This is a genomic window from Exiguobacterium sp. s191 (assembly GCF_018618955.1).
In the GTDB taxonomy this organism is placed as follows: Bacteria; Bacillota; Bacilli; order Exiguobacteriales; family Exiguobacteriaceae; genus Exiguobacterium_A; species Exiguobacterium_A abrahamii.
Genome location: NZ_JACSNC010000001.1, coordinates 2055074 through 2170416 on the forward strand (window position 1 = coordinate 2055074; position 115343 = coordinate 2170416).

The following is a 115343-nucleotide window of genomic DNA, read 5'->3' on the forward strand; positions in this document are numbered from 1 at the left end:
TTAGTAATTCTTCATACATCTTTTCTCCAGGTCGGATTCCTGAGAAGACGATTGGCATCTCGTCTTCCGTAAAACCACTTAACTCAATCATATTTTTCGCAAGATCAACGATTTTGACTGGTTCGCCCATATCAAGGACGAATACCTCTCCACCGTCAGCTAGAATACCGGCTTGAATGACCAATCGACTCGCTTCTGGAATCGTCATGAAGAATCGTGTCATTTCTGGATGAGTCACCGTAACAGGTCCACCGGCTTCAATTTGCGACTTAAAGAGTGGAATGACAGACCCTCGACTACCAAGGACGTTACCGAAACGAACGACGGCAAACTTCGTCTGACTTCGTTTCCCTAAGTCTTGAATAATCATCTCAGCAATTCGTTTCGTCGAACCCATCACATTCGTTGGATTGACTGCCTTATCCGTTGAAATCATGACAAATCGTTCAACCTGATGACGATCAGCTACTTCTGCGACATTCTTTGTTCCATAGACATTATTTTTAACAGACTCATACGGATTTGCTTCCATTAAAGGCACGTGTTTATGAGCCGCTGCATGGAAGACGACATCCGGTCGATGTTGTGCAAACACTTCATCTAAACGCATCTGGTCTTGCACATCGGCAATGATTGGCACTAGATTGATTGCTGTCTGTAAACTACGAAGTTCCCGTTCAATCAAATAGATGCTGTTCTCACCATGACCGAGTAATACTAACGTCGTCGGATTGAATTGAATGATTTGGCGACAAATTTCTGATCCAATCGATCCACCGGCTCCTGTAACAAGGACCGTCCGTCCTTCAATCTCACTTCGGATTCCTGAAATGTTCAGTTCGACGGGTTCGCGTCCAAGTAAATCTTCAATCGATACATCGCGAATCGCGTTGACCGAGACTTTCCCCGTCACAAGTTCTTCAATCATCGGTAAGGTTTGAACGTTCTTACACAGTGTCTTTGCCTCGGTGATCAGTTCGATTCGGCGTTGCTGTGACAACGATGGAATCGCTAAGACGATGGCTTCAATCTTATGTCGCTCGATGACTGCCTTTAAGTCCTCCGTCGTTCCTGCAACTTCGATTCCTTGAATCACGAAATGCATGTTTTTTGGATCATCATCGACAAAAGCAACCGGCTTTAATTCATGGAATGGTGATGCATAGAGTTGACGAACCAATGCCCGTCCTGCACGTCCTGCCCCGATGACCAACGTCCGCTTTCGCGACTTGATCATGCGACGAGGTAAGGCATACTTCCGCCAATGTTGACCGATCCCAAGCAGACGTAAGCCTACCCGGATTGCTCCAAGTAGCAGTAAAGAAATACAAAAACTTAATAGCGTGATGCGTTCTAAGACTTGTCCGAAGAATAGAACTTGATACACTATTAAGCCGATTGAGCTGAGTCCCAGGGACAATGATAATGTCATTGCTTCCTGTACACTCGCATATTTCCAGTTAACACGGTACAGTTTCATGAGAAACGCGACAGTGATGAAGAGTAGGGCAAATACCGTCGCTGACTGAATTACATCACGACTGTCGATCAATAAAAATAATTCCTTTGGATACAAGAAAAAATATGTAAAGCTCATCGCCACCATCAATGCACAGGCATCCATACATGCCAGTAAAATCGTCCGGTAATAATAATACTTCTTCACGAACATTCACTCCTTTCAACTAATATTTGACATACTGATTTTCAGACAAGCGATTGTGATTTGTGTGCTTGCAGCAACTCTTCCATCATCGCTGCTACGTCTTCCCCTAAATCTTCACGGTTCAAGGCAAATTCGAGTGTTGTTCGAATGAATCCTAATTTTTCACCAACATCATACCGTTTACCATCAAATTCGTAGGCAAAGACCCGCTGCATTTCATTGAGTCGTGTAATCGCGTCCGTCAATTGAATTTCGCCACCGGATCCGACTTGTTGTGTTTCAAGATATTTAAAGATTTCTGGCGTGAGTAGATAACGCCCTAAAATCGCTAAGTTCGATGGGGCTGTTCCTGGTGCTGGCTTTTCGACGAAAGATTTTACCTTATGTAATTGCTCTGAGATGCTCGTACTTGGATCAACGATTCCGTAACGATGTGTATCTTTTTCTGGAACAGGTTGCACACCAATGATCGAACTATTCGTGATTTCATATTGTTCAATTAACTGTCGCGTACAAGGCACTTCAGCCTGAACGATATCATCACCTAGCATGACAACGAATGGTTCATTACCAACGAATGCTTTCGCTTGAAGAATCGCATCCCCAAGACCTTTTGGTTTTGATTGACGAATGAAATGAATGTTAATCTTCGTTGTCTCTTCGACTAAGTAAAGTAATTCTGATTTATTTTTCGAAATCAGGTTCGCTTCTAGCTCCGGTACGGAATCAAAGTGATCTTCGATAGATCGTTTCCCTTTACCAGTAATAATCAAGATATCTTCAATTCCTGATTCGATCGCCTCTTCAATGATGTATTGAATCGTTGGTTTATCAACGATCGGTAACATTTCCTTTGGCATCGCTTTTGTCGCCGGTAAAAAACGTGTTCCGAGCCCTGCTGCTGGAATGACTGCTTTTTTAACTCGCATCATCTAGTTCACTCCTCATTCCAAATTCTAATTGGAAATTTATATTATCAATCCCATTCTTTATGTAAAATACAATAACACAGGAAACATGTCATTTTCCATAAAGTTTTCCATAATTTAATAATGTAAGCGTTAACATAGAAAAAAGAGAGTGCCAATTCACTCTCTTTCCCTTACCTTGACAAAAAATGTTACACCCACTGTCCTTTCCAATTCTTCTCGACAGGACTCGGGGGATTGATTGTCACGAGTTGGTTCAAGAGAACGGCTTCATTGTTTTCATAAATCTCATCGATCAACCAATCTTCGAATGTTTTCTCAAGCATCCGTTCGCATTGCTTCCAGTAGAATGGACGTTTCTCGAGGTGATGCGCATCACTTGCCACAAGATGGGCTAGCCCATTCTCAAGCAAGGCAATCGCAAATCGCTGAACATCCTTTCCGTACTTCCCGATCAAACTGGCACACGTCACCTGACTGATCGCACCGTTTGAAATCAATTCAAAAAGTAACGATGGATTTTGAATGATTGCTTTATTCTTTTCTGGATGGGCAACGACCGGGATATAACCATCGGAAATCAATTCTGCAAAGACTTGGCGCGCATACGATGGAATCCCGCTTGATGGAAACTCGATCAAAATATAGCGTGAATCGTTCAGCGTCAGCGCTTGTCCTGCTTCTAACGCTTCCATCAACTCACCGATCAACCGGATCTCATGACCTGGATAGACGGTTAACGGAATATCACGTTGTTTCAACAAGACATTGAACTCATCGACCGTCAACTGGACATCGACATCTTCTGTTTCGAATTGTGGATGATAGAGGTGTGGAGTCGCGATGATCCGCGACACCCCCTCTGCGACGGCTTGTTCAGCTAACTGCAAGGCATGTTCGACACTGGCCGGACCGTCATCGACGAGCGGCAAGATATGACAGTGGATATCAACCATATAGATGTCCCTCACTCATAGGAATAGTAGTATTGGTATGCTGAATCATCCGTCAGTTCACGACGGTTCAAGACGACACCGAGAATTTTCGCTTCGGCCAGTTCAAGCTGTTCTTTCGCTTTTAACACTCGTTGACGATCAGATGTCGTACAACCGACGACAAGGACAACACCATCCGTTAGTTTCGAAGTAATCCGACTATCGGCGACTTGTAGTAATGGCGGTGCGTCAAAAATGATGATGTCGAATTCTTCACGTAGTTGTTCCGTTAGATGCTCCATCGCACGTGACGACAAGAGCTCCGCTGGATTCGGCGGAATCGGACCGGCTGTCAAAATTGATAGGTTATCGACTTTCGTTGGTAAGATTGCCTTTTCTTTTTCCGCTTGGCGAGTTAAAAGACTCGAAAGTCCAAGACCATTCGCAACACGGAACGTATAATGAACCGTTGGGCGACGCATATCCGTATCGATAATCAATACTTTTTTCCCTTGTTGCGCGTAAGCGACGGCCAAGTTTGATGACGTCGTTGATTTTCCTTCACCTTGTGTTGCGGAGGTGACAAGAATTGCTTGAATCTCACGATCGACGGCCATGAATTCAATGTTCGTCCGGATCGTTCGATACTGCTCAGCAACAGGTGACTTCGGTTGCGTGACCGTAATCAGTTTCCGTGCATCTTTGTTCATTTTGCTCTTCTTAGCCATATTGTTTGACCGCCTCTCGTTTTGCTGCTTTTGACGATGACTTGAATACTTTACTGTCGATATCCGGGATACTACCGAGTACCGGGAGATCAAGAATTTGTTGGACCTGATCTTCTGTCCGGATGCGACGATCGAGTACTTCACGTAAGAAAGCAAGACCGACACCGAGTAAGAATCCAACGACTGCTGCGATCGCTGTGTTCAAAATAATATTGGGACTGACAGGTGACGTTGGGATACCTGATGTCGACAAGACCGTAACGTTATCAACACTCATTAATTCTTGAACGTCTGAACTAAAGATTTCAGCAATCGAGTTCGCCAAGTTGGATGCTAATGCTGCATCGGTACTTTGGACCGAAACGTTAATGACCTGAGAGTTTTGTTCACTTTCGACCGTGACCATATTGTTCAAAGCATTCATATTCGTTGGTGCGTTCGGAACTTCCTTTTGAACCTGTTCTAAAATCGCCGGGCTCTTGATGATGACCCGATATGTATTAACCAATGTGACAGACGACTGGACAGACTGTGCATCAATGACTTCATTTTCTTGTTTCTTCGGTGTGACGAGAATTTGCGTCCCTGCTTGATACGTCGGTTTAATCAAAAAGCTACTGACGGCAAATGAGATGAGGGCGGCGACAATCGTCAACGCCAAGATGCGCCAGAACGATTTACGTAAAATCGAAAATAATTCCTGCAAGCTAATCGTTTCATTCATGGTCTAATTATTCTCCTTTATTTGTCTAATTCAGTGACTTTCCTACATCAACTAGGACTCAGTATAACAAATATTTGGGAAATGGTTGATGTTTTTTTAGGAAATGACATACGTTTATTGAAAAACATTGCGTATAATAAAAGATGAATTGTTACTTTTTACATTCATTTCCGTATCTCGACATAGGAGGAATTTCTTTATGCATCGCTCGTTACAAGCGCTACAATTCTATACATCTCACTCGAAGGAAGATATCGCACGACTTCATGAACGGATTCGTTCGAGTCTTGCTTCGACGGAATCCTTGACGGATACGATGATCCGAATTACTGGTCAACCGCCACTGATTCCTTATGACGAAGATACCGTCACGGTCGAAGAATGGAATGCATTCCTCGCCGGAAAACATCATGCGACATTAGCTGACTTTTACGGTACATTAGTCGCTCGTCCAATCTTGGACGAAGATGGTCCACTCCCGGACGAGGCAGAAGAACCACTTCCGACTCTTTCACGGAGTCAACGCGAACCGGAACCAAAACGACGTAAAAAAGAGAAAGAAATCAAGCATGCTGGAGCAAAACGACCGTTACCTTGGGGCTGGATCGCGCTGTTGATTCTTTGTTTCTTACTTGGAGCCGGTGGAACTTACGTCTACTCGACATACTTCGTAGGATCTGCAGATACGACACCAAAGGCTACTGTCGAAAAACCGGTCACAGTTGAAAAAACGAAGGAAAAGAAACCAACAGCACCAGAAGAGACTGCCGCTGTTGATGATGTCCTATACGTCAAAACACGTTCGAGCAACATCTATCGGGAAGAGTCGATGACGACATTGCTGTACGAAGCCGATTTCGGTGACGGATATCGCATCATCAAAAAAACAGACGGCGTGACTGAAATCGAATTGTCGGATGATTTAACGGGGTATATTAAAACGTCCGATACGACAAAACAGCTTGAAGGTGAACCACTTGCTGATGAAACGCTTTTGACGTGGGTCAACGATCAGCTCGATACGAGTTTTGTTACCGGGACCCTCATTGACCTTATCGGCAAAAGTAGTGAAGAACTGAATAGTCTTTATGGACCAGCCGATCGGACTTTCAATGATGAATTGCATGACTACCTTTTTTACGGAAATCACTTTTTTGTCTTGAAGGACAACAAGGTCATCGCCATTGACTGGACAGAAACGACTATTACGAATGAGCAATTAGCCTCACTCGCCCCACTTCAACTCGAAACGGAATCGACAGGACTCGTCACGAGTAACTCGTATCGTCTCCAACGTTTTGCAAAAGACGGAACGATCAGTCGGATTCGTCTAGCGGAACAATCGTTCTAAACGAAAAGCACCGACTCATAGTGGAGTCGGTGCTTTTTATCATTCCATATCAAGTGAATAGCGTAATGCCGTTTGTGTCTCTTTTAATGAATCTTCTGTCGGGTGCCAGTAATAGATTCCGTCGCCTTCTTTTCCACCCGTTCCTTCGAGTTTCAAGTTCTTTTGGTTACGGAAGGCATCCATGTAATCAAAAGCTAGTGTCCGCATCGGTTTAAATGAAACGTTCGTTTGTGCGTTCTTCCCGACGACATCCATGATGGCATTAAAATTACTGACTGATACATCGGATGATAATTTGTTTGCGACTTGGGCGATGACTTCCCGTTGACGCATTTGTCGACCAAAGTCTCCACGTGGATCTTCATAACGCATGCGTGTGAATTTCAATGCTGATTTTCCATCTAAGTTAACTTTACCGACCGGGAAATGTGTCCCACTGACCGTAAAGTCGATGTCGTTATTGACCGTCACCCCACCGACTGCATCAACCAAGGACGTGAACCCTTCCATGTTGATTTCTGCATAGTAGTTGATTGGGATATTAAGAAACTTTTCGACTGTCTTGATTGCCATCTCCGGTCCACCAAATGAATAGGCATGGTTGATTTTATCATTTGTTCCTTTTCCGACGATATCAACCTTCGTGTCCCGGGGAATACTGATCAATCGACTTTCATTTCGTGTCGGGTTCAATGTCATGACCATGATTGAGTCACTACGCCCGCGCTCGCCTGGACGTTGGTCGACACCAAGTAACAGAACCGACACCGGCTTTTGCTCTTCGATGACTTTGTCTCCCGTATTCTTGACGGGTGATTGAATTTTTTTGACCGTTTGGTCGACTTGATAATATGTATAGCCGATGAATCCACCGACACCGACGACGAGGACAAGCGCAATCAATAGCATGATTTTCAGTGGCGTCCAGCGTTTTTTCACCTTACGTCTTTTTTTAACTCGTTCCAACTGCGTCCATTCCCTTCTGTGTTTTGCTTCTCATTAGTATCGGTTATCCATGAAAAAACTTACAGTCCGAGTATAACGAAATTTGAGAGCGATTTGTCAAAAACGGGAAAAGATGAAAAAAAGAGCATATCGTTCAGATAAGCTCTTTCGTTCATTAGAGTGATGTTTGACTTTCTACCGTATATGTTTTTTTCTCATAGTCATAGTTCATAATGACGAGTTTACGTTGTGTTGTCGAAGTCGGGAATACGTATGTTTTAGAGAGTGCCTTGATTCCGAGTCCATAGTCTAGTTCTTGTTTCGTTTGAATCGATGTCCAGTCAATCGAGTCTACTCCTGTCCACTCGCCAAGACCTGAACCAGATAATACTGCATCCAATTGTTTCTCCGTCATACCCGTCTTGATTTTCTTTCCTTTGAGCAGTTTCATCTTACTTTCACGAGCACCTGAGTAACTATCAACACGAAACAGATCTAGTGATTTTCCTGTCAAACGATAGACTGAACTATTTTTTTTCGTCATGAACTGAAACACAGATATGTTCGTAAAGTTCTTTTCATCAGAGAACGTGTATGCCGTTGTTTTTTGACCTTGTGATACGGTCGTGAATTCCGCCTTTTTCTTTAGTACCGTCGAACCACTTTTTTTCGTCAGTTGTTTCTTATAATCTTTCCCATAGATGACTTTTGCTGCTTGCTCGATTGTCATCCCCGCTTTTAATGCTGTGTAACGGTCGGTTACTTTCGTTTCGTCTTTCGTCGCAGCAGATGCTGCTCCTCCGAATAAAGTCGTTCCTGCGATTACTGTTGCTACTGCAACTTTCGTAAATGTCATTTTCATGTTCCTATCTCCTTTTTTAGAATGTCTCGTGATTTTCAATAACGTAGATTTTCTTTTTCGCGTCATAGCTCATCTCAACGTAAACGCGTGATTTCGTCGATTTTTGGAAGACATACAATTTTCCTTTAAACGCTTCAATCTCATAAGCTTTGATTTCCTTCGCACTGAAAACGCTTCGTGCATCTTCCTCAAGCAATCCAGCCCACTCCCCAAGACCAGAACCTGAGAGCACACCATCGAGTTGTTTCTCCGTCATTCCCGTCTTGATTTTAGCGCCCGCGTTTAACTTCCGTGTACTCTCTCGGTATTCGGAATATGTATTCCGTCCCATTTCGACTTGTTTCGAAATAAGACGATACACGGAATCGTTCTTTTTCGTCATGAAACCGAGCGACATCAAAGTCGGAGGAATCTTTGCCTTCCGATCATAGATTTCGTAATAAATTTCTTTACGCTTATCTTCAACGTCCTTAAACTCTTCTTTCGTCTTCAATACTTGTGAACCGCTTTTCGTCGTTAATTGTTTTTTGTAGTCTTTGCCGTATAAGACTTTTGCGACTTGCTCCATCGTCATACCCGCTTTGAGTGCTGTGTATTGATTTGTCGCTGTCGTCTCGACTTTCGTCGCTGCCGATGCCGTTCCACTAAAGAGTGTTGATCCCGCGATGATTGTTGCCACTGTGATTTTCATGAAGGTCGTGTTCATACTCTAATCTCCTTTTTAATACTGACTATGATCTTCGACACGATACGCTTTCTTTTTCGTGTCATAGATGAAAAAGATGTATTGCCATTTATGTGTTGCTGTCGGAAAAACGTATGACTTCGTATGAATGATCGTTGCTTTCCCTGCTTTGACTTCTTTTTTTCGAAGAACGGATGTCGTATCGACGTGACCGAGTGTCCCGAATGCTCCGAGCCCTTTCCCCGTCAGTAATCGATCAACTTGTTGCTCCGTCATCCCGTTCTTGATTTTCGCACCTTTGATCAGTTTACAATCGCTCGTCCGGAATCCGGCTGCGGTATCACGCTTGAACTCCATTTGTTTCATCGTCAGTCGATACTTTGTCCCACCTGTCTCCGTCATGAACATCAGGACACCGATTGCTGACGGGAATTCCACTTTTCGATTCACAAGATCATAGAGAAGGACGTTCCGATCCCATTCCTCCATCTCGATTTCTGTGTTCAATCGTAAAACTTGTGAACCGTTTTTCATCTTTAGTTGCTTTTTATACGTCTTGCCATAGAGGACTTTGGCGACTTGCTCCACCGTCATCCCCGGTTTTAAAGCACGATATTGTTTTGTAGCGATCGTCTCAGCCTTCGTTGCAGCATCCGCCGTTACTGGATGTAAAGAAACTATTGCGACAAGTACCATGAGAAGCCATCGTTTTACGTTCCACTTATGCATCAGAATCCACCGTCTTCGTTTGCGCCGGAAACTGTCATTACATCCGCAACGACATAGCCTTTACCCGTATCATGCATCCTGACGCGCTTCTGCTTCTCCTTGTTATCCGTCTGGAAGATATAGATTTTCACTTTTGCATTTCCGAATCCAATGTTTTTCAGCTCTTGTTTCGAGAAGACCGAGCGATAGTCCATCACAGCCCACGTCATCCAGTCGCCGAGTCCTTTTCCTGTCAGGACAGCATCTACTTGTTTCGTAGTCATGTCGAATCGAATCCGTTTTCCTGTCATGAGCTGTTTCGTGCTTTGCCTCACAGTCATCGGGTGATCTCGTTTCATATCCACGCCTTTGAACACGAGACGGTAGAGCTTGTCCTTTGGTTTTTTCATGAACATGATTTGCATGACATGCATCGGCTCTTGTTTCGTTTGATCATAGAAGAAATACTGGAGGCTATCGACAGATTCTTCTGAAATGACTTTCTTTACATCGTGTTTGAGAACAGTCGATCCATTTTTCTTCGTTAAGTATTTTTGATACGACTTACCGTACATCTGCTTAGCAAACTCCGTCACCGTCATCCCGAACGAATAATTTTTCAAAGAATCGGTAAATTGTTGTTCGTTTTTCGTTGCCGCCGAGACCGTTCCACTGCTAAGTAATACGATGACCATCAGACAGACGAAACTCGACTTGATCCACTTCTGCATCCCGTTCACTCACTTTCTATTGCGTGTGCTTTAGTTTTTTACCTGAATCGTCCGAATATCACTGACCTGATAAGTTCTTTTTTGTTCGCTATACGTCAGTTCGACATGTTTCCACTTGTTCGTCGTCGATTTAAAGACATATTCTTTGATCCGAGACACTTCAGCAAATCCTCGTTTTTGTTCGTCTAGCGTATAAGCAGACGCTGTATCCATATGACCGAGCATCGTCCAGTTGCCAAGACCTTTCCCCGTCAATTTCGCATCCAGCTCTTTTTCCGTCATCCCGTTCTGGAGTACGGCACCTTTGACGAGCGTCCGTGTGCTTTCACGATATCCTGTCTTGGTCTTCCGTTCGATGAACAAGGCTTTTGTCACCAAGCGATACTTCGTACTCTTCTGTTTCGTCATGAATTGTAAGACCAGTTCAGTCGGAGGATGTGTTGTTGCCGAATCGGAGATGACGTGGATTAATTGCTTATGTCCTTCTTCGTCTCCTTCGAAGTTGATTGGAAGTTTAAGAACAGTCGATCCATTTCTTTTCTTCAGGTGTTTCTGATACGACTTGCCATACAGGACTTGCGCGACTTGTTCCATCGTCATTCCATTTTTCAAGCCCTTGTACTGTGTCGTCGCAAGCGTTTCTGCTTTTGTTGCTGCGGATACTGTTCCTGGAACAATCAGACCAAGCAACAGTACTAAACAGAGTGACCCTATCATGATGCGTTTCATATCTGTTTCCTACTCTCCTCGATGACTCCATGAATCATCCTTATTCATTTTTCGTATTTCAATGAAATCCCGATTTCTGTATCCACCTCATATCGCTTTTTCTGCGTGTTATAGGACAAGGTGACGACCTGCATCTTTTTCGAATGCGACCGATGGAATTGATAGATTTTGTAGCATCCCGTTTTCATCGGACTTTCTTTGATGACGGACGAAACGTTCCAACTAAAATACATTGACACCTGTCCGAGCTTTTTGCCGGACACCAGTTGGTCGAGTTGTTTCTCCGTCATTCCGTGGCGTAATGATGCCGGCTTCATGAGTGTCCGGCTATTTTCATACAACCCATTTTCCGTATCGGCTTGGTAGTACAGCGCTTTTTGTGTCAGATAATATGTCTTCTGGTGCTGTTTCGTACTAAATTCAAGAAGCGTTGTCGTCGGAAGGTTTTTGGAGGGGCGATCAAGTACGTATCCGAGGGACCGATACCCTTGTTCGTTATCGGTCGTTCCCGGTTTTTTCGTAAAGACGACTCTACCATTTTGTTTCTTGATGTATTTCCGGTACTCTTTTCCGTATATTGTCTTCGCGACTTCCGTTAGCGTCATACCGAACTTGAGTGCTTTGTACTCTTGTTTGATCTGCAGTGCTTCCTTTGACGCTGCCTGTCCTTCAAGTGTCCCGCTTATACAGAGGACACCGATCAGAAAGACACATAGGATACGTTTCATCGTTTAACCTACTTTCCTTATTTCACAATCTGGACGGCGCGATCGGCATTCAAGCGACCGTATCCGTACGTCGTGTCACGACCTTTTTTGCCGAGGTCCTTTGCTGACTTGCGGAGGATCGATTCGACGTCCGTCACTTTGATACTTGGCTTTAAGCTATAGAGGACACTCGCGACGCCAGCGACATGCGGTGTCGCCATCGATGTACCACTCCAAAAGATCGATTCGCCATCTTGCAGGTAACTCGCGATGTCTTGTCCCGGTGCAACGAGATCCAGTCCTTCGCCGTAGTTCGAGAACGACGCTCGTTTATCGAATCGGTTCGTCGCCCCGACCGAGAACGCATATTTCGAACGTGCCGGATAGGACAGTTTCGATGCACCTTCATTGCCGGTTGCTGCTGCAACGAAGATCCCTTTCTTGCGCGCTTCCGCTAAGGCATCTTCGATCGCCAGTGAGACACCGCCACCACCAAGGCTCAAGTTGATGACTTTTGCCTTTTGTTTCACAGCGAACAGAATGCCCTTGGCGATGTTCGAGTTCGACGCATAGTTATTGCGCGAGATGACTTTAATCGGAATGATGCTTGCTCGGTCGTTGATCCCCGTCATCCCATACCCATTGTTTGATGTTGCGGCGATGACACCGGCGACATGTGTCCCATGTCCGTGATCGTCGTAAGCGAGTTGACGTTTATGGACAAAATCGTAGCCGAGATCCATTCGGACGCGTCCAGCGAAATCCGCATAGGTCGGATTGATCCCCGTATCGACGACCGCCACGCGAACGGTCGAACGTGATTTGTTGGCAATTCGTTTGACCATCGCGTGATAACCGATGTCCGCTCCTTTAACGCCTCCGCGTTGTCCCGTGTTTTTTAATGCCCACTGAACCGATTGGAACGGATCAGTGCTGAGTAACTTCATCGGTTGATCGAGTTCGACGTACCGGACGCCCTTCGTTTTTTCGAGTTGGCGTTTGGCTGCCATCGCTTGGATGAAGCTGTTGTAGGAGAACTTTTCAATACGTAACGTACTGTCAATCGTTTCGTGATCAGTGGCGCGTGACGTCTGTGACAACGTACTCGCTTTCGTCGCCCCGTTCAGACGGACGACGAGACTCGTCGCTTGTCCGGTTGTCGTTGATTTTGTCGCATATTCCCGAATTGGTTCAAGGCGTTCGAGTTTATAGGGAATCGTAAATGCTTTGTTCTTCGCCCCCGTCACTTCGATGTATTGTCGCCCACTCCACGCCAGTGGGAAAAAGAGTGTTTTTTTACTATTCGCATACCGCGCATATGGATCTTTTTGTTTGTATTCCGTCTGCGACGTGTAAACGGTCGCTTTCTTTGAAGCATCAAAGGCGAACTTCAAGTGTGTTCCACCTGACAGATACGTCTTCGTATCAAAATAGAATAAGGCTTTCCCGCTCGCATCGAACGTTCCTTTGATGTAGCCTTTTTTCGTTTTGGCTTCGATGGCTGGGACTTTTTTCGCCGTTGTCGCAGCTTCTGTCGTATCCCATGTATATGTACCAAATGCACTCACGAGGAGAGCACTGACGATGACCTTTTTCATTTGGGTTTCACTCCTTATCGTTGTATCCTTTTTCATTATAATGGAAAAAATTGATTTTCCTAGTTCTTTTTACCTCTATCAATCAATGAATTATCTGAAAAAAAGAAGCCCTGTTCGCACAGGACTTCTTGACTGCATTAAGGGATTAGTTTGACGGCGTTATCAGCGTTCAAACGACCGGCACCATAGCTCGTATCATAGCCTTTTTTCCCGAGATCCTTCGCTGATTTCTTGAGGATGCTTTCCACACTACTTGCCTTCAAGGAAGGCTTCAGACTGATTAAAAGACTCGCGACACCCGCGACGTGTGGCGTCGCCATCGAAGTACCACTTCCATATAACAGCTCCCCATCTGCGAGATAACTTGGAATCGAGACGCCTGGAGCAACGAGGTCTAGACCTGTTCCATAATTCGAGAACGACGCTTTCGTATCTTTTCGTCCGGTCGCACCGACCGACAAGACATATTTCGAACGGGCCGGATACGCGACCGTTCCGCGTCCTTCGTTTCCGGAAGCGGCGGCGATCAGGATGTTCTTCTTGACTGCCGCTGCTAATGCCGACTCGATCGATTTCGAAGAAGAACTACCGCCGAGACTCATGTTGATGACTCGGGCACCTTGTTTCGTTGCATGCTGGATACCTTTGACGAGTCCCGAGACCGAACCAGCCCCTGACTCATCGAGCACCTTAATTGGAATCAACGTCGTCATCGGATTGATACCGGTCATCCCGTACGTATTATTTCCACCGGCTGCAATGATCCCGGCGACGTGTGAACCGTGTCCGTTATCATCCCACGCCGTCTTATCGCCATTGATGAAATCATAGCCAAGATCCATCCGGACTTTACCGGCGAAGTCGGCATACGTCGGATTAATGCCGGAGTCAAGGACTGCGACTTTCGTTGCAGACAGCTTCTTGCCTTTGATGCGTTTTTGCATGGCGACAAAGCCGATGTCTGCTCCCTTCAGTCCCTTTTTTTGTCCCGTGTTCTGCAGCGACCATTGATGTTTTTGATAGGCGTCGACACCGAATGCTTGGATCGGTGCGTCGAATTCTGCGAACGCAACGCTATTCGATTGCTCGAACTTTTTCTTCGCTGCTTCAGCGTCAGCATACGAATCATAGACGAGTCGTTCGATGCGGAGCTCAGACGCTATCGGTTCGATTTTTGAGGCACCGAACGATTGTGCCCGCATTGCACCAGGGCGTGTCTGAACAAGTAACGCCGGTTTGACTGCTTTGACAGCAGCTGCCATCGATTCCTCGATTGGTTCATAACGTGAGATGTAGGCAGGAACAGAATAACGGTCGCCCGGATAGCCTTCGAGGACTAAGTATTGTCGTCCGCTCCAACTGAGTGGAAAGTAGAGCGTATCATCCGTAACTTGATAGTAGCGATTGTAGACACGACCTGCTTCCGCATCGGCTTTACTGGCGAACATCGTTCCGTACGTATCGTAGTCGAGTTCGAACTCAAAATGCGTTCCTTTTGCGACGAAATCCTTCGCATCAAAATACCAGACCGCAAATCCATCCGAATCAAAGCGACCTGTTAAAGCACTACCGGCTTGCTTTGAGAACGCCGGGACTTCCTTTGCCGTCGTTAATGTTGCAGGACGAATCGTTTCCTGCTTTTCAAACGCATTGACTGGTACCGTACTACAGATCAAACCAAGCGCTAAGCTCCCTACTATCCATGTTCGCATCATTGTTCCTCCCTCTAGGTCTTTCTTACTAATACCCGGATTAGATGGAATTATGTGGAATATAGTGAAACATTGACGCGAATCAAAAAAACATCACTCTCGCAGGGAGAGTGATGTCTAAAATTACTTGACTGTGACTGTGAATGTTTTGACGACTTTGTAGTTTCCTACTGTCGTGTATGTGACACGGATCGTCGTTTTGCCTGCTTTGATCCCTTTCACGTTACCACGCGACGAGACTTGTGCGACTTTTTTGTTCGCTGACGCATACTGAACGGATTTGATCTTATCCGTTGCTGACGTATACGCGATACGTGTAGTCTGGTTCTTCTTGAGTGTTGCTTTTGTTGCTTTCAGCGTGACGCTGTTCGCTTTTGTTTCGATCGGTAAAACTGTTTTCAAGACAAAACCGTCTTTTAACGTAACTGTTGCTTCAACCGTCGTCTTACCTGTTGCTTTACCTGTCAGACGACCTTTTGAATCAACTGTCGCTTTTTTCGTATCAAGGACACGGTAGCGTGTTGACGCAACTGCTGATGTCGTGTTCGTAACTGTCGTTTTCAAGTCGAGTGCTTTTCCTTGGTAGACAGCACCTGCTTTGATTGCTGCAACTGGCGCTTTTGTTGCTTGTGGGACGAAGACGCCGACGTAACCGTTGACTTCAGCTGTCTTGATACCTTTGACTGGAACCGTCAAGATACCGTTCTTATCTGTGACGAGTTTCGTGTTCGTGACGCCACTAGCATCGACGAAGACTTGGTTCGCGTGTGTTTTACCCATGTTGACTTGAACTGTCGTATCTAGGGCTGCGTTTTTCCCGATGACTGTCGCGACACCTGTGTTGCGGTCTTTTCCGAAACGAACGCTTGAGATCAAGTCTTTACCCGCTTCTTTAGACGTGTTCGATGTGTGGTACGCAACGTGTTGTTTACCATACGCATACTGTTTACGGACTTTTAGGAGATTCGTGATTTCGTCATAGTACGGTGTCGTTTTCGACATGTACGATGCATCCGTCTGGTAGAGATCACCGTAGTAGACCGTTGGTACCGTGTTTTTGTTCGAAAGAAGGAACGCGTATTGCGCGACGACGTTTTCCGTCGAGTATTTCTTCGTTGGACTTGCGAGTTCTTTGTTATAGATCGCAAGTGCCTTCGCTTCATCTTCTTTATTGTAGAGCTTCTCGAACGATTTCGGCTGGCCATCTTTTCCGTACTGCGTATTCGTTTTGATGCCGTACGCATCAAGCATGATTTGGTTGACGCGGTTTTTCTCTTGGTCATGGTTGTTGACGAATGACCAGTTCGCTTGAACGTTCGTCGCGCCGTCACCTTCACGGTTAACGACTGAGACTTTCGCTAAGTCACGGAGTGCACGTTTGTTCGATGGCGTAAGTGCTGAACGGAGCGTGAAGTAAAGCTCTCCGTCCATGACGAGTTGTTCATTATTGTTAGCTTTCATGTAAGCATTCTGTTCTGTTTTATAGCTCTCGATGTAGCTGAGGTAATCTTTTTTACCGAAGTGCGCTTTTGACACTTCTGCTTCTGCATTCAAGATTCTCGTATCATAGTGTGATGCCGCATCGATCCGGAAACCATCGAACTTGTATGTCTCAAGCATCCACTTCATCCAGTTCTTTTGCTCCTTGATGACTTCTGGGTTCGAGTTCGCAAGGTCGACACCGATCAAGAACTCATCGTTGTTCGTCATCGTTTTGTTGTATGCCTGCGTTGGGAAACCAGTCTCATCGACGAAGAGGAACTGATCTTCGATGTCGATCCCTGAGTTATCGTTTTGGTATGAACGTTCTTCTGATCCATAACCGTACGCAGCTTGTGTTTTCATGTATTCTTCCGTCAACGAAGCGATTTTTCCGTTTTCCGTTGAGGTGAGTAAAGCTTCTTTTGTTGCGAAGCCGTTTTGTTTCATGTACTCCAGGTATCCTTCATCCTTCGCATATTGCGAAAGCATTGGCTTCCAGTTCTCTGGTGAGACTTCATACCAACCGTCTGCTGCGAGGTACGTATCGATGACATTCAAGTTCTGTGTCTTCGCTGCGTCAAGCAACCATTCTGGTAAGTAGTTCTTCGCATCGTCCTTACCGAAGTAACGGTACGGTTTACCGTCTTTATCCGTCATGACACGACCCATCCCCTGCCCTTGCAGTGATGTTCCATTGATGAACGATTTGTTCCATTCTTTGAGGTAACCGTATTTTGCTTGTCCCATACCGCCACCTTTTGTGTAAGCGAGGTAAGGCGTTGCGAGGGTCTTTGTTTTCTCTCCACCTGTGAATGGATTCGCGAACGGCTCACCTGAGCTTGTCGCACGACGAACAAAAACAGCTTCACGTTGATTGAGACCGAGCATTTGGTTCGGTACGAGGTCCATCTGAACTTTGATGTTGTCGTCATGCAACATGTCGACCATCATCTCGAGTTGTGTTGCTTTTCCATATTTTGTCGCAACCGATCCACCTGGTCCTTGTGGGAACTCACCGAGGTCATAACGGTCAGCAATTGCATACCCCTCCATGTAACGCGCCATGTCGAATGAACGGTATGCAGGTGGTAACCAAACGTCTGTCACACCCCACGAGTTAAGCAATTCACCTTTTTTAGCAAGCGTCCGATACATGTTGCTTTCGTACGGTTGATACAGGCTGAAGCTTTGGAAAATAACGCGATTGTCGAGCTTTTCACTTGGTGCGAAAGCCTTTGCGCTTTCTGGTGCATACGTTAGTCCGCTTGTCGCGACCAATGCCGCAAGCAAACCTGTTGAGACTTTTTTCGTCTTATTCATGAGTCTAATCTCCCTTTAACTAATCTATATTTCTAATTATTTATACCTAAAATTTCAAATAACATCACATAATTTAACATCTTCTTCAAAGTAAATACAGTTGTATTTTTGAAAATAGGTAAATAGATTTACTAAAATGCAATCGATTGCGCTGATTTGTCACAAAAAACCTCTCCCTACCAAAGTAGGAAGAGGTTTCGCGTTTCTTATAGTCCGAGAAGAACTGCTTTCTCGTAACCACCAGTCAAGACAGAGTTGTCATACGACTGAAGCTCTTTGTTGACTGTGATGACGTTCGACAATGTTTTGAGTGTTCCTTCTGGAACTTTGATCTTAACGATGTCGAGACCGTTCGTGATATCATCATCCGAATCAGCAAGCGAGATGCTTGTGCCGACTGGGAGATTTTTTCCGTTCAACGTGTACTGTGCAGTGTTCGTCGCATCGTACATGCCAGTGTATTGTACACCTTCTGTGAACTTGATACGGATGACGTCTTTTTCATCTTTTGCGTTAGCTGTGACTTTAGCGATTTCGAATGGCGAAGCCACTGGTGTGACTGGCGTTTTCGAAACTTTAAAGTCGTGTGTCGCTGTAGCGACCGTGTTACCGACATCGTCAGAGAGTGACTTGACGACGACTTTCCACTCTTCTCCGTAACCATCTTTATCGACGAGATACTGAAGGTTATCATTCGCAGCGACGCGGAAGTTCATATCTGAGCTATCCGTGTAACCAACGACTGATCCATCGATCGTAACGGTTTTACCGTTTTTATCTTTACCGATGAACTCAACTGTTGTTTTCGGCGGAAGTACTGTACCTTCGGCGTTGATGAGTGGTGTATCCGACTGATCAAGACCACGAAGTTTAACCGGCTCGCTCATCATGACTGTGAAGTCATTCGTCAAGAGGTAACGGTCAATCGTCGTGATTTCCGCACTCTTCAGATCTGGAGAGTTGAGCGGTGAACCAGCATAGTTGAGATCAAGCGACAACGCGTCGTTTTTCTCGCCGTTTGCTTCTGCTTTGACAGAATCTTTTGCGAGCGAAAGTTTGAACTTATCGTTGTAGTAGTTCTCTTTCGTGTTGACTGTATCGTAGATTTCCGTCCAGTCCTTATTGAGTTCGAGGAGAACTTCGCCTGTCTCTTCATCGTAGTACGTGACATCAGCATACTGGCTGAAGTCTTCGTACAACTTCGTGTTCGAGTTGTAACGCTCGAGTTTCAACTTCTTCGAAGCAAGCAATGCTTTGACCGCATCAAGATCAAGACCTTTCAGCTGTTTGCTGAACATGATACGGAACTGTTCTGGCGACTCAACAACGACACCAGCTGTCGGCTTGACTGTATCAGCAGCGACTGTGAAGTCGAGGTTTTGTGTCGTTCCGATGTTCGACTCATCCGAAAGGGCTGCGAAGTCCATCGCGTTCCAGATCTGGAGTGAGTGTTTACCAGGCGTGAAGTAGCCTTTCTTCGGTCCTGGGTAAGCTTCTTCTGCTTTTGCACCCATCATCATCTGCTCATCGTTCAACGTGATGATGACTGTATCACGGCGATCGACGCCTGTTTTGTTATCAAATCCGAGGTATTCAACTTTGAAGTACTTCTCGCCGTATTGACCATCGATTTTGAACTTCGCGTCTGCGATCGCTTCAGAGAATTTCACTTCAAGTTGGTTCAGACCGACTGGTTTGACCGAAGTGACTTCTGGCTGACGTGCATCCGTCAACTTGAAGCTTGCTTTTGACTTCACTTCTGTATCCGTGCTACTTGTGATTTTCGCAAGTACTTTGACAGTTGCGTTGTCTTGGAGTGGTGTTTCTTTATCCAGGATCAATTCGAATGCTTTTGGATTCGAAGGAATCGATTTGATACCGATAACACGTTTCGAACCGTCGAACTGCTCGATTTGGATGTTGTCGTTTGCGAGGTATTCGCTCTCGTCAACAGTCGGTAATTTCTTATCGAGACCGAACGATTTCAAGAGAAGATCACGTGAGACCGCTTTATCGAGGAAGATCGTCACACGATCCGCTTGGTTCGATTCCGCTGCAAGGACGTTGATCAATTCAACTGGTGCTGGCGTAACCATGACCGTGCTGAACTTGACTTTCGCTTGTCCATCGATCTTACCGATCAAGTCTTTGTACTCACCGTTGACTGTTTCGATGATTTGCGCGTCGATTGTTGCTTCGATGTCTGTGTTGCTGAACTCAGACGTCAAGAGAACCGTCGCTTTACCATCTTGAATCGTGACGCGTTCTTTCGCGAGTGAACCGAATGATGTCGATAATTTCAAGACGATATCGTCTGCTTTCGTATCGACTTCACCTGTTGCTTTGTTTTTCAACTGGAATGTGACTTCCGTGTTGTCTGATCCGTTTGCAAGGATCGAAGACGCTTTTGGTGTCACTTCAAGCATCCAGATGTTTTCGACGCTTTGCGTCATGAAGCTGAGTGAACCGAGGTCTTTTGCAACGCCACCAATCAAGATGCCTTTTGCGTCAACTGAGTAGTCCATGCCATACTCGAGTCCTTCGACTTCAAGTACTGCTGACTTCTTGTCTGCGCTGAGTGTCGCTGACTTGACTGTCGCTCCTGCGATTTTAAAGTTGTCTACTTTGACAGAATCAACTGCACGCGAGAATGAGACTTCGACTTTCTCTTTGCCGATTGCTTTTGCTGAAGCGAGAACTGTGTTTGCAATCGTGAAGTCCATCGGAGCTGATTTGACATCGCCGACTTTGACGACGTAGCTGTGTGTTCCTTCTGGAATGCCACCTTGTGATGCCATGAACTTCCCTTTCGAGAGCGTTCCTTTTGCAACGATTGGAGTTGCTGACATGTCTTTTCCTGGGTAGATCAAGAGTTCTGCCATTGCGCCGACTGCCGGGTACATGACGTCTGCTTTGACTGAAAGCATCTGATCATCGACGCTTCCCATGACGTTCGAGATGCTTGCTGCCTTGACTTCGTAGTTGATGTAACCTGTTACGACAGAGTTAGCACCTTTGTACGAGTAAGCCAGTTTATATTTTCCTGCTTTTGAAGTCGATGGAGTTTTGAGATTGAACTTGCTGATTGGGCGTTTAACGATGATACCTGATTTGTACTGGATGCTGATCGTGCTTGGCAATTGAACTTTTCCGCCAACAGCGACCGGCTCGAGGACTGGTTCGAGGACATCAACTGGGTAGTTTTGAAGTTCGACCTTGAGGATCGCTTTCTTCGTCGTACCTGCTACCTTACCGTAAAGGACTTGGTATTTGTTGATGTATTTCTTTTCGAATTTGACAGAACCGCTCCATTTGACTGAGCGCATTTCGTACTTGCCGTTTGAGAGTTTGACTTTGACTTTCGTCGGAAGCGTCAATTTCTTGACTGCATATTTCGAACCACCCGCGTGTTTCATCAAGATTGGAGAGATGTATTTAACCGAGACCTTCGATGCTGCATCAGCAGCAACCGGTGCTACGACAGACGCCGTGACTGCGAGCGCAGCTGCAGCAGCGTACAATTTGTTCGTTTTCTTCGAATAACCCATGTTTACTATTCCTCCTCTTTTCTAACAAATTAAAAGCGCAAATCCCAATTTTAAATCTACAATATAAGTAAAATATAGAAATATTTTACTTTAAAGCAGTTAAAAAATTCTCTAGTCGTCTTAGGAGGAGTACGTTCTGTTTCACGTGCGACTTTTCGTCTATCATCAAGACGATCCATTCGTGAGCCATTATGTATCCGATTGGGATGAACTAAAGAAACTGCCGAAATCGCTCCAAGAAGCTATTTCTGATTGTAGATTCGTGCGCTCTACCGTTTCGTTTTTGAGAATCGGTAAGAACGCTACAGGTCAAATATACAAAACTAGGAAAGACGCCACAATAGATTTTTTGTAAAAAATAGGTGAATAGTAGTAAATAGAAATATATTTAAATAGGCTGTACATGGAAATTAATTTTTGGATTCACCCTTTTGAAGAAAATGCTTACATTTTATTAAGTTTTTGTCTCATTTTCGTTTTATTAAAATAAAGTTTTTAATTCACGAGATGAAATGATCTGCTTTTTCGATTGCTCGGAGGAACGATTCCCGATGCAAGCGATGGACATCATCGGCCCACATTTCGATCTTCGCTCCGCGTCGCTTTAATTCAATCGGTAATCCGCGACCAACCCAATCGAGCTGCCGTTGCAAGACATGACGTTTTCGTCCTTCCTGTCGCTCCGCCTCCGTGAACTGACGCAGGTACTGCAAGACATACCCGAATCCGAACTCGATCGGAATCCGCAGTTCCGCTCCTTTATCACGGATTCGGATGATCCCGGCTCCATAATGGATGGCTCGAAACAATTCCTCATTGATGCGCTGATACCATGTTCCTTGAGTCAGACAGTGCGGCTCTAGTGCGCCTTTTTTCCCACTCGGTAAGACTGCGAAATAATCAATGACCATGTATCTGCTCCTTTTTATCAAAAATAGGTGAGTCCGCGAGGGGCTCACCTATCATGACAGGTCAAACGGTTCGATTGTTCGAAACGGATTTGAATCTTTTCCCATCATTCAACATCGAAAAAGCTTTCCGAATACGCTATACTGGATTACGGGAATGGGAGGAATGCTCGTGGCTATCATTATCTTTTGCCTCGTCTGTCTCATTGCGTATCGGATCCGCAAGCTTCCCGAAGCACTACGGACGATTTTACTCATCCTCGGTTTAATCAGTGGATGGTTCGCGCTCTTTGAGATGATCAGCTTCATCGAAGCTAACCCGTACTTGGCTGCAATCCCGATTGGACTGGGACTTGCTTACTGGTACTGGTACCGTAAAAAGAAACAAGCAAACGACAAAACCCCTTCCGACTCGTGAAGTGGGTTTTTCTTATGGTCGAACGAAAAAAAGCGATGTCTCCTCAATTGGGGACATCGCTTTTCGTCTTCAGGACTGAACTTTCCGTTCGATTGCTGCGATTTTCTCTTCAATCTCAAGCAACTTCAGTTCGTGCTCAAGTTCGAGACGACGTTTTTTGCGTTTTAGATGATCGAGTTCTTCTGCGAGTGACTCGTTCGATGCTTCAGGCTTCGGAGGGGCTTGCTCCATCGATTGACGGAGTGGGTCAAACAAGTTTGATTTCGCAAACTGAGCCGCCTCCGGTCCGAACATATCTTGGATGAGTGGGAGAATCTTGTTCATCGCGGTTCCTGGAATCTGCGACTTCTCATCGACGAGACGTTTCAGCGCCAACTCATCGACGAGATACCCTTTTCCGTCCTGTTCGGCATGCAATTCGCCTGTTCGGATCCAGCGACGGACCGTTTCTTCTGAGACACGTAACAATTCACTGATCTGTTTTGTCGTTAACATCGTCATCCCTCTTTCCCTCTAGTAGTACCTTTACTATACACACATGTGTGCGTGTGTGTCAAAGGATACACACATCAAAAAAGAGACCCTCGTATAGAAGGTCTCTAATCGTTATGCTCCCCGACGAACGAGTAACCAAAGGCCGACGATAGCAAGTCCTGCTCCCGTTGCTGCATATGGGAACGGCTTGTCTTCACCTGCTTGTGGTAATGTGCCCGTTGCTGTCGTTGTCGTAGGTTTCGATTGTTTTTCAGCAGATTCGACTGTCTGAACAGATGTTTCTGTTGACGTTGGTGTTGGCGTCGGTTTTGCGACCGGTTCTGCTTTCGCGATTTCCGCGAGCAAGATCGTACCGAGGCTGCCTTCTTCGATCGTCACACCCGCTTCCGGTGATTTTCGCTCGAAGTACTTCAACAATTCATCAATCATCTCTTGTTCTTCCGGCGAGATTGATTCTTCATCGCTCGCCATCAGTTTCATCGCTTTCGCTTGCTGAGCGAATGACTCATAGTCTTCATACATCTCTTCATCCATATCCATCATCAAGTCATCCATGTCAAGGTGATGCATCGCTTTGACCGTGTAGCCCGCTGCGACTTCCGTCTTGATCGTGTACGTTCCCGGATCAAGTTGGAGCATCATCAAGTCATCTTTTGCGATCTTTTCCTGATAGACATCCTTTCCTGTGATCGCATCCGTTACCGTATACGTCGCAGGAACTGTTCCTTCATCAAAATCTGGCTGTTGGTTTCCGTTTGCATCAAAGAAATTGACGACAGCTAACCAATGCTCGAACATACCGTCGAGCTCTTCGTCGCCGTAAATCCCAGCGTCGATCACTTCCGTCTGACCTGCGACGAGACGGACTTTCTTCATCCCAAAGTCTTCATCGACATCGGAGTCGATCGTCCGGTCGTCACCAACGTTTTGCTCGGAATAGAAATAGTACCCCATGTCATATCCGTCGACTTCGACTTCATATGTTCCTGGTTTTAAATCCTTGAAGCTGTATAGACCATTCTTCGTGTATACTTCATCGATGACATCTTCATTCCGGTCCATCAAATAGACGACTACATCATCGAGACGTGTTTCCTTCTCTTGGCGAATGCCGTCTTCGTTCTCATCGAACCAGATCGTTCCTTCGATCGTTGCCGTTGTCGGTGCCTCGACTGGTGTCGGTGTCGCGTCATCACCCGTCTCTGGCTCGTCTGTCGTCGGCTCTTCCTTGACCGGTTCTTCCGTCACAGGCTCTTCCGGCGTCGGTTCTTCTGTCGTCGGTTCATCCGTTGCCGGATCTTCTTTAACCGGTTCTTCTGTTACGGGTGTCTCTGGCGTTGGTTCTTCTGTCGTCGGCTCGTCTGGTGTGACGACTTTACCGAATTCGACGAGAATCGTCCGTTGTCCATCTGCTGAGACGACCTTGACGACAGGTGCCGTCTCTGCCGTGAACGTCACGACCGGTGTCTCTTCGATGTTGACGTCTTCCCCTGTCACGCCGTCTTCAAAGACGAGTGCCGTCTCCGACGTGATATCGACGATACCTGTGCCTTCAAACGTCAACGTATACGGACCCGTGCCCGTTCCTGTGACGTCCCACTCGACGGTTTCTGCGTAGACCGGTAACTTCAAACCGAACGCGACGACGAGTGCCATCAAAAGTAAACTAAGTTTTTTCATGAGTGTATGTATGCTCCTATCGTGATTTAGTATTACCTCCCTAAATAGTAAACAAATCCGCCAAAAATAACCAGAAGAAATCTTGAATTCCTGCTATTTTTTTATAATAAAAAAGCCTTGTCGAAAGACAAGGTCTTAGACGAGCTGACTACACACTTGCGCGCATGCCGTACACGCTTTTGCGCACTCTTGGCAATGATCGTGATCGTGTTTACTACACTCAGCGGCGCATGCTTCACAAATTTCCTGGCATGCTTTAGCGAGGACCGCGACATTCGAGCTGTTTCGAGCGATCGCTTGTAGCAAGAGGCTACAGATATCAGCACAATCCCGGTCGAGTCGAATACAATCCGCCATATGCCCGATATGTTCTTCCTTCAGACAGGCATCAAAACAATGATTACAAGCAAGAATACAATCTGTCAGTCGTTGCTGTACCGTGTGATCCATATTAATTCCTCCTTTTGTATCTATTTTCTGTTCCCTCACGAGCCGAAATCAAACAAAAATAAGACAGCACATGGAGCGAAAAGCTCACTATGCTGTCTTATTTGACGATTTCAAGCGGAATCTCGATCCCACGACCTGCTCCTGCATCAATGATGAGGACCGGAAGACGCTGGTCATCGAAGACTTCTTTTTCGATCGTCGTATTGGACGTATAGGTCCGGATTTCCCCCATCTTCTTTGCTTCGAAGGAGACGAACGGAAACGGAATCGATTGGTTGGCGACTTCGAGCCGGATATCGACCTGTTGGTCATCGAGTCGAATGTCATTCGCTGTCCGGATGACGAGACGCATCCGGTCATTTTCCGTCAGGGTGACCTGTGCGGAAATGTTCTCGGTCTGTCCTGCACGCTTAACTGGATCCACGATGACCGTCGGGGAAGCGGTCTTCGCTTGTTCTGCGCGCTGACAACCAGGAACGACGAGTAAGGAAATCGCGAGGGGGAGAAGCCAGCGTTTCATGTTCGCTTCACTTCATAGCAAACGTCAGTTCAGCGACACAGGCGACTTCCCCATCGACTGTGGCTGTGGCACGACCTTTACCGATCGGTCCGCGGACCTTCGTCAATTCGACTTCGAGGCGGAGCTGATCCCCGGGCACGACTTGACGTTTGAAGCGGCATCCTTCAATTCCTGCGAAGAAAGCGAGCTTCCCTTGGTTCTCTTCCATCTTCAGCACGGCGAAGGCACCAACTTGGGCAAGTGCTTCGACGATCAAGACGCCGGGCATGACATTGTATTCTGGGAAATGACCATTGAAGAATTCTTCGTTCGCCGTGACGTTCTTGATTCCAACGGCACGTTTTCCCTCTTCGACTTCCAAAATGCGGTCAACGAGTAAAAACGGATACCGGTGCGGAATGACTTTCTTGATTTGTTCGATCGTATACATATTCGACAGCTCCCATCACTGATTAAATTAAGATTTCATCCAAAAATCGGTGATGCGGGTCCATGTGTCGAGCTTTAACACATCCATTGCCTCGCCACCACCAAACGTCGCATAACCCACCATTGCGCCGACGATCAGTGCTACGACGATGAGAACGAGAACGATCAGTACACGTACGATGATCGGAACTCGGCGTGTCGAATATGCACGAAGACGTCGCTCTGATTTGTGCTCCGGATTGCCGGTTTCCTGGTTTGAAGCCTGTTGCTTCTTCTTCAGGCGTTCACGCGTTGGCTGATCCGTGCCTGTTTGGTTTTGTACCATCTTGATCACCTTTCATTGATTCAGTCTGAGAACAGTATAGCATATTAGTACCTGGTATTAAATAGTTCCAAATTCGCTACAAAACGTGTTCCGCAACTAGTGTAACACGATGAGACAGGCAATTCCTCTAAAAAATTTTAGTTTGTGTATATAAGGAAGGCGAAAAACAGTTTCCCACGTTCTGCGGTTTTTTTACACTTTTTTAAATCCAAATGAAACTGTCCGGCGTAAGCTTTCCAGAACGACGCAACAACGGTTCTTGGGTGGCACGAAACATCACTTCAACAACTCATTAAAAAAATTAAAACTTTATGCAATCCAAATCACCCGACGTTGCGTAAGCTATTCAGAACAGGCAAGAAACACCTACCAAATAAACCAAAAACTGAGAGGAATGATTTAAGATGAAACACACGAAAAAATTCGCAGCATCAGCAATGGCAGCAGCACTCGTACTACCAGGAACGGCAGCATTCGCTTCCGGTGGCGGAGAAGATATGAAACAAGATGCACCGAAAAACGTCACGGTCAAAACGAAAGCCGCTGACCTTCGTGCTACACTCGATCAATTACTCTCTGAGCACTTCGTCCTCGCAGTCATGGACATGAAGAAACAATATGACGGTTCAAAAGACGCACAGTACTACGAAGCAGCACTCAAACAAAACGCACTCGACATGACTCCAGCAATCGCTTCAGTCTACGGTGACGAAGGCGCGAAACAGTTCGAGAAAATCTTCGTTGATCACAACAAATATACGACAGACCTCGTCAAAGCTGTAAAAGCAGACGACCAAGACGGCATCAACGCTTCGAAGAAAGAAACAGAAGAGTTCGTTCAAGATCTCTCAAGCTTCCTCGATACAGCTACGGAAGGTAAACTCCCGAAAGCAGCAGCTGAAGAAGTCCTCCGTGCTCACGAAGCAGACGTCTACAAAACATTCCAGCAATATGCAGCTGGTGACTACGAAGGATCGTACAACACGTTCCGTGAAGGTTACAGCCGCATGTACGATATCTCAAAAGCACTTTCTGTTGCAATCACAACACAGATGCCTGAGAAATTCGACAACACGAAAGCTGACTCAAAAGCAGCAGATCTTCGTTCGACACTCAACAGCCTTGCAGCTGAACACGTTGCTCTTGCAAACCTCAGCATGACAGCTGGCGTCGACCAAGCGAAAGACTACGATGCAGCAAACTGGGCTGAAGACATGCACACAGCTGACTTCAAAGCAGCCATCAAATCGATCTACGGTCAAGCCGGTGCAGATCAGTTCGAGCAAGTTTGGACGAAAAACCACATCGAAGCACAAGCGAACCTCGTCACAGCAGCAGTCAATGATGATAAGAAATTGATGGGTGACGCACAAGACATGCTCAAAATGTTCTCGAACGACTTCGGTGCATTCCTTGGTGCAGCGACAGAAGAAAACCTTCCAACAAAAGCAGCACAAGAAGCGGTATCAGGTCACGAGACTTACGTCCAAGATACGTTCATGCAGTATGTTGAAGGCGACTACAAAGGTTCTGTCGACACATTCCGTGAGTCTTACGCTTACATGTACGGCGTAGGAGCTAACCTCGGTGATGCAATCGTTAAACAATCACCAGAGAAGTTCATGGATGGTACTCCAGGATCAATGCCTAACACAGGTAACGGTGGAATGAGCGACAACAACTCAGCTGCAACAACTGGTGCGATCGCAGTATTCGGTCTTGCACTCGGAGCAGTCGGTCTTGTCCTCGCACGTAAACGTCAAAACGCCTAAGAAATTGGGTATAATCAATAACAGGATAGCGACATGCTATCCTGTTATTTTTGTACATAGAGGGAATCCCTTCTCTCGGAAAGGAGATACGCGTTTATGAAACGTTGGTTATTACCGGCGAGCATCATCTTAATGGTCGCATCGGTCGGAACACTGCTGTTCCTCTTGTTCGGTCAAACAAAACCGGATACATCAAACATCACGCAAGGTGATCCAAAAACAGAATCCGCGGCCTCTTCCGAGACGAAGGAAGAAGATCCGCTCAAGCCGTCTGAAATCTTCAAGAAGGAGTTCAAGGACCTCTCGGCAACGGAGGTCGAGCTTCCGAAACAACTCTTCATCCCGAAGCACGATATCAAGACGAAAGTCGAACAGGTCGGGCTCGATAAGGATGGTGCGATGGCGACACCTAAAAACGAACAACAAGCTGGCTGGTACAAGTTTGGTCCGCGTCCGGGTGACGTCGGCAATGCCGTCATCGACGGTCACACCGATACGAAGACTGGGCCAGCAATCTTCTATAAGTTGCATGAGCTGAAGAAAGGTGACCCGGTCGAAATCACCGATGCGTCCGGACGGAAGCTCGTCTTCCGCGTCAAAGAGCTCGTCCAGTACGATCACTTAAAAGCACCACTAAAGAAAATCTTTGGTCCAGCCGATACTCGGAACCTGAACTTGATCACCTGTATCGGAACGTATGATCAGAACCAAGGCACGTACGACGATCGTCTCGTCGTCTTCACGGAACTTGATGAAAAAGCATCAGATCCAGTCAAGACACCACCAAAACCGGCGACGAACATTCGCGTCAGTGGTGGATTCATCAACTGGTATGCGTCAACCGATGAAGACGTCGTCAAATACAACGTCTATCAAGAGCAGGATGGAAAACGCAAAAAACTCGGTACGACAGAATCGATCGAGCGTAAAGCGTTCCCACTCCCAGAAGATGCAACAGGTCGTTTCGTTGTCACAGCGGTCAGTAAAGCCGGAATCGAATCAGAAGACGCGTTCAGCGCCGTCCAGAAATGACAAAATGGGATGTCTCCAACTTGGAGGCATCCCGTTCTTTATTTTGCTGCTGGTAATGCAATCCGGAGTTGCTTCTTACCGGACATCGTCTCATAGAACAGGCTAAGTCGCCCTTCCGTCACACGGAGTTGCTCCGACGGAATAAAGACGATCCCGATCCGGCTCTCATCCGGTTTGTATTTACCGTTCAAGGCATTAAATTGATCCGCAATCGTCACAATCTCGTCCTCTGTCTCATACTCCCCGATCTTTGGTAAGATTTCAATCTCGTCCGCTGACTGATTCGTCACTTTGACCGTGATCGCAAGCAACCGTCCCTGCTCCCCCATCACTTGGAGGAGCTTTTGTTTTTCGACCTTCATTTGAACGAGCGGTGTTTGTCGCGTTTTTTCCGTCGTATCGACGTCCAGCGTCTTCAGCTTCAATCCTGCCATCTCATAGACGACACCGAGTCGATCTTCGCGATCGAACTGCTTCAGCTGTGCTTCATCCAGTCGAATTGACGTCCGTGGTTTCGTTTCTTTTACCGGCTCCTCTGCTTGAAACCAACCGAAGAGTGGGACCATGAATTTCGTTACGATGATGAGGACGAGCAAGCCCGACATCACATAAAACAATACTGTCTTCACACGTCGCCTCTTTTCTAAGCCTCGATCCGTTCCTTCATCCATCCCCGGTCGAGTCCATGTATACCGGGACGCCCATGTGTCGCAAGGTACTGGCAATACTGGACCGCGAGATACTCTGCCTGAAACTCGACATAGCGCGTACCAGGCAAGCTGTTGACCTCATAGAGATAGATACGTCCATCCTCACCAATCCCGACATCGATTCCGAGCGCATCGAGCGGGTAGGCATAAAACGATTCGAAATAAGCCGGGAACCGTCGCGCAAAATCGACGATCCGTCGCGAAATCGCTTCATGTTGATCCGGATAGTTCTGCTTCATGAAGATGTCCATCCGCGTCGTCGAGAACGCTCCGTGACTGAGATGGCTGACCGATTCTTGGTGATTGTTGCTGACGAACGGAAAATATTTGACGAGTTTCCATTGCCCGTTCGCTCCCTTCGCGACATGGATCCGCATGCAATACGAATGCCCATGGATCGTTTGCGAGGCGATGAACGGCTGGACGATCATCGGATTCCGTTTCGTCTCTTCTTCGATGCGGCTGATCAATTCCCCTGTCGAACAGACGGTCGACTCGAGTAGATGGCTGAATCGATACTGATCTCCCTCCTGCTCGATCGTATAAATCCGTTGCCCTTGTTTCCCGTTCGCCGGCTTGAAGACGATTTTTCCGTACTTCTCAATCAGCGGGAAAATCGTCTTTCCTTTCTTTACCCGGTGCATCGGAATCAAGACGTCCTGAAACGATCCTTCTTGCGCCAGTTGACGTAAGACGACATTTTTATTCCCAATCCGGTGCGTCGTAAAGGGAATCTCGGCTGCAAGACGATTAAATAATTCCTTGTCTGCATCACTGAGTGGCAAATGATTGTAGATGACGTCCGGAAACTCATACATACTTGGATGCCAGGCATCTTCATCGAAGAAGAGTCCGCGGATCGTCCGGTTTTTGAAATCAACATCGCGCGGACGGAAAAAGAAGATGTCAACGCCCATCGAAGCACCGATGACGCAGGCAATCTTATCGCGAAACTGCGGATTCTCGTTCAGGCGTAAAATTCCGATTCGTGTCATGACGCATCCTCCTCGACCGGTTCAAAATAGATCAAATAACGTTCCGTACTGTCCGTGACGTTATAAAACGGATAACAGGTCGAAACGACGAGTGACTCCTGCTTCGTTGACTCAAGGACCCGCGTGTCTTTGTAATCGACAATCTCGCTCGATTGCATGACGTAGCGATAGGATCCGTTCGCGAGATAGAGGACGACCTCGTCGCCCTTCTTCAACTTACTGATTTTCGAGAATGTCGTATCGTTATGCCCGGCGAGGAAAATCCGGTCGCCTTGCCCTGGAAAGGCCGTCTCCGGATGATGGCCGACACCTTTTGCGAGTGTCGCATCATCGACGCCTTCAAGCACCGGTAACTCCATCTCAAGTGACGGCACTTTTAAATAACCGACCGTCTCACCGGTTTGAAAGAGGACATCCTTCGTCTTCTCCTTCGCTTGTTTGCTCGTTGCTGCTGATTTTGATGTGGTCGATGACTTTCCTTCCGCCCGGACGACATCTTTTGCTTTTGCCAGTTCCGTCGTCAAGGTTTGCTGGACCGTCAGTTTCTGATACCCGACGTATCCAAGTAAGGCAAGTCCGATGACAAGTAACAGCGTTGATACGCGTCGCATCATGACGGCACCTCCTTCAGCATTCGTGTCCATGCCCGGCAATACCCAGACAAATTATGCTCGACGTCATCGATTCGGACTCGCATCGAGTGGTGCCGAATATAAAAACTTCCGAGAATCCGACCGGGTTTCTTCATATACATCGCGACTTCTGGATAGAAGAAGCCGTTTCGCTGATAAATCATCCGTCGTTCAATCGTCTGGTCGAGCCAGTCGAGCGGAAAATCAGCTAACAAGTCGGCTCGTCCCAGCGCTTCGATCCGGTCAATCATCTCGCGTGCCGCAAGCATCAGTTCAAGGAACGTCGGGTACGTCGTTTCCCGATGATAAATGAAGTCGAGTTTCGGGGAGACGTTCTGGAGACCGAACTGGAAATAACGCGCTTCCGGCAACCATTTCGTTAACTCGTTCGCACTATAGCTCAACCAATGATCGTGGAATTTCCAGTACGATTTAGCGATGAAATGATCAAATGATTGGACGACACTATCGAGCCAACGGGGATCGGGATCGAGTGCGTACAACCGCATCAAGGCGTATGTCGCTTCTCCTTCGTAGTAGATGATCCGGAAGGCTTCCTTTAACGCAAACGACGGATACTCGAGCACATGCAGGTATTGCGCCGATGGTTGTTGCAGTGAAAGAATGCCTGTTGCGAGTCGTTGACTGAGTCGTAACTCATCCGTCGTCTGAAACGTCTGCATGTATTCCGTCAATGCTAAGATTGCTGCAGCATTCGCACCGAGTTTGATTTCGTTCGATTCGCGATCAAGCACGAAGGAACGCTCCCCTTCATGTACGATCAATTCCTCGATCAAATAGCGTTTTGCTCGATCGATTGCTTGGCGTAATCGTTCGCTTGGTGTCAGTCGATAGGCTTCAATCATTGAATAGAGTGTACTTGCATGACGTAAGCTGTTGTAGAACTTGATCGGTTTATCAAAGCATGGGAAGTAACCATATTGGAAGCGACCATTCGTCCGGACTTGGCGAGCAAGATACTCACTCGACTGGGCGACGATCGTCTTGATTTCAGAAGGAAGTGGGCTTGTCGTCTCACGGATTTTTTCGACATCACGTATGACTTCAAGTACATATGGTGTTTCGTCTGCGAAGACACCGAGTGTATCAAAGAGGAGGCATGGACTTGTCGGATGAAAGTCCATCCGCTCCGTCCGCCCTTGTTGGTGCGCATAATTGCTCAAGTTCGTTAGATTGATGTGTAGTTCTTGATGCGTCGGATCTTGTGTCAAAACGGCATTACCATTCAATTCTTCTTCTAGATAGGCACATTGCATCTTTCGATCGAATGCGATTCCGTGTCGGAAGTAATTTTTCCGTGTGTCTTTCACCCGCTCGTTTAAAGTCTCAAACGAAAGTGCCTCAAAGTTTCGGGCGATGTCGAGTTTTAACCACTCCATCTCCGGTTGTTTACGGAGCCAATTGCGTGCTTGATCTTTTACGGATTGTAGTCCTTTGCCTTGGAATCGAACGACACGGGCCCGCTCCGATGCTTGTCCGAGTGAGACGAATAACATCATCTGACGATTCCAGTAATAGATATCATCGGTCTTCATGTGTTGTTCCAGTACATCGATGGCAGTGGTGAATCGGTTGAGCAGATCCATGTTCAGCTTCACTCCTATTCTAAAAGGATGAATCGCAGTGAGGCACAGATGGCCCCACTACGATTAACTACAGCATGACTTACTCTTGTGGACGGCGGCGGAATAGTTTCGTGAACAATCCGGCAGCTGTCGCAAGCATTCCCATGAGGGTGATCAAGAACAGATTTTCCGAAGTATTCGGTAACGTACCACCAACGATTCGTTTAACTGGTTGAGTGATCGGTTTTGAAACGAGTGGTGATTTCGCGGTTGATGCTTTAACCGAAGTGTTTGGTAACGTCGGTTTAACGCTCGAACTACTTAGAGAGCCTGATGAAGGTGTAGGCTTGATGTTTGATCCTGAACTCACTATTGGAGATGGGGTGATGACTGGTCCATTACTCGGCGGTGTCATAGGTGGTGTCACGGCTGGAATCGTTATGACGATATTATCATTGTCAGTATTAGTGTTTTGATTCGAAACATTGTTGGAATCGTCTCCACTATTTTCGTTGTTACCATTATCTCCACCATTAGTATTGTCAGTATTGTCGTCATTTCCACCATTAGCATTATCCTTGTCTCCATTGTTATCGTTATCCGCATCGGCGTCGTTATCCGCATCGGCGTCGGCATCCGCATCGGCATCCGCGTCAGCATCGGCGTCGGCATCGGCGTCAGCGTCAGCGTCCGCATCCGCATCCGCATCAGCATCGGCGTCCGCATCCGCGTCAGCATCTGCATCCGCATCAGCGTCCGCATCCGCATCCGCATCGGCATCAGCATCCGCGTCGGCATCCGCATCGGCATCTGCGTCAGCATCGGCGTCAGCATCAGCATCAGCATCAGCGTCAGCATCCGCATCAGCATCAGCGTCGGCATCCGCATCCGCATCAGCATCCGCATCGGCGTCAGCATCAGCATCAGCGTCAGCATCCGCATCAGCGTCAGCATCAGCGTCGGCATCCGCATCCGCATCCGCATCCGCATCAGCATCCGCATCGGCATCCGCATCCGCGTCAGCATCAGCATCGGCGTCAGCGTCGGCATCCGCATCCGCATCCGCATCGGCATCTGCGTCGGCGTCAGCATCAGCATCTGCATCTGCATCAGCATCTGCGTCAGCGTCAGCGTCGGCATCGGCATCCGCATCGGCATCTGCGTCAGCATCGGCATCTGCGTCAGCATCCGCATCAGCGTCAGCATCCGCATCGGCGTCAGCGTCAGCATCGGCGTCAGCATCGGCGTCAGCATCCGCATCCGCATCCGCATCGGCGTCAGCATCGGCGTCCGCATCCGCATCGGCGTCAGCATCCGCATCGGCGTCAGCATCCGCATCGGCGTCAGCATCCGCATCGGCGTCAGCATCCGCATCCGCATCAGCGTCGGCGTCAGCATCCGCATCCGCATCGGCATCCGCATCGGCGTCCGCATCCGCATCCGCATCGGCGTCAGCATCGGCATCCGCGTCAGCATCCGCATCCGCGTCAGCATCCGCATCCGCATCGGCGTCAGCGTCGGCATCGGCATCGGCGTCCGCATCCGCATCGGCATCAGCGTCAGCGTCTCCATCTGCCTCTTCATCAAAAACGATCGTATCTTGACCATCTAGATCAGCCAGAAGTTGTACATCAATTGCTGACGTATTAACGACAGATCCTGTAACAACAACTTCGTCTTGAGCAACTCCAGCCGGTTTATCTACGGTGACATTGGCACTAACAGAAGTTGGTCCAAGTACTTGTACACCTGCGAGTTCATTCGACAAGTTCACTGTATCGTTCGTTACTGCCGTTAAAAGACTGTTCACACCTGGCAGTAAATTTTTGACTGGGTTTAAAACAGGATCAATTAAATTTCCTGCTATTCCGGATAATTTTAAATTCGTAATGGCATTGACCAAATCGGTCAAGGCTTCTTGAACAACTTGTTTCGTTACCGTGTCAAGATGCTGTCCTAAACCATCACTAAAATCGATGATGATTGAACCATCCGGATTAATCGTGACTGGAGCAGAGCCTTCATAATCTAGAAGGTCTGAAAGTGCGGTATCTAAATTTTGTAGATTACCCAGGGCATCCGTTAATTCTTCGAGCCCATCCACTCTCAACAAACTACCTACGACTGGAGTACGTTGTAATCGATCGATACCCGCTAATAGGTCAGTCACAGTATCTGCTACTGTTCCCGTCAACGGATCGAGCTGTCCCTTAAGCGTCGGTAAATCTTCAAGTGTGATGGGTAATAATTCAACACTGACCGACGCATTACCATTCGCCTGCATTTTTCCCGCTAAATCTGGAATGTTGAAGACAGCCACCCGGTCCGGGTTCAATACTTCCGCATCGGCTAATCCGATTCCGGTTAAATTAAGGGCTAAATCATAGTTATCCGGTTGTTCCGTCAGATTTGCATTGACCGCGACATCCGTCAATAGTTGAACTTCAGCTAAGCTGACTCGATTCGGTCCTTGGACAAGCGAGTTTCGAACCGAGTTCGCGAATTGACTTTGTTGCGTCTGAAACTTCTTTTCAGAATTCTCAGCTGCTTCGGTTTTCGTATAAGTGAATGAGATCGGAGAGAGGGCGAGAGAGGACGCTGCCAGCAGTTTCACTAGTCTTCGTGTGTGGTTTCTATGGTGTCGATTCATCTTCTTTCGAAAATCAGGTGCTTTTTTTCTCATTTCAACACTCCTTTTCTACGGAAAAAATAATCGTACACCTATTATTATGCATGCAATTACCATAAAAATATACAATTTTTTACAAAAGTAATGGTTGAATAGTTATTATTAACCAGTATTTTAGATATTAATTTACCATAAAAATATAAATAATATATATTATCAATAATCAATCACTAAAATATATTGTAATTTTATTTCATACTAGTTCTATCCATTTTGTGTAAAAATGGCTTATTTCAATTTTATATGACCATAGTTTTAAAAAACGCAAAAAGACCTACGAGCGTCTGCTCGTAGGTCTAGAAACCTGCTTTTTAGTATCGAATGTGTTGCTTACTCCAACGGATCGATTCCTTGAACTGTCGGACGAGATCTTCAGCGGGTGCCGTTAAATAATAGGCAAGTCCGTGCACTTTCTCGGACATCTGCTGGACAACGAGTCCATCTTCGATCAATTCCTGTAATTGCTCGAGGATCTGACCGTGCGACTGATCGATTCGTTGCTCGAGCTCCCCGATCGTCAACGCACCATCACGCAAGAGATAAATGATGCTCGACTTCAAACTGTTCTCGAAGTTGTGTTGAAATTTCTGCAACGCCAGTAAATCGGCTTGTTCTTCGGTATGACGTGAATCCATCTGATTCCTGCCCCCTTTTTCTTAGCTACCTCTTCAGTATGACGTACTTTTACGTGAATTTCAAAACTCAATCGCGCTCCGTGATGATCGTATCAAACGTCTTCTCTTCCTCTGTGATGACCATCTTCTTCTGCGACCGGAGATGATAGAGACGACGAATGTTCAGGATGACGACCTTCATGACAGCGTAGAACGGAACACCAAGCAAGACGCCGAAGAAACCGGCGATGTTACCAGCGACGAGCAAGACGATGATGATCGTTAGCGGATGAACGTCAAGCGTCTTCCCTTGCACGAGTGGTGACATGATGTGCGAATCGATTTGCTGCGCGACCGTCATGACGATGATCGCATAAATCGCAAGAATCGGATCCTGAATGAACCCGACGATCAAGGCCGGAATGACACCGAGGACAGGACCGAGGAACGGAATGATGTTCGTTAGTGTCGCAAACAAAGCGAGCAATAACGCATAATCGATCCCGATAATCAGATACCCGATATAGGCGATGATCCCGACACCAATGCTGACGATGACTTGCCCGCGGATATAGCTCATGATCGTCAAATGGACGTCACCAAGGATTTTTTTCGTTTCCTTATGATACTCATACGGCATCAGCTTGACGAGATTGCCTTTCAGCTTATCGCCGTCAAGCAACATGTAGATCAACATGATCGGAATGATGACGATCGTCACGACCGTCGTCGTCAGGACACTGACGAATCCACCGACACCTGTGCCGATGTTCTTGAGGAAAGTCGACGCATATTCTGAGATGTTGCCCGAGAACTTATTGAACAAGTTGTCTGGTCCTGACAGGAAGCGTGAAAAGGCTGCGCTGTTCTCGAGTTGATCCCGGACATCAATCAATTGCCGCTGGAACTGTGTCGCAAGTGTCGGAATCGAATTAACGAACTGCGTGATTTGCTCCGACAGCATCGGACCAAAGATGAAGCCGAGTGTCGTCAATATCCCGATCAAACCCACGAGGACGATCAAGACAGCAGGTCGCCGTTTCATCTTCTTCTCAAGTAACTCGACGATCGGTAGCAGGACATAATAGAGAATCCCGGCGATCGCGAGGGGTGGTACGACCATCTGAAGCAGAATCGCGACCGGTCGGAACAGGAACGTGACATGATCACCAATCCAGACAATGATCAGTAACGTCATGACCCACCAGGCGAATCGGTACCATTTGTTTTCAAACATTTTTTGCATCTAACCACTTCCCCACTTAAAAAATGAAGTTCAATATCCTCTTTAGTTTTCCTTAAAACGATACTTCTTAATCCTTATTCTTAGAAAATATATAGTTCGTTATCGTTTAACACATATATGATATATTTGTTTTAGTCAATTTTGCAGATTCAGATTTGCCGAGACCTTCAAATCTACGTAAGATAAGTGTATTCGGCATTTAAGCAATCTTTTTGATACATGTAAAAATAGAATACGGAGGATACCCCAGTGAAATGGATCAATCATACCATCGGTCGCCAATTGATGTTCGCCTTCTATATGGTGTTCGTCGCTCTCAGCATCACGTCCGGAATCGTTTACTTCTATACGGAACAGAAAATCGATCAGGCGAATGCGACATTCGATGATTTACGTGAACGGCGGACGAATGCGAATGCGCTCGCAAGCGAGTGGACCGTCGCGCAAAGTAACGTGAAATCTTACTTATTGACCGGCTCACAGGAAACACTTGATGCCGTCAAGACAAACCAACAGGAGATCAACCGTTTGACGACATGGTTTGAGAAATATGCGGTATATGAGCAAGGTCAAGAATACGCAATCGCGACACGTCAAATGTATGACGATTATTTCGGAACGTCGCTTCCACTCCTCAACGAATACGTCGAAGGAAAAAAAGACGGAAAGATCAACGAAGATTTTGTTGATCCGAATACACTAGCAGCCCTGTCGAACGGGAAAGATTTGTTCACTGAAAACGGTACGTTACGTGGATCGGTCAGTTTATCAGACGCTGATGTCGACATGACACGGATTGATACGTTACTTGCTGATTATCTGACGCTGATCCAAGGGAAAGAAGTCGATGCGAAGAACGATCTCCTTGGCGAAATGCGTGTCGCCCAGTTCATCTGGCTCTCGAATCTCGTCGTCTTGATTCTTGTTCTCCTATCGCTAGTACGTCCATTCATCAGTCGCATTACAAAACAAGTCAATGCCTTGTCTCGTGATAGCGCCTTACTTGCGACGGGAGAAGACATTCAAGCGATCCCCTTGCCTAAACGGAAGGACGAGTTGCATACACTGACGACATCGTTCAATCAGATGGCGGCATCGATTGCCGATAACAAGGTCCATATGTTGGCGAAGAACGAAGAACTCCAAGCACAACAAGAAGAACTCGTCGCCCAGCAAGAAGAATTGCAAGCGCAGCAGGAGGAACTCGAAGAAGCACTTGATATCACGCTTCGCAGTGAACAACACCTGAAGTATCGCAACGAATTGACGGAGACGCTCGCTTCTCGTGAGACGTTGACAGCTTATCCGGAAATCATCGAAAAGCTCGTCTCGATCACGCATTCCGAGATTGGCGCCCTGTTGTTCCTCGATCAACAAGAAGTCCGCTCGACGATCGATTACGGGATGACGGAAGAGATGGTCGGTCGTCTTGTCTCTGACGATCAGTCACTCTTGCACCGGGCGCGTCTCTTAAAGCGTCCTGTTCATTCATCGAAACAGGTCGCACACGAGAGCCCGCTGCCGTATCCGTACTATATGTATGAGGTCGCGGTACCGGTCATGGATCCGTCAAAAGAGCATATGATCGCCTGTATCTATCTCGTTCGTTATCGTGATGCCTTCACGACGGAGCAAATGAGCGACATCCTGTCGTTCTCGCATCAGTTGTCTCTCTCGCTTCTACGGATGGGCATCTATGAAGAAATGATTCGTGAGAAAAACAAGACGACGCAACTATTGAACTCGATTCGGGAAGCTGTCGTCTACATCGAACATGAGACAGATGCGTTACTCGTCAACGAACCGCTGATGACGTTGTTCCCGGAAGTCCCGACTCAGTTTGAGGATGAAGATCGCTCTGCCTTCGAGCAAGCGATGCAGGCATTAGCTGACATCATTGATGAACCGGCAGCATTCGAACGCTACATCGAACAAATCGTCGAACTCGATTTACCGAAAGATAGCTTGATTGTCTCGATTCGAAAGTATAGTACCTATATCCAGATTTACGCTGAGAAGATTGAAGTCGACGGCACATGGGTCGGTACGATGCTTGTCCTTCGTGACGTGACGAAAGAAACGGAAGCCGAGCGGATGAAGGAAGAGTTCGTCTCGACCGTCTCGCATGAGTTACGGACACCGCTCTCTTCGATCTATGGCTTCACCGAGCTGATGCTTAATAAACGGTTCGAGGAAGAACGGCAACGGAAATATCTCCAGACGATCCACTCCGAGACCGGTCGCCTGACGACGCTCGTCAATGATTTCCTCGATGTTCAACGGATGGAGTCGAGTGAACATCGGTATGAGATGACGACGTTCGATGTTGTCGAACTCGCCCAGGACTTGATTGAGTTCTATGATGTCTCACACGAGACACACACGATTGATTTCGAGGCGCGTGGACCGATCATGATCGACGGCGACGCAGAAAAGATGAAGCAATTACTGAACAACCTGCTCAGCAATGCCGTCAAGTACTCACCGAGCGGTGGGACAGTCTTGATACGGATTACAAATGAACTTGGTTTCGCCCAAATCCGGATTCAGGATGAAGGCATCGGGATTCCACAAGACGCGCTTCCGAAGTTGTTCGATAAGTTCTACCGTGTCGATAACTCCGAGACACGGAAAATCGGTGGGACCGGTCTTGGTCTATCGATCTGTAAGGAGATCGTTAAACACCACAGCGGAACGATTGATGTCGAATCCGTCGTCGGTGTTGGATCAACCTTTACGATCCGTTTCCCGATTGCTGTCATCTCGACCATTCTCACGTATGAAGATTAATCACCTGACCGTTCACATCATGTGGACGGTCTTTTTTGTCGTTAGATTCGACGACGTGCGGGGTATAGTCAAAAGCGTATTAGGATAAGGAGGAATCGACATGCAACTTGGATGGATTGGTTTAGGACATATGGGGGTACCGATGGCAACACGTCTACTTGACGGTGGGCATGGCTTGACCGTCTACAACCGGACGTATGAAAAGACAGCTCCACTGACTGAACGAGGAGCAACAGCTGTCAAAGAAGCACAGGACGTCGTGCGTCAAAGCGATATCGTCTTCGTCATGCTCGCGGACGGACCAGCTGTCGCGTCCGTTCTCGAGAGTGTAACAGACAACCTCACAGGTAAGACGATCGTCAACTTGAGTACAATCTCACCGGAAGAGACAAAGAAGATGGCACGGCTCGTCGAAGAGCGTGATGGCATCTATCTCGAATCGCCTGTCTCGGGCTCCGTTCCCGTTGCAGAAAGCGGACAGCTCGTCTTGCTTGCTGGCGGTGACGCAGACGTCGTCACGGCTTGTCAGCCCTATCTTGACCTACTCGGCAAAGAAACGATTCATTTCGGATCACATGGCTCAGGCAGTGCAGCGAAGCTCGCCATTAATTTATTGCTTGCTGTCGTCGGGCAAGGGGTCGCGGAGACATTGTTGCTTGGAGAAGGTGCGGGGCTCGAGAAAGAGAAGCTGATTCAGATGATTAGTGCTTCCGGGATGAACACCCCGCTATTCACCGGCAAACGCGACATGTACCGGAAGAATGACTTCCCGTCTGCATTCCCGCTCCGTCTGATGGCAAAGGATTTAGGGCTGATCACGGCTGAAGCAAAACGCCAACAAATCAAGCTGCCACTCGCACAAGCGACGGACGCTAGCTACGCTGAAGCAAAACCGACTTATGATGATGCGGACATGGCAGCGATCTATCTCGCGTTACAAGAAAAATAATGAAAAGGGTGATACCTCTCGATATGAGAAGCATCACCCTTTTGCTGTGAGATTATTTAAGAGCCGTGACGATCCCCATCATCTGATCACTTGTCATCAATGCTTTCGAGTTGAACTGATACGCCCGCTGCAGCTGCGTCAAGTTCGTCATCTCAAGCGCCATATCGACGTTTGATGTCTCAAGCCGACCGACCGTCAACGGATTGCCCGCTGCATTCTGATATTGTCCGGTCGCCGTGAACAAACCACCGCCGACTTCCGTCAATTCACCGTAGTTCGGGATGTCCGCAACACCCACTCGAGCGAGGACACGCCGATCCCCGTTTATGATCCCCGTGATGTTGCCGTCCTTGTTCAGTTCAATCTCTGTCGCGTTCGCCGGCAAAACGATCGGATCATTCGCTTGGTTGATGACAGAACGTCCGGCATCATCTGTCAGCAGGACTTGTCCGTTTGCTTGCGGTGACAACTGGAAGTTTCCGTCACGCGTGAACTTCGTTACGCCATCCGTATCGATGACACCGAAGAAATGGTGTGGATTCCCAAGTGCTGCGTCGAGTTTTCGGTCTGTCGTCCGGAACGTTCCGACGCCAAAGCGCGTCGCTTCGTTTGCGACGTAACCTCCGACACCGAGTCGAAGTCCTTCTGGTGTCGTCAACGGACCTGGCGTAAAACCTGTCGCTTGATTGTTGATGTTACGGACGAGCAGTTCATTGAACTGGGCATCCCGACGTTTATAGCCGTTCGTATCGACGTTAGCCAGGTTTTGACCAGTCGTGTCGAGCTGTTTTTGCAACTGTCCCATCGTACTTGCGGATGTATAGATTGATTGCATCGTATCCTCCTATTAGCGAACGCGTCCGATTTCGGAAACAGCCTTCTCCGCTGTCCGGTCGTACGCTTGAATGACTTTTTGATTGGCTTCGAACTGGCGTAGACCGGCATTCATCTCCGCCATCGTCTGTTCGACCTCGACGTTCCCAAGTTCGAGTACACCTTGATCGACCCGGACGTTTCCAGCGTTTAACGGATTAGCTGATCGGAACAAGCCGTTGCCTGTCCGCTCAAGCGTCTCTGGTTGATCGGTTACGACGAGACCGAGGTTACCGATTGCCTGACCGTTTCCGTCCGTGACGGCACCGTTCGCGTCAACGAGGAAATCTTCATTGACGACGTCGAGTGGTTGACCGTTCGTATCGAGGACAAGATCATTCTCCGTCGTCCGGAGTAACCCGTCTTGTCCGACGGCGAACTGTCCGTTCGTCGTGTAAAGTGTCTCTTCCTCTCCCGTCAACGGATCCTGATGGCGAATCGTAAAGAGCGGTGCCCCTTCAAGCGAACTGATTTGCAAGTCCGTCGCATTGCCCGTCTCCGTGATTGAACCTTGCGTGAAGTTTGGTGTCGCTGCCTGCATAAAGACACCGGTCGCAAGCTTTCCGACCGTCGCGACTCCCCGCACACCTGTCCGTTCATTGTTTGCTGTCTGCTGAATCAGCATCTCCGGAAACGTCCGGAGTGACGCTTGATCAGCGCGGAAGCCCGGCGTCCGCGCATTCGCCAAGTTATTACTGAGCATTTCCTGTTGGCGTTGTAATGCCTGCATCGCATTCGACGCCGTATACATTCCTCGTAGCATGCGTTCATCTCCTCATTGACTTCATGTTCAATTCTTTCCTCTCAGTATATCGGTCGCTTCTTCATCAATTATGAGCTTTTTTGAACAAAAAGGTAATGTTCGGAAGAGATGAATCAAAAGACCTATTATAATCACGTTTGCCTTTTTTTAAATAGATTACATATTCAAAATTGACAAATATTGTTATGCTATAAACAACAAAAACATGATCCTCGAGGTGAAACCTATGAGCTTCTTTAAAAAACGTGCCACTGAACGAACTGTGCCTGGGTCTTTGGATTTATACACACTGTCCGACGTCACTTATTTTTTGGAAAATCATCCGGATGCCGTCTATACGATGGATACAAAAGGTCACTTCATTTCCTTCAACAATAAATTTCCGCTTATGCTCGGTTATGACCGGGATAGTCTTAAGCAACTCCATTTCGAAACGTTTTTAAAGCCCAATGATGTAGAGGAAGTCAAACAGTTCAAGAAACGCGTCTATTCGGGCGAAACCGTCCACTTCACGACGACAGTTCGTCATAAAGACGGACACTGGTTGACGTTGAACGTCACGAACATCCCGATTTACGACCAACGTGTCATCATCGGTCTTTATGGGATTGCCCGTGATGTATCACAGCAACAGGAACTCCGAACCGATTACCAGCGCTTATTGATGAAAGATCGATTGACGAACGCGATCGAAGGGGTCAGTTTCGTTGAATACTTCCCAACGTCGAAAGAAATCGTCGCATCTCCCTCTCTCGCTACACTATTACAACTTTCTAAGAATCACTTAGCGAAGATGGATACCTATGACTTTCTTGAAGAGCTCCATCCAGAAGATCGAACGATTTTCCGCGAACAAAGTCTCGCACTGCATATGGGGCAAATTCCAATCTTCTCGATGCAGTTACGGATGGGGCGCAGAGGTCAATTCCAAAAGATCGTCCACTGTGAAGGTGTCGTTCAGACGGATACGATTCCGAGTTCACTCCTCTTCATTCTTAAGGATGCGACACCGCTCATCCAGCTCGAGCAAGAACGGGATCTTGCGATTGCCTCCCTTAAAAAGTTCTTCACGTCGCTGCATACGACCGCTTACGAGCATCGTTATAAAGACAATACCGTGATGTTTCATGCTGCCGGATTCCTTGAACCGTATACCGATTATCTCCGGCGAATCGAACAGGATCATCAACTGTGGACGAAACTCGTCTCATCAGAAGATCTCATTCTCATGAAAGAGGCATATCCGAAAATTCGTCAAGGGGAAGTCGTTCGACTCGTCTATCGTTTAAACTATCCCGACCGCCAATTCTGGGTCGAAGAGACGTGTATCCCGATCATCGATGCACATGGTGAAGTTCTCGGTCACTATGGTGTCTCGACCGATATCACGCGTCTAAAGGAACAACAGCATGAGATTTGGCACTTGTCGATGCATGACCCGATCACCGATTTACCCAATCATGCCTTTACGTTAGAACAGGTTCGGGAATTATTGAAGCATCGTTCCCCCTTCACTTTATTAACGGTCACGTTTAATCAACACAGCCGTCTCGCTGAGCGATTCGGTCACGAAATCGGGGAAGAATGGATCCGTCAGACGAGTGCAGCCGTGAAAAAGCTTATCAAAAAAGAAGTATTTATTGGTCATCTATTCGGTGATAAATTTCTTATCATCTTAAAAGGTAAGATTGACGAAACACGGGCAATCGGACTTGCTAATCAATTGCTCGAGCTGACCCATCACCGGTTCGACGTCTTGTCCTATGAACTGTTTTCGAAGGTCTTCATCGGCATCACCTATTCCGTCCATCACGATCATACGGCAGAAGAGTTGATTAAACAGACATACACGGCACTCCGCCGTGCCAAGTCGATCTCTAAGAGTAACTTCCAGTTCTATTCATCGAAACTCGACATCACGATGTACCGTCGCTATCAACTCGAACGCGATTTACGCCATGTCATCAAAAAAAATCAACTCTTCCTTGAGTACCAACCGAAAGTCGATAGTTGGAGTGGACGTATCGTTGGTGCAGAAGCGCTAATCCGTTGGGAACATCCGGAGTGGGGTCGACTGGCGCCAAAGGATTTCTTATCTCTGTCAGAAGAAAGTGATCTTTACATCCACATCGGTGACTGGGTACTCGATCAAGCGTGCCAATTAATCCGCAATTTACTCGATGAACAACCGGAACATGTCGTTCCGCTATCGATCAACTTATCACCGAAACGATTGTTCTACGGTGATTTTGCGAGTATCGTCGAACGACACTTAAAAAAACACGGTGTTCCTGGACATCTGTTAGAGATTGAACTACTTGAGTCCGACGTGCTGCTTGAAGGCGGACAAGTCCTCGAGACACTCGACCGTCTCGTTGATCTCGGTGTCAAACTATCACTCGATGATTTCGGAACGGCTTATTCATCGATTTCTTATGTCCAGCGTTATCCGGTGCATTGCCTGAAGATTGATCGATCGTTCGCGCTCCATGCCGAACACGATCCAAAGAGTCTCTCTGTCATTAAAAGTGTCATCTACATGGCGAAGGAATTCGGTTTGACCGTCGTTGCGGAGGGTATCGAGAACATGCAACAACTGAACCTCTATCGGGACTTAGAATGTGACATGATCCAAGGCTATCTTTTCAGTAAACCCGTCGATATCAAGACATTTAAGCAACTACTTGAGAACGGCACGCTCTATCCAAAAGATACGGGAACCGCTCCACCGAAGGAGCCAATTCTCAGTCTGCATGCGAAGGTGACGATTTCGAAGCTGAATGGGCAGCCGATCCAAGTCGGATCGTCTCCAATCTTGATCAATCGCTGTACGAATCGAACGATTTCTTTCTATTCCTCGATTCGATTGCCGGTGAAGCATAAACTGGAACTCTCCCTGCAACTGCACCACCTGACACATCCCGACATCTTTATTGAACCGACGTCGATTTCGGAACTCGATAACGGTCTCTTCTACTATGTCGCTGACTTCCAAGTCCGCGCCTTGTCTCTCATCGTCCAAGAACAGTTGAATCACTCCCATCATTCTCGCGTCGACGACTTCTTCGAACAATCGACTGTATGAAAAAAAGCTTCCATCCCTTTAATCAAACGGGGATGGAAGCTTTCATTAGTTATTCGGATTCTTTTTCAAGACGGCGGTCTGCGTCCGTTCGAGTACGGCATTCGTGATGACGATCAAGCCGGTGAAGAGGAACAAGGCTTCAAAGCCGAAATGACCGGCGATCTGTCCACCAGCGAGTGGTCCGAGGAAGTTCCCCATGAATTGTGCCGACTGGTTGTAACCGAAAATACGACCCGACGAATTCGCTGGTGTGTTCTTACGAAGCAAGGTTTGCACTGACGGTAGCAAAGCAGCCGTTGCAAATCCGATTCCCATCCGCAAGACGATCAACTGGCTTGTATCCGTAACGAACGCCTGCGGAATCAAGAACGCCGCAAAGACGAGTAAGGCAAAGAACAGGACACGCTCTGCCCCAATCTTATCAGACAGCCGACCGAGCCGTTGCGCCGCGATCAAAGCAGCAATCCCGGGTGCAGAGGCCACAATCCCGGATAGCAAAGCGAGTCGTTCCGTACCCGGACTGAGTTCCCGGACGTAGAGTGACAGAATCGGACTGATGGATTGCGCTGCGAACTGAATCAGGAACGTCGTTAAAAAGAGACTTAAAATCAATTCCGGATGACGGAGTGATTGAATGACTTCTTTAGCAGACGCCATCTTTTTGACTTTCAGTGGTACAAATTCTTCTTTGACAAAGAAATAAGTAACGAGGAACGTGATGAAGAGCGGCACGCTCGTAAAGAGAAAAACGGGTCGAAGCCCAACAACGTCGGCAAGGAATCCTCCAATGAGAGGTCCTAGCAATCCACCGGCAATCCCACCGGTCGAAAGGGTGCCGAGCGCCCAGCCACTTTTCTCTTTTGGGGTTTGGGAAGCAACGAGTGTGATACCGGCTGAGATGAATCCGGATACGGCTCCCATGACAAGACGTAAAAAGACGAGTTGGTAGACGTCTTGAACAAAACTAATCAAGAACATGACGATCGACATACCAAGACTTGCACGAAGCAACATCAGCTTCCGTCCTTTTCGATCGGCGAGACGACCCCAGATTGGTGAGACGATCGCAGCAATGAGGAAGGTTGCGCCAAAGGCGATACCGGACCAGGTCGTAATATCTTGTCGGCTGTCGACACCGAGTTCTTCAATGAATAAAGGCAAAAACGGTAACACGAGACTGAGGGCGGCAGCGGTCAAAAAACTACCGAACCAGACGACTACTAAATTTCTTTTCCACAATGGCATTGTGGCATCACTTCCTTTTATTTGACAATTCATTTCAATGCAACAACTTTTAATATACACTTCACATTATGAAATGTCTAGGATTTGAACTGTCAAAGTGTAGAACAGGACCTTTGATGCATATAAGCGACTGCTCAACGACCGATAGTAAGGTAATCCACACGAAGGAGTGAAATTGAAATGAAACGCTTTTTGATTGGCGTAGTCTGTCTGTCGTTGCTTCAATTCGGACTACCACTCAAGAGTTCAGCTGCCGTTTCCGTCACTCGTCACACGGTCATCTGGTCCATCCCAGAGGCCAAATCCATTTCAACGAAGATCAATCAGCTGGCAAACAGACAGATGAAACGTGTCTATCTGCATGTCGCTGTCGAGGGTGACCGTACTCTCTACCGAACATTCGTTGAAAAAGCGCACGCTGTCGGCATTGAAGTGTACTTCCTATTCGGACAGCCGCGCTGGATCACAAACGAAGGAACGACAGCTCGACCAAACGTCGAGGATCCGTTAGCCTGGATTTCGACCTATCAGCAGGAAACGATCAGTCATCCGGACGGCATCAGCATTGATCTCGAACCGTATGCCTTACCGGAATGGGAGACGGACCAACCACGTGTCATCGCCTCCTACGAACGGATCTTACTCGCCTTTCGCGAGAAAGCGTCTACTGAAGGACTACCACTTCAACTGTTCCTCCCGTTCTGGTTCCATACCGTACAGGATGCGAACGGTCGCCCTCTCAGCGAGTGGGCAATGGATCTCGCCGACGAAGTCACGTTGATGAGTTACCGGACCGTCTATGGTGGTGGGAATGGACTTGGTGCGATCACGATGACGGACGCGCTCTATGCCGCAAGCAACAATCACACGTTATCGTATGCGATCGAGTTCACTGAACTTCCCGAGACACCGGACATCACGTTCTATGGCAAGACGCGGACGCAGCTGAATCAGCTCGTCAATCAAACGATGGCCAGTTCACTACCGCCAAGTGCGATCGTCTATCATGATTTTGAAGCGTACCAAGCGTTCATGCGTAGTACGCAGTGAACTATCTTCATCTGTCTGCCCCCTTTGCTTTTCATCCGCTTTCCTCAGGCGAGACACAAGCCAGTCTTCACTGTTCGTATAACAGTGAAGCCGGGTCTTGTTTGTCTCTGACAGCGCAAAATCGCGCTTTTCCCTGTAGGAGTCGGATGAAGCACAAGGAGGCACATGATCATTTAGTACCATGGCATTGCATTATGTTTAAAACAAAGGGAGTCCAGTTTCCGATACGTACTTCGGAAACCGGACTCCCTATTGGTTTGATTCATATCGAACGAACTTGTCCATTCTCGACTCCTGCAGGAAAAGAAAGTGCAAGCAGCACTTTCGTCAGGGATAGGTAAGACCCGACAACTCGCATGAAATGCGCGCTGTCGCGGCTTACCTCCCGCCTGTGGAAAGCGAGAAGGACAAGACAGTCGTTATAGGAATGAACTTTTACGAGAGATCATATCCTTTACGCTGACACGCTCTTACTTCCCAAGATTGTCGAGCATGATTCCTGTACCGCGTGCGACACATAACATCGGATCTTCTGCGATCAGAACCGGTAGACCAAGTTCTTTTGCGAGCAGTTGATCGATTCCGTCCAGCAACGCGCCTCCACCCGTCAGGATGATACCACGATCGATGATGTCCGCTGCAAGCTCCGGTGGTGTCTTCTCGAGCACACGCTTCGTTGCCTCGACGATCTCCATCGCTGCTTCCGCAAGCGCATCGTGCATCTCTTCCGATGTCACCGTGATGTTGTGCGGTAAACCCGTCACGAGATTTCGCCCACGAATGTCCATCTGCTCGCGACGTCCGTCTTCTGATACAGTGGCAACCGTCGTCTTGACGGCTTGTGCCGTCCGTTCCCCGATGATGAGCTTATGTGTATCCTTGATCGAACGGATGATGTCGTGGTCGAAACGATCTCCTGCGACCTTGATCGTCTCTCCGCATACGATATCACCCATTGAAAGTACGGCAACATCCGTCGTTCCGCCACCGATATCAATGACCATGTGCCCTGCTGGCATCCAAATGTCCATACCGGCACCAACTGCTGCGACCTTCGGCTCGACTTCGAGGAAGACCGTCTTTGCACCTGACTTTTCACCGGCTTGACGAATTGCCTTCGCCTCAACCGTCGTGATGCTTGCTGGTGTACAGATCAACATCCGGACTCCACCGAACATCTTACGGACTTCAATCTTATCGATGAAATGGCGAAGCATTGCTTCCGTCATTTCGAAATCAGCAATGACACCGTCTTGAAGTGGTCGAATGGCCACAATATTCCCCGGTGTCCGCCCTACCATCAAGTGTGCTTCCGTACCTACCGCATGAATCTTACCTGTTGCCTTATCGATCGCGACGACCGATGGCTCATCGAGGACGATGCCTCTCCCTTTGACATGAATGACGACATTCGCCGTCCCTAAGTCGATTCCGATATCTCTTGAAAACATCTCGTGTGCTCTCCTTTACCCACTGGCTATTCTTCCAAAATATAGAACGTCGTTTGGACGTCTAACCCATTTATGTATACATACCTTTCAATTCTAGCATATGCCCCCTCGTGAAACGACTTTCTTTTTCTGCTTTTCGGATTTCATTGTCGTCATTTTTAAAAGACGACAAAAAAGAGCACCATCCCGCAAAATGGGATGATGCTCTTATATAATTGCTTAAAGTTTTGTAGCAGCTGTTTCTTCAACGACTACCGCTTCTTCTGTCACACGCTCTACGTCTGCACCAAGTGCTTGTAACTTCAAGTGGAAGTCGACGTATCCACGGTCGATGTGGTGAAGTGCACCAACGCGTGTTTCGCCTTCAGCGATCAATCCTGCTGTGACGAGTGCTGCACCTGAACGAAGATCCGTTGAAAGAACTTCTGCACCTTGCAACTGTACGCCACCGTTGATGATCGATGAACGACCTTCGATCTTGATGTCAGCGTTCATGCGGCGGAATTCTTCAACGTGCATGAAGCGGTTTTCGAAGACCGTTTCCGTGATAACTGATGTGCCGCCTGCTTTGAGGACGAGTGCCATCATTTGTGCTTGAACATCTGTCGGGAAGCCTGGGTGTGGCATCGTCTTGACGTCAACTGCTTCGAGTTTCGCTGGACCGACGACGCGGAGCCCTTCTTCTGTATCCGTGATCTTAACGCCCATCTCTTCCATCTTCGAGATGAGTGGACGAAGGTGTTCGCGCTCAGCACCGATGACTTCGACGTCACCTTCTGTGATTGCTGCTGCGATCATGAACGTACCTGCTTCGATTCGGTCAGGAATGACGTAGTGTGTTGCACCGTGTAATTTCTCGACGCCTTCGATGCGGATCGTTTCTGTACCTGCACCGCGGACTTTTGCGCCCATTGCGTTCAAGAAGTTCGCAAGGTCAACGATTTCTGGTTCTTTTGCGACGTTCTCGATGACTGTCGTTCCTTCTGCGAGTGTCGCAGCCATCATGATGTTTTCTGTCGCACCGACAGATGGGAAGTCGAGGTAGATTTTTGCACCTTGGAGGCGACCGTCGACATGTGCTTCAACGAATCCGTTTCCGATGATCGTTTTTGCGCCCATCGCTTCGAATCCTTTCAAGTGAAGATCAATCGGACGTGATCCAATTGCACATCCACCTGGCATTGCGACACGTGCGCGCCCGAGGCGTGCAAGTAATGGACCCATGACGAGAATCGAAGCTCGCATCTTACGCACGTACTCGAGTGGTGCCTCGTCTTTGAGATTCGGCTCTGCATTGACCGTCACCGTGTTTGCTTCTGCGTCGAATTCGACTTCTGCGTTCAAGTTGCGTAAGACGTTATTGATTGTATAGACGTCTGCTAGACGTGGTACGTTTTGAAGAACTGATTGTCCCTCTGATGCAAGCAATGTCGCGACGAGTGTTTTTAAGACCGCGTTCTTTGCACCTTCTACTTTGACTGTTCCAGCTAATTTACGTCCGCCACGGACAACGATTTTTTCCATTCTCCCTACTCCTCTGCTTCGTTTCTGTTCTAGTATGTTCAATTCGTGATTGGTGAGGATCATAGTTGGAATTCAACGAATGTTAGAAAAGAAACTTCCCTATAGTTGATCTCTTACTACAAAGCCAATACGACGTTTCGATTGTAATGTTAGATGATTGCTAAATGACTGTGTTCCTTCATTGAAAGAGCAGTGTCCTGTTCCATGGTAAAACAAATTACCATTTGAGGGTTTACAATGCAGTTACAAGTTCACCCGATTAAAAACTGAAGACGTTGTGCAAAACCGGCATAATCCAGTAAAAAGCGCGCTACGATGGATCCGAGTGCAATCGCAAGAATCGTTCGTAAGGCTACCGCATGCGGTCCTTTAGGATGTTGCAGGATTTTCTCCCATTTGACTGGTAACAAGGACCACCAAGCGAGTAAAATCGCTACGATATAGACCAGCATACTAACTAACGCACTCACACCAATAGATGTCACTTTCGTTGCACCTCTTCTTCATAGTTTCTTCAACTCTACTATGATTTCATAAAATGAATGATTGCGCAAACAAAAAAGAACACGCTGAATTAATTTTAGCGTATAAAATATATTTATTGAAGATAAATTTGGTCTTCTACTGAAAAAAGGTTGAAGAATTCGTGAAGACGAGGCATATAGTGTACTTTTACATTTTTGCAGTATTTTAAACCTGTATCCTTCATCGTGTTGCGAAAACGGTTGCCATACGGAAAATCATTGATGATTTGTACAAAAAAACCCCAGTTCCGCGAACGGAACCGGGGTTTCATCAAATCAATCGCGACCGTAGTCTTTCAAGCTGAGACGGTTAACTGCTCGTTTCAGTGAAAGTTCAGCACGCTTGAATTCGAGTTCTGATAATTTCGTGTCCTGGAGACGACGTTCTGCACGAACCTTCGCAGCTGCAGCACGGTCATAGTCGACCTTGTCTGCTTGCTCCGCAGTTTCCGCAAGAACCGTTACAGTATCCTGGCGCACTTCCATAAAGCCACCGCTGATAGCGATCAACGTGCGTCCGCCATCTTCGTGGCGCAACTTCAAGATGCTGATATCGAGTGGTGTTACGAGTGGGACGTGGTGCGGGAGAACCCCGATCTCACCAGAAATCGTCTTCGCAACGACCATACGGATATCGCCATCATACACTTCGCCATCCGGGGTGACGATATTGACATGAAGTGTGTTCATCTCAAGTCCCCCTTATGCTTTGTCACTTAGACAAGCGCCTTCGCTTTTTCAATCGCATCTTCGATCGGACCAACGAGACGGAATGCTTCTTCCGTTAAGTCATCGTGTTTACCTTCGAGGATTTCTTTGAAGCCGCGGATCGTGTCCTTAACTGGGACGTACGATCCTTTTTGTCCTGTGAACTGCTCAGCTACGTGGAAGTTCTGCGACAAGAAGAACTGGATACGACGCGCACGGTGTACAGTCAATTTGTCGTCTTCTGACAACTCGTCCATACCGAGGATCGCGATGATATCTTGAAGTTCTTTATAACGCTGAAGTGTTTCCTGAACTTGACGTGCAACACCGTAGTGCTCTTCGCCGACGATTTCCGGTGAAAGGGCGCGTGATGTCGAAGCAAGTGGATCCACGGCAGGATAGATCCCCATCTCAGAGAGACGGCGCTCAAGGTTCGTCGTTGCATCTAAGTGAGCAAACGTCGTCGCAGGAGCCGGGTCAGTATAGTCATCGGCTGGTACATAAACCGCTTGGATCGATGTAACCGAACCTTTGTTTGTTGATGTGATTCGCTCTTGGAGCATACCCATCTCTGTTGCGAGTGTCGGCTGGTAACCAACGGCAGATGGCATACGACCGAGAAGGGCCGATACCTCAGAACCCGCTTGTGTGTAACGGAAGATGTTATCAACGAAGAGAAGAACGTCTTGTCCTTGCTCATCACGGAAGTACTCTGCCATTGTCAAACCAGTCAAGGCAACACGAAGACGTGCACCCGGTGGTTCGTTCATCTGACCGAAGACCATCGCTGTTTGTTTAATAACGCCTGAATCCGTCATCTCGTGGAACAAGTCATTTCCTTCACGAGTTCGCTCACCAACACCTGCGAATACCGAGATACCGCTGTGCTCTTGGGCGATGTTGTTGATCAATTCCTGGATGAGGACGGTCTTACCTACACCGGCACCACCGAAGAGACCGATCTTACCACCCTTGATGTAAGGAGCGAGCAAGTCGACGACTTTAATTCCAGTCTCGAGGATTTCAACTTTCGTTGAAAGGTTATCGAAAGTCGGTGCTTTTTTGTGGATCGGAAGACGTTCCACGTCAGCAGCGATTTCTTTTTCATCAATTGGGTTACCGAGTACGTTGAAGACGCGACCAAGTGTCGCTTCTCCGACGGGTACCGAGATTGGAGCATTCGTATCGAGTACTTCCATTCCACGGCGTACTCCATCCGTAGAGTCCATCGCAATGGTACGGACGACGTCGTCACCAAGGTGCAGGGCGACCTCAAGCGTCAAGTCGATAGCCACTTCTTCTACAGTTTGCGGCGTATATTGAATACGAAGCGCGTTGTAGATGTTCGGTAAGTGTCCTTCGAACTTAACGTCGATGACAGGTCCCATGACCGCGACGACGCGGCCTTTTAAACCGAGTTCGTTCATCGTGTTTCCTCCTACCTATCGTTACGCCAGTCGGGATTACTGCTGCGCAGCAGCCCCACTGACGATCTCTGTGATTTCTTGCGTGATCGCAGCTTGTCGAGCTCGGTTGTAGACGAGAGTCAATCGACCGATCAAGTCATCTGCGTTATCTGTCGCACTTTGCATTGCTGTCATACGTGACGCATGTTCTGCTACTTTCGCGTCAAGAAGCGCACCGAAGATCAAGCTCTCCGCATAACGCGGGAGGAGTTCCGCAAGGATTTGTTCCTCGCTTGGCTCGTACTCATAAGTCGTCGAAGACGAAGCTTCGATTTCTCCGAGTGGGAGAAGGGTTTCGACTTTCACTTCTTGGCTGATGACAGATAAGAAGTGGTTGTAGCACAGCTTGAGCTCGTCGATTTCGCCGATCGTGAACGCACTCACTGTGCGCTTCACGATTTCAGCGACGTCGACATACGAAGGAGAATCGTTCAAGCCTGTGATCGCATCCGTGACCGTGATTCCGCGTGAACGGAAGAACTGGACACCGACTTTACCGACCACGAAGAGAACGTAACTGTCCGTAGTATGCTTTTCTTTGATTTCCCGGTAGACTTCACGCAGCACGTTGGCGTTATATGCACCAGCTAAGCCGCGATCCGATGTGATGACGATGTAGCCCGTCTTTTGGACGGGACGTTTCTCGAGCATCGGATGGCTCGCACCTGTCGTGCCATTCGCAATGGTTCCGAGTACCTCTTGCATTTTCAGCATGTAAGGTTGGAACTTCGCGCTATGTGCTTGAGCGCGGTTCAGTTTCGACGCCGAAACCATGTTCATCGCTTTCGTGATCTGTTTCGTACTTTTCGTCGAGTTGATCCGCGTTTGTATCTCGCGCAACGATGCCATTTCGATTCACCACCTTGTTAGTATCAAGAGCGTTCCGCCGGATTAAACCGTCGCTTGGAACGTTTTCTTAAATTCTGAGATTGCTGCTACGAGCTCTTCGTCTGCTGGAAGGTTACCTGTCTTACGGATCTCATCGCAAAGTTGTTTGCGGTTTTGATCGAGCCAGAGGTTGAGTTCCTTTTCAAAACGACGAATATCCGTTACAGCAACATCATCAAGGTGACCACGAGTCAAGGCATAGATGATGATGACTTGCTTATCGACAGTAAGTGGTTGGTTCAAGTCTTGTTTCAAGACTTCAACTGTCCGCTCACCACGGTTAAGCTTCGATTGAGTCGCTTTATCAAGGTCAGATCCGAACTGTGCGAATGCTTCAAGCTCACGGTAAGATGCGAGGTCAAGACGGAGCGTACCCGCTACCTTCTTCATCGCTTTTACTTGAGCCGAACCACCTACACGCGATACCGAGAGACCCGGGTTGATCGCGGGACGGACACCTGAGAAGAAGAGATCCGATTGAAGGAAGATTTGACCATCCGTGATCGAGATAACGTTCGTCGGGATGTAAGCTGAGATATCCGACGCTTGTGTTTCGATGAACGGAAGGGCAGTCAAACTACCTGCGCCAAGCTCGTCGTTCAACTTCGCCGCACGCTCAAGAAGGCGTGAGTGGAGGTAGAAGACATCCCCTGGGTAAGCTTCGCGGCCTGGTGGGCGTTTCAAGAGAAGTGAAAGCTCACGGTAAGCAGCTGCTTGTTTTGAAAGATCATCATAGATGACAAGAACGTGTTTGCCTTGGTCCATGAAGTGTTCACCCATCGCGACACCTGCGAATGGTGCGAGGTAAAGAAGTGGAGCTGGCTGTGAAGCCGCTGCCGAAACGACGATCGTGTAATCGAGGGCACCGTTTTTACGGAGCGTCTCGACGACGCCACGGACTGTTGATTCTTTTTGTCCGATTGCGACGTAGATACAGATCATGTTTTCTTCTTTTTGGTTGATGATCGTATCGATCGCGATCGACGTTTTACCCGTCTGACGGTCACCGATGATCAACTCACGCTGTCCACGACCGATTGGAACGAGGGCATCGATCGCCTTGATTCCCGTCTGAAGTGGTTCGTGTACCGATTTACGCGCCATGACGCCAGACGCCTTACGCTCGATCGGGTTGTAGTGTTCTGTTTCGATTGGACCAAGACCATCGATTGGCATACCGAGTGGGTTAACGACACGTCCGAGGAGTGCGTCTCCTGTTGGTACTTCCATGATGCGACCCGTACGGCGAACAGAGTCGCCTTCTTTGATTTCAAGGTAGTCACCGAGGATGATGATACCGACGTTGCCTTCTTCTAAGTTTTGCGCCAAGCCCATTGTGCCGTTAGCGAATTCTACGAGCTCTCCCGACATGACGTTGTCGAGTCCGTGTGCACGAGCGATACCATCACCGATTTGGATGACCGTACCTGTCTCGTTCACTTCCATCGTAGAACCGTACTGCGCGATACGCGCTTTAAGCAGGGCGCTGATTTCTTCAGCTCTAATGCTCATGCGTTTCACCCCTATTTTCTTACGCTTTTAACAGCTCACGCTCAAGGCGCGTTAGTTTAGTTTCGATCGTACCGTCATATGTCGTGTAACCGATTTGAACGCGAAGTCCTCCGATGACACGCGTGTCGACGACGTTCTCGACTTCAAGCGTTTTACCTGATTTTTGGCCAAACGTCTCTTTCACTTTCGTGAGTTCCTCGTCTGACAATTTGTATGCACTCGTGACGATTGCCGTCGCGACATTGCGGTGTTCATTCAACAATGCAATGAAGTGTTCCGGTAATGTAACGATCTCTGCTGCCCGGTCGTTTTCGACCATGACGAGCAATGTGTTCAAGACGATCGAGTTGAAGCCAGTGAAGCTTGTTTGAAGAACTTGCTTGAGCTCTTCAGCAGAAATCGATGGGTTATCTAAAACCGAAGCGAGCTCTGGTGTTGCGTGGAGCACTTCGCCGAGCGTCCGCACATCAGCTTCTGCTTGCTCGAGCACATGGTGCTCAAGCGCAAGATCGAAGAGCGCTTTTGCGTAGCGTCCCGCTACGTGATCACGCATTAGTTCGTGCCCTTAGTATCAGCAAGGAATTGATCGACGAGTGCTTTTTGAGCGGCTTCGTCCGTCGCAAGCTGTGTTTTCATGACGTGGCGTGCTGCAGCGATTGCTTGAAGAGCGACATCGTTCTTCAAAGCAGCTTGTGCTTCAGCGCGTTCACGTTCGATCGCACGGCGAGCTTCTTCCTTACTCATTTCGGATTCAAGACGTGCCTGCTCCATCGCACGTGCTTGCTCTGCTTCTGCCTGACGGCGTGATGCTTCTAAAAGGTCGCGTGCTTCCGTACGCGCCTTGTTTAATTCTTCGCGTTGTTGTTCTACGTAGACTTCAGCGTCTTTACGGCTCTTTTCAGCCGAGTTGATCTCGCTAGCCACATGCTCTTCCCGCGCTTTCATCATGTTGACGAGCGGGCCCCATGCGAATTTCTTCAAGAGGATGAGGAGCAAGAGGAAAACGACGATCGTGACGATCATGTTGGCGATAAGGGGTTCGTTGGATTCCGATACTCCTTCAGCCGCAAGATACGTTAGATTCATTCGATTACACTCCCCTCGTGGTTGGTTCGACTTCAATATCTACATAAGGGAGCCTAAGCTCCCGTGACGGTTCACTCAAACGTTGAACGAATAGCGCCCTATGTAGTCCGTTCTCGTTAATCGTGGATTAAGAGTTGAGAAGAAGGAAACCGACCGCTACACCGATGATTGGAAGTGCCTCGACGAGACCGATACCGATGAACATTGTTTGACGAAGTTCGTTTTTGAGTTCTGGCTGACGTGCTTGACCTAATACTGTACCGTTTACGATAAGACCGTTACCGATACCTGCGCCGAGTGCGCCGAGTCCGATGATGATCGCTGTTGCAATAAGATTCATGATAAATTGCCTCCCTAGAGTATGTTCATTGATTTGTCGTGCTGTTATCGGAAAAGCGGATGCTTTACCTTCGAATTAATGGTCGTGCGCTGCCTTATGTCCGATGTAAACCATCGTCAGGATAAGGAAGATGTACGCTTGGATACCACCGATGAAGAGTGAGAATCCTTGCCAGATCAACATCGGGATACCCGAGATGATCGCGCCTAGTGGTCCGGCGAATTGGAAATCGTTCGTACCAGAGACGATACCGATCGAAAGAATGATTCCGATCATGATTTCACCAGCGAAGATGTTTCCGTAAAGACGAAGACCAAGCGTCAACGTGTTTGCAAACTCCTCGATGATGGTAATGATAAACATCGGCGTCATGAATGTTTTCGCATAAGCGCCGAAGCCTCGCATCTTCACACCGTAGTAATGGCTCATGACCACTACCATAGATGAAAGTGCCAGTGTCACGTAAGGATCTGCAGTTGGTGAGTTGAACCAAATGTAGTGTCCCGTCACGACGTTGAATGGGAGACCCATGATGTTGGACACAAGGATGAACAGGAATAATGTCATTCCGAACGTAAGGAAGCGACCCCCTGTTTTCCAGTCCATCGTGCTGCTGATGATACCGCGAACGAATTCGAGGAACATCTCCATCACGTTTTGAGCACCGGTTGGCTTCATCACAAGACGTCGCGTACCGGCCACGGCAATCAAGAAGACGAGAGCAGCAGCAATCAATACTGTGATCAAGTTCGTCCAGCTACCGTACAGAACGAAGTCACCCCAGAGTGGGATTTCGTAAAGTGGCATTTCGTGGTTCATTTGACTATTCACCTCTTTTCCCGCTTGAGTTCGTGAGTCAAGAACTCACAAAATTGTATGACGTGGCCGGCGAGAAGGCCTATTACCACCGCAGTTAATGACAATTCAGTTTGATATTTCAAACCGATCATCACACAAAGTACCGCGACCGCCATGCGTGAAACGGTCCCTCGAGACACTGGCTTGCGCCCCGTCTCGATTACACGATACATCCGATCGACGCTGAGTCGTTGAAGCGTCAAGATCAGAAAGCTGCCAGTTCCACCAAGTGCTAGTCCATAAATGACTGGATCACTCGGGCGTCCAATGAGCAGCAGGACAGCCAGGATTCCATAAAAGAGTCCAAACCATCGTAAGTACGCACGATACAACGCATCTTGAAGGATGATGTTCATGTCTTCTCCCCTAACAAGTGCCTGATCATGGCGATCATGCAAAGAATGCCGATGAAAATCCCGATGAACACAGCGAACGTCGCACCCATTTTTTCCCACCATTGTTGTTGTTCCCCATAGTTCCCAACCAAAAAGCCAATGACGATCGGTGCAGCCAGTGCCGTCGAAATTTGCGAGGCCATGACCATACTCTTCGCGAGCCCGTTTTGGCGCACTAGAGACGACCCCCTTTTTTCCCAATTGTGAGTTCTTTTTCTTTCCCACAATTTGCGGATTTTCATACTAGTCAAGAATACAATGAAGCAGCTTTCATAGTCAAATGAATTCACAATAAAAACAGAGCCGAAAAACCTATACATATCAACGATTGATAAGGTTTTCACAGATGTCATCCGTGCAAGTCATTTCACGAAGATGTGAAGAAAATATGTAGTACTATCAACGGTTAAAGAGATTGTTCATATGGTGAACAAAACCGTTGAATAGTAACGTTATATCGTGCCCGTTAAAGCGAAACAAGACCTCTAAAATTGATTTGTGTCGATTTTGTGAAAAAACATTTTTTGTTCACAATTGAAAACGCTTCCGAATCGGGACATAAAAACAGCTCTGACATCTGTTTGTAACAATACATTTCAGCGATTTCCATTTTTTCAATCGTGCGGTATGTCACAGCTTGAATCGTCATCGTTTCCTTTCCAGTTTCAAGGTCATCTGGTTTTACATTTTCTAAACAAATGAGCTGATTTTAGCGGAAATGACAAAAATAATATAGCTCCTTCGTGTAAGAAGCTACATATACTAGTATTTTATCTTGCTTTGAATTTTCCACGCTTCCTTCACCCGCTTTCCTCAGGCGAGACACAAGCCAGGATTCACGTTCCTTCCGGTCCGTGAATTCGGGTCTTGTTCGTCTCTGAAAGCGCGACTTGTCGCGCTTTCTCCTGTAGGAGTCGGGTGATGACGCGTGTTGTCCTACTTCATTGCGTGAGTAACGGTGCCGGAGCTTCCCCTTGACCGAAGTGATGCAAGATCGCTTGGACGATGCGTTCTGAGGCATGACCATCTCCGTACGGGTTCGAAGCATGCGCCATCTCTTGATAAAGTGTTTCGTTCGTCAACAATTCCGTTGCCATCTGATAGATCGTCTCTTCTTCCGTACCGGCAAGCTTCAACGTTCCAGCAGCAATCCCTTCCGGACGCTCTGTCGTATCGCGTAAGACGAGTACAGGTACACCAAGTGACGGCGCTTCTTCCTGTACGCCACCCGAGTCAGTCAGGATCAAATGCGCACGACTTGCGAAGTTGTGGAAGTCGAACACGTCGAGCGGAGCAATCAACGAAATCCGGTCATGCCCCTCAAAGACCGTTTTCGCTGCTTCTTGAACGACCGGATTGAGGTGGACCGGATAAACGACATGTGTATCCGGGAACGCATCGACGAGACGACGGATCGCTCGGAACATCTGATGCATCTTTTCGCCTTGGTTCTCACGACGGTGCGCTGTCATCAAGATCAGCTTCCGATCCCCGACCGTCTCAAGCATCGGATGGACGTAATCGGTTTGGACGGTCGTCTGCAGGGCATCGATCGCCGTATTCCCCGTGATGTAGACACCAGCATGACGATTTTCGGATGCGAGATTCGCTGCAGCTTGCGCTGTCGGAGCGAAATGTAAGTCCGCAAGCGTCGACGTCAACTGACGATTGACCTCTTCCGGGAACGGAGAGTACTTATTATACGTGCGCAGTCCCGCCTCGACGTGACCGACTGCGATCTGATTGTAATAGGCAGCCAGGCTTCCGACGAACGTCGTCGTCGTATCCCCATGAACGAGGACAAGATCTGGCTTGATCTCCTTCATGATCGCATCGAGTCCCTCGAGACCACGCGTCGTAATATCAACAAGTGTCTGACGTTGCTTCATGATATTTAAATCATGATCCGGTTCAATCTCGAACAGTTCGAGCACTTGATCGAGCATCTCGCGGTGCTGGGCAGTGATCGTAACATGAACATCAAAAGCAGGGTGTTGCTTCAGGGCATTGACGAGCGGTGCCATCTTGATGGCTTCCGGTCGTGTCCCGAAAATCGGCATGACTGTAATCGGCATGGTGACTTCCTCCTTTTTTCCTTTTTTCATTAAAGCATATTTCAGCAGTCTTGCGCAGTTTACGAAATAGCAACGAAAAGACCGCAGATCATCGTCTGCGGTCTTTTTGTGTATCTTGCTGTTTTTTACTTCGTTCCGAAGAGACGGTCTCCTGCATCACCGAGTCCTGGGACGATATATCCGTGGTCGTCCAACTTCTCGTCGAGTGCCGCGAGGTAGATGTCGACATCCGGGTGTTCTTCTTGAACGCGTTTGACGCCTTCAGGTGCTGCACAGAGACATGCGAGCTTGATGCTCTTTGCCCCTTGTTTCTTTAAGGAGGAGATGGCGTCTGCCGCCGAACCACCTGTCGCAAGCATCGGGTCAACGACGACGAAATCACGTTCTGCGACGTCTGTTGGGAGCTTGAGGTAGTATTCCGTTGGCTCGAGTGTCTCTGGGTCACGGTACAAACCGATGTGACCGACTTTGACGTTCGGCATCATGCGGAGCATGCCGTCGACCATACCGAGACCGGCGCGGAGAATCGGGACGATCCCGAGTTTCTTGCCTTCGATCATCTTTTGCGTCGTCTTCGTGACCGGTGTCTCGATCGCGACATCTGTGAGTGGAAGGTCACGTGTGATTTCATATGCCATCAATGAAGCCACCTCGTCGACAAGTTCCCGGAATTGTTTCGTTCCTGTTTCGACTTTACGCATGATCGTCATCTTGTGCTGAATCAATGGGTGATCAAATACATGTACTTTACTCATTGTTTGCATCTCCTCTCCATTCTCTTTTCGCATTGTACTCTAAAAACGTACTGCTTGGGAACTGTTTTTTCGTCAGTTCCCGAGCGTACTCTTCCCTGATAGAATTGCTTTTGCGGCGTAAGACCATTCATTGTCCGGTTGTTTCGCGAGTTCTTGCAAGGTCGCACGATAATCACCTTTTTTATATTTTTGTTCATAGACCGCTTGCATCCAGAGGACGTCACTCATGTATCCGGACTTCGGGAAATCTTTCCGATAGGCAATATAATCCGCCTGTGTCGTCTGCTTGAGCTTTCCGGCAGTGATCAACTTATAGAAGCGTGCCATACCCGCTGTCTCTTTGTTCGTCAAGACGGATCCAGTCAAGACACTGTCTGCTCGTTTGTAGTCTTTCGCCTGAACGGCAGCAACCCCTTGCTCGAGCGCGTCTTTCGCAGACACTTTTGGCTCCTGCGTTTCCGTTTTTGCTTCCTTCTTCTCTGGCTTGATCGCTTTCGCCTTCTCTTGCTCACTTGCCAATTGTTCGTTTTTTTCTTTTAACTGTTCGACTTCCCTTTGCAACGCTGCGAGTTGTTGCTCGACCTCTGTTTGTTTCGTTGCGACCGGTGTTGTGGCAGGTTCGCTATCCAACTGTGTCCAGACGAGAATGAGAGAGACGACAGCAACAGCTCCACCAATCCACCACTGGTTCATTTTTCCGAGTCTCTTCCAGTCTTTCAATTGTGGATGATTCTGAACCGTCATCGGAAACGATGACAGTCGTTTCTGCACAATGCGTTTTCCGCCTGCTTTTCCTGCAATCGCCAGGCGATAACGATAGACTTCTGCTGGCATCGGTAAGGTCTTCCACTGTTCAAAACGAGCATCTGCTTGCTCATAAAATCCTGCCTGTTGCATGATGACGATTGCTTTGAAATCTTCGAGCATCCGTTGATATTCCCGGCGCTCGCGGCTTTTATGTGTAAACCATTCCGTCAATCGTTCGGTCTGGATGGCTTGTAATTCACTTTGAATCAAGGCTGTCAAATTCACATTTATTTCCACCCTTATCTTTTTTTACTATGGTTAAGTATAACAAAGATAACGCTTCCGCAAATGGTCCGTTTCCCCTATCTTGTGGACAAATCATCAAAAAACCTTTTGCTTTTACATGCACTGACGCACGAAAGCAAAAGGAAAAGTCGTTCAGCTATGAGAATAGGATCGGGATGCTGTTGCTTCCGTGATCCGCCCATCTTCAATCCGCCAAATCCGGTCACAGACGTCAAGCATCCGTTCGTCATGCGTGATGACGATGACGGTCTTGTTCGACTCATGCGCTTGTTGTTGCAACAGCTCCATCACCCGGCGACCATTCGGATAATCGAGACTTGCCGTCGGTTCATCCGCGAGTACAAGTCGTGGTTCATTGACGAAGGCCCGGGCAATCGCGACACGTTGTCGTTCGCCACCTGATAAGGCGTGCGGCAAATGGTCTTTCCGGTGCTCGAGTCCGAACACGGCGAGCGCCGCCGTCGCGTCAACCGTCCGTCCAGCCTCCTTTGCGACCAATTCGAGTTGCTCTCCTGCTGTCAAAAATGGTACGAGATGCGATTCTTGAAAGATGAACCCGACTTCCTCGAGACGCAAACGACGACGTTCTTCGTCCGCTGCTTCACTGACGCACGTATCATCAAAGTAGACGGCACCGTTCGTTGGTGTCTGTAACAATCCAAGCAACTGGAGCAATGTACTTTTCCCGCTACCACTTGGTCCGACGAGGGCAATCAACTCACCCGCTTCTGCTTGTAAGTTGATGTCATGTAGAACCGTCATCTCACCATAACTTTGCTCAATCTGATTTAATCGAATCATCCGTTCATTCCTCCCATCGCATCTGCCGCTTCGAGTTTCTTGACCATCCGTAACGGAACGAGCGCACCGAGGATTGCCGTTACGAGTAAAATGCCGCCGTACATCAGACTAGTCGACCATTCAAAACGGAATGGAAGATCCGCCGGTAAGAAACGACTTGTTAAATAGGTGATGGCGACGCTGACAGCAAAGGCGAGGCTCGTCAAGAGGATGACTTGTACGAGTAGACTCGCACCCATCGTCCGGGTCCGGATGCCGATTGCCTTCAAGACACCGAGCTGTTTCATCTTTTGCATCGTCAAAATATAGAAGAAGGCAGTCAGAATCAATGCCCCGATGACGACGAGTGCGACCCGCATCATCTGGAAGGAGTTTTGCTCCGCTGCATAGCCTGGTACGTTCTCAACGACTGCTTGTTTTGAGAAGACGGCTTGATCCGTTTGCAACGACTGACCGATATACGCTGAGACGTATGATGCCCCCATCTTCGATTGCCATGCTTGCCACGATTCATCCGTCATCCAAAGGACCGGTGCGTGACTATAACGTCCGTCCGTTACTGTACCGGCAATTCGGAACGTCTCTTTCGTCCGAAAATCCGTAATCGTATCGCCAACACGGGTTCCGCGTTGCTCCGCGTACGCAGCATCAACGAGAACTTCACCTTTTTGCAATGATTGCAACTGTTTTGGACCATAATTCGTCGTCTCTGGTAACGCAAAGACCGTCACATCATCCTTCGTTCCATTCTTCTTCTCAAGCACCATGTTCTGGACACCGAGTGCTTCCGCGCCCTTTGGTGTCTCGTCCGCCTGTAAGAACGAACGCGTCAGCTGTCCTTCTGCGTCTTTACTCAGCGCAAACTGCTCGACCGGCAGATTCCGAACGGCAGCCCCATTGTCATAGGCCAGTCCATCCGCAAGACCGGTGATCATCAAAATCAATAAGACGATCAACATCGTCACGATCGTCATCCAACTGAATCGTCCTTTCATCCGGACGAGTTCTTTCCATCCTAACTTCATCGCGTGATCCCTCCTGTATGTTCGCTACAGGATTGATGATACGACTGCAATATGAACGGAACATGAACGCACGCGTCAAATGCGTAAAAAAGTCAATGTCACAGTCAGACCGGATGAATCAGACGACAAATTCGCGTCCCCACCAAGTTGGCGCATCGTCTCTTTAACGATCGCAAGCCCGAGTCCCGTCCCGCGCGACGTTCGGGATGCATCGCCTTGATAAAAGCGTTCAAAGGCATGTTCCATCTGTTGTTCGGTCATACCTGGTCCTTCGTCCTTGATTCGGACGATGACCTGATTCACTTGTTCTTCCGCTTGAATATGAATCGTCGCTCCTTCGGCTGAGACTGAGACGGCGTTTCGAATGACATTTTGGAAGACATGTTCGAGCGCACTGGCATCTGCTTGAATCTGTAGTGCTGGCGATACATCGAGTGCGACAGCGATGCCTTGCTCATCCAGCTGAAAGGCAAGTGTTGTGAGTGTCGTCTCTAGACTCGTTCGTAGATCGAGTGCTTGTCGTTTGAAGCGCCGTCCTTCATCGAGCTTTGCTAAGATCAATAATTGACGCGTCAGCTCCGACATTCGCGCTGCCTCTTGTTGAATGATTGCCCGTCTCCTGACGTCTTCTCCCGTCACGTCGAGTTGTCCAGCGTACCCCGAGATCGTCGTCAACGGCGACTGGAATTCATGCGAGACGTTTGCAACGAACCGGCGTCGTTCCGTATCGGACGCTTCAATCGCCATCGCCATCTCGTCAAAGCGTCGGGACAGTTCACCAATCTCATCGCGCGCCTTCGTTCCGACGCGAATTCCATAGTCGCCGTCTGCCATCTGTTCCGTTGCTTTTGTCAGGCGCCGGATCGGACGCACGAGATACCGGATCGAGAAGACGAGCAAGAGAAAGCTGATCACGACAAGCAGTCCGAGGAACAGACCAACGAACAGGTGTAACTCGCGAATCTGCCGACTCAAGTCCGGACGGACGAAGATTGCATCCGTTCCTTGTGCCGTCTTGACCGACGTCCCGTACGTGTTGATGACTTCGTTATCGAATAGTCCAAGCAGGAAGAGATGAAACGGATACTCACGCATCCCGTAGTACGGTTGACCATTTTTCACTTGCTCGATGACTTGACTCGAGAGCGTTTCATTGCGAAATGTGTTTCCGTAACGCTCCGTTCCGTCATCTGTTCGAACATACAGTTGAAAGCCAGTTGCTTGTAACATCCGGTAAAACGATTCCGTCTTTCCGTCACCGTGCGTCTCGTAATAATCGATCGCTGTCTCGACCGCTTCCTCGACTTTTTGGCTATAGCTGTCCTGCCAAAACGAATAGTAGGCGATGTTACTGATTAAAAGAGCAAGCAGGGCGGACACGAGTAAGACGACACAGACGAGTCCGACGATTTTCGTATAGAGGCTCCTCATGCGTCGACCTCCAACCGGTACCCGAGTCCGCGGACGGTCTCGATCTTCACCTGATTCGTCTCCTTCAGACGTCCACGAAGTCGTTTGATGTGGACGTCAATCGTCCGATCGTCTCCCATGAAATCAAGTCCCCAGACGTGTTCGATCAATTCCTCGCGGCTAAAGACCCGTCCCGGAAAACTCGCCAACTGATGTAATAATTCGAACTCGCGCCGCGGGAGTGTCCACTCGGTCGACTGGATCGTCACGAGCTGACTGCGTTTATCAATCGTGACATCCCCGAGATGTAAGACGGGTTGCGCCGCTTTTTGATAGCGCCGCGCCACGGCGTGAAGCCGAAACACTAATTCTTCCGGATCGAACGGCTTTGTGATGTAATCATCAGCACCTGCTGCAAAGCCGTCCCGCTTATCTGTCAGTTCACCGAGCGCCGTCAGCATCAAGATTGGGATGTCCCCGTTTTGCCGTAACCGCTCACATAGGACGAGACCGGTCTGCCCGGGAAGTAGGACATCGAGCACGGCTGCTTCGAACGTCATCGTTTCAATCCAAGCGAGCGCTTCGTTTCCGTCTGCTGTCGCTCGGACGGAGTGTCCGTCGGCCTGTAACGTCGATACGACAAGTGATTGGATATGTGGGTCATCTTCAACGACTAAAATATACAATCGTACGCCTCCTTTTTTAGACAAACAAAAATCCCCTCCCCCTTCTCATAATGAAAAGGACGAAGGAGATGACAATCATCCGCGCTCTGGGTAGAGTGGGAAACGACCTGTCAAAGCAACGACACGCTCACGTGCTTGTGCGAGAACGTCTGCTTCTTCTGGGTGGTTCAAGACGAGTTCGATCAACTCGGCGATTTCTTTCATCTCGGCTTCCTTGAAGCCACGTGATGTCATCGCTGCAGTTCCGATCCGGATACCACTCGTGACGAACGGGCTCGCTGGGTCGAACGGAATCGTGTTCTTGTTGACCGTGATGCCGGCTTCGTCAAGCGCGTGCTCAGCAAGTTTCCCTGTGATCCCGAGCGGTTGTAAGTCGACGAGGAGCAAGTGATTGTCCGTTCCGCCTGAGACGATTCGGAGTCCACGCTTCGTCAATTCCTCACCGAGGACTTTTGCGTTCGTGACGACTTGACCGATGTAGTCCTTGAACTCTGGTGCAAGAGCTTCACCGAACGCGACAGCTTTCGCGGCGATGACGTGCATGAGTGGACCACCTTGGATACCTGGGAAAATGGCTTTATCGATTGCTTTCGCATGCTCTTCTTTACAGAGGATCATCCCACCACGTGGACCACGCAACGTCTTATGCGTCGTCGTCGTGACGAAGTGCGCATGCTCGACTGGGTTCGGGTGCTGACCTGCTGCGACAAGTCCAGCGATGTGTGCCATGTCGACCATCAAGTAAGCACCGACGCTGTCTGCGATTTCACGGAAACGTTTGAAGTCGATGACACGCGGATACGCCGATGCGCCCGCGACGATTAATTTTGGTTTATGCTCTTCTGCTAATTTCGCAACGACATCGTAATCAATCATCTCTGTCTCTTGATCGACACCGTATTCCACGAAGTTGTACTGGACACCGGAGAAATTGACGGGGCTACCGTGCGTCAGATGGCCACCGTGCGAGAGGTTCATCCCGAGGACCGTATCTCCCTGCTCGAGAATCGTGAAGTAAACCGCCATGTTCGCTTGTGCACCCGAGTGTGGTTGCACGTTCGCGTGCTCCGCACCGAAGATTTCCTTCGCGCGGTCGCGTGCTAAATTCTCAGCGAGATCGACATACTCACAGCCACCATAATAACGACGACCTGGGTAACCTTCTGCGTACTTGTTCGTCAAGACGCTGCCTTGTGCTTCCATGACAGCTTGCGAGACGAAGTTCTCGGATGCGATCAATTCGATGTTATCCCGTTGACGACCTAGTTCCTGGCGCATTGCCGAAAAGAGTGCCTCATCTTGTTGTTTCAGATACGTAAGCGGTGTTTGTTCCATCTGAATTCCCCCATTTCATTTCGATAGACCTATCTTAACACGAATGTTTCGTTCCCGGCATCCCTAAAAACAACATCAAAAAAGCAAGGGGTGCGCAACCCCTTGCATCAATCATTCGTATTTAGCACGTGCTCCACCGATTAATTTCGGTCGTGTCACGGCTGCCGTCACGTGTGCCTCACCGATTTCCTTGTGCGGCAAGCGCACGGGAATCGCAACAGCTTTCAAGTGCATCCCGATGAACGTGTCCCCGATATCAATCCCGGCGTCTGCCTGAATCGCTTCGACGACGACCGGTGCCGAGAAGCGCTGATAGGCAGCACTCGCCATCGATCCACCGGCTTCCGGAACAGGAACGACCGTCACTGGATCGAGTCCGAGTCGTTCTGCCGTTTGCCGCTCAAGCGTCAGCGCCCGGTTGATATGCTCACAGCCTTGGAAGGCAAGATCGACTTGGTGCGACCGACGAAAGGCATCGAAAACATCGAACAACGCGTCTGCGACTTCCGGTGAACCGGCCTTGCCGATTTGTTTGCCGATGACTTCACTCGTCGAACAGCCGATCACGAGCAATTTTCCTTTTAAGGAAAATCGTTCATCCAGAGCGTTCAGTGCTTCTTCTAAATCGTGCTGGATGCGTGTCAAGTCCATTACTTCACCTCATAATCTGAGATTTTGCAAACGCGGTTCTCATGACGTCCGCCTTCGAATTCCGTTTCAAGCCAAAGCTGTGCGATCTCACGAGCCAGTCCTGGACCGATGACGCGTTCGCCCATCGTTAAGATGTTCGAATCATTGTGCTGACGCGTCGCTTTCGCGCTGAACGTATCATGGACGAGTGCTGCTCGGATGCCCTTGACTTTGTTCGCTGCGATTCCGATCCCGATCCCTGTTCCACAAATCAAAATGCCACGATCAAACTCTCCGCTTGCGACTGCCTCAGCGACTGGAATCGCGACATCCGGATAATCGATCGAGTCGGCTGAATGCGTACCGAAGTCCGTATAGTCGATGCCGAGCTCTTGTAAGAGGTCGTTGATTTCTGCCTTTAACTTAAAACCGCCATGATCCGCGCCGATTGCTACTTTCATCTTTACTATTCCCCCGTTTGTTTAGGTTGTTTTTTCGGAAGTTTCCGTGTATCCGGAGCTTTTCTTCCGTTTCCGTTCTGCGTCAATTTTAACACAAGACGGTTGACGAGGGGTTCGAGTTCATTACGTACTTGCCGGTAGACGTTCATTGATCCGCCGTACGGATCGTTGATGTCCCGTTCAAGCCCTGTCACATATTCATATAAGGTGAACGTCCGTTCCTTCAGTTCCGGATAGCGTTCACCGACTTCCTGCTTGTGCTGACGCGTCATCGTCAAGATGATGTCAGACCAACGCCCGAGTACATCATCAAAGACTTGCGTATAGTGTTCGAGTTCGATCCCGCGCTCACGTAACACTTGTAAGGCGTTCTCGGACGCATCAAATCCTTGCATCGAACGTAGTCCTGCTGAACGGACGTCGAATTCCTGATCGGCGACTTTCGAGCGTAGTAACGCCATCGCCATCGGGCTACGGCATGTATTTCCTGTACAGATGAATAAAACGCGACGTGTGCTCATCTCCGTATCCTCCTTCTTCAAGGGCGAATGACCCGACCACCTGCTGCTTTATGGAGGCGGTTGCGGACCGCAAGCCCCACCCCTTCTTCTGATAGGTCTCGTACAAAAATCTGATCCACCGTCGTCTGATCAAATCGCCGTAAACAATCGTAAAGACGTTGTGCCGCCGTCTCCATCGAATTACCAAGGGAGCAGCGAACATCTGCGTCGACTTCCTCCCCGTCAAACAGGAGGACGCCCGTCTTGTGTCCGGTTTGTCGTGCATCATCGATGAGTTGCTGTAAGAATGAAAGATCTCCCTCCACTACGGAAAGTGTTGCTTCCGGTGCGTAGTGGGTATATTTCATCCCGGGTGCCTTCGGTGTAACATCTTTCATCGATAAGGCAGGATCGAGTGTGACAGGACCGATGACCGACTCGATTTGTTCGCGTGTCACGCCGCCCGGTCGTAAAATCGCCGGTGGCGTCATCGTACAATCGATGACAGTCGATTCGACCCCGATGCCCGTTTCCCCTCCATCGACGATCGCAGCGATGCGTCCCGAGAGGTCATGTGCGACGTGCGCAGATGACGTCGGTGAAGGTTTTCCGGAACGGTTGGCACTCGGTGCTGCGAGACCCAACCCTGTCGCCTCGATCAATCGAAGCGCGAGCGGATGGTCTGGCATCCGTAATCCGATCGTATCTAGTCCTGCTGTGACGAGTGTGGATGCGGTGCCGTTCGATTCGAGGATGATCGTCAAGGCTCCTGGCCAGAACGCCTCCATCAAACGAGCCGCGACATCTGGGATGTGCGTGACGAACTGATGTGCCTGTTCTACGGATGCGACATGGACAATCAGCGGATTGTCAGAAGGTCGACCCTTCGCGGCGAAGATTCGCCGAACAGCCGCTTCGTTCGTTGCGTCCCCTGCGAGACCATAGACGGTCTCGGTCGGCATCGCCACGACCTCTCCTTCCTGCAATAACCGAACTGCTTCATCCATCGTCTGTAAGTCAATCATTTCCGTCTTCACGCTGTACAATCCTTTCGTTCCGCATACACGATACGGTCTTTACCGTTTATATCTTTTAAAATACCCGTTTCCGCATTTGGATAACGTTCTTTTAACATCATTTGCACTTCTGGTCCTTGATTGTGTCCAATTTCAAACGCAATCAGTCGGAAATCGTCTCGTAGGACCCGTCCACTCTCCTCGACGAGACGTCGGTAAAAGACGAGACCGTCTTTTCCGCCAAACAGGGCGAGATGCGGTTCGTGGTCGAACACGACTTCACTGAGTAATTCCTCTTCCTCGATATAAGGAGGATTCGAAACGAGCACCCGCACGGAATCATCCGCAAGTGGCGCTAGTAAATCTCCTTCAAGGAACGTCACGTCTCCACCAAGCTTCGCTTGATTTTGCTTCGCGACTGCAATCGCGGCCGGTGAAATATCGACGGTCGTGACCGGTTGCTCGAGTTCGAGGGCGAGCGTGATTCCAATCGCTCCGCTACCGGTTCCGATGTCGACGATCTGTCCCGCGGTGAACGACTCACGTTTGAGACGCTCCGTGACGAAGACGATCAACTCTTCCGTTTCCGGTCGTGGAATCAAGACATCCGGTGTGACACGGAAATCCCGTCCATAAAACGGCTGATAGCCGATTAAATGCTGAACGGGTACGCCGTGAACATGAGCAAGCAAGTATTCACTGAATCGTAAATCTTGCTCCGGCGTCAATTCATCGGACAAGCGGACAAGGAGTCCGGTCCGGTCGACATCCAAGACGTGCATGAGTAACCATTCGGCACTTGAACCCTCGCGTCCTGCTTGTTCCATCATCGTTTTTGCATCATTTAGACGTTTTGCGATCCGCATCAGTTCGCCGCCTCCGATGCCCGCGCCTGATATTCCATGACAAGCGTATCGATGACTTCATCCATCTCACCTTGCAAGATTCGATCAAGCTTCTGGATCGTTAATCCGATCCGGTGATCCGTCACCCGGTTTTGAGCGAAATTATACGTCCGAATCCGCTCTGAACGGTCACCCGTACCGACAGCCGACTTCCGTTTTTCATCATACTCCGCTTGCTGTTCGCGTTGAATCTTATCGTAGACACGCGCGCGCAAGACCTTCATCGCTTTTTCCTTGTTCTTGATTTGCGACTTCTCATCCTGACAGCTGGCGACGATTCCTGTCGGCACGTGGGTGACACGGACAGCAGACTGCGTCGTATTGACGGACTGTCCACCCGGTCCACTCGACGTGAACGTATCGACTCGGACATCCTTATCGTGGATCTCGACTTCGACGTCTTCTGCTTCTGGTAGCACGGCGACAGTCGCTGTTGATGTATGAATCCGCCCGCCGGATTCCGTTGACGGAACGCGTTGGACGCGGTGTGCCCCGTTCTCGTATTTCAACTTCGAATAAGCACCTGTTCCTTTGACAATGAAGATGATTTCTTTGTAGCCACCGAGTTCCGTGTAGCTCGCATCGATGATCTCAATCTTCCAGCTCTGTTTCTCAGCAAACTTCGAGTACATCTTAAATAGGTCACCCGCAAATAAGGCTGCCTCGTCTCCCCCTGCTGCACCACGAATCTCGACGATGACGTTCTTATCGTCATTCGGATCCTTTGGTAATAATAAAGCCTTCAGCTTCGCTTCAAGCTCTTTGATCTCCGGTTCAAGCATCGCGACTTCTTCCTTTGCAAGGTCGCGCATCTCGGGATCTGTCAACATTTGACGTGCCTCTTGATAAGCTTCCATCTTCTCGCGATAGACACGGTACGTCTCGACGGTCGGCGCAAGCTGTGACTGCTCCTTTGAGACCTCACGCAATTGATTCGTATCATTGATGATGGCTGGATCAGCCAACATATCATTCAGTTTTTCATAACGGTCCTCTAACGCACTCAATCGATCCAACATCTCGGTCATCCTTCCTGGCGATTCTTCTGTCGTCAGTATAGCAAATATTGCGATCGATGGCGTCATCGTCTTCTTGAAAAGAAACGTTGACAGACAGGTTGTAAATTCCTATAATTGGTGTATTAATTGAATTAGTACACTTAAGGAGGTGAAGAAATGTTCACCGTTGATCCGAAAAGTCCGTTACCGATCTATGAACAGTTGGTCGCTCAAATCATCCGCTCGATTGCTCGTGGTCTACTCCGCTCCGGCGAACAGATGCCATCCGTCCGTGAACTTGCCGGTACACTCCTTGTCAATCCGAACACTGTCTCCCGCGCCTATCAGGAACTCGAGAGCCGCAACTTCATCGTCACGATGCGCGGTAAAGGCTCCTTCATCTCAGACATCCCACTTCACGAAGTCAAACAAGCTGCCATCCAAGATCCACTCATCCGCCTTTGTGCAATCGCCGACGAATTATCCATCTCAAACGAAGAACTCTATCAACATATCTTACACATAAGGGAGGATTCCTCATGTTGACCGTTTCTCATCTGACGAAACAAATTGACCGTACCATGATTTATGAAAATGCATCCTTCACCCTGCCGGCAGGAACGATTACTGCCTTGATTGGTCGTAATGGTGCCGGAAAAACGACATTACTGAAAACACTCGTTGGAGCGCTCGAGCCGACTCGTGGAAAGGTCGAATGGAACGGCGAGTCGATCCACCACGTCCCGAAGACGCGGAAGCACCTTTTCCTCGTTCCGGATTCTGTTTCCGTCTACCGCCAGATGACGCTCGGTGAACTGATCAACTTCTATCACGTCTTTTATCCAAACTTCGAGAAGACTTATATCGAAAACTACTGCCGCTCGTCGAATCTCGATCGCGGACGTCGCGTCACTTCTTTATCGAAGGGACAAGCGCAATTGTTCCTTCTCCAACTCGCGTTCGCAACGAATGCCCCGGTTCTGTTACTCGATGAACCAACCGATGGACTTGACCGAATCAACAAACGTGATTATCTGAAACAACTCGTCTCATTACTCGCAGAGCGTCAAACAGCCGTTCTGATTGCTTCCCATCAACTCGAAGAACTCGATTCCCTTGCCGACCGTGTCATGACGATCGAAAAACACCTCGTCCGCGAACCGAAGGCACTCGATGATGCCAAAGCTAGCATGCAGAAATGGCAAGTCGTCTATGAAGATGTTCCAGAGCTCAGTCATGCCGATCTCCACGTCTTATCCCAAACAGGTCGGGTCGTGACGTTACTCGTTTTATCCGATGCAGGCGCGCAGTATCTTGAAACGACGCGTCCTCTCTTAAAGGATGCTTTGCCGGTGCAGATGGAAGATTACTTCTTAGGGACATTTGGAGGGAAACGACATGGTTAAGCAATTGATCCGCTATCACATCAAGCAAGGCATATGGCCACTCGCTTGTTTTATTCTACTGGCGATCTTCAGTTATGGTTTTGGTAGTTATACCATCATCAACGACTTTGAAACATACGAAGTATCTTATCAAACCGAAACGATTCAAGCTGTCCTCGTCAGTCCGTTCTTCGCTGGATTCGCTGCAATTCTCATCGCCGTCTTTGCGATCCTGATGCTCGGTTCGGAGCGTGGGAGTGGTCGCAGCCTGATTTTACATGCGTTGCCGTTCCCGAAGGTCTGGCTGTTCTGGATCAAATGGGCGATCGGCACTGTGACGTTGATCGTCTTCCCGATCATCGGTTTTTTCGCCAGTTGGTCATTACTGCAAGCATTCGGTATCAATCCGTTTGATTACGTCACGTGGTCGTCACTCCTTCAAGATTTTGGTCTATTCCTTCTATTTGATGTGACAATTTTGACGATCTTCTTATTCGCCGGAACGATTGCTGGTGATATCATCGGACAACTGTTACTCGGAACGTTCTTCTTGTTCTTGAATTACTTCACGTATTTCAGTATCTATGCTATCGGTCAACTGGGTTTTGGCGTGGGCTACGAAGAGTTAGACAAACCAACAAGCTTTTTGATGACAATCACGACGCCCTTTGCACTCTTCTTCGAGTACAATACCGATTTCAACATCGCTTATGCTGTATTGTTCAGTTTAGCCTTGACGGTCGTCTTACTGATTTTCGGTAGTCGTCTCTATGTCAAAGGTGCGAACGAACGTCTCGGGCGTTTCACGATTTTCCCGAAATTACATCCAGCACTCATCATCACCTTCTCGATCTATACGACAATCCTACTCGCGGGAATCATCGGTCTGATTTCGTCCGAGAATCAATTCCTGTACTGGCTCGCAATCGCGATTCTCGCGTGGCCGACGTTCAGCTCTTATCGTCGGATGATTGGGTGGAGTCGCTAATGCAACGAATGGATCTTCTGAAATGACTTTTCAGAAGATCCATTTTTTGTCATCGATTCTTCACAAAGCTTTACAAACGATAAACATGGATTTCACATTCTATCCGTAAGGTGGAGTTTGTAGGTCGTATCGATCATCAAACCCCAGCACCTTTCGAGGAGGAACCCTTATGAAATTAAAACGTATCATTCCGATTTTTGCCTTATCAACCCTTTCCCTTAGTACGATGCTCTCGATGCCTGAAGCAGAAGCAAAGACGAAACCGGTTAAATCACCGGAAATCCGGAACGTCATCTTCTTGATTGGCGACGGGATGGGTGTCTCCTATACATCAGCACATCGTTACTTAAAGAACGATCCATCGACACCGGTTGCTGAAAAAACAGCGTTTGACCAATACCTCGTTGGTCAACAGATGACTTATCCGGAAGATCCGAAGGAAAACGTCACCGATTCCGCTTCCGCAGCAACAGCGATGTCATCCGGCGTCAAGACGTATAATGCAGCGATTGCTGTCGATAACGATAAATCGGAAGTCAAGACCGTCCTTGAAGCAGCGAAAGCACGTGGTAAGTCAACAGGACTCGTTGCGACATCGGAAATCACGCATGCGACACCTGCTTCGTTCGGTGCTCATGATGAGAGCCGAAAGAACATGAACGCGATCGCAGACGATTACTTCAAGGAACGCGTCAATGGGAAGCATAAAATTGACGTCATGCTCGGTGGCGGTAAGTCGAACTTCGTCCGTCCGGATGTTGATTTGACGAAAGCATTCAAAAAAGACGGTTACAGTTACGTCACGGATCTGGATCAATTGCAAGGTGATAAAAAAAAACAAGTCCTCGGTCTGTTCGCAGATGGTGGATTACCAAAACGGATTGACCGCGAAAACTCGGTCCCATCGCTTGAACAAATGACGAACTCTGCCATTAAGCGACTCGACTCGAATAAAAAAGGATTCTTCCTGATGGTCGAAGGTAGCCAAGTCGACTGGGCCGGTCATGACAATGATATCGTCGGTGCCATGAGTGAGATGGAAGACTTCGAGCGGGCATTCAAAGCCGCGATCGCATTTGCAAAGAAGGATAAACATACACTCGTCGTCGCGACAGCTGACCACTCAACGGGTGGATATTCAATCGGTGCAGATGGCATCTATAACTGGTTCGCTGAACCGATCAAAGCGGCAAAGAAAACACCTGACTTCATGGCGCAAAAAATCGTCGATGGTGCGGACGTCCGCAAGACGTTGACGACGTATATCGATCAGGACAAACTCGCCTTGACGGACAAAGAAATCGATAGCGTCTCCCGCGCTGCTGAATCGAAGAAATTACTCGAGATCGATAATGCGATTGAAGAAATCTTCAACGAACGCTCGCATACAGGCTGGACGACAGGTGGACATACAGGTGAAGACGTACCGGTCTATGCGTTCGGTCCTGCTAAAGAACGTTTCGCGGGACAAGTCGACAACACGGATCACGCGAAAATCATCTTCGATCTCTTGAAATCGAAGAAATAAGGAGAATGTTCATGAGACAGATACTTGCTACTTTGATGCTCGGGACGGTGCTCGCTGGTTGTGGCACTTCAGCATCACAAGACACACCAAAAGAACCAGCGTCTGCGAAACAGGAGCAGCCGGTATCGATTGAAAAAACAAGCGCCTACGTTCCAAACCCACAAATTCCAGACGATCGCGATTTGACAAAAATCGATCAGACCGTCACGGATGATAAGGGCGACCTGACGCTTAAACAATTCAAACGAGTGAACGAAACACGGAAGATTGGTCCGATCGAGATGACGATCGAAGAGATCAAAGTATTCCATGCTCGTCCAAGCTATGGCATGATTGATTTCTTCCATGGCTTTACGCACGATGAATCCTTTGATTTGATCAAGACACGGGTCACGATCAAGAACACAAGTAATGAACCGGTCACGTTCAATCCTGTCGCCCACTTCAAACTCGATGCTGCGACAGAAAAGACGCTCGAGGACGACGTCTATTTGGAGTCGCTTGCGAAGACTTACGCCCCGTCCGAGTCACGGAGTGGTAACTTCGGCTTCATCTTGGAACATCCGGTTGACTCGATTGAACTCTTGACGAGTGATGTTCTCGATGAAAAACAAGATGTCCTCAAAAAAGGAACGACGTTTTCGACGTCTCTTCGTTGACTGACATTCATACTTCTATGCTCTATCTATTTTCCGGTCATGTCCGGATCATAGGTGGAGCTATTTTGATGCCTGTAATCGTTCCGTGCTACACTAAAGGCATTATTTGAGTGTAAAGGACGGATCATATGCCGAAGTATTTAAACATCTATCACGAGCTCGCACAGCGGATTCAGGAAGGAACGCTCCCGGCTGAAACGAAATTACCTTCTGAGACGGAATTGATGCACGAATTCGAGGCGAGCCGCGGAACGGTCCGAAAAGCGATCGATGCCCTGCAAGAAAAAGGCTTCGTCCGTAAACACCAAGGGAAAGGTGTCTTCGTCCTGTCGCAAGAAGCGATCGAATTCCAATTCAATGGGATCGTCAGCTTCTCGGAAGCACATCGCCGGATGGGGCGACATGCCGTCGAAACGGATGTAGTGTCCTGCGAAGTCCTTTCCGCTTCTGCTGAGCTCGCTTCGTTATTACATGTGGCACAAGGAACGGACGTGACACGCATCGAGCGCATTCGCCAGATCGATGGTGAACGGGTCATACGTGACATCAATCATTTCGTGACCGCACTCGTGCCTGGACTCACTACTGACATCGCTCAAGGTTCGATCTATCAGTACATCGAAGAGACACTTGGTCGGCAGATCAGCTACGCGAAAAGAAAAATCGAAGCTCGCCCTGCGACAATGGAAGACCAAGAACGACTCGACCTTCATGATATGACGCATGTCATCGTCGTCACGAACGATACGTATTTCTATGAAGGACAACATTTTGAGCGGACGGAATCGCGTCACCGGCTCGATAAGTTTCAGTTCACTGATATTGCCCGTCGTTGAATATAGGCTGTAAGATGAGGGAATCCGTAGATGACGGATTCTCTCTTTTTTATTCTTTCCAACTTATCTATATAAGTCCTTGACCAACTTATATAGATAAGTTAAGATAAGTGTGCGCAGATAAGAAAACGTTTTCATTTCAAAAGTGGTCGAGTATGTCACTTCCAAAAAGGAGCATCGAGATGAAACCAAACTATCGTCAGATTGCAGAGCAAATCATTGAGAACATCGGAGGCAAGGAGAACGTCGAGCAGGCAGCTCACTGTGTCACCCGCCTTCGTTTAACGCTTAAGAATCAAGAACTTGTCGATCAAGAAGCCTTACTTGAAGTCCCGCTCGTCAAAGGCGCGTTCTTGAACGCAGGTGTCTATCAAATCGTCATTGGTGCCGGAGACGTCGACCGGGTCTATGCAGAATTCATTCAACTGACCGGTTTACAGGCAACGACGATCGCAGATGTTAAATCGTCTGGTGCTGCTAAGATGAATCCGTTCCAAAAGTTGATCAAAGTCTTTTCTGATGTCTTCATGCCTATCATTCCGGCGATCATCGTTGCTGGTCTCTTAATGGGAATCAATAATCTATTCGGAATCGAGTTCGGTGGCAAGACGATGATCGATCGTTATCCGAACTTACAAGGACTTTGGGATCTCATCAATATGATGGCCAATACGGCCTTCGTCTTCCTGCCAGCACTCGTCGGTTGGTCAGCAACGAAACGCTTCGGTGGAAGTGAGATTCTTGGGATCGTCATGGGTCTGATGCTTGTTCACCCAGATCTCTTAAACGCTTGGAACTATGGACAAAGTGCTCTAAAAGGTGAAATCCCGACGTTCAACATTCTCGGTCTCTTTGAAATTGAAAAAGTCGGTTATCAGGGACAAATCCTCCCTGTGCTCGCCGCTGCTTATGTTCTCAGTACGATTGAACGTTGGCTCAAACAACGCGTACCGAATGCGATTCAATTACTCGTCGTACCGATTACCACGATCACGTTGACCGGCTTCCTCGCTCTTGCCGTCATTGGACCGGTCACGCGTCAAGTCGGTGACTGGATTACGATTGGTGTCGTCAATACGTTCGAAGCTGTTCCATTACTCGGTGCCCTACTCTTTGGTGCACTCTATGCGCCACTCGTCATTACCGGTATGCACCACATGTTCATCGCTGTTGATCTACAGTTGATCGGACAAAGCGGAACGACGTTCATCTGGCCGATGATCGCGATTTCGAACATCGCCCAAGGCTCAGCAACACTCGCGATGCTTTTCCTCGCGAAAAACGTCAATGATAAAAACATGGCATCGACGTCCGCTTTATCCGCCTACTTCGGGATCACGGAACCAGCCATGTTCGGGGTCAATCTCCGGTTCAAATATCCGTTTTACGCGGCACTCGTCGGTTCAGCGATCGCGTCAGCTTTCATCGCCGTCAGTGGCGTTCTTGCTCCTGCGATCGGTGTTGGCGGATTACCTGCTTTCATTTCGATCGTACCAGGCTCGATTCTGTCATTCATTGTCGGCATGGTGATCGCGATCATCGTACCTGTCGCCTGTACGTTCCTGTTCCACTATGTCTCAACGAAACGCGCAAAAAAAGCTGCCCTGAAAAAAGCAGCGTAATTTTAGAAAGGTGTGTATCTCATGATCACGACAACCGATTGGCGCAAATCCGCCGTTTATCAAATCTATCCGAAGAGTTTTTATAGTCCGGAGGGCAAAGCGACCGGTACGTTACGAGGCGTCACTGCCAAACTCGATTATCTGGCGGATCTGGGTGTCGATTATCTCTGGTTGACGCCGGTCTATGCCTCACCGCAAAACGACAATGGTTATGATGTCAGTGATTATTACGCGATTGATCCATCCTACGGAACAATGGACGATTTCGAGACGTTACTTGCAGAAGCAAAACAACGCGGTCTGTCTGTCATGATGGACATCGTCGTCAATCACTGTTCAACGTCGCATGTCTGGTTTGAAGAAGGACGTCATCCGGATAGTCCCTATCACGACTATTTTATTTGGCGCGAGACACCGAACGACTGGGTATCAAAATTCGGTGGTCCCGCTTGGTCATTTGATGAGGTAGCTGGCAAGTATTACTTGCACCTGTTCGACAAGACGCAAGCGGATCTGAACTGGGAAAATCCACGCTTACGGGAAGATGTTTACAACATGATGCGCTTCTGGCGGGATAAAGGGGTCAGCGGCTTCCGACTCGATGTCATCAATTTGATCTCAAAGACGCCAGGTCTTCCGAACGATCCAGCAGGAGACGGACGTACGTATTATACGGACGGACCGAACGTTCATGACTACTTGCAAGAGATGAACGCAGCCGTTTTTGCTAGACACGATCTCATGACGGTCGGTGAGATGTCGTCGACGTCACTTGAACACTGCCTCCGTTATTCATCGCTTAATGAACAAGAACTGAAGATGACGTTCAATTTTCATCACTTGAAGGTCGATTATCCGAACGGTGAAAAATGGACGGCAGCACCGTTTGATTTCAAGCAACTGAAACAGATTTTCTCCGACTGGCAATCCGGCATGAACGGACAAGCCTGGAACGCTATCTTTTGGTGCAACCATGACCAGCCACGCGTCGTCAGCCGGTTTGGTGACGACGTCACGTATCGCGTCGAAAGTGCGAAGATGCTCGCGACGACGCTTCATGGTCTACAAGGTACACCGTACATCTATCAAGGAGAAGAGATCGGCATGCCGAATCCGGACTTCACGGATCTGTCCGACTACCGCGATGTCGAGACGTTGAACGCCTATCAGGAAGCTCGGGACAACGGTATATCGGAAGAAGCGATTCTCGCTGCGATTCGTCAAAAGTCGCGTGACAATGCGCGGACGCCGATGCCGTGGTCGGATGCAAGTAACGGCGGCTTCAGTACAAGCGAGCCGTGGATACCAGTCTCACCGACGTATGAGCAAATCAATGTCGAGTCGGCTGTCGCAGACCCAAACTCGGTCTATCATCATTACAAACGATTGATTCAACTCCGCAAACAGTATGACGTGCTGACAGACGGTTCATACCGTCTGTTGACACCAGACGATTCGTCACTCTGGGCGTACGAACGCGTAACGAACGAGGAAGAGTTGCTTGTCGTTTCGAACTTCTACGGAACAGAGACGACGTTCACGTTACCTCGTGACGGATCGGATTATACAGTGTTGCTTCACAACTATCAGCAGATGCAGACAGAGGGACGCACTTTGACGTTGCGTCCTTATGAATCCCTAATGCTTTATCGTAAAAAGTGATTGGATAAGACGAAGCACACGCGAAAAAGAGAAGATTGGTTTCTAGCATATCCTAGAAGCCAATCTTCTCTTTTGTTGAATAGATATAGAATGTGAATGCCTATCCCTCGACTCCTACAGGAAAAGAAAGCATGGTACACGCTTTCGTCAGGGAAAGGAAAGACCCGGCGAACCGCATGGAATGCGGATCGTCGCGGCTTACCTCCCGCCTGTGGAAAGCGAGGATGGCAGAATCATTCGTTTTCAAAAATGATTCTTAAACACTAGTTCCTTCCGAGTCTTTCATTTTCGCATTCTCTATGAAACCTTCCGATTTGCTTCTTCTCGTTTCAACTGTTCGCGGAACAGTCGTGTCTCGGCAATGACAACGCCGGACAATCCAATCAAACCGATTAAGTTCGGAATCGCCATCAATCCGTTGAAGACATCGGAAATCGCCCAGACCATGTTCAAGTTCGTCGTCATCGCGCCGGCTCCAGCGACTAAGACGAACAAAATGCGGTACGGTAGGATTGATTTTTGACCAAATAGATAATAAATCGATTTTTCACCGTAGTACGACCAGCCAAGAACGGTCGAGTACGCGAACATGACGAGGCCAATCGTAACGATGTATTTTCCGGCAGGTCCGAGGAAGACTTCAAAACTCGCTGTCGTTAGTTCAACGCCTTGCAAGTCCGTATCGAGCTGCCCTCCCATGACGAGCGTCAGTCCCGTGATCGAACAGACAACCAATGTATCGAGGAAGACTTGAGTCATCGAGACGAGTGCTTGACGCCCCGGGAAGTCTGTCTTCGCAGCAGCGGCTGCGATTGGTGCTGAACCGAGTCCTGCTTCGTTCGAGAAGACACCACGCGCGACACCGTAACGAATTGCCGCCCCGATTGCCCCACCCGTGATTGCCTCGTTTGAGAACGTACTACTGAAGATCGTTGAAATCGCACCTGGAATCAGATCATAGTTCATGATGAGAATCAGCAAGCCACTTCCGACATAGAAGAAAATCATGAACGGAACGAACAGACTGACGACTTTCCCGATTGACTTGACCCCACCAAGAATGACGACACCCGTCAATACCATTAACGCGATCCCCGTCACGTAAAGTGGCACATCGAACGTCGATTTCATCGCGAGGGCGACCGAGTTCGTCTGGACCCCGTTTCCAATCCCAAACGCAGCGATCGAAGCGAATGCGGCAAATAGTACACCGAGCCATTTTTGCTTCAGTCCACGTTCAAGGTAATACATCGGTCCTCCTGCCATCTGTCCTTTTTCATCGACGACACGATATTTGACGGCAAGAATCGCTTCCGCGTACTTCGTCGCCATCCCGAACAGACCGGACAACCACATCCAGACGATCGCGCCTGGTCCCCCGAGAACGACGGCGGTTGCGACACCGACGATATTCCCTGTACCGACGGTCGCAGCTAGTGCCGTCATCAATGCTTGAAAGTGACTGATGTCGCCTTCTGACTTATCGTCCTGATGCTTTGAAAACGCGAGCTTCAGCGCATACGGCAGTTTGGTAATTTGAATGAATCCTAAGCGAATCGTCAAGTAAATCCCCGTACCGACCAACAGAATGAGTAACGGTGGTCCCCATACGATATCGGACACCGCACTAACCCAGTCACTAAATGAATTTCCCATTCGTCTTACCTCCCTTTATGAGATATGTAGTTCCTTACCATTTTTTCAGAATTTACTGATAATTGTCAAACTATTTTTTCATGAAACTATTTTACGTTTTAATTTTTTTGATAATAAGTAAATTTTTTACTTGTGAAGGTATAATCAAGAAAATAAATAGTTCATCTTGCAAAAAAGGAGCGAATCATATGAAGATTAAAACAAAGCTTATCTTATTGTCCTCCATCCTTTTGCTTAGCTTGATCGGTGTCGGTTTATACGGCGCATCTTCTCTCAATCGCGTTGACCAAGAGAGTCAAACGATCACCTCGTCTTGGATTCCTGGTCTGAACTTATCCCATGAAACGAACACGGCACTGTCTGATTTGCGACGTGTCGAATTATTACACATTCAAGAAAATGATCCAGAGATCAAAGCCGGTTATGATAAGCGTGTCAAAGACGGTTTAGCGACCGTTGACGCGAATCTCGCGAAATACGAGAAAACGATTTATTTAAAAAGCGATCGCGAACTGTTCAATGATCTCACGAAAAAATGGCAAACTTTCAATGAGACGACTGATCGTCTTCTCGCCCTCAGTACACCAGAAACCCAAAAAGAAGCAGTCACCTATTATGAAGGTGAGAGTCGTGATTCATACTTCGCTGTCTCTGATCAATTAACGAAAATCGTGAAATATAATAATCAACAAGCGAAAATAAATGGTGATGCCATCACAAGTTCTGCCAATACAGCTCATATCCTTCTCTTCACGATCATCGGTGTCGTCGGATTACTCGGTGTCATCTTCACCGTCTTGATTTTACGCTCGATCTTCGGTCCACTCCGTCAACTGCAGGCGAAAACGCATGAACTGGCAACACAAGGCGGCGACTTGACTGCTCAACTCGACGTCGTGCGTGATGATGAAATCGGACAAATCGCCCAGTCGATGAATCAATTCATCGCCCACTTACGGACGATCATCATTCAAGTCGATGATACAGCAAACCACGTCGTATCGACCTCACGTCACGTCTCCGGTCGAATCAGCGAACTCGATCAGGATATGGCGTCGACTTCTCATACGATCGAAAACTTATCAGCCGGTATGCAGGAGACAGCCGCCTCTGCCGAAGAGATGAACTCGTCTGCTGTCGATATGGAAGCAACGATTCATGATATCGTCTCTAGTGCAGAAGCGAACGGAAAACGGGCGCAAGAAGTCGGTGGGCGTGCTGAATCACTTCAAGTCGTTGCAACAGAAGCGAAACAGACCGCGAATCACATTCTCGCTGAAACAAAAAGTAAACTCGAGGATGCGATGGCACGTGCGAAGGCCGTTAAAGAAATTTCCGTCTTATCGGACGCGATTCTTTCGATTGCGGCGCAAACGAATCTCTTATCCCTTAATGCTTCGATTGAAGCAGCACGCGCTGGTGAAGTCGGTCGCGGATTCGCTGTCGTCGCCGATGAGATTCGCAAACTTGCCGAAAGTAGTCGGGATACCGTCGAACAAATCCAAGATGTCTCGATTTCTGTCATCGAGTCCGTTGAACACTTGAACGCTGCGTCCGGCGAGATGCTCTCTTTCATTGATACAAAGGTCGCCAAAGACTATGATTTGTTTGAGGATGCCTCCGTCCAGTATCGGAACGACGCACATTTATTCGGTGATGCAGCGGAACACTTCGCTGCCCAAGCCGGTCAACTTCAGGAACTGACAGCGAACATGCTTGGTGTCATCCACGATGTTGCCGTCACCGTCAATGATGGTGCGCAGGGAACACAATCGATGTCGGAGCAAATCAATCACTCCGTCCAAGCGTTCCGAGATGTCCATGAACAGACTTCCGTCAGTCAACAACAGGCGGAAGCACTAAAGGATGTTCTCCGCCAGTTCCAAGTCTAAACGACAAGCCCCTCGTCTTCAGATTAGAAGAGAGGGGCTTGTTTTTTATTACTTATTGTCCTGCACCTGTGAGTGGTTGTGCGTCTTTTGCTTCCGCCGGTAATGTGATCTCGTCGATCTCATTGAATTTCGAGAACGTCGACTCATTCTTCATATTGAATTCGGTCTCTTTTTCAATCGCAAACACCATGTCCATGTCGAGAGACTTCGGATAGAACGTCTTCGCGTCATATGTCATTTTATAGTTCATCTTTTTATAATCGATGCTATCCATCGCGTCTTTCATCTGCGCCATCTGTCCTGTCTGTTCGAGTGAATCCTTCATGAAGGCTTTCAGATCGTCACCACTCAACTTAACATCGATCTGATAGACGTCGCCCTCTTTTTTCGCTGTCCAATTATCTTTGTATTTCTTTAGGAGCTGTAGGTTTTGTTCCGTTGATGCCGATGATTCCATCGCTTCAACCATTTCGCCTAATTCCGAAACATCTTGAACGATCCATTGTCCGTTTTGTGAGAGATACATTTTATCGTCAACGATATAACTCTCAATCGTCACGTCTTTTCCATCTTCAGGATTTTTCATCGTCATCGTCTGCTTCATCGCGAGCGGCTTTTGAATGATGTCAGCTGAAACTTTCTGATCCATCGCCATCTCACCTGCTTTAGAGCTGACCGTTCCTTCCATATGGAACGATTTGATGTCCTCTTGAGCGGCCGTCGCTTTCTTTAATAGCTCTGTGTTCGAGAGTTCCCCCGACTTCGTCGAACCCGATCCGCTGCCACTACCTGAATCCGTCTGTCCATCTTGGCATCCGGCAAGTCCAATGGATGCTGCGACAATCCCGGCTGCTACCCACCTTGTTTTCTTCATATTCATTTCCTCCTTTATACGCGTTACCCTGATTTACGAAAAACATTGGAAAATGTTTCAAAGTTTCTTTAGTAGACCATTACCGTTCTACTTCAAAACGAACCCTCAAATTTCAAATCTACTATTCTTTTTTTGAAATTTGGTTCAGTGTTCGTGAGATTCCCGCAAAAAAACAGGCTGATGGAAGCTTCCATCAGCCTGTTTCTGGTTCGTTAGATCGTCCGTAAAAGATTCGCCATCTCAATCGCAGAAACCGCAGCTTCATAGCCTTTGTTCCCAGCTTTCGTACCGGCACGTTCGACTGCTTGCTCGATTGAATCCGTCGTCAGGACACCGAAGATGATCGGTACGCCTGTGTCGCGCGACGCACTCGCGACACCTTTCGCGACTTCGTTACAGACGTAATCATAGTGTGACGTCGCTCCGCGGATGACGGCACCCAGCGTGATGACGGCGTCATATTTGCCGCTTTTCGCTAACTTTTCCGCGACGAGTGGAATTTCGAATGCTCCCGGAACCCACGCTGTATCGACAGCATCCGCTGCAACACCGTGGCGGCGGAAAGCGTCGTTTGCTCCTCCGACGAGTTTTGAAGTGATCAATTCGTTAAAACGTGCAGCGACGATTGCGACGCGTAGTCCTTCTCCTGTTAAGAAACCTTCGTAGATCATGATGTATGTCCTCCTTGGATATCGAGCCAGTGCCCGAGTTTCGTTTGTTTTGTTTTCAGATAACGTTGATTTTCAGGTTCAGCCGGTACTTGATGGGGCACGCGTTCGATGACTTCGATGCCTTCTTGTTCGAGCACCCGTTGTTTGTCCGGATTGTTCGTCATCAAGCGGATCTTCGTCACGCCGAGATCACACAACATGTTCGCTGCGACCGTATAATCACGCATGTCCGTCGGATAACCGAGTGCATGGTTCGCTTCGACCGTATCGAGTCCTTGTTCCTGTAACTCGTACGCTTTTAACTTCGCCATCAGACCGATGCCGCGTCCTTCCTGACGTAAATAGAGGACGGCTCCACCTTCTCGTTCGATCCGCTCGAGTGCCGCATCGAGTTGCGGTCCACAATCGCAACGCTTCGAACCGAAGACGTCCCCTGTCAGGCATTCCGAGTGTAGACGGACGAGCATCCCGTCGTGCGCTTCACCGGATAAGACAGCGACATGTTCTTTCTTATCTTGTGTCGTATAGCCAATCATCCGAAAGGCTCCGAACGTCGTCGGAAGCAACACTTCCGCCTCCCGCTTCAACGGTCGCTCGAGATACGCGACGAGTGCTTCGATCGTAATCAGTTTTAAATCATGTTCTTCCTTATAGAGAAGTAGATCATCGACCCGTGCCATCGTGCCGTCTTCCTTAATGATTTCACAGATGACGGCGATCTCATCGCTACCGGCAAGACGGGCAAGATCGACACCCGCTTCCGTATGTCCACGTCGCTCCCGGACACCACCCTCTTTGGCGATCAACGGAAAGATGTGACCCGGTCGTTTGAAACGTTCCGGTCCATCCGTCAGCATCCGCTGAATCGTTAGCGACCGTTCCTCAGCACTGATGCCGGTCTTTGCCTCTTCATGATCGATGCTGAGCGTGAATGCCGTTCCATGCGGATCTGTATTATTCGCTGTCATCGGAGCAAGTTCGAGTCGCTTTGCGATCCGCGGGCTGACTGGTACACAGACGAGTCCTTTTCCGTATGTGATCATGAAATTGATGTTTTCCGGTGTCGCGTGTTCCGCGAGCATGACGAGATCGCCCTCATTCTCACGATCCTCGTCATCGCAGACGATGATTGGTCGTCCGTTCTTCAAATCTTCTATCGCGTCTTCAATCAAGTCGAATCCGTTCATTACATGTCGCCTCCTAAGAATGCTGCCCAGTCCGTCTGCTTCTCATGCTGCGTGAAATGATAGAGATGTTTCGCCATCATGTCACACTCGATATTGACGACTGCGCCGCTTGCCAATCGATCAAACGTCGTCACTTGACGTGAGTGCGGAATCAATGAAATCGAGATCGTTTCCGGCGTGACGCGTTGCAACGTCAGGCTCGTGCCGTTGATCGCGATCGAGCCTTTCGGAATACAATACTTTTGCCACGATCCGACATCAAACGTATAAACCATCGCTTCTCCATCCGGTCGCCGACTGATCAGCCGCGCTGTTCCGTCGATATGTCCACTGACGAAATGACCGCCGAAACGACCGTCTGCCGGCATCGCCCGTTCGAGTTGCAATGGGCTTCCGACGCGGTACGTGCCGAGTGCCGTCGAACGGATCGTGTCATGGACGGCATCTGCTGTGAAACCGGTCGGACTCATCGACGTGACCGTCAAACAAATCCCGTCGACGGCGATGCTATCCCCGATCTTCGTTCCTTCGAGTACCTGGTGCGCCTCAATTTCAAGCGCTAACCCGTTCGGTCGCGGGATCTTTCGTTTTAAGGTTCCGACTTCTTCAATCAATCCGGTGAACATGTCGTCTCCTCCTTTCGGATGTACGTCAGATGGAGATCCGGTCCAACCGTCTCAACCTGGTCGATTTGAAAACGATCTTCGATATCGTGTTGACTATTCCACGCATCGCCTTCAAAAATCGATGGGGCTTGGTAGACTTCGATTCGGTCAACGAGATCTGCCTCAAGGAAAGCGGCTTGAATCGTCGGTCCACCTTCGATCAAAACACTGCGGATGTCTTGTTCGTATAAGCGTTTCAAAATCGCTTCCGGCGTCTCATACTCACCAACGAGAACCGTCACCTGATCGTGACTAATCCGAGGAACACTCGTCAGCCAGTAGGTTGGATTTTTACCATCACGGAAAACTTGGGCCGTCTCCGGGACCCGACCACGACGATCGACGATTACCCGAATCGGCTCGATGCCTGACGACGCGCGTAACGTTAGTGCCGGATCATCGACGAGGACCGTCTCACTGCCGACGAGGATCGCATCATGGCGACCTCGCAGAGCACGACCGTTCGCGCGTGCTTCTTCTGACGTGATCCAGCGCTGTTCACCTGTCGCCGCGATCCCGTTCATCGTCTGAGCGATTTTGACGGTCACGGTCGGACGTTTTCGTTCGATCGTCTTCCAGAATGCCGTGTAGAGGGCTTCTGCCTCATGTCGTAACAAGCCAACCTCGACTTCGATTCCCGCGTCCTGTAGTCGTTTGATTCCGGAACCAGCGACGATCGCATGTTTGTCTTCCGTTGCGACGAAGACTCGTTTGATTCCTGCTTGTAGAATCGCTTCCGTGCATGGTGGCGTCTTGCCGTGATGGTTGCATGGCTCGAGCGTCACGTAAAGATCGGCACCACGGGCGGCTTCCCCTGCCATCCGTAAGGCTTCGACTTCTGCGTGCGGACCACCGGCAAACCGGTGCGCACCAAAGCCGATGATGCGTCCTTGTTTGACGATGACACAGCCGACACTTGGATTCGGACTTGTTTGTCCGTGTAACATTTGTGCTAATTGCATGGCATAACTCATCATCTGTGACATCGCGTTCACTCCTTTCAAATGAAAAAAGACGCCCCTTGAAAAAGGGGCGTCTGTATAGAAGGGTTCACGAAATACACGGTTCGCTCCCTGCATTTTTTCATGCAGAAAGAGACCATCTCCTGAAAACATTTTTTCAGAAAACGGCTTGAATCGTGTCGTTTCGTTCTTCTCCCATCCGGACTTTACCGTCGGCCCTGGAATCTCACCAAGTCAGCCATGATGCGTACATCACAGGTCGCGGGCTCGTCGATCAATCGATCGCATCACCGCCGGTTGGGATTTTCACCCTACCCCGAAGAACTGGATTATTGAGTTATACAATTTTAGCCTAGCATATCTTTTTCAAGAAAACAAAGCGCAAATGCTTCTGTCTTGTCTCTTTTTTGATTTCGCTCCAATTCTGTCACCCATCACCAATTCGTGATCGACCGCATCTCAAAAACGACCGGAGCACCTGATAGCAGTGCATCCAGTCGTTGTTTTCCGCTCATAAATATCCGTTCTTCCGATCGTGGAATTCTTGAGCGATCGCCCCGCGCGTCCGTTCATCAGCGAGGACGCGAAGCGCTGTCCGAGCGAGGATTTTCGCACCCGTGATCAAGGCTTCATCTCCAGCTTCTGAACGAGCCGCTTCTTTGAATGCTTCCGTATGCGCGACGAGATCGTCCGGACCTATCTTGATATACGGATGGATCGTCGGAATGACTTGACTGATGTTACCGGCATCCGTCGAGCCAAGACCCGGTCGTTCGTCTAAGTGGACCTTTTCACCAAGCGATTCTGCTTCTTCTTGGAACAGACGGTCGAACGTCCGGTTGAAGACGAGGTTATCGACTTCATTTTGGAAGGCGATGACGTCAAGTGTCGCCCCAGTCGCGAGTGCCGCGCCTTGGGCGACGGCTTTGATTTTTTCCGTGACGGCATTCAATCGTTCCCGTGTCGTCGCCCGGATGAAGAAACGTGCTTTTGCGTATTCCGGGATGATGTTCGGCGCATCACCTCCATGCGTGATGATTCCGTGAATCCGGACATCGTCCGGTAATTGCTGACGTAACGCATTGATTCCATTGAAGAGTTGAATGACAGCGTCAAGGGCGTTGATGCCTTCCTCCGGTGACGCCGCTGCGTGTGCCGGACGACCCGTAAAGGCAAAGTCGAGCGGATCGACCGCAAGGGAAGAACCCGTGATCCGTGTTTGTCCCGACGGATGGACCATCAAGGCTGCATCGATCCCTTCCAGCAACTGATGTTTGACGAAACTGCCTTTCGCACTACCGTTCGGTCCACCTTCCTCGGCTGGTGTTCCAAGGACAACGACACTCCCGCCGACTTCATCGAGCACTTTACTGAGCGCGATCGCCGCTGCGACGCTCGTCGTGCCGATGATATTATGACCGCACGCGTGACCAATACCCGGCAACGCATCGTATTCAGCAAGAAAGGCAATCGTTGCGCCTGGTCGATCGCTCGATTTCTTCGCGAAGAACGCGGTATCGTGCCCCGCGACGCCGAGTTCTACTGTAAAACCTTCCGCTGTTAGACGCTCCGCATGGAGCCGCGAAGCAAAGAATTCCTCGTTCCCGATTTCCGGCGTTGCATGAATCCGATGACTTGTCTCAAGATACGATTCCCGTTTTTGTTCGATGTCCTGTTCAATCGTCTCTACCCATGTCGTGCGTACTGGTGTCGTCATACTGTCCACTCTCCTTTTGAAATTATTCGCCGATATCGCTCAGTGGAACGAACGTCGGGATCGTACTGCCTTTATATTCTTTTTTGATGAAGCCCGCGACATCTTTTTGTTGATACAGCGATGCGATTTTTTTCAGTTCTTTTTTGTTCTTGTCTTCCGTCCGTGTCGCGATGATGTTGATGTATGGTTTTGCTGTCTCGTTCTCATGGACGATCGAGTCCTTGATCGGGTTGAAGCCAGCGTCAACGGCAATGCCATTGTTGATGATTGATGCCGCGACGTCCGGTAAGACGCGTGGCGTTTGCCCGGCGACGATCGGAACGATTTTCAGCTTTTTCGGATTCTCGACGATCTTATCGACCGAACCGTTGCCATCGAAGTCGTCCGGTAGCTTGATCAGACCTGCTTCTTGCAGTAACAAGAGGGCACGTCCCATGTTCGTCGCTTCGTTCGGAACGGCGATTTTTCCGCCATTTGGAATGTCTTTGACATCCTTGTATTTATCTGAGTAGATCCCCATCGGTGCGATGACAGTCGTCGCAATCGGCGATAGCTTCAAGTTATGTTCTTTCTTGAAAGCGTTGAAGTAGGAAATCGTCTGGAAAGCATTGGCGTCGATCTCACCCTCAGCCAGTGCCATGTTCGGCTGGACATAATCGGAGAACTTGACGAGCTCGATTTTGATGCCTTCCTTCTCTGCTTTTTTCGCGACATAATCCCAAACTTGTGTGTCGGAACCGCTGACACCGAGCTTGATCGTCTTTTCGTCTTCTCCTGATGCTGCGCACCCGGCAAATAAAATCGTCGTGAGTGTTGCTCCAATTGCTACTGCTTTTTTCATGGCTGAATCGCTCCCTTGATTAATGTCTTCTAATTTTTCGTGCGACGATGTTGCCTGTCGTCTGTAAGCCTTGGACTAAGATGACGAGAATCCCGACCGTGATGATCATGACTTTCGTGTCGAATCGTTGATAACCATAGGTGATCGCTAAGTCACCGAGACCACCGCCTCCAATCGCACCTGCCATCGCTGACGCCCCGATCAAGCCGACCGTCGCGATCGTTAAGTTCAGGATGAGTGAACCGAGTGCTTCCGGCAGAAGGAAGCGGAAAATCGTTTGAAACGGTGTCGCGCCCATCGCTTCTGCTGCTTCAAGAACGCCTTTATCGACTTCGAGTAAAGAACTCTCGATCAGACGCGCCATGTACGGTGCAGCGTAAAAGACGAGCGGGACGATGGCGGCTTCTGTTCCGATCGATGTCTGAACGATCAAGCGCGTCAACGGGATGATCGCGACGAGTAAGATGATGAACGGAATCGAGCGGAAAATATTGACGATACTGTTGAAGAACGTGAACAGCGGGACATTTTCAAGCAATGCTCCTTTTCGCGTGACGACAAGCAGGATCCCGAGTGGTAAGCCGATCAAGGTCGAGAATAAGAGCGAAACGGATACCATCGTCATCGTCTGCAAAAATGCTGTCCAGATATCACTGTAATTAACTAGCATGAGCAAGTACCTCCTCGACCGTCACCTGTGCCTGATCGATGTAGTGTAACGCTCGTTTCACTTCAGCCTGCTCACCAATCAACTCGACGAGTAAGGTGCCGAACGGCGTATCCTGCAACTCCGTGATGCTACCGTGCAAGATGTTGACATCGACGTCAAAGCGTTTTGCGACTTGTGATAAGAGCGGCTGCCCGGTGTGATGTCCGAGGAAATGAATCTTATAGATCGGATTCGCATTCCGCGACTCGATCAACTGGCGAATCGATGCTGGAATCTCGTCGTGCATGACGGAGCGAACGAAGTTTCGTGCCGTCTCGGTCTTCGGATTCGAAAAGACGTCGAAGACCGTTCCTGACTCAATCAACTTTCCAGCTTCGATGACGGCGACGCGGTCGCAAATCTCCCGAATGACGCCCATCTCGTGGGTGATCAAGAGAATCGTGATCCCGTACTCCGCATTGATCCGTTTTAATAACTGGAGAATATGATGGGTCGTTTGGGGATCGAGTGCTGACGTCGCTTCGTCACATAAGAGGACGGAAGGTTGCGTCGCGAGTGCCCGGGCGATACCAACGCGCTGTTTCTGCCCACCGGACAATTGATCCGGATAATGATCTGCCTTGTCCGCGAGATCGACGAATTCGAGTAACTCCGTCACCCGGCGGCGAATTTCGTCTTTCTTGACGCCTGCGAGAACGAGTGGTTTTGCAACGTTCGTAAAGACCGTATTCGCATTCAATAGATTGAAGTGCTGAAAGATCATCCCGATCCGTTGTTTTGCTTGACGCAATTTTTTCGGAGACAGTTGCGTTAAATCTTCCCCATCGACCGTCACCGTTCCTGACGTCGGTCGTTCTAACAGATTGACACAGCGGAGCAGTGAACTTTTTCCGGCACCGCTAAAGCCGATGACACCAAAGATTTCGCCTTTTTCGATCGTCAGGTCGACACCGTCGAGTGCTGCAATCGTCTGATCTTTCGTGACGTACGTTTTCTTGACTTGATGAAATGCGATCATTCCGTTTTCCCCCTTCATTCAACAAAAAAGGTCCCTTCTTGAGAAACAAGAAGAGACCTGGATCCGCACAGTGGCAGAATCCACTCTACTCATCTCTCAGACATCTGTCTGATGGAATTGGCACAGTGCTCATAATGAGTCTGTTGCCGAGGTTTCGTAGGGCCAGTCCCTCCACCTCTCTGGATAAGTATTGCGGTATGAAATTCGTATGTGTGTTGTTGCGTTGTTGCTTATGTCGTAAAACTAATTTTTACATTACGGGTCGAAACTTTAAAAGTCAACCAACTTTGCAAAAATAATCCATTTGGCGCATATCGACGGATGAACAAGTTATGAGTTAGCTTACTCAACGGATCATGATTCGTCAAGAAAGATTTGACAAGTCATTTTTGGTCGTGCTACCATCGTTTCAATGATTATTCCGACAATTCCAATATGATATTTATCAAGAGTGAACGAGAGACCTGGCTCTATGACTTCACGGCAACCTGCAATCTGTAAGGTGCTCCGACCAGCAAAGCGCGGCTTTGGATGATACGGTGAAAAACTCGTGGGCGTCCAAGCAGTGACGTCGACGAGTTTTTTTCATGAATGGAGGAAAAATAGTAATGATGAACTATCCTGTATTGACTGGTGCTGAAGCGTTTTATTTTCAAGGGGGATCGATCGGCATTCTAATCTGTCATGGTTTTAACGCCACACCGCAAAGTGTCCGCGACGTCGGTGAGGCATTCGCTGCTGAAGGTTTTACCGTCTATGCCCCGCGCTTACGTGGACATGGAACGAATGTCCGCGAGTTTGAACAATCGACTGCTCGATGTTGGAAGCAAAGCCTGAAAGACGGCTATGAACGTTTACAAGAAACATGCGATCAAGTCTTCGTCATCGGTCAATCGATGGGTGCGACGCTTGCACTGTCACTCGCCGCTGACGGCATTCCGTTCGCCGGCATTATTACGATCAATGCCGCACTCTCCGTTCCATCCTATGAAGCACTTTCGTTCGAGGACGGTCCAGAGTATTTACCAGAAGGGGCACCGGACATCAAACGGTCTGCTTTCGAAATCATCTATGACCTCGTTCCAAGTCGTTGTGCGTTCGAACTCGTCCGTCTGATGGATGAGACGAAAGGACGCCTCGGATCGATCCTTCTGCCGACATTAATTCTCTACTCGGCGACCGATCACGTCGTCCCGCCGTCGAGCTCGGATTATCTGCATCAGCACATCGGAACGAATGATAAACGAAGCTACTGTTTACTGAACTCGTACCACGTCGCGACCCTCGATCATGATCAGGATTTGATCGTTCGTGAGACGATCCGTTTTATCGAACGCTCAAGCCGGTTCTCACAGGAAACGGGATAATAAAAAAACAGCTATTCACTTAGAAGCGAATAGCTGTTACATCAAAGGACGACCGCGACCGGTTCGTCTTTTTTAATTTTCTTGGTGCTGCACCGATTGGAGCGGCTTCGGTTTTCCAGGCACCTCATGGCAATGGCGGCACCGTGGCTCATATGATTCTGAAGCGCCAACTAGGATGATCGGATCATCGTAGTTCGCTGGTTTTCCATCAATCAACCGTTGTGTCCGGGAAGCCGGATCACCACATGAAAGACAGATGGCTTGTAGCTTCGTTACGAATTCTGCGCGCGCCAGTAATTCCGGCATCTTGCCAAATGGCTCTGCCCGGAAATCTTGATCAAGGCCTGCACAAATGACGCGTTTTCCGTCTTGTGCAAGTGCTTCGATGACTTGTACGATCTCATCATCAAAGAATTGAACTTCATCGATTCCAACGATTTGTGTTTCCTCTGCTACTGCTGCGTAGAGATCACGACTCGTCGCCATCGGAATCGCCACGACGGAGTTGCCGATATGAGAGACGACATGCTCTTCATGGTACCGGTCGTCGATTGCCGGCTTGAATACTTGAACGGGCAGTTTGCCGTACTGCGCCCGTCTGACACGACGAATCAACTCTTCCGATTTCCCGGAAAACATACTGCCACAAATTACTTCGATCCAGCCGTACTGATTTATTACATGCATCATCGTCCGACACCGTCCTCTAAAAATAGTCACTTTAACGAGTATAGCCCGAAACGGTATCGAGAAAAAGGGTTGACTTCCGGAAATCAAAATTCATTTTTTCTTTACCTAGAATTTTTGTCCTTTCATTCCAACCGTCCCCTATTTCCTGTACACTGAAGAAGAAGACTCTCACGAAAGAAGGTGTCCCCGATTCATCATCTCTTACATGACATCCTGCACCAATATGGTGCCCTTGGTCTCTCCGTCCTTCTCGCAGGTGGTATCGTGGGATTGCCGGTTCCTGATGAGACCCTGCTCGTCCTGTCCGGTTTTTGGATGCATCAAGGCAATCTACCACTCGTCGGTACGATTCTCGCCGCTTACGCCGGCAGTTGTATCGGGATGACGATCAGCTATTTACTCGGATTAAAACTCGGTATGCCACTACTACACCGCGTCGGACCGAAAATGCGTATCTCAGAAAAACATATTCTTTCCGCTGAAGCCGGATTTCGTCGTTACGGAAAATCGGTCCTAATCATCGGTTACTACATACCTGGTCTCCGCCAACTCTCTGCCTTTTTTGCAGGTGTCTCGAAAATGCCGTTTCGCGTGTTTGCGAGTTATGCGTATACAGGTGCGTTGATTTGGATCAGCGTGTTCTTAGGCGCCGGCTACTTTGTCGGTCGTCATCTCTCGTTCCACAAAGTCGTGGACTATATCTTGGCACATCCGGAAGTCATGCCGTATTTAATCGGGATTGCCGGTGGAATCGCCTTCTCCTTCGTCTTGAAGACGTATCTCGCGTATCGTTCACAATTCAGTCTATACAAAAACAGCCTGCTTCCATAATGGAGGCAGGCTGTTTTTTTAAGAACCGACAAGTGATTACTTGCGGCCGTATTTTTTGTTGAAGCGATCGACACGACCATCTGCCGCGTTGAACTTTTGACGACCTGTGTAGAATGGGTGCGAGTCTGAAGACACATCCACACGGATGAGTGGGTACTCGTTACCATCTTCCCAAGTGATCGTTTCGTTCGAAGAACGAGTAGAACCGCTTAAGAATTTGTACTCAGTCGTTGAATCCATAAATACTACTTTGTTGTAGTTAGGGTGAATTCCTTGTTTCATGGTTGATTTCTCTCCTTCCGCCCTGGTTCATTTGCTGAGCCAGAGTAAGTTACCTTCCTATACTAAACGATTTTTTTACGCGTCGCAATAGTTATTTTTCCGTCGTCGTTTCCTTCTTGACGGTACGCGGTTTAGCCGGTGCGCGTCGGACCGTCTTCTTCTTTTCTTTCTCGAGTTCAACGAAAAATTCTTCATTATTTTTCGTATCGCGAATCTTACGCAGGAACGTATCGACGAACTCGTTCGACTCATTCATCGTCCGGCGAATCGTCCAAAGCGCATCGAGTTGCTCTTTCGGAAGCAACAGTTCTTCCTTCCGTGTACCGGACTTCCGAATGTCGATCGCTGGGAAGATTCGACGTTCTGATAACTTACGATCGAGATGCAACTCCATGTTACCCGTCCCTTTGAACTCCTCATAGATGACGTCATCCATGCGTGATCCTGTCTCAACGAGTGCTGTCGCAAGAATCGTTAAACTACCACCGTGTTCGATGTTTCGCGCTGCCCCAAAGAACCGTTTTGGCTTATGGAACGCAGCCGGGTCAATTCCCCCTGAGAGCGTCCGACCGCTTTGCGGTACCGTTAAGTTATAGGCCCGTGTTAGACGTGTGATCGAATCCATCAAGATGACGACATCCTTCTTGTGTTCGACGAGTCGCATCGCCCGCTCGAGGACAAGCTCAGAAATCCGGACGTGGTTGTCTGGTGTTTCGTCAAACGTCGAGCTGACAACATCTGCTCCCGGAACCGAGCGCTCAATATCTGTTACTTCCTCAGGTCGCTCATCAATCAAGAGAATGATCAGTTCGACATCCGGATGATTCTCCTGAATCGAGTTTGCGATTTCTTTGAGGAGTGATGTCTTCCCTGCTTTTGGTGGTGCGACGATCAAACCACGTTGACCAAACCCAACCGGTGCGATCATATCCATGACACGCACAGATAGATGGCGTGGTTCTGTCTCAAGTCGCATTAGACGATCCGGATAGATCGGTGTCAGTGCCGGGAAGAATAAACGGTTACGGGCAGTATCCGGTGCTTCACCGTTGACGGCTTCCACGCTAAGTAATCCTTGGAACCGTTCGTTTTCCTTCGGTGGACGGACTTTACCTGTGACGACATCACCATTACGTAGATTAAAGCGCCGGATTTGAGATGCTGCGATATAAATATCTTCAGAGGATTGGGAATAATTGATAGGACGAAGGAAGCCAAAGCCACCATCGTTTTGCATTTGTGGGTTGCCAGGGATGACTTCGAGTACCCCTTCGAGGAAATAAAGACCAGTCGATTCAGCCTGTGCTTTTAAAATCTTGAACATCAACTCGCGTTTACGGGCTTCCCGGTATTGTGGGACATTCTTCGTCTTTGCGATTTCATAGAGTTCTTTTAATGTCAGTTGGCTCAATTGAGCCAGTGTATAGGAACGTTCTGGTTTATCTTTTTTATCAGTTGTTGGCATGTTCTTCACCTATTCTTTATAAATTCAACTGCATTCAGCATACTTCCATACATACATCAGGAGGTATGTAATTTTATTCGTGAACTAAAGGTATCATATTTTTTTGAATTCGTCGTTAACAATCCTCTGCGTTTCTTACTTTGTAATATTCAAGGATATTATTTCAGTTATGTTACAAAAGCATCTGTTTTGTCTTCTAACTGAAAAAACGTTTTCAAGTGTGCTCGTGCTAAGATATTCCTGCAGACAAAATTCTTACACAGTTGTAAGGTAGACTGCTTAACCAAACACTTAATGATTTCATCATATAACTTACGGACGCAACACACTACATTTAAACGGAGGAATTCTTAACATGAAACGTTTTCTAGCATCGATCGCGACGGCAGCCTTAGTGGTTTCAGGTTTTACATCAGTGGGTACAGGTAAAGTTGAAGCAGCGACAGTCACGAAAGTCAAGATCACGGACAACGGTCTTCGTGTTCGGACAGCACCTTCTACGAAAGCAAGCATCGTTGGGAAAGTCAACGCTGGTCAAGTCTTTACATACAAAGGCAAATCAGGCAGCTGGACAAAAATCTCATACGGCGGTAAAACACGCTATGTCTACTCACAGTACACAAAGACATACAAATCATCTTCTAGCGCTAAAAAATCAACAAGCTCTTCTTCTAAACGGACGAAAATCCTGAACGAAGCAGCAAAACATAAAGGTACACCTTATGTATGGGGTGGAACAACGACTCGTGGATTCGACTGCTCTGGTTTCACAAGCTACGTGTACAAGAAAGCGGCTGGCAAAACATTGCCACGTACGTCTTCTTCACAATATTCTTCTTCTAAGAAAGTCAGCGTTTCAAAAGTACAACCAGGAGATCTTGTCTTCTTCTCACACGGTAGCGGCATTCAGCACGTTGGGATCGCAACAAGCAAGTCAAGCATGGTCAACTCAGAAACAGGTGGCGTTAAATACTCAAGCTTCAAATCAGGGTACTGGGGTTCACGCCTTGTCGGCGCAGGATCTTACCTTTAATTCATCATCTCAAAGCGGTTGAGCATTGGCTCGATCGCTTTTTTTCATCTCATTCATAAGGAGGAAATAGGATGCATGTCTTAATTACAGGTGCTTCAAGAGGTCTCGGTCGTGAATTCGCTTATCTCCATGCTCGTCAAGGGGATCACGTTCTGCTCGTCGGACGTGATGCTACGGCACTCTTCGAAACGAAATTCCATGTCGAGCGACTCGGTGGAACAGCAACCGTCTTCCCTTACGATTTAACGCAGTATACGCATCGATTGGCACTGTTTCGGGCAACGGAACAGATTCCGGTCGATTGCGTCATCAATAACGCTGGAATTGGTGTCTTCGGTTCTTTCCTTGAGACCTCGTTTAAAGATGAGTCCAATATGATTGCCTTGAACATCGAGGCATTAACACATGTGACGAAGGTCTATGCCTCACGGATGAAAGAACAGGGAATCAAAGGACGTATCGTCCATCTCGCATCAACGGCTGCATTCGAAGGCGGTCCATGGCTCAGTGTCTACTACGCGACGAAAGCCTATGTCCTTCATTTCTCGGAAGGCTTGACGGAAGAGCTCGCACCAGACGGGATTCAAGTGAGCGTCGTCTGTCCGGGTGCGACACATACCGGATTTGAATCGGCAGCAAACCTCGAACAATCACGCTTGTTCTTGCGACCTGGTGTCATGGATGCCCCGACAGTCGCGCGTATCGCCTACCGCGGCTATATGAAGGGAAAAACGTTCATCGTGCCTGGCTTCGGGAATGCCTGGTATATCTTTTCGACGCGTTTTCTACCGCGTCGGTACGTCACCCGACAAGCAGGAGAAGTCCAGCGTCCGCGGTAATCGTCAAATAATGATTTATTTATCACTCAACGTTCATATCCTCCCTTTCCTCAGGCGGGAGGTAAGCCGCGACATCTCGCAACTTGTGCGAAATGCCGGGTCTTCCCTTCCCCTGACGGAAACGTTAGCACGTTTCCTTTTCCTGTAGGAGTTTAGGATGAACGTCTTGTTTCCTAGAAACATATCAAAAAAGAGTTGGCGTTCCGGAAATCATCCGCAACGCCAACTCTTTTTATGTGGATCCAGACGTCCTGTTTGAGGAGTCGTCTTGTTTTACTTAATGACAAGCTTCGGTTTCTTTTTGAACGAGTGGATACCCTCAACAAAACGAACCGTTCCTGATTTCGCACGCATGACGACAGAGTGCGTCTGACCGCCTTGCGCCGTGAACTGGACACCTTTCATCAACTCGCTGTCCGTGACCCCTGTCGCAGCAAAGATACAGTCATCTCCTGCGACGAGATCATCCATCATGAGGATCTTCGACGGATCTTCGATGCCCATCTTCTTACAACGCTCGATCTCAGCCTCGTCTGCTGGTAACAAGCGTCCTTGGAGTTCACCACCGAGACATTTCAAGGCAACGGCAGCAAGAACGCCTTCCGGTGCCCCACCTGAACCGAGCAAGATATCAATCCCTGTATGCGGGAACGCCGTGTTGATCGCACCAGCAACGTCACCGTCACCGATCAAGCGAATCCGTGCCCCTGTTGCCCGAATTCGTTGAATGATTTCTTCGTGACGTTCCCGATCCAGGATCGAGACGACGACGTCTTCGATTTCTTTGTTCTTCGCCTTCGCGACGGCTGCGATGTTTTCTTCGATCGTCGCATCCAGACTGATATGACCCGCCGCTTCCGGACCAACTGCGATCTTATCCATGTACATGTCCGGTGCATGGAGTAAATCTCCTGCATCCGCGACCGCGAGGACAGCAAGTGCGCCCCATGTTCCTTTTGCGACGATGTTCGTTCCTTCAAGCGGATCGACAGCGACGTCGAGTCGTGGTCCATACCCATTTCCTAGCTTTTCCCCAATGTAAAGCATCGGTGCTTCATCCATCTCGCCTTCCCCGATGACGACGGTTCCTTTCATCGGAATCGTATCGAAGACGTCACGCATTGCGCTTGTTGCCGCATCATCCGCTTCGTTCTTCAATCCTTTTCCCATCCAACGCGCAGAGGCAAGCGCCGCTGCCTCCGTGACGCGTACAAGTTCCATTGATAGACTTCTCTCCATGTGTATGTCCCCTCTCCCTTGTTACAAATCGGTCAAATCGTTTCACGCCATACGAGGGCGCCTAGCTCCTTCAACTTCTGATCAAATCGTTCGTAACTCTGGTCAAGCACTTCTGCGTGGTGCAACGTCGTCTCCCCTGAAGCGAGAAGTCCCGCCAAGACAAGTGCTGCGCCACCGCGTGGGTCCGGTGCCTCGATTTCCGTACCAAGTAAGGTTTCTCCACCACGAATGATGATTGAGGCGTCTTCATGCGTGATTCGAGCGTTCAAGCGTCGTAACTCCTGCACGTGCCGGAAACGTTGCGGGTACAACTTATCGACGACGATACTCGCTCCCTTCGCTTGCAACAACGCTGCCGAGATGACAGGCTGTAAGTCGCTCGGGAATCCACCGTAGTGGAAGACACGAATATCGACCGGCTTCGCCTCCTGAAACGTCGCCGTGACGGAATCATCCGTTGCTTCGATCAACGCACCGTACCGTTCGAGTTTTTGGATGACGCTCTCGAGATGAAGCGGAATGACGTTATCGACGGTGACGCGTCCAAGTGCCGCCCCCATCGTCAAGAACGTTCCTGCCTCCATGCGGTCTGGAATCAAGGTATGCCGGCAACCACTTAGTTGCGATACGCCCTTGATTCGAATCTCGTCCGTTCCTGCCCCTTTGACGCTTGCCCCCATGTTCGTCAACATCGTACTGACGTCGATGACTTCCGGGTCATAGGCAGCGTTTTCGATGACAGTCGTTCCTTCAGCGAAGACAGCGACGAGTAACGCACTGATCGTCGCTCCGAAAGACGGGAGATCGAGGTAAATCCGGTTGCCGACGAGACGATCGACGCGCATGTAATGGACGCCTTGCTCGTTACGTACAGAGACACCGAGCCGCTCTAGTGCTTTGATGTGTAAATCGATCGGTCGTGGTCCGATGGCATAACCTCCAGGCAGACCGACGACTCCTTGTTTGAATCTGGCTGCCAGAACGCTCATGAGGTAGATCGATCCGCGTAACTTGCGCGTCTCCGCACCAGTCAACGGCATCGATTCGACCCGACTTGGATCAATCGTCACCATATCGCCTTGACGTGTCACGACCGCGCCGAGCGTCTCCAAAATCTCGATCATCGTCGCGACGTCGCCAATCTCCGGCACGCCTTCAAAAACGACCGTCTGATCCGTCAGGAGGGCTGCAGCAAGACACGGGATGGCGCTTTGCTTCGAACCACTGATTGATACGGTTCCTTCTAGGCGTTGTTGCCCTACGATATGCAAAATGTCCACGTTCCATCAACCTTTCTCTTCGCTACGATTATTGCTGCGTTTTTTCCCAGTCGGCGAGGAACTTTTCAATCCCTTGCGTCGTGAGTGGGTGGTGTGTGAGTGACTCGATGACCGAGAATGGAATCGTCGCGATGTCTGCGCCCGCAAGAGCAGCGTTCGTCACGTGAACCGGATTCCGGACCGACGCCGCGATGATTTGAGTCGGAATATCATGTACGACGAAAATTTGAGCAATCGTCTCGACGAGCCCCATTCCATCTTGTCCGATATCGTCTAGACGACCGAGGAATGGTGATACGTATGTCGCACCAGCACGGGCTGCGAGCAATGCTTGGTTCGGGTTGAAGATCAACGTGACGTTCGTCGTGATCTTCTCTTTTGAAAGTGCTGCGACCGCTTCGAGTCCGGCCGGAGTCATTGGAACCTTAACCGTAATGTTCGGTGCGATCTGGGCAAGTTCCTTCCCTTCACGAATCATTCCTTCTGCATCAAGCGCGATGACTTCAGCGCTGACAGAGACGTCCCCGACGATTTCACAAATTTCACGAAGTCGTGTATGGAAATCGACGCCTTCCTTAGCGACGAGTGACGGATTCGTCGTGACACCATCTAAAATCCCCATTTTATGTGCTTTCTTGATGTCCTCTACGTTTGCTGTGTCAATGAAAAATCTCATCTTTCTCGTTCCCCTTTCATCCCTTGAAATCGCTTACGACTCTATTATAGGTTTTTTTCACGAGAAGTCCTACTGTTTTCCATTGAAGAGACTTTGACATGATATGAAAAAAGCACGGTAGACCGAAGTCTACCGCACTTTAAAGAGGAGTCGATTAAGCTTTGTTGCTTGAACCGAACTCACGCATCTTACCGATGACAGTTTGTTTGATTGCTTCACGACCTGGTGCGATGAATACGCGTGGGTCATATGCTTCTGGTTTCTCAGCCAACACTTCACGAACGACTTTCGCGAATGAGATTTGGTTCTCTGTGTTAACGTTGATTTTTGAAGTTCCGAGTGAGATCGCTTTTTCGATATCGTGTGTCGGAATTCCAGTTCCACCGTGAAGAACGAGTGGGAGGTTTGTAGCGTCACGGATTTCTTCCATCTCTTTGAATCCGAGGTTTGGTTCACCTTTGTATGGTCCGTGAACAGAACCGAGTGCAGGAGCAAGCGTGTCGATTCCAGTTTCTTTGACGATGCGTACACACTCGTCAAGTTTCGCGTACATGACATCACCGATGACGTCGTCTTCTTGTCCGCCAACTGTACCAACTTCCGCTTCTACTGAAACGCCTTTAGCGTGAGCGTATTCAACAACTGCTTTTGTTGTTTCGATGTTTGTGTCGATCGGGCTGTGTGAATCATCGATCATGACAGATGTAAATCCAGCGTCGATCGCTTCTTTACATTTTTCAACGCTCGAACCGTGGTCGAGGTGGATTGCAACTGGAACTGTGATTTTCATGTCGTGTACGAGACCTTCAACCATTTTCACGACAGTGTAGAATCCGCCCATGTGGCGTGCTGCACCTTCAGATACTCCAAGGATGACTGGTGACTGCTCTTCTTGAGCCGCACCGAGAATCGCTTGTGTCCACTCGAGGTTGTTGATGTTGAATTGACCTACTGCATACTTACCTTCGAGAGCTTTGTTTAACATGTCTGTCATAGATACTAATGGCATAATGACATCCTCCTCTGTTTTGATCGCTGCTTACACGAACTCGTGCAATTTCAGACTGATTATAACATACTGATTCATCGGAACGTACAGCATTTCGCTCGGTTTTTTGGTTTGTGACGGCGACGTGAAGGATTAACCGCTTACATCGTGAGAAATTTGCACAGTCACTTCTTTTTTTAATTCAAAGATGTCAAATGGCTTCCCGAAGAAGGCGACGACCCCTAATCGTTTCGCTTCTTCCATCGCTTCTTTTTCACCGAGTGCCGTCATTAAGATCGTCCGGACACGTCGTCCGATCCGGTCCTGATGACGCAATACCTCGATCCCGGTCCGCCCCGGCATATTGACATCCATCAACAATAGATCGTATGCCGTTTCCTGTAAGTAGACGATCGCTTCCTCTCCATCGACGGCGACGTCCGTTTCATACCCTTCTGCCCGGAACAATTGTGCAAGCAAGTTCCGGATTCCCGGCTCATCCTCGACGATCAACAATCTGCCTTTCATCTTTGCCACTCCCCCTCTAGTTATTTCCATTCTACACTAAAGCAAAACTTGCTTTATACTGTCCTTGAGAGAAACATAGAAAGGATGAAGAAAAATGATGAAAATCTTAGCTACACAGTTCAACGGAAAATTGCAAACGCTCGCAAAACAGGAAGACGAACTATTCGATGTCGTCCGTCTACTCGCACAGGCGCTCGTCGGAGAAGGTACGGTCTATGTCGACGCTTATGGTGAATGTGAAGGACTCTATCCGATGCTCTCAGAAGGACCGGACCAGATGAAACGCGTTACGAAGATCAAGGATCGAAAGACCTTGCATGCTGTCGATCGTGTCTTGATCTTCACGCCGGATACGGAGCGCTCGGATCTCCTCGCTTCTCTTGCTCGTTACGACGCATGGCATACGCCTTATGCGATCGTCACACTCAGTGACGTGACGGAAACGCTCGAGCGTTCGATTGCTCCGCTCGCATTGAAGTTCAATAAAGGACTGCTTCCGGCAGAGGACGGTTCACGTCACGGACTGCCAAGTCTTGCCCTTTGCGCGTTCCTCTTGACGCATATCTTGACGCAACTACAAGAGATGACGGAAGAGTGGGATTGACGTTTTTCTTCTATAATATAAAGCTCACGGATACGTGTCTGCGTCTAACTAAGCTTACGATCTTCATTGAATCAAAGCGAAACCGTTCATGACCGTTATACAAAAAGGACTGACTCAAAAAATGACGTGTCTTTTCACGCCCTTTCCTCAGGCGAGACACAAGCCCGTTTTCCCGCTCCATTCGAGCAGGAAACCGGGCTTGTTTGTCTCTGACAGCGCAAAATTGCGCTTATTTCTGCAGGAGTGGCGTGTAACGCGTCATCCTTTTGATACTCGGAAGAAGGATCAGAGAAGTGTTTTGTTCACTCGACATCGCTTCTTAGGGAAAAACAAGCAAGAGCGACCCTGCAGCAAAGCGGCGCGGTGCTTGTTCCAGGAAAACGACGCAAGAAGAACAAAAAAAAGCGCAATCTTTCTCGTTAGAGAAAAATTGCACTTTGTCTTCAGTCTCAAAGGAAGCACCATTCGCGCTTCCTTTTTTTGATCATGCCGAAGCATGTTCTTCTTGTGCTTTTAGTTCTTCACCGTAAGACAGCTGATCCTGCATGCGGACGAACGGTAGATAGATTGCGACCGACATCGCAATCGTCGCTAGCTGGAGCAAGGCACCCTGCCAGCCGCTGATCAAGAAGCCAGAGATGACGGGTGGTGTCGTCCATGGTACTTGAAGCGCATTAAATGGCTCGACCCAACCCCATAGGATCGAGAAGTAGACCATGAAGGATGCAATCGCTGGTACGATGACGAACGGAACGAACATGATCGGGTTGAAGACGATCGGCATCCCGAAGATGACCGGTTCGTTGATGTTGAACAAACTTGGCGCAAGTGATAGCTTCCCGAGCTGCTTCAAGTGAGCCGAGCGGGCGACGATCAACGTCGCGATGATGAAGCCGACCGTAATTCCTGTTCCGCCGAGTTTCGTAAAGACATCGAGGAACTGAATCGTAACGATCTTCGCGTTGTCACCGACGACAAGTTCTTTCCCGGAGTCGATGATCGCTTGGTTTTGCAAAGCATTCGCTGTCAGCAACGGTCCCATGATTCCCATGATGATCGCTGCGCCGTGAATCCCGCACCACCACATGACAGACATCAAGATCATGATCAAGACCGCTCCTGCGAGCGTATCCGTCAAGTTCTGAATCGGTGCTTGCAAGACGTCGTAGACGACTTCCGTGAACGTCCGGTCAGCGAATGCTTGGAAGATGGCAAACGTGACGACAGACAACGTGATGATTGCAAGTCCCGGAATAAGTGCCGAGAACGAGTTCGAAACGCCCGGTGGTACACCGTCTGGCATCTTGATTCGGATGCCTCGCTTGATGAATTGCGAGTAGATGAAACCGACGACGAGTCCGACGACGATCGAGGCAAGGACCCCTTGTCCGCCCGTCCATACTTTCGGTACGACACCCGTGACGACTTCCCCTGACTTCGACAAAACGGATGATTGTGTGATGATCAAGAAGGCGATGATTCCGAGAATCCCGGCTGGAACCCCTTCGATCTTCTCGTTTTTCACATAGGAGTAGGCAATACCGAAGACACCAATCAATGCGAGGATATCAAACGTCGCACCGACGACCTGAGTCAGCGGTAATGTCCAGTCGGCACCGAATAGGCCCGTCATGAACTTCTCCCAGCCTGGGATTGGTAACGCGAGAATCAGTAGGAATAACGAGCCGATGATCGTCATCGGCATCGTTAAGATGAAGCCGTCCTTGATCGCAAGGACAGGCTTGGCGTTCGCGAATCGTGCGAAGGCAGGAGTGACTTTTTCAAATACGGTTTCTAATCGGTTCATTCCGACTCCTCCTTATAGTTCAGCAGCACGTGTCGCGATGATTTCCTGGTACCAATGGAACGACTGTTTCTTCTTCCGTGCCAGACCATTCGCATGATCGACATAGATGAATCCGTACTGCTTTTTATATCCGTTCAACCAGCTGAGTAGATCGATGACGGACCATGCATAATAACCAGAGACATTGATGCCCTCTTCGACAGCACGCTTGACGGCGCGAAGATGACTTTCGATGTACTCGATTCGTGGTGTATCCATGATTTCTTCGCCGACGATCGGATCCTCGTCACCGAGACCGTTCTCCGTGATGTAGATTTTGATATCGCCGTATCGTGCTTGGAGCATCCGCATTCCTTCAAGGAAGGCATCCGGTGCGATTTCCCAGCCCCACTTCGTGTAGACTTTATCGTCCATCAAGACTGTCTTGTAGACGCCGTCGAACGACGGGTTTCCAGGACGTCCGGTTGAATTTTCGCGACCACCTGCCATGACGAGCGCCGAATCATTCTTCATGACACGTTGTGGACAATAGTAGTTCAGTCCGATGAAGTCGTTCAGCGGTGCTGTCCGTTTCAAGAGATCGAGCTCTTCTTCTGTCCATTCCGGTAACAAGCCCTGCTTTTCTAAATCCTTCACGACATACACTGGGTACTCACCTTTTAGAATCGGATCATAGAACCAGTGTGTCGCGTATTCATTCGCATGTACTTCGGCTTGTTTGTTCTCTGGCGCTTCATCGATGCTGAACGCTGGGTTGAAGACGTGCGTGATGCCGATTTCTCCTTCATATCCCGCTTCCTTGAACACTTCGACTGCGCGAGCGTGAGCGACGAAAACGTTGTGCGTCGTTTGGAAGTACGCTTTTGCATCGCCTGTGATGCCGGGTGGGTGTGCGCCCGTCAAGTAGCCGAGCGAACAGAAGATGACCGTCTCGTTGAAGGTGATCCAGTTGCGGACACGATCGCCGAACGCTTCGAAACAAGTCTTCGCAAAACGCACGAAGGCATCTGCTGTTTCAGGACTACGCCAGCCGCCTTGTTCTTCAAGGACTTGTGGTAAATCCCAGTGATAAAGTGTCACGAACGGGATGATCCCGTGCTTAAGGCACTCATCGATCACGTTGTTATAGAACTCAAGTCCTTTTTCATTCACTTCACCTGCACCGTTCGGGAAGATGCGTGGCCATGAGATCGAGAAGCGATACGATTCAAGACCCATCTCGGCCATCAGACCGATATCTTCTTTGTAACGGTGGTAATGATCGATTGCGACATCCCCGTTCGTCGCTTCAAACGTCTTTCCAGGAATCTTCGAGAAGACATCCCAGTTCGAGACGCCTTTTCCGTCTACGTTCCAAGCACCCTCTACTTGATAAGAAGCAGAAGCAGCGCCGAATAGAAAATCTTTTGGCATTTTCATCATCTTCACCTCTTATTTGTTTGCGAGTTTGATTGCTTGGTCGAGTACTTTCGTTCCGTTCATCATGCCGTAATCGATCGTGTTGATGACATCGATTGGCACACCTTTTGGTTCACAAATCTGTTTTCCTTTTGCGAGAAGGTATTTCACCTGTGGTCCGAGGAGAGCAACGTCGAGTTCGTTGACGTATGTTTCCATCTCTGATTCCGGATATGCTGCGATGTCCGCTTCTAAGCCGCGCTCCGAGGCAACCGCTTTCATTTTTTCTACTAACATACTCGTCGACATACCTGCCGCACAAAAGAGTCCGATTTTCATCATTTTTGATCCATTCCCTTCAATTGGTTGATTTCGTTTTGCATGTTCATCATATATCCGAGCATTTCCTTGACGAGGATCGTGTTCATAAGGTGATCCTGCGCGTGTACCATCAGAACGCCAACCGTCGCTGTCTTGCCTTGTGCTTCGAGTGTGACGAATTTCGTCTGAATGCTATGGGCATCCTTGAGTGTCGCGTCACCTGCTGCAACAGCAGCTTGTGCCTCTTCAACTTTGCCTTCTTGCATCAGTAACATTGCTTGGTGGTAGCTTGCTTTGGCGTCGCCCGACAAGGCGATCAATCCAAAAATATCTTCCGGGGTAATTTCAATTGTTTCAGAAGTCATGCTGTCTCTCCTTTGTTGTATGGATAACTTAAATTCATAGGTACAAATTCCACAGTTCGATAATAGCATGCGCTTTCATAACGTGTAAACCCTTTCTTTTTAAAAAATTTAAATAAAAAAACACACGAAATTCGCTTCGTGTGTTTCCTTCTTATTTAATATTCGAGACCTTCAGCATCTTCACGTGGCGGAAATGATGCGTCGCTCGCGAGACGTCGAAGATTTTCCCATTCGTCAAATAGACTGTATTGTCGACGAGTAAGGATGGATCGTTCTCTTTTAATCCAAGCAACTCGGCGTCACTGCTATTCAAGTAATCGGCATAGATGACGCGATCCGCAAATCCGATCGACAGATTTTGATCATTGCGTAAATACGTGTAGATCGATTTTTGAACGATATTCTCATCGAGATACATGACGAGATTTTTCCGGAAATAGGACGCTTCGATCGAAAACGGGTGATCATCGACGAGACGCAGTCGTTTGACGTAATAGACCGGTGTACCGACCGGACATTTCATGCGTTCCGCGACTTCTTCGTCTGCCTTCGTCTGTTCGAAAGCGAGAACGCGCGTCTCGACCTTCCGTCCGCTGAAGTCGCTCGTCAATCCTTGTAGCTTTTCGAGATTGACGTAATCACTCTTATAATGATCGCGGACGAAGACACCGCTCCCTTGTACTTGGTAAACGTATCCTTTATTGACGAGAATCTCGATCGCCTTCCGGATCGTGTTCCGGCTGACATCGAATTTTTGGGCGTATTCGTCTTCCGTCAACAGTTTGTTCGTATGTTGATAGACGTGCTCATTGATCTCGATCTCGATTTGTTCAGCGACATGTTTATACTTCGGAATCAATGATATTCCCCCCTCTATCTAAAATTTGTAGGAATGAATCCGCTACCATTATAGCAGATATGTATTTTGACGATAGGAATAAATGAAAATAAACCCGTCTTCTTGAAGAAGACAGGTTTATTTGGATACAACTTACTCACCGAGTGATGCTTGGATGAAGTCATGGAAGAGCGCTTGTGGACGTTCTGGACGTGAGATCAATTCTGGGTGGAACTGACACGCGACGAACCATTTGTGTTCTGGAATCTCAATGATCTCAACGAGACGACCGTCTGGGCTCGTACCTGAGAAGACCATGCCGTTTGCTTCGAACTGCTCGCGGAATTCGTTACCGAACTCATAACGGTGACGGTGACGTTCGTAGACGAGCTCGCTTGAATACGCGGCACGTGCTTTCGTTCCGTCTTCGAGTTTACATGGGTAAAGTCCGAGACGGAGCGTACCACCGAGATCCTCGATGTCTTTTTGTTCTGGCAACAAGTCGATGATCGGGTATGGTGTCGCTGGGTCGATTTCCGCTGAGTGTGCGCCTTCAAGGTTGAGGACGTTACGTGCGAATTCGACTGTCGCGAGTTGCATCCCGAGACAGATACCGAAGAACGGTACGTTGTTTTCACGGGCGAAACGTGTCGCTTCGATTTTTCCTTCGATGCCGCGTTCTCCGAATCCACCAGGAACGAGGATACCGTCTGCCGAACCAAGCAATTCGTTGACGTTTTCACGCGTCACGTCTTCTGCGTTGATCCAGTCGATTTCGATGTCACTGTTGAAGGCAAACCCAGCATGTTTCAATGCTTCTGCGACCGAGATGTACGCATCACGCAATTCGACGTATTTCCCGACGAGTGCAATCTTCGTCGTCTTCTCGAGGTGTGTCACTGTGTGGACGAGTTGTTTCCAAGCCGTCATGTCGGCAGCTGGTGTATCGAACTTGAAGTAGTCACAGACGAGTTGGTCCATGCCTTGACGTTGCAAGTTGAGTGGTACTTCATAGAGTGTCGATGCATCTTGTGCTTCGATGACTGCTTCTGGACGTGTGTCACAGAAGAGAGCAATTTTATCTTTCATCTCTTGTGGGACTGGGTGCTCCGCACGTAAGACGATGATATCTGGTTGAATACCGTAGCTACGGAGTTCTTTGACACTGTGTTGTGTCGGTTTCGTCTTGAGCTCACCTGCCGCTGCAAGATACGGAACGAGGGTACAGTGAACGTACATGACGTTTTCTTTCCCGATATCGTTTTTCACCTGACGAATGGCTTCGATGAACGGAAGCGATTCGATATCCCCTACTGTTCCACCAATCTCTGTGATGACGACGTCAGCGCCCGTTTCTTTTCCAGCACGGAAGACGCGATCCTTGATTTCGTTCGTGATGTGCGGAATGACTTGGACCGTTCCACCGTTGTAGTCGCCACGGCGTTCCTTCTTGAGGATCGTCGAGTAGATACGTCCAGACGTGACGTTCGCGTTCTGGCTCAAGTTGATGTCGATGAAACGCTCGTAGTGACCAAGGTCAAGGTCTGTCTCTGCGCCATCATCCGTAACGAACACTTCCCCGTGTTGATACGGGCTCATCGTACCTGGGTCGATGTTGATGTACGGGTCGAATTTTTGGATCGTGACATTGAGGCCACGGTTTTTCAAGAGACGAGCGAGCGATGCAGCGGTGATCCCTTTACCGAGTGACGATACGACGCCACCTGTTACGAAAATATACTTTGTCATGTTAAATCTTGCTCCCTTCTCTAATTCACATCTCAACAATACAGAGGTGGTAAAAACAAAAAAGCAAAAGTGCCCCCATTGGAATAGGAGACACTTTTGCTGAAATAAGCACGTTGCTTAAAGAAGCCCATGACTAACTTACGTCATTCAGAAAACTTCGTCAAGCCTAATTTTTCAAAGAAAAATTTCCGTGCTCGTTCGTCAGCCGTCAACGAAAAAACTGCCATTTCTATAGGGAAATAGCAGCTGTACAGTTGTGGTTGATCGTGCTTAGACTTCCTCTTCTTCTTCGAAGTCTTCTAAGTCTTCTTCATCGAGATCGTCATCGAGATCATCGATGGCTGCGACTTTTTTGAACGTATCATCGTCTTCGCTGTCATCAGCTGAATCATAGTCCGCTGTCTTCGCGAATGTATCGAGATCGTCTTCGATCGTCTCGAACTCGTCTTCTTCTGCATCATAGTTGAACTCTTCTTCAAACTCATCGAGTTCTCCACGTTGACGCGCTTCGATGACGAGATCCTCATCTGACTTATCGAACGGATACCAAGCGCGGAGTGACCAACGGTTTGCTCCGACGTTGACGAAGTTTCCGTCGATATTCATGTCTGTATAGAGTTGAGCAAGTTTCTCGAACTTGTCTTCTTCATCTGTAAACGTATGGTACTTTTCGATTTCTGACGTGATGTCATCGAACGTGATTGGCTGTTCGCCAGCTTCTTGCAACATTTCGTTGACGAATTCGATCAGCGAAAGATCAGTAATCTCTTCTTTACTTAAACGGCTGAGGCTCATTGTGACGGCCACTTCCTTTCATTTGCGTTCAATCCATTACTTCTCATTATACGCAAAACAGCTTTTAAAAATCCAGTCTCTATTTAAAAAAAGCTCGAATTGATTCTCGATTCGTGTTTTTCCTACTCCCGAAAAAGGAATATCCAAGGGAGAAGAAGGAGGAATGACAGATGGAGATGACAATCGAACGGGTCAACGATTTTGATGACTTCAATTGGTTACCAATCTTATCAAAGAGTACACAGGAAGGCTATCCCTTCATCGAACGGATGCTACGTGAACGCCGAAATGAAACGTATCGAGAAGACGGAGAAGCAATGTTCGTCGTTTTGTCGCTCTCCGGTCACGTCATTGCGTGCGGGGGGTATATGAAACAAACCGACACGAACGACGTCGGTCGGATTCGTCATGTCTATGTCTTACCGGAAATGCGACATCACGGTGTCGGTACGCAACTGCTTGAGAAAATCATCCCAGAAGCGCTGTTGACGTATTCCGAGCTCTGGCTCTATACGGACGATGCCAGTACATTTTATGAACGATTTGGTTTTGAGCCGTATACGGCAACTAAGGTGACACATCGACTTTTAAAGCATGCATTCGTCCAACCTTAAGTGTCTTGGATTGACATATCGAGAATCATCGATTAGTTTAAGCGTATGACAAATCAAGTGGATCTATTCAAGGCATTATCAAACGAGGTACGTCTTGATATCTTACGCTGGCTCAAGGATCCCGAGACTCATTTCAATAAGCCGACGGCCCATCTCGCGACGAATCTGTCGGACAAGGGAGGCATTTGCGTCGGAGATATCCAAGAGAAGGCGAACTTATCTCAATCGACCGTCTCTCAATATCTTGCGATGTTGCAAAAAGTCGGATTGCTCGAATCCGAACGTCACGGCAAATGGACGTATTACCGGCGAAATGAAGAAAAAATCCAGGAGCTCGCAGCGTACCTTAAAGGAGAACTTTGATCCGTTCTCCTTGCCTTACATATCGACATTTCTCGATATTTAGATTCGTGAAAGGATGAATTCTGTTGAAAATCGTGTATTACGTACTCGCGTTACTTGCGGGTATCGCTTTAAGTGTCGAAGGGGCCATCTATGGTGAACTCGGGAACTTCGTCGGAAAACTCGAAAGTAGCTTTTATAATTTCTTCGCCGGTACGATCATCATCGGGCTGATCGTCCTCTTCTTCGGAAAAGGTTCACTCGGCTATACATTCCGCGCACCGAAATGGACCTTGCTCGGTGGTCTACTCGGTAGTATCTACTTGACGATCTTGATCATCAGCATCCCGCTCGTCGGTGTCGGTCTCGCCATGATCAGTGTCATCATCGGACAAATGACCGCCAGCATGGTCATCGAACATTACGGCTGGCTCGGTAGCCCGAAACATCCGATCAATCGTGACAAGCTGACGGCTTCTGCTTTGATGCTCGTCGCTCTATTTCTTATCTTTTAAGGAGGTTCGCTCGTGAATATTCTATTACTCGGTTTTACATTACTCGGCGGCGTGATGCTGAGCGCCCAGTCCTCGATCAACGGTGCCTTCAGTCAAAAGGCAGGGGCTCTGGAAAGTACGTTCCTGACGTTCTTCACCGGAATGCTGATTCTCGCACTCGCCATCTTGTTCTTTGGTCAAGGGAACGTCTTGCTCTTGCTTGAAGCACCACGTTGGCAACTGAGCGCCGTCTTGTTCGGCGTCAGTTATCTCTTCCTGACGATTCTTGCTGTCCCGCAAATCGGTGTCACGGCAGCTAGTATCGCGACCGTCATCGGTCAACTCGCAGCAGGTATGGTCATTGATCACATCGGTGCGTTCGGTGGCGTCGTCGTTCCGCTCGATGGAAAACGTCTGCTTGGTCTGCTTGCGATGCTGACTGCGCTTTACTTCGTCTATCGCGGGAACACACGTAAAGACGTGTCCGCTTCATCTGATTCGATCGCATCGTGACGATTGTCCTCACGATTCGTTCACGCGCTTTCCTCAGGCGAGACACAAACCAGTCTCGACTGTCAGTGACAGCCGACCCGGGTCTTGTTTGTCTCTGACAGCGCAAAATCTTGCGCTTTTTCCTGTAGGAGTCGCGTGAACAACGTAAGTCCGACTGTTTCTCATGATCTATCAAATAGAACATAAAAAAACCGAAATGCTGAAGTGGATCTACTTCAGCATTTCGGTTTTTTCGTGTCGAACGATCCGTTGATGAACGTGCAAGACGAAGACTCCTGCGGGAAAAGCGGAATGGGTGAGACCCCGTAGGCGCGAATGCGGCGAGGAGGCTCGCCTTCCGCCCGCGGAAAGCGAAGTCTTGCACGAGAATCAACACTTGTGTTTTATAAATACCTTATTGCCCCAGCTGTTGTCTCTTAAGTAAGCGCAACGCT

112 protein-coding genes and 3 riboswitches (2 of these 115 running past the window's edge) are annotated in these 115343 nt (G+C 48.5%); of the genes, 26 read left to right on the forward strand and 86 right to left on the reverse strand.

Annotated features, from left to right (window positions below):
- The 5 genes from KNQ09_RS10785 to KNQ09_RS10805 all read right to left on the reverse strand — a co-directional run.
- On the reverse strand, nucleotides 1-1666 hold the 5' portion of the coding sequence (locus KNQ09_RS10785) for a polysaccharide biosynthesis protein (protein ID WP_214858385.1). 185 nt of this gene lie to the left of the window's left edge; only the first 1666 of its 1851 coding nucleotides appear in the window; it begins with the start codon at nucleotides 1664-1666; the stop codon falls past the left edge of the window.
- Nucleotides 1667-1707: 41 nt separating this feature from the next.
- Nucleotides 1708-2595, reverse strand: a complete 888-nt coding sequence (gene galU / locus KNQ09_RS10790) for a UTP--glucose-1-phosphate uridylyltransferase GalU (RefSeq protein WP_214858618.1) — start codon at nucleotides 2593-2595, stop codon at nucleotides 1708-1710.
- A gap of 191 nt (nucleotides 2596-2786) precedes the next feature.
- Nucleotides 2787-3551 carry a tyrosine-protein phosphatase gene (locus tag KNQ09_RS10795; protein WP_133207892.1) on the reverse strand — a complete coding sequence of 255 codons (765 nt, stop codon included), beginning with the start codon at nucleotides 3549-3551 and terminating at the stop codon, nucleotides 2787-2789.
- 11 nt (nucleotides 3552-3562) lie between these two features.
- On the reverse strand, nucleotides 3563-4258 hold the full coding sequence (locus KNQ09_RS10800; protein WP_050678204.1) for a CpsD/CapB family tyrosine-protein kinase: 696 nt from the start codon (nucleotides 4256-4258) through the stop codon (nucleotides 3563-3565).
- Nucleotides 4251-4982, reverse strand: coding sequence for a YveK family protein (locus KNQ09_RS10805; RefSeq protein WP_214858386.1), 732 nt, complete (start codon nucleotides 4980-4982; stop codon nucleotides 4251-4253). Before KNQ09_RS10805 ends, KNQ09_RS10800 begins: the two co-directional genes overlap by 8 nt.
- 199 nt (nucleotides 4983-5181) lie before the next feature.
- Between KNQ09_RS10805 and KNQ09_RS10810 the strand changes: the two genes are divergently transcribed.
- Nucleotides 5182-6333, forward strand: a complete 1152-nt coding sequence (locus KNQ09_RS10810) for a hypothetical protein (protein ID WP_214858388.1) — start codon at nucleotides 5182-5184, stop codon at nucleotides 6331-6333.
- A 39-nt stretch (nucleotides 6334-6372) separates the two neighbouring features.
- Here the strand turns inward: KNQ09_RS10810 and KNQ09_RS10815 are convergent, their stop codons facing one another.
- The 12 genes from KNQ09_RS10815 to KNQ09_RS10870 form a co-directional block, all read right to left on the reverse strand.
- Nucleotides 6373-7272 (reverse strand): LCP family glycopolymer transferase, encoded by a 900-nt coding sequence (locus KNQ09_RS10815; RefSeq protein ID WP_353049753.1) that lies wholly within the window; start codon nucleotides 7270-7272, stop codon nucleotides 6373-6375.
- Nucleotides 7273-7453: 181 nt separating this feature from the next.
- Nucleotides 7454-8140, reverse strand: a complete 687-nt coding sequence (locus tag KNQ09_RS10820) for a hypothetical protein (protein ID WP_214858390.1) — start codon at nucleotides 8138-8140, stop codon at nucleotides 7454-7456.
- 16 nt (nucleotides 8141-8156) lie between these two features.
- The gene (locus KNQ09_RS10825) at nucleotides 8157-8846 is read right to left on the reverse strand and encodes a hypothetical protein (RefSeq protein WP_214858391.1); all 690 of its coding nucleotides are present in this window, start codon (nucleotides 8844-8846) and stop codon (nucleotides 8157-8159) included.
- A 15-nt stretch (nucleotides 8847-8861) separates the two neighbouring features.
- Nucleotides 8862-9554: a hypothetical protein gene (locus KNQ09_RS10830; protein ID WP_214858392.1), complete on the reverse strand. Its 693-nt coding sequence runs from the start codon at nucleotides 9552-9554 to the stop codon at nucleotides 8862-8864.
- Nucleotides 9554-10264 carry a hypothetical protein gene (locus tag KNQ09_RS10835; protein WP_214858393.1) on the reverse strand — a complete coding sequence of 237 codons (711 nt, stop codon included), beginning with the start codon at nucleotides 10262-10264 and terminating at the stop codon, nucleotides 9554-9556. Before KNQ09_RS10835 ends, KNQ09_RS10830 begins: the two co-directional genes overlap by 1 nt.
- Nucleotides 10265-10294: 30 nt before the next feature.
- Complete coding sequence (locus tag KNQ09_RS10840; RefSeq protein WP_214858394.1) at nucleotides 10295-10993, reverse strand: hypothetical protein; 699 nt, start codon at nucleotides 10991-10993, stop codon at nucleotides 10295-10297.
- Nucleotides 10994-11037: 44 nt separating this feature from the next.
- Nucleotides 11038-11721 (reverse strand): hypothetical protein, encoded by a 684-nt coding sequence (locus KNQ09_RS10845; protein ID WP_214858395.1) that lies wholly within the window; start codon nucleotides 11719-11721, stop codon nucleotides 11038-11040.
- Between the two features lie 17 nt (nucleotides 11722-11738).
- Nucleotides 11739-13298: a S8 family peptidase gene (locus KNQ09_RS10850; RefSeq protein ID WP_214858397.1), complete on the reverse strand. Its 1560-nt coding sequence runs from the start codon at nucleotides 13296-13298 to the stop codon at nucleotides 11739-11741.
- Nucleotides 13299-13435: 137 nt separating this feature from the next.
- A complete protein-coding gene (locus KNQ09_RS10855; RefSeq protein ID WP_214858399.1) occupies nucleotides 13436-15010 on the reverse strand; it encodes a S8 family peptidase in 1575 nt (524 codons plus the stop codon).
- 123 nt (nucleotides 15011-15133) lie between these two features.
- A complete protein-coding gene (locus KNQ09_RS10860; protein ID WP_214858400.1) occupies nucleotides 15134-17812 on the reverse strand; it encodes a glycoside hydrolase family 70 protein in 2679 nt (892 codons plus the stop codon).
- A 206-nt stretch (nucleotides 17813-18018) separates the two neighbouring features.
- Nucleotides 18019-21360 carry a hypothetical protein gene (locus KNQ09_RS10865; RefSeq protein ID WP_214858401.1) on the reverse strand — a complete coding sequence of 1114 codons (3342 nt, stop codon included), beginning with the start codon at nucleotides 21358-21360 and terminating at the stop codon, nucleotides 18019-18021.
- A 500-nt stretch (nucleotides 21361-21860) separates the two neighbouring features.
- Nucleotides 21861-22271, reverse strand: coding sequence for a hypothetical protein (locus KNQ09_RS10870; RefSeq protein WP_214858402.1), 411 nt, complete (start codon nucleotides 22269-22271; stop codon nucleotides 21861-21863).
- A gap of 163 nt (nucleotides 22272-22434) precedes the next feature.
- Here KNQ09_RS10870 and KNQ09_RS10875 point away from each other — a divergent pair, with 163 nt between their 5' ends.
- Nucleotides 22435-22686: a hypothetical protein gene (locus KNQ09_RS10875; RefSeq protein WP_230088487.1), complete on the forward strand. Its 252-nt coding sequence runs from the start codon at nucleotides 22435-22437 to the stop codon at nucleotides 22684-22686.
- Nucleotides 22687-22755: 69 nt separating this feature from the next.
- Here KNQ09_RS10875 and KNQ09_RS10880 read toward each other — a convergent pair whose 3' ends face one another.
- The 6 genes from KNQ09_RS10880 to KNQ09_RS10905 form a co-directional block, all read right to left on the reverse strand.
- Nucleotides 22756-23181, reverse strand: coding sequence for a helix-turn-helix domain-containing protein (locus KNQ09_RS10880; RefSeq protein ID WP_214858403.1), 426 nt, complete (start codon nucleotides 23179-23181; stop codon nucleotides 22756-22758).
- A 111-nt stretch (nucleotides 23182-23292) separates the two neighbouring features.
- A complete protein-coding gene (locus tag KNQ09_RS10885) occupies nucleotides 23293-24861 on the reverse strand; it encodes an SdrD B-like domain-containing protein (protein WP_214858404.1) in 1569 nt (522 codons plus the stop codon).
- Nucleotides 24862-24996: 135 nt separating this feature from the next.
- Complete coding sequence (locus tag KNQ09_RS10890) at nucleotides 24997-25311, reverse strand: four-helix bundle copper-binding protein (RefSeq protein WP_214858406.1); 315 nt, start codon at nucleotides 25309-25311, stop codon at nucleotides 24997-24999.
- A gap of 97 nt (nucleotides 25312-25408) precedes the next feature.
- Nucleotides 25409-25831, reverse strand: coding sequence for a hypothetical protein (locus KNQ09_RS10895; RefSeq protein ID WP_029342715.1), 423 nt, complete (start codon nucleotides 25829-25831; stop codon nucleotides 25409-25411).
- Nucleotides 25832-25838: 7 nt separating this feature from the next.
- Complete coding sequence (gene fabZ / locus KNQ09_RS10900; RefSeq protein WP_214858408.1) at nucleotides 25839-26261, reverse strand: 3-hydroxyacyl-ACP dehydratase FabZ; 423 nt, start codon at nucleotides 26259-26261, stop codon at nucleotides 25839-25841.
- 27 nt (nucleotides 26262-26288) lie between these two features.
- On the reverse strand, nucleotides 26289-26585 hold the full coding sequence (locus KNQ09_RS10905) for a DNA-directed RNA polymerase subunit beta (RefSeq protein WP_029342717.1): 297 nt from the start codon (nucleotides 26583-26585) through the stop codon (nucleotides 26289-26291).
- 404 nt (nucleotides 26586-26989) lie between these two features.
- Here KNQ09_RS10905 and KNQ09_RS10910 point away from each other — a divergent pair, with 404 nt between their 5' ends.
- On the forward strand, nucleotides 26990-28357 hold the full coding sequence (locus tag KNQ09_RS10910) for a hypothetical protein (protein ID WP_064299258.1): 1368 nt from the start codon (nucleotides 26990-26992) through the stop codon (nucleotides 28355-28357).
- Between the two features lie 96 nt (nucleotides 28358-28453).
- A complete protein-coding gene (locus KNQ09_RS10915; protein ID WP_214858411.1) occupies nucleotides 28454-29389 on the forward strand; it encodes a class F sortase in 936 nt (311 codons plus the stop codon).
- A gap of 38 nt (nucleotides 29390-29427) precedes the next feature.
- Here KNQ09_RS10915 and KNQ09_RS10920 read toward each other — a convergent pair whose 3' ends face one another.
- The 7 genes from KNQ09_RS10920 to KNQ09_RS10950 form a co-directional block, all read right to left on the reverse strand.
- A complete protein-coding gene (locus KNQ09_RS10920) occupies nucleotides 29428-30018 on the reverse strand; it encodes a hypothetical protein (RefSeq protein WP_050678223.1) in 591 nt (196 codons plus the stop codon).
- A gap of 14 nt (nucleotides 30019-30032) precedes the next feature.
- The gene (locus tag KNQ09_RS10925) at nucleotides 30033-31094 is read right to left on the reverse strand and encodes a YheC/YheD family protein (protein ID WP_214858414.1); all 1062 of its coding nucleotides are present in this window, start codon (nucleotides 31092-31094) and stop codon (nucleotides 30033-30035) included.
- Nucleotides 31091-31708 carry a class D sortase gene (locus tag KNQ09_RS10930; RefSeq protein WP_214858417.1) on the reverse strand — a complete coding sequence of 206 codons (618 nt, stop codon included), beginning with the start codon at nucleotides 31706-31708 and terminating at the stop codon, nucleotides 31091-31093. The genes KNQ09_RS10925 and KNQ09_RS10930 overlap by 4 nt, the downstream gene beginning before the upstream one ends.
- Entirely contained in the window at nucleotides 31705-33333 is a 1629-nt protein-coding gene (locus tag KNQ09_RS10935; RefSeq protein ID WP_214858419.1) for a hypothetical protein, read from the reverse strand. The genes KNQ09_RS10930 and KNQ09_RS10935 overlap by 4 nt, the downstream gene beginning before the upstream one ends.
- Nucleotides 33334-33412: 79 nt before the next feature.
- Entirely contained in the window at nucleotides 33413-35926 is a 2514-nt protein-coding gene (locus tag KNQ09_RS10940; RefSeq protein WP_214858421.1) for an adhesive domain-containing protein, read from the reverse strand.
- Between the two features lie 386 nt (nucleotides 35927-36312).
- Nucleotides 36313-36636 carry a winged helix-turn-helix transcriptional regulator gene (locus KNQ09_RS10945; protein ID WP_023469481.1) on the reverse strand — a complete coding sequence of 108 codons (324 nt, stop codon included), beginning with the start codon at nucleotides 36634-36636 and terminating at the stop codon, nucleotides 36313-36315.
- Nucleotides 36637-36703: 67 nt separating this feature from the next.
- Nucleotides 36704-37861, reverse strand: a complete 1158-nt coding sequence (locus KNQ09_RS10950) for an AI-2E family transporter (RefSeq protein ID WP_064299252.1) — start codon at nucleotides 37859-37861, stop codon at nucleotides 36704-36706.
- 249 nt (nucleotides 37862-38110) lie between these two features.
- Here KNQ09_RS10950 and KNQ09_RS10955 point away from each other — a divergent pair, with 249 nt between their 5' ends.
- Together KNQ09_RS10955 and KNQ09_RS10960 are read left to right on the forward strand one after the other, a co-directional pair.
- Nucleotides 38111-40651: an ATP-binding protein gene (locus KNQ09_RS10955; RefSeq protein WP_064299251.1), complete on the forward strand. Its 2541-nt coding sequence runs from the start codon at nucleotides 38111-38113 to the stop codon at nucleotides 40649-40651.
- 100 nt (nucleotides 40652-40751) lie between these two features.
- The gene (locus KNQ09_RS10960; RefSeq protein WP_214858424.1) at nucleotides 40752-41600 is read left to right on the forward strand and encodes an NAD(P)-dependent oxidoreductase; all 849 of its coding nucleotides are present in this window, start codon (nucleotides 40752-40754) and stop codon (nucleotides 41598-41600) included.
- Between the two features lie 52 nt (nucleotides 41601-41652).
- On the opposite strand, the gene KNQ09_RS10965 is transcribed toward KNQ09_RS10960, so the two are convergent.
- Nucleotides 41653-42435 (reverse strand): flagellar hook-basal body protein, encoded by a 783-nt coding sequence (locus tag KNQ09_RS10965; RefSeq protein WP_214858425.1) that lies wholly within the window; start codon nucleotides 42433-42435, stop codon nucleotides 41653-41655.
- Nucleotides 42436-42447: 12 nt separating this feature from the next.
- A complete protein-coding gene (locus KNQ09_RS10970; protein WP_064299249.1) occupies nucleotides 42448-43236 on the reverse strand; it encodes a flagellar hook-basal body protein in 789 nt (262 codons plus the stop codon).
- 274 nt (nucleotides 43237-43510) lie between these two features.
- Between KNQ09_RS10970 and KNQ09_RS10975 the strand changes: the two genes are divergently transcribed.
- A complete protein-coding gene (locus tag KNQ09_RS10975) occupies nucleotides 43511-46321 on the forward strand; it encodes a sensor domain-containing protein (RefSeq protein ID WP_214858426.1) in 2811 nt (936 codons plus the stop codon).
- Nucleotides 46322-46366: 45 nt separating this feature from the next.
- Here the strand turns inward: KNQ09_RS10975 and KNQ09_RS10980 are convergent, their stop codons facing one another.
- A complete protein-coding gene (locus KNQ09_RS10980) occupies nucleotides 46367-47566 on the reverse strand; it encodes a multidrug efflux MFS transporter (RefSeq protein ID WP_064299247.1) in 1200 nt (399 codons plus the stop codon).
- Nucleotides 47567-47746: 180 nt separating this feature from the next.
- Here KNQ09_RS10980 and KNQ09_RS10985 point away from each other — a divergent pair, with 180 nt between their 5' ends.
- Nucleotides 47747-48616, forward strand: a complete 870-nt coding sequence (locus tag KNQ09_RS10985) for a hypothetical protein (protein ID WP_214858427.1) — start codon at nucleotides 47747-47749, stop codon at nucleotides 48614-48616.
- 470 nt (nucleotides 48617-49086) lie between these two features.
- Here the strand turns inward: KNQ09_RS10985 and mreB are convergent, their stop codons facing one another.
- The 27 genes from mreB to prfA all read right to left on the reverse strand — a co-directional run bounded on the left by mreB (nucleotide 49087) and on the right by prfA (nucleotide 73039).
- Nucleotides 49087-50067 carry a rod shape-determining protein MreB gene (gene mreB, locus KNQ09_RS10990; RefSeq protein WP_050676945.1) on the reverse strand — a complete coding sequence of 327 codons (981 nt, stop codon included), beginning with the start codon at nucleotides 50065-50067 and terminating at the stop codon, nucleotides 49087-49089.
- 219 nt (nucleotides 50068-50286) lie between these two features.
- Nucleotides 50287-51591, reverse strand: a complete 1305-nt coding sequence (gene murA, locus KNQ09_RS10995; RefSeq protein WP_058704128.1) for a UDP-N-acetylglucosamine 1-carboxyvinyltransferase — start codon at nucleotides 51589-51591, stop codon at nucleotides 50287-50289.
- A 251-nt stretch (nucleotides 51592-51842) separates the two neighbouring features.
- Nucleotides 51843-52043 carry a DUF1146 domain-containing protein gene (locus KNQ09_RS11000; protein WP_230088486.1) on the reverse strand — a complete coding sequence of 67 codons (201 nt, stop codon included), beginning with the start codon at nucleotides 52041-52043 and terminating at the stop codon, nucleotides 51843-51845.
- Between the two features lie 348 nt (nucleotides 52044-52391).
- Nucleotides 52392-52805 (reverse strand): F0F1 ATP synthase subunit epsilon, encoded by a 414-nt coding sequence (locus KNQ09_RS11005; protein WP_023469493.1) that lies wholly within the window; start codon nucleotides 52803-52805, stop codon nucleotides 52392-52394.
- A 26-nt stretch (nucleotides 52806-52831) separates the two neighbouring features.
- A complete protein-coding gene (gene atpD / locus KNQ09_RS11010; RefSeq protein WP_023469494.1) occupies nucleotides 52832-54250 on the reverse strand; it encodes a F0F1 ATP synthase subunit beta in 1419 nt (472 codons plus the stop codon).
- Nucleotides 54251-54286: 36 nt separating this feature from the next.
- Nucleotides 54287-55138 carry an ATP synthase F1 subunit gamma gene (atpG, locus tag KNQ09_RS11015; RefSeq protein WP_214747105.1) on the reverse strand — a complete coding sequence of 284 codons (852 nt, stop codon included), beginning with the start codon at nucleotides 55136-55138 and terminating at the stop codon, nucleotides 54287-54289.
- A gap of 42 nt (nucleotides 55139-55180) precedes the next feature.
- Nucleotides 55181-56689: a F0F1 ATP synthase subunit alpha gene (gene atpA, locus KNQ09_RS11020; protein WP_035395863.1), complete on the reverse strand. Its 1509-nt coding sequence runs from the start codon at nucleotides 56687-56689 to the stop codon at nucleotides 55181-55183.
- Between the two features lie 19 nt (nucleotides 56690-56708).
- Nucleotides 56709-57242, reverse strand: a complete 534-nt coding sequence (locus tag KNQ09_RS11025; protein WP_050676947.1) for a F0F1 ATP synthase subunit delta — start codon at nucleotides 57240-57242, stop codon at nucleotides 56709-56711.
- Complete coding sequence (gene atpF / locus KNQ09_RS11030; protein ID WP_214858428.1) at nucleotides 57242-57775, reverse strand: F0F1 ATP synthase subunit B; 534 nt, start codon at nucleotides 57773-57775, stop codon at nucleotides 57242-57244. The genes KNQ09_RS11025 and atpF overlap by 1 nt, the downstream gene beginning before the upstream one ends.
- Before the next feature lie 127 nt (nucleotides 57776-57902).
- Entirely contained in the window at nucleotides 57903-58115 is a 213-nt protein-coding gene (gene atpE, locus KNQ09_RS11035; protein WP_023469499.1) for a F0F1 ATP synthase subunit C, read from the reverse strand.
- A gap of 75 nt (nucleotides 58116-58190) precedes the next feature.
- Complete coding sequence (gene atpB / locus KNQ09_RS11040) at nucleotides 58191-58934, reverse strand: F0F1 ATP synthase subunit A (protein ID WP_214858430.1); 744 nt, start codon at nucleotides 58932-58934, stop codon at nucleotides 58191-58193.
- Nucleotides 58935-58942: 8 nt separating this feature from the next.
- Nucleotides 58943-59329: an ATP synthase subunit I gene (locus KNQ09_RS11045; RefSeq protein WP_023469501.1), complete on the reverse strand. Its 387-nt coding sequence runs from the start codon at nucleotides 59327-59329 to the stop codon at nucleotides 58943-58945.
- Entirely contained in the window at nucleotides 59326-59544 is a 219-nt protein-coding gene (locus tag KNQ09_RS11050) for an AtpZ/AtpI family protein (protein ID WP_214858432.1), read from the reverse strand. Before KNQ09_RS11050 ends, KNQ09_RS11045 begins: the two co-directional genes overlap by 4 nt.
- Before the next feature lie 765 nt (nucleotides 59545-60309).
- Nucleotides 60310-61443, reverse strand: a complete 1134-nt coding sequence (gene wecB, locus KNQ09_RS11055) for a non-hydrolyzing UDP-N-acetylglucosamine 2-epimerase (RefSeq protein ID WP_064299241.1) — start codon at nucleotides 61441-61443, stop codon at nucleotides 60310-60312.
- A gap of 125 nt (nucleotides 61444-61568) precedes the next feature.
- Nucleotides 61569-62198 carry a uracil phosphoribosyltransferase gene (upp, locus tag KNQ09_RS11060; protein ID WP_029342745.1) on the reverse strand — a complete coding sequence of 210 codons (630 nt, stop codon included), beginning with the start codon at nucleotides 62196-62198 and terminating at the stop codon, nucleotides 61569-61571.
- Between the two features lie 72 nt (nucleotides 62199-62270).
- Nucleotides 62271-63230 (reverse strand): tol-pal system YbgF family protein, encoded by a 960-nt coding sequence (locus KNQ09_RS11065; protein WP_214858434.1) that lies wholly within the window; start codon nucleotides 63228-63230, stop codon nucleotides 62271-62273.
- A gap of 153 nt (nucleotides 63231-63383) precedes the next feature.
- The gene (locus KNQ09_RS11070) at nucleotides 63384-64052 is read right to left on the reverse strand and encodes an ABC transporter ATP-binding protein (RefSeq protein ID WP_214858436.1); all 669 of its coding nucleotides are present in this window, start codon (nucleotides 64050-64052) and stop codon (nucleotides 63384-63386) included.
- Entirely contained in the window at nucleotides 64049-65077 is a 1029-nt protein-coding gene (locus KNQ09_RS11075) for an ABC transporter permease (RefSeq protein ID WP_214805617.1), read from the reverse strand. Before KNQ09_RS11075 ends, KNQ09_RS11070 begins: the two co-directional genes overlap by 4 nt.
- 75 nt (nucleotides 65078-65152) lie before the next feature.
- Nucleotides 65153-66508 carry a HAMP domain-containing sensor histidine kinase gene (locus KNQ09_RS11080; RefSeq protein ID WP_214858438.1) on the reverse strand — a complete coding sequence of 452 codons (1356 nt, stop codon included), beginning with the start codon at nucleotides 66506-66508 and terminating at the stop codon, nucleotides 65153-65155.
- The gene (locus KNQ09_RS11085) at nucleotides 66505-67173 is read right to left on the reverse strand and encodes a response regulator transcription factor (RefSeq protein ID WP_214771710.1); all 669 of its coding nucleotides are present in this window, start codon (nucleotides 67171-67173) and stop codon (nucleotides 66505-66507) included. The genes KNQ09_RS11080 and KNQ09_RS11085 overlap by 4 nt, the downstream gene beginning before the upstream one ends.
- Nucleotides 67174-67248: 75 nt before the next feature.
- Nucleotides 67249-68508, reverse strand: a complete 1260-nt coding sequence (gene glyA, locus KNQ09_RS11090; RefSeq protein WP_029342751.1) for a serine hydroxymethyltransferase — start codon at nucleotides 68506-68508, stop codon at nucleotides 67249-67251.
- Nucleotides 68509-68619: 111 nt separating this feature from the next.
- Complete coding sequence (locus KNQ09_RS11095) at nucleotides 68620-69159, reverse strand: TIGR01440 family protein (RefSeq protein ID WP_023469511.1); 540 nt, start codon at nucleotides 69157-69159, stop codon at nucleotides 68620-68622.
- The gene (gene rpiB, locus KNQ09_RS11100) at nucleotides 69159-69599 is read right to left on the reverse strand and encodes a ribose 5-phosphate isomerase B (RefSeq protein WP_023469512.1); all 441 of its coding nucleotides are present in this window, start codon (nucleotides 69597-69599) and stop codon (nucleotides 69159-69161) included. The genes KNQ09_RS11095 and rpiB overlap by 1 nt, the downstream gene beginning before the upstream one ends.
- 5 nt (nucleotides 69600-69604) lie before the next feature.
- Nucleotides 69605-70120 carry a low molecular weight protein arginine phosphatase gene (locus tag KNQ09_RS11105; RefSeq protein ID WP_023469513.1) on the reverse strand — a complete coding sequence of 172 codons (516 nt, stop codon included), beginning with the start codon at nucleotides 70118-70120 and terminating at the stop codon, nucleotides 69605-69607.
- A 17-nt stretch (nucleotides 70121-70137) separates the two neighbouring features.
- Nucleotides 70138-71136, reverse strand: coding sequence for an L-threonylcarbamoyladenylate synthase (locus KNQ09_RS11110; RefSeq protein ID WP_064299235.1), 999 nt, complete (start codon nucleotides 71134-71136; stop codon nucleotides 70138-70140).
- Nucleotides 71133-71981, reverse strand: coding sequence for a peptide chain release factor N(5)-glutamine methyltransferase (gene prmC, locus KNQ09_RS11115; protein WP_214771716.1), 849 nt, complete (start codon nucleotides 71979-71981; stop codon nucleotides 71133-71135). Before prmC ends, KNQ09_RS11110 begins: the two co-directional genes overlap by 4 nt.
- Nucleotides 71981-73039: a peptide chain release factor 1 gene (prfA, locus tag KNQ09_RS11120; RefSeq protein WP_214858440.1), complete on the reverse strand. Its 1059-nt coding sequence runs from the start codon at nucleotides 73037-73039 to the stop codon at nucleotides 71981-71983. The genes prmC and prfA overlap by 1 nt, the downstream gene beginning before the upstream one ends.
- A 156-nt stretch (nucleotides 73040-73195) precedes the next feature.
- On the opposite strand from prfA, the gene KNQ09_RS11125 reads away from it, so the two are divergent.
- The 8 genes from KNQ09_RS11125 to treC all read left to right on the forward strand — a co-directional run bounded on the left by KNQ09_RS11125 (nucleotide 73196) and on the right by treC (nucleotide 81698).
- On the forward strand, nucleotides 73196-73564 hold the full coding sequence (locus KNQ09_RS11125) for a GntR family transcriptional regulator (protein ID WP_029342757.1): 369 nt from the start codon (nucleotides 73196-73198) through the stop codon (nucleotides 73562-73564).
- The gene (locus tag KNQ09_RS11130; protein WP_214858443.1) at nucleotides 73558-74424 is read left to right on the forward strand and encodes an ATP-binding cassette domain-containing protein; all 867 of its coding nucleotides are present in this window, start codon (nucleotides 73558-73560) and stop codon (nucleotides 74422-74424) included. The genes KNQ09_RS11125 and KNQ09_RS11130 overlap by 7 nt, the downstream gene beginning before the upstream one ends.
- A complete protein-coding gene (locus tag KNQ09_RS11135; RefSeq protein ID WP_064299233.1) occupies nucleotides 74417-75391 on the forward strand; it encodes a hypothetical protein in 975 nt (324 codons plus the stop codon). Before KNQ09_RS11130 ends, KNQ09_RS11135 begins: the two co-directional genes overlap by 8 nt.
- Before the next feature lie 169 nt (nucleotides 75392-75560).
- Nucleotides 75561-76919 (forward strand): alkaline phosphatase, encoded by a 1359-nt coding sequence (locus tag KNQ09_RS11140; protein ID WP_214858446.1) that lies wholly within the window; start codon nucleotides 75561-75563, stop codon nucleotides 76917-76919.
- Nucleotides 76920-76930: 11 nt separating this feature from the next.
- Entirely contained in the window at nucleotides 76931-77578 is a 648-nt protein-coding gene (locus tag KNQ09_RS11145) for a DUF4352 domain-containing protein (RefSeq protein ID WP_214858448.1), read from the forward strand.
- A gap of 128 nt (nucleotides 77579-77706) precedes the next feature.
- The gene (gene treR / locus KNQ09_RS11150; RefSeq protein WP_214858450.1) at nucleotides 77707-78414 is read left to right on the forward strand and encodes a trehalose operon repressor; all 708 of its coding nucleotides are present in this window, start codon (nucleotides 77707-77709) and stop codon (nucleotides 78412-78414) included.
- 182 nt (nucleotides 78415-78596) lie between these two features.
- Complete coding sequence (gene treP, locus KNQ09_RS11155) at nucleotides 78597-80036, forward strand: PTS system trehalose-specific EIIBC component (protein ID WP_029342763.1); 1440 nt, start codon at nucleotides 78597-78599, stop codon at nucleotides 80034-80036.
- 21 nt (nucleotides 80037-80057) lie between these two features.
- Nucleotides 80058-81698 carry an alpha,alpha-phosphotrehalase gene (treC, locus tag KNQ09_RS11160; RefSeq protein WP_214858452.1) on the forward strand — a complete coding sequence of 547 codons (1641 nt, stop codon included), beginning with the start codon at nucleotides 80058-80060 and terminating at the stop codon, nucleotides 81696-81698.
- Between the two features lie 297 nt (nucleotides 81699-81995).
- On the opposite strand, the gene KNQ09_RS11165 is transcribed toward treC, so the two are convergent.
- Nucleotides 81996-83354 carry an alanine/glycine:cation symporter family protein gene (locus KNQ09_RS11165; RefSeq protein ID WP_214858455.1) on the reverse strand — a complete coding sequence of 453 codons (1359 nt, stop codon included), beginning with the start codon at nucleotides 83352-83354 and terminating at the stop codon, nucleotides 81996-81998.
- 188 nt (nucleotides 83355-83542) lie between these two features.
- On the opposite strand from KNQ09_RS11165, the gene KNQ09_RS11170 reads away from it, so the two are divergent.
- Complete coding sequence (locus tag KNQ09_RS11170) at nucleotides 83543-85246, forward strand: methyl-accepting chemotaxis protein (RefSeq protein WP_214858457.1); 1704 nt, start codon at nucleotides 83543-83545, stop codon at nucleotides 85244-85246.
- A gap of 52 nt (nucleotides 85247-85298) precedes the next feature.
- Here KNQ09_RS11170 and KNQ09_RS11175 read toward each other — a convergent pair whose 3' ends face one another.
- From KNQ09_RS11175 to KNQ09_RS11215, 9 genes are all read right to left on the reverse strand, one after another.
- A complete protein-coding gene (locus KNQ09_RS11175) occupies nucleotides 85299-86120 on the reverse strand; it encodes a DUF6612 family protein (RefSeq protein WP_064299228.1) in 822 nt (273 codons plus the stop codon).
- Between the two features lie 212 nt (nucleotides 86121-86332).
- Nucleotides 86333-86791 carry a 6,7-dimethyl-8-ribityllumazine synthase gene (ribH, locus tag KNQ09_RS11180; RefSeq protein ID WP_035395821.1) on the reverse strand — a complete coding sequence of 153 codons (459 nt, stop codon included), beginning with the start codon at nucleotides 86789-86791 and terminating at the stop codon, nucleotides 86333-86335.
- Nucleotides 86788-87978, reverse strand: coding sequence for a GTP cyclohydrolase II (gene ribA / locus KNQ09_RS11185; RefSeq protein ID WP_214858459.1), 1191 nt, complete (start codon nucleotides 87976-87978; stop codon nucleotides 86788-86790). The genes ribH and ribA overlap by 4 nt, the downstream gene beginning before the upstream one ends.
- Complete coding sequence (gene ribE, locus KNQ09_RS11190; RefSeq protein ID WP_064299226.1) at nucleotides 87978-88604, reverse strand: riboflavin synthase; 627 nt, start codon at nucleotides 88602-88604, stop codon at nucleotides 87978-87980. Before ribE ends, ribA begins: the two co-directional genes overlap by 1 nt.
- Nucleotides 88589-89629 carry a bifunctional diaminohydroxyphosphoribosylaminopyrimidine deaminase/5-amino-6-(5-phosphoribosylamino)uracil reductase RibD gene (ribD, locus tag KNQ09_RS11195; protein WP_214858461.1) on the reverse strand — a complete coding sequence of 347 codons (1041 nt, stop codon included), beginning with the start codon at nucleotides 89627-89629 and terminating at the stop codon, nucleotides 88589-88591. Before ribD ends, ribE begins: the two co-directional genes overlap by 16 nt.
- 159 nt (nucleotides 89630-89788) lie before the next feature.
- Nucleotides 89789-89933: riboswitch (FMN riboswitch) on the reverse strand.
- A gap of 183 nt (nucleotides 89934-90116) precedes the next feature.
- Nucleotides 90117-91322 carry a M20 family metallopeptidase gene (locus KNQ09_RS11200; protein ID WP_214858463.1) on the reverse strand — a complete coding sequence of 402 codons (1206 nt, stop codon included), beginning with the start codon at nucleotides 91320-91322 and terminating at the stop codon, nucleotides 90117-90119.
- Between the two features lie 22 nt (nucleotides 91323-91344).
- Nucleotides 91345-92163, reverse strand: a complete 819-nt coding sequence (locus tag KNQ09_RS11205) for a MetQ/NlpA family ABC transporter substrate-binding protein (protein ID WP_214858465.1) — start codon at nucleotides 92161-92163, stop codon at nucleotides 91345-91347.
- A 19-nt stretch (nucleotides 92164-92182) separates the two neighbouring features.
- A complete protein-coding gene (locus KNQ09_RS11210) occupies nucleotides 92183-92833 on the reverse strand; it encodes a methionine ABC transporter permease (RefSeq protein WP_023469541.1) in 651 nt (216 codons plus the stop codon).
- Nucleotides 92823-93851: a methionine ABC transporter ATP-binding protein gene (locus KNQ09_RS11215; RefSeq protein ID WP_214858467.1), complete on the reverse strand. Its 1029-nt coding sequence runs from the start codon at nucleotides 93849-93851 to the stop codon at nucleotides 92823-92825. The genes KNQ09_RS11210 and KNQ09_RS11215 overlap by 11 nt, the downstream gene beginning before the upstream one ends.
- Before the next feature lie 86 nt (nucleotides 93852-93937).
- Nucleotides 93938-94041: riboswitch (SAM riboswitch) on the reverse strand.
- A gap of 249 nt (nucleotides 94042-94290) precedes the next feature.
- Nucleotides 94291-94392: riboswitch (SAM riboswitch) on the forward strand.
- Nucleotides 94393-94459: 67 nt separating this feature from the next.
- Here KNQ09_RS11215 and KNQ09_RS11220 point away from each other — a divergent pair.
- The gene (locus KNQ09_RS11220) at nucleotides 94460-95218 is read left to right on the forward strand and encodes an alpha/beta hydrolase (RefSeq protein ID WP_244290067.1); all 759 of its coding nucleotides are present in this window, start codon (nucleotides 94460-94462) and stop codon (nucleotides 95216-95218) included.
- 72 nt (nucleotides 95219-95290) lie between these two features.
- On the opposite strand, the gene KNQ09_RS11225 is transcribed toward KNQ09_RS11220, so the two are convergent.
- Nucleotides 95291-95905, reverse strand: coding sequence for a thymidine kinase (locus KNQ09_RS11225; protein WP_029342777.1), 615 nt, complete (start codon nucleotides 95903-95905; stop codon nucleotides 95291-95293).
- Nucleotides 95906-96088: 183 nt separating this feature from the next.
- On the opposite strand from KNQ09_RS11225, the gene KNQ09_RS11230 reads away from it, so the two are divergent.
- Nucleotides 96089-96739, forward strand: coding sequence for a DedA family protein (locus KNQ09_RS11230; protein WP_195864340.1), 651 nt, complete (start codon nucleotides 96089-96091; stop codon nucleotides 96737-96739).
- 36 nt (nucleotides 96740-96775) lie between these two features.
- Here KNQ09_RS11230 and KNQ09_RS11235 read toward each other — a convergent pair whose 3' ends face one another.
- Together KNQ09_RS11235 and rho are read right to left on the reverse strand one after the other, a co-directional pair.
- Complete coding sequence (locus KNQ09_RS11235) at nucleotides 96776-97021, reverse strand: type B 50S ribosomal protein L31 (protein WP_023469546.1); 246 nt, start codon at nucleotides 97019-97021, stop codon at nucleotides 96776-96778.
- Between the two features lie 91 nt (nucleotides 97022-97112).
- Nucleotides 97113-98486: a transcription termination factor Rho gene (rho, locus tag KNQ09_RS11240; RefSeq protein WP_214771749.1), complete on the reverse strand. Its 1374-nt coding sequence runs from the start codon at nucleotides 98484-98486 to the stop codon at nucleotides 97113-97115.
- A gap of 355 nt (nucleotides 98487-98841) precedes the next feature.
- On the opposite strand from rho, the gene KNQ09_RS11245 reads away from it, so the two are divergent.
- Both KNQ09_RS11245 and KNQ09_RS11250 read left to right on the forward strand, forming a co-directional pair.
- Nucleotides 98842-99519, forward strand: coding sequence for a C40 family peptidase (locus KNQ09_RS11245; RefSeq protein ID WP_058704154.1), 678 nt, complete (start codon nucleotides 98842-98844; stop codon nucleotides 99517-99519).
- Nucleotides 99520-99590: 71 nt separating this feature from the next.
- Nucleotides 99591-100358 (forward strand): SDR family NAD(P)-dependent oxidoreductase, encoded by a 768-nt coding sequence (locus KNQ09_RS11250; RefSeq protein ID WP_214858469.1) that lies wholly within the window; start codon nucleotides 99591-99593, stop codon nucleotides 100356-100358.
- 273 nt (nucleotides 100359-100631) lie between these two features.
- On the opposite strand, the gene glpX is transcribed toward KNQ09_RS11250, so the two are convergent.
- The 5 genes from glpX to KNQ09_RS11275 all read right to left on the reverse strand — a co-directional run bounded on the left by glpX (nucleotide 100632) and on the right by KNQ09_RS11275 (nucleotide 105069).
- Nucleotides 100632-101597 carry a class II fructose-bisphosphatase gene (gene glpX, locus KNQ09_RS11255; protein ID WP_064299220.1) on the reverse strand — a complete coding sequence of 322 codons (966 nt, stop codon included), beginning with the start codon at nucleotides 101595-101597 and terminating at the stop codon, nucleotides 100632-100634.
- A 32-nt stretch (nucleotides 101598-101629) separates the two neighbouring features.
- On the reverse strand, nucleotides 101630-102877 hold the full coding sequence (murA, locus tag KNQ09_RS11260) for a UDP-N-acetylglucosamine 1-carboxyvinyltransferase (protein ID WP_214858471.1): 1248 nt from the start codon (nucleotides 102875-102877) through the stop codon (nucleotides 101630-101632).
- A 28-nt stretch (nucleotides 102878-102905) separates the two neighbouring features.
- The gene (gene fsa, locus KNQ09_RS11265) at nucleotides 102906-103553 is read right to left on the reverse strand and encodes a fructose-6-phosphate aldolase (RefSeq protein WP_023469552.1); all 648 of its coding nucleotides are present in this window, start codon (nucleotides 103551-103553) and stop codon (nucleotides 102906-102908) included.
- A gap of 154 nt (nucleotides 103554-103707) precedes the next feature.
- Nucleotides 103708-104562 carry a class II fructose-1,6-bisphosphate aldolase gene (fba, locus tag KNQ09_RS11270; RefSeq protein ID WP_058704156.1) on the reverse strand — a complete coding sequence of 285 codons (855 nt, stop codon included), beginning with the start codon at nucleotides 104560-104562 and terminating at the stop codon, nucleotides 103708-103710.
- A 132-nt stretch (nucleotides 104563-104694) separates the two neighbouring features.
- Nucleotides 104695-105069: a response regulator gene (locus KNQ09_RS11275; protein ID WP_035395791.1), complete on the reverse strand. Its 375-nt coding sequence runs from the start codon at nucleotides 105067-105069 to the stop codon at nucleotides 104695-104697.
- Between the two features lie 94 nt (nucleotides 105070-105163).
- Here KNQ09_RS11275 and KNQ09_RS11280 point away from each other — a divergent pair, with 94 nt between their 5' ends.
- Nucleotides 105164-105673, forward strand: a complete 510-nt coding sequence (locus tag KNQ09_RS11280; RefSeq protein ID WP_035395788.1) for a DUF2529 family protein — start codon at nucleotides 105164-105166, stop codon at nucleotides 105671-105673.
- Nucleotides 105674-106157: 484 nt separating this feature from the next.
- Here the strand turns inward: KNQ09_RS11280 and KNQ09_RS11285 are convergent, their stop codons facing one another.
- The 7 genes from KNQ09_RS11285 to rpoE form a co-directional block, all read right to left on the reverse strand.
- Complete coding sequence (locus tag KNQ09_RS11285; protein WP_214858474.1) at nucleotides 106158-107480, reverse strand: PTS sugar transporter subunit IIC; 1323 nt, start codon at nucleotides 107478-107480, stop codon at nucleotides 106158-106160.
- 12 nt (nucleotides 107481-107492) lie between these two features.
- On the reverse strand, nucleotides 107493-108899 hold the full coding sequence (locus KNQ09_RS11290) for a GH1 family beta-glucosidase (RefSeq protein WP_214858476.1): 1407 nt from the start codon (nucleotides 108897-108899) through the stop codon (nucleotides 107493-107495).
- A 12-nt stretch (nucleotides 108900-108911) separates the two neighbouring features.
- On the reverse strand, nucleotides 108912-109220 hold the full coding sequence (locus tag KNQ09_RS11295) for a PTS sugar transporter subunit IIB (protein WP_023469558.1): 309 nt from the start codon (nucleotides 109218-109220) through the stop codon (nucleotides 108912-108914).
- Nucleotides 109217-109564: a PTS lactose/cellobiose transporter subunit IIA gene (locus tag KNQ09_RS11300; protein WP_064299217.1), complete on the reverse strand. Its 348-nt coding sequence runs from the start codon at nucleotides 109562-109564 to the stop codon at nucleotides 109217-109219. The genes KNQ09_RS11295 and KNQ09_RS11300 overlap by 4 nt, the downstream gene beginning before the upstream one ends.
- Before the next feature lie 151 nt (nucleotides 109565-109715).
- Entirely contained in the window at nucleotides 109716-110423 is a 708-nt protein-coding gene (locus KNQ09_RS11305) for a GntR family transcriptional regulator (protein ID WP_023469560.1), read from the reverse strand.
- Nucleotides 110424-110555: 132 nt separating this feature from the next.
- Complete coding sequence (locus KNQ09_RS11310) at nucleotides 110556-112151, reverse strand: CTP synthase (protein ID WP_023469561.1); 1596 nt, start codon at nucleotides 112149-112151, stop codon at nucleotides 110556-110558.
- Between the two features lie 270 nt (nucleotides 112152-112421).
- Nucleotides 112422-112946: a DNA-directed RNA polymerase subunit delta gene (gene rpoE / locus KNQ09_RS11315; RefSeq protein ID WP_023469562.1), complete on the reverse strand. Its 525-nt coding sequence runs from the start codon at nucleotides 112944-112946 to the stop codon at nucleotides 112422-112424.
- 170 nt (nucleotides 112947-113116) lie between these two features.
- On the opposite strand from rpoE, the gene KNQ09_RS11320 reads away from it, so the two are divergent.
- The 4 genes from KNQ09_RS11320 to KNQ09_RS11335 all read left to right on the forward strand — a co-directional run bounded on the left by KNQ09_RS11320 (nucleotide 113117) and on the right by KNQ09_RS11335 (nucleotide 114909).
- Nucleotides 113117-113560, forward strand: coding sequence for a GNAT family N-acetyltransferase (locus KNQ09_RS11320; RefSeq protein ID WP_058264510.1), 444 nt, complete (start codon nucleotides 113117-113119; stop codon nucleotides 113558-113560).
- Nucleotides 113561-113605: 45 nt separating this feature from the next.
- Nucleotides 113606-113923 carry an ArsR/SmtB family transcription factor gene (locus KNQ09_RS11325; protein ID WP_023469564.1) on the forward strand — a complete coding sequence of 106 codons (318 nt, stop codon included), beginning with the start codon at nucleotides 113606-113608 and terminating at the stop codon, nucleotides 113921-113923.
- A gap of 65 nt (nucleotides 113924-113988) precedes the next feature.
- Nucleotides 113989-114417, forward strand: a complete 429-nt coding sequence (locus tag KNQ09_RS11330) for a DMT family transporter (protein ID WP_214858478.1) — start codon at nucleotides 113989-113991, stop codon at nucleotides 114415-114417.
- Between the two features lie 12 nt (nucleotides 114418-114429).
- On the forward strand, nucleotides 114430-114909 hold the full coding sequence (locus tag KNQ09_RS11335) for a DMT family transporter (RefSeq protein ID WP_064299216.1): 480 nt from the start codon (nucleotides 114430-114432) through the stop codon (nucleotides 114907-114909).
- Nucleotides 114910-115303: 394 nt separating this feature from the next.
- Here KNQ09_RS11335 and KNQ09_RS11340 read toward each other — a convergent pair whose 3' ends face one another.
- On the reverse strand, nucleotides 115304-115343 hold the end of the coding sequence (locus tag KNQ09_RS11340; protein ID WP_023469567.1) for a heme-degrading domain-containing protein. 431 nt of this gene lie beyond the right edge of the window; the window shows 40 of its 471 coding nt (coding positions 432-471); its start codon lies beyond the right edge, outside the window — the gene reads right to left on this strand; its stop codon occupies nucleotides 115304-115306.

Excerpts from the sequence above, each read along its gene's own strand:
- KNQ09_RS11310 (WP_023469561.1), bottom strand. The coding sequence starts at position 112,151 with ATGACAAAGTATATTTTCGTAACAGGTGGCGTCGTATCGTCACTCGGT.
- KNQ09_RS10885 (WP_214858404.1), bottom strand. The coding sequence starts at position 24,861 with ATGAAAAAACTTAGTTTACTTTTGATGGCACTCGTCGTCGCGTTCGGT.
- treP (WP_029342763.1), top strand. The coding sequence starts at position 78,597 with ATGAAACCAAACTATCGTCAGATTGCAGAGCAAATCATTGAGAACATC.
- rpoE (WP_023469562.1), bottom strand. The coding sequence starts at position 112,946 with ATGAGCCTCAGCCGTTTAAGTAAAGAAGAGATTACTGATCTTTCGCTG.
- KNQ09_RS11125 (WP_029342757.1), top strand. The coding sequence starts at position 73,196 with ATGTTCACCGTTGATCCGAAAAGTCCGTTACCGATCTATGAACAGTTG.
- atpF (WP_214858428.1), bottom strand. The coding sequence starts at position 57,775 with ATGAATCTAACGTATCTTGCGGCTGAAGGAGTATCGGAATCCAACGAA.
- KNQ09_RS11325 (WP_023469564.1), top strand. The coding sequence starts at position 113,606 with ATGACAAATCAAGTGGATCTATTCAAGGCATTATCAAACGAGGTACGT.
- glpX (WP_064299220.1), bottom strand. The coding sequence starts at position 101,597 with ATGGAGAGAAGTCTATCAATGGAACTTGTACGCGTCACGGAGGCAGCG.
- KNQ09_RS10980 (WP_064299247.1), bottom strand. The coding sequence starts at position 47,566 with ATGCCATTGTGGAAAAGAAATTTAGTAGTCGTCTGGTTCGGTAGTTTT.
- KNQ09_RS11145 (WP_214858448.1), top strand. The coding sequence starts at position 76,931 with ATGAGACAGATACTTGCTACTTTGATGCTCGGGACGGTGCTCGCTGGT.
- KNQ09_RS11300 (WP_064299217.1), bottom strand. The coding sequence starts at position 109,564 with ATGACTTCTGAAACAATTGAAATTACCCCGGAAGATATTTTTGGATTG.
- KNQ09_RS11295 (WP_023469558.1), bottom strand. The coding sequence starts at position 109,220 with ATGATGAAAATCGGACTCTTTTGTGCGGCAGGTATGTCGACGAGTATG.
- prfA (WP_214858440.1), bottom strand. The coding sequence starts at position 73,039 with ATGTTGGATCGATTGAGTGCGTTAGAGGACCGTTATGAAAAACTGAAT.
- KNQ09_RS10870 (WP_214858402.1), bottom strand. The coding sequence starts at position 22,271 with ATGGTCATTGATTATTTCGCAGTCTTACCGAGTGGGAAAAAAGGCGCA.
- KNQ09_RS11200 (WP_214858463.1), bottom strand. The coding sequence starts at position 91,322 with ATGACGACACCAGTACGCACGACATGGGTAGAGACGATTGAACAGGAC.
- KNQ09_RS10880 (WP_214858403.1), bottom strand. The coding sequence starts at position 23,181 with ATGTTAACGACAAAACAGATCAGTGAATTGTTACGTGTCTCAGAAGAA.
- treC (WP_214858452.1), top strand. The coding sequence starts at position 80,058 with ATGATCACGACAACCGATTGGCGCAAATCCGCCGTTTATCAAATCTAT.
- KNQ09_RS10935 (WP_214858419.1), bottom strand. The coding sequence starts at position 33,333 with ATGGATCTGCTCAACCGATTCACCACTGCCATCGATGTACTGGAACAA.
- KNQ09_RS10825 (WP_214858391.1), bottom strand. The coding sequence starts at position 8,846 with ATGAACACGACCTTCATGAAAATCACAGTGGCAACAATCATCGCGGGA.
- atpB (WP_214858430.1), bottom strand. The coding sequence starts at position 58,934 with ATGAACCACGAAATGCCACTTTACGAAATCCCACTCTGGGGTGACTTC.
- KNQ09_RS10830 (WP_214858392.1), bottom strand. The coding sequence starts at position 9,554 with ATGCATAAGTGGAACGTAAAACGATGGCTTCTCATGGTACTTGTCGCA.
- galU (WP_214858618.1), bottom strand. The coding sequence starts at position 2,595 with ATGCGAGTTAAAAAAGCAGTCATTCCAGCAGCAGGGCTCGGAACACGT.
- KNQ09_RS11275 (WP_035395791.1), bottom strand. The coding sequence starts at position 105,069 with ATGAAAGGCAGATTGTTGATCGTCGAGGATGAGCCGGGAATCCGGAAC.
- KNQ09_RS11095 (WP_023469511.1), bottom strand. The coding sequence starts at position 69,159 with ATGGACTTGACACGCATCCAGCACGATTTAGAAGAAGCACTGAACGCT.
- ribA (WP_214858459.1), bottom strand. The coding sequence starts at position 87,978 with ATGAACGGATTCGACTTGATTGAAGACGCGATAGAAGATTTGAAGAAC.
- KNQ09_RS10970 (WP_064299249.1), bottom strand. The coding sequence starts at position 43,236 with ATGCTACGAGGAATGTATACGGCGTCGAATGCGATGCAGGCATTACAA.
- KNQ09_RS10835 (WP_214858393.1), bottom strand. The coding sequence starts at position 10,264 with ATGCAGAAGTGGATCAAGTCGAGTTTCGTCTGTCTGATGGTCATCGTA.
- fsa (WP_023469552.1), bottom strand. The coding sequence starts at position 103,553 with ATGAGATTTTTCATTGACACAGCAAACGTAGAGGACATCAAGAAAGCA.
- KNQ09_RS10840 (WP_214858394.1), bottom strand. The coding sequence starts at position 10,993 with ATGAAACGCATCATGATAGGGTCACTCTGTTTAGTACTGTTGCTTGGT.
- atpD (WP_023469494.1), bottom strand. The coding sequence starts at position 54,250 with ATGAACGAACTCGGTTTAAAAGGCCGCGTCGTCGCGGTCATGGGACCT.
- KNQ09_RS11165 (WP_214858455.1), bottom strand. The coding sequence starts at position 83,354 with ATGGGAAATTCATTTAGTGACTGGGTTAGTGCGGTGTCCGATATCGTA.
- KNQ09_RS11320 (WP_058264510.1), top strand. The coding sequence starts at position 113,117 with ATGGAGATGACAATCGAACGGGTCAACGATTTTGATGACTTCAATTGG.
- KNQ09_RS11080 (WP_214858438.1), bottom strand. The coding sequence starts at position 66,508 with ATGAGGAGCCTCTATACGAAAATCGTCGGACTCGTCTGTGTCGTCTTA.
- murA (WP_058704128.1), bottom strand. The coding sequence starts at position 51,591 with ATGGAAAAAATCGTTGTCCGTGGCGGACGTAAATTAGCTGGAACAGTC.
- KNQ09_RS11220 (WP_244290067.1), top strand. The coding sequence starts at position 94,460 with ATGATGAACTATCCTGTATTGACTGGTGCTGAAGCGTTTTATTTTCAA.
- KNQ09_RS11245 (WP_058704154.1), top strand. The coding sequence starts at position 98,842 with ATGAAACGTTTTCTAGCATCGATCGCGACGGCAGCCTTAGTGGTTTCA.
- atpG (WP_214747105.1), bottom strand. The coding sequence starts at position 55,138 with ATGGCATCGTTGCGCGAGATACAAACGCGGATCAACTCGACGAAAAGT.
- KNQ09_RS11045 (WP_023469501.1), bottom strand. The coding sequence starts at position 59,329 with ATGAACATCATCCTTCAAGATGCGTTGTATCGTGCGTACTTACGATGG.
- fba (WP_058704156.1), bottom strand. The coding sequence starts at position 104,562 with ATGCCATTAGTATCTATGACAGACATGTTAAACAAAGCTCTCGAAGGT.
- KNQ09_RS11130 (WP_214858443.1), top strand. The coding sequence starts at position 73,558 with ATGTTGACCGTTTCTCATCTGACGAAACAAATTGACCGTACCATGATT.
- KNQ09_RS10895 (WP_029342715.1), bottom strand. The coding sequence starts at position 25,831 with ATGAAACGCTGGCTTCTCCCCCTCGCGATTTCCTTACTCGTCGTTCCT.
- KNQ09_RS10845 (WP_214858395.1), bottom strand. The coding sequence starts at position 11,721 with ATGAAACGTATCCTATGTGTCTTTCTGATCGGTGTCCTCTGTATAAGC.
- KNQ09_RS11210 (WP_023469541.1), bottom strand. The coding sequence starts at position 92,833 with ATGCTAGTTAATTACAGTGATATCTGGACAGCATTTTTGCAGACGATG.
- KNQ09_RS10820 (WP_214858390.1), bottom strand. The coding sequence starts at position 8,140 with ATGAAAATGACATTTACGAAAGTTGCAGTAGCAACAGTAATCGCAGGA.
- atpA (WP_035395863.1), bottom strand. The coding sequence starts at position 56,689 with ATGAGCATTAGAGCTGAAGAAATCAGCGCCCTGCTTAAAGCGCGTATC.
- KNQ09_RS10865 (WP_214858401.1), bottom strand. The coding sequence starts at position 21,360 with ATGGGTTATTCGAAGAAAACGAACAAATTGTACGCTGCTGCAGCTGCG.
- ribH (WP_035395821.1), bottom strand. The coding sequence starts at position 86,791 with ATGATCTACGAAGGTTTCTTAACAGGAGAAGGACTACGCGTCGCAATC.
- rho (WP_214771749.1), bottom strand. The coding sequence starts at position 98,486 with ATGCCAACAACTGATAAAAAAGATAAACCAGAACGTTCCTATACACTG.
- KNQ09_RS10890 (WP_214858406.1), bottom strand. The coding sequence starts at position 25,311 with ATGGATCACACGGTACAGCAACGACTGACAGATTGTATTCTTGCTTGT.
- upp (WP_029342745.1), bottom strand. The coding sequence starts at position 62,198 with ATGAGTAAAGTACATGTATTTGATCACCCATTGATTCAGCACAAGATG.
- KNQ09_RS11135 (WP_064299233.1), top strand. The coding sequence starts at position 74,417 with ATGGTTAAGCAATTGATCCGCTATCACATCAAGCAAGGCATATGGCCA.
- KNQ09_RS11105 (WP_023469513.1), bottom strand. The coding sequence starts at position 70,120 with ATGAGCACACGTCGCGTTTTATTCATCTGTACAGGAAATACATGCCGT.
- atpE (WP_023469499.1), bottom strand. The coding sequence starts at position 58,115 with ATGAATCTTATTGCAACAGCGATCATCATCGGACTCGGCGCACTCGGC.
- wecB (WP_064299241.1), bottom strand. The coding sequence starts at position 61,443 with ATGCCGATTACAGTCATGCCGATTTTCGGGACACGACCGGAAGCCATC.
- KNQ09_RS10930 (WP_214858417.1), bottom strand. The coding sequence starts at position 31,708 with ATGATGCGACGCGTATCAACGCTGTTACTTGTCATCGGACTTGCCTTA.
- KNQ09_RS11235 (WP_023469546.1), bottom strand. The coding sequence starts at position 97,021 with ATGAAACAAGGAATTCACCCTAACTACAACAAAGTAGTATTTATGGAT.
- KNQ09_RS10915 (WP_214858411.1), top strand. The coding sequence starts at position 28,454 with ATGAAACGTTGGTTATTACCGGCGAGCATCATCTTAATGGTCGCATCG.
- KNQ09_RS10965 (WP_214858425.1), bottom strand. The coding sequence starts at position 42,435 with ATGCAATCAATCTATACATCCGCAAGTACGATGGGACAGTTGCAAAAA.
- KNQ09_RS11075 (WP_214805617.1), bottom strand. The coding sequence starts at position 65,077 with ATGAAGTTAGGATGGAAAGAACTCGTCCGGATGAAAGGACGATTCAGT.
- KNQ09_RS11175 (WP_064299228.1), bottom strand. The coding sequence starts at position 86,120 with ATGAAGAAAACAAGGTGGGTAGCAGCCGGGATTGTCGCAGCATCCATT.
- KNQ09_RS10800 (WP_050678204.1), bottom strand. The coding sequence starts at position 4,258 with ATGGCTAAGAAGAGCAAAATGAACAAAGATGCACGGAAACTGATTACG.
- KNQ09_RS10875 (WP_230088487.1), top strand. The coding sequence starts at position 22,435 with ATGCTCGTGGCTATCATTATCTTTTGCCTCGTCTGTCTCATTGCGTAT.
- KNQ09_RS10925 (WP_214858414.1), bottom strand. The coding sequence starts at position 31,094 with ATGACACGAATCGGAATTTTACGCCTGAACGAGAATCCGCAGTTTCGC.
- KNQ09_RS10985 (WP_214858427.1), top strand. The coding sequence starts at position 47,747 with ATGAAACGCTTTTTGATTGGCGTAGTCTGTCTGTCGTTGCTTCAATTC.
- KNQ09_RS10910 (WP_064299258.1), top strand. The coding sequence starts at position 26,990 with ATGAAACACACGAAAAAATTCGCAGCATCAGCAATGGCAGCAGCACTC.
- prmC (WP_214771716.1), bottom strand. The coding sequence starts at position 71,981 with ATGCGGATCGCAAAACGTCTAAATGATGCAAAAACGATGATGGAACAA.
- KNQ09_RS10960 (WP_214858424.1), top strand. The coding sequence starts at position 40,752 with ATGCAACTTGGATGGATTGGTTTAGGACATATGGGGGTACCGATGGCA.
- fabZ (WP_214858408.1), bottom strand. The coding sequence starts at position 26,261 with ATGTATACGATCGAACAAATCAAGAAAGTCATTCCGCACCGGTATCCG.
- KNQ09_RS11215 (WP_214858467.1), bottom strand. The coding sequence starts at position 93,851 with ATGATCGCATTTCATCAAGTCAAGAAAACGTACGTCACGAAAGATCAG.
- KNQ09_RS11140 (WP_214858446.1), top strand. The coding sequence starts at position 75,561 with ATGAAATTAAAACGTATCATTCCGATTTTTGCCTTATCAACCCTTTCC.
- KNQ09_RS11285 (WP_214858474.1), bottom strand. The coding sequence starts at position 107,480 with ATGAACCGATTAGAAACCGTATTTGAAAAAGTCACTCCTGCCTTCGCA.
- KNQ09_RS10805 (WP_214858386.1), bottom strand. The coding sequence starts at position 4,982 with ATGAATGAAACGATTAGCTTGCAGGAATTATTTTCGATTTTACGTAAA.
- KNQ09_RS11225 (WP_029342777.1), bottom strand. The coding sequence starts at position 95,905 with ATGCATGTAATAAATCAGTACGGCTGGATCGAAGTAATTTGTGGCAGT.
- KNQ09_RS11025 (WP_050676947.1), bottom strand. The coding sequence starts at position 57,242 with ATGCGTGATCACGTAGCGGGACGCTACGCAAAAGCGCTCTTCGATCTT.
- KNQ09_RS11005 (WP_023469493.1), bottom strand. The coding sequence starts at position 52,805 with ATGAACACACTTCATGTCAATATCGTCACCCCGGATGGCGAAGTGTAT.
- KNQ09_RS10905 (WP_029342717.1), bottom strand. The coding sequence starts at position 26,585 with ATGGTACAAAACCAAACAGGCACGGATCAGCCAACGCGTGAACGCCTG.
- glyA (WP_029342751.1), bottom strand. The coding sequence starts at position 68,508 with ATGGAACAAACACCGCTTACGTATCTGAAACAACAAGATGAGGCACTC.
- KNQ09_RS10855 (WP_214858399.1), bottom strand. The coding sequence starts at position 15,010 with ATGCGAACATGGATAGTAGGGAGCTTAGCGCTTGGTTTGATCTGTAGT.
- KNQ09_RS11290 (WP_214858476.1), bottom strand. The coding sequence starts at position 108,899 with ATGAAAATGCCAAAAGATTTTCTATTCGGCGCTGCTTCTGCTTCTTAT.
- KNQ09_RS11250 (WP_214858469.1), top strand. The coding sequence starts at position 99,591 with ATGCATGTCTTAATTACAGGTGCTTCAAGAGGTCTCGGTCGTGAATTC.
- KNQ09_RS11280 (WP_035395788.1), top strand. The coding sequence starts at position 105,164 with ATGATGAAAATCTTAGCTACACAGTTCAACGGAAAATTGCAAACGCTC.
- KNQ09_RS10810 (WP_214858388.1), top strand. The coding sequence starts at position 5,182 with ATGCATCGCTCGTTACAAGCGCTACAATTCTATACATCTCACTCGAAG.
- ribD (WP_214858461.1), bottom strand. The coding sequence starts at position 89,629 with ATGTCACAGATGATGAGTTATGCCATGCAATTAGCACAAATGTTACAC.
- KNQ09_RS11000 (WP_230088486.1), bottom strand. The coding sequence starts at position 52,043 with ATGCTGGTCTATATCGTAGCGATTTTACTCGCTTGGTGGTCCTTGTTA.
- rpiB (WP_023469512.1), bottom strand. The coding sequence starts at position 69,599 with ATGAAAGTAGCAATCGGCGCGGATCATGGCGGTTTTAAGTTAAAGGCA.
- KNQ09_RS11205 (WP_214858465.1), bottom strand. The coding sequence starts at position 92,163 with ATGAAAAAAGCAGTAGCAATTGGAGCAACACTCACGACGATTTTATTT.
- mreB (WP_050676945.1), bottom strand. The coding sequence starts at position 50,067 with ATGTTTTCAAGAGATATCGGAATCGACTTAGGGACGGCGAATGTCGTC.
- KNQ09_RS10860 (WP_214858400.1), bottom strand. The coding sequence starts at position 17,812 with ATGAATAAGACGAAAAAAGTCTCAACAGGTTTGCTTGCGGCATTGGTC.
- KNQ09_RS11070 (WP_214858436.1), bottom strand. The coding sequence starts at position 64,052 with ATGATTCGATTAAATCAGATTGAGCAAAGTTATGGTGAGATGACGGTT.
- KNQ09_RS11170 (WP_214858457.1), top strand. The coding sequence starts at position 83,543 with ATGAAGATTAAAACAAAGCTTATCTTATTGTCCTCCATCCTTTTGCTT.
- treR (WP_214858450.1), top strand. The coding sequence starts at position 77,707 with ATGCCGAAGTATTTAAACATCTATCACGAGCTCGCACAGCGGATTCAG.
- KNQ09_RS10795 (WP_133207892.1), bottom strand. The coding sequence starts at position 3,551 with ATGGTTGATATCCACTGTCATATCTTGCCGCTCGTCGATGACGGTCCG.
- KNQ09_RS10950 (WP_064299252.1), bottom strand. The coding sequence starts at position 37,861 with ATGCAAAAAATGTTTGAAAACAAATGGTACCGATTCGCCTGGTGGGTC.
- KNQ09_RS10945 (WP_023469481.1), bottom strand. The coding sequence starts at position 36,636 with ATGGATTCACGTCATACCGAAGAACAAGCCGATTTACTGGCGTTGCAG.
- ribE (WP_064299226.1), bottom strand. The coding sequence starts at position 88,604 with ATGTTCACCGGATTGATTGAAGAAGTCGGAACCTTAAAACGAAAGATC.
- KNQ09_RS10850 (WP_214858397.1), bottom strand. The coding sequence starts at position 13,298 with ATGAAAAAGGTCATCGTCAGTGCTCTCCTCGTGAGTGCATTTGGTACA.